95 protein-coding genes and 2 pseudogenes (2 of these 97 running past the window's edge) are annotated in these 115,343 nt (G+C 70.4%); 41 read left to right on the forward strand and 56 right to left on the reverse strand.

What is annotated here, in order from left to right; genetic code table 11:
- Positions 1-636 carry the final stretch of a glycosyl hydrolase family 18 protein gene (locus ACWEF2_RS05155; RefSeq protein WP_453812072.1) on the forward strand. Its footprint begins 1,590 nt before the window's first position, so 636 of the gene's 2,226 nt are visible here — the last part of the coding sequence; its start codon lies beyond the left edge, outside the window; the stop codon is at positions 634-636.
- 237 nt (positions 637-873) lie between these two features.
- On the forward strand, positions 874-5,619 hold the full coding sequence (locus ACWEF2_RS05160) for an FtsK/SpoIIIE domain-containing protein (protein ID WP_453812074.1): 4,746 nt from the start codon (positions 874-876) through the stop codon (positions 5,617-5,619).
- Between the two features lie 194 nt (positions 5,620-5,813).
- Here the strand turns inward: ACWEF2_RS05160 and ACWEF2_RS05165 are convergent, their stop codons facing one another.
- Positions 5,814-6,086 (reverse strand): WXG100 family type VII secretion target, encoded by a 273-nt coding sequence (locus tag ACWEF2_RS05165; RefSeq protein ID WP_184755698.1) that lies wholly within the window; start codon positions 6,084-6,086, stop codon positions 5,814-5,816.
- Between the two features lie 288 nt (positions 6,087-6,374).
- Between ACWEF2_RS05165 and ACWEF2_RS05170 the strand changes: the two genes are divergently transcribed.
- Positions 6,375-8,147 (forward strand): acetyl/propionyl/methylcrotonyl-CoA carboxylase subunit alpha, encoded by a 1,773-nt coding sequence (locus ACWEF2_RS05170; protein WP_453812427.1) that lies wholly within the window; start codon positions 6,375-6,377, stop codon positions 8,145-8,147.
- A 284-nt stretch (positions 8,148-8,431) separates the two neighbouring features.
- The gene (locus ACWEF2_RS05175; RefSeq protein ID WP_453812076.1) at positions 8,432-9,796 is read left to right on the forward strand and encodes a hypothetical protein; all 1,365 of its coding nucleotides are present in this window, start codon (positions 8,432-8,434) and stop codon (positions 9,794-9,796) included.
- Positions 9,797-10,006: 210 nt separating this feature from the next.
- Here the strand turns inward: ACWEF2_RS05175 and ACWEF2_RS05180 are convergent, their stop codons facing one another.
- From ACWEF2_RS05180 to ACWEF2_RS05195, 4 genes are all read right to left on the reverse strand, one after another.
- Positions 10,007-10,894 (reverse strand): VOC family protein, encoded by an 888-nt coding sequence (locus ACWEF2_RS05180; RefSeq protein WP_453812078.1) that lies wholly within the window; start codon positions 10,892-10,894, stop codon positions 10,007-10,009.
- Between the two features lie 54 nt (positions 10,895-10,948).
- Positions 10,949-12,133, reverse strand: a complete 1,185-nt coding sequence (locus tag ACWEF2_RS05185; protein WP_453812079.1) for an acyl-CoA dehydrogenase family protein — start codon at positions 12,131-12,133, stop codon at positions 10,949-10,951.
- A gap of 155 nt (positions 12,134-12,288) precedes the next feature.
- A complete protein-coding gene (locus ACWEF2_RS05190) occupies positions 12,289-12,501 on the reverse strand; it encodes a hypothetical protein (protein WP_453812081.1) in 213 nt (70 codons plus the stop codon).
- 115 nt (positions 12,502-12,616) lie between these two features.
- Positions 12,617-13,783, reverse strand: a complete 1,167-nt coding sequence (locus ACWEF2_RS05195; RefSeq protein ID WP_453812083.1) for a Rieske 2Fe-2S domain-containing protein — start codon at positions 13,781-13,783, stop codon at positions 12,617-12,619.
- A gap of 316 nt (positions 13,784-14,099) precedes the next feature.
- Between ACWEF2_RS05195 and ACWEF2_RS05200 the strand changes: the two genes are divergently transcribed.
- Positions 14,100-15,566: an MFS transporter gene (locus tag ACWEF2_RS05200; protein WP_453812085.1), complete on the forward strand. Its 1,467-nt coding sequence runs from the start codon at positions 14,100-14,102 to the stop codon at positions 15,564-15,566.
- Positions 15,567-15,631: 65 nt separating this feature from the next.
- On the opposite strand, the gene ACWEF2_RS05205 is transcribed toward ACWEF2_RS05200, so the two are convergent.
- Positions 15,632-17,128 carry an MFS transporter gene (locus ACWEF2_RS05205; RefSeq protein ID WP_453812087.1) on the reverse strand — a complete coding sequence of 499 codons (1,497 nt, stop codon included), beginning with the start codon at positions 17,126-17,128 and terminating at the stop codon, positions 15,632-15,634.
- Positions 17,129-17,617: 489 nt separating this feature from the next.
- Here ACWEF2_RS05205 and ACWEF2_RS05210 point away from each other — a divergent pair, with 489 nt between their 5' ends.
- Together ACWEF2_RS05210 and ACWEF2_RS05215 are read left to right on the forward strand one after the other, a co-directional pair.
- Positions 17,618-19,144: an FAD-dependent oxidoreductase gene (locus ACWEF2_RS05210; RefSeq protein ID WP_453812089.1), complete on the forward strand. Its 1,527-nt coding sequence runs from the start codon at positions 17,618-17,620 to the stop codon at positions 19,142-19,144.
- On the forward strand, positions 19,141-19,512 hold the full coding sequence (locus ACWEF2_RS05215; RefSeq protein ID WP_453812091.1) for a nuclear transport factor 2 family protein: 372 nt from the start codon (positions 19,141-19,143) through the stop codon (positions 19,510-19,512). The genes ACWEF2_RS05210 and ACWEF2_RS05215 overlap by 4 nt, the downstream gene beginning before the upstream one ends.
- Positions 19,513-19,682: 170 nt before the next feature.
- On the opposite strand, the gene hsaA is transcribed toward ACWEF2_RS05215, so the two are convergent.
- The 7 genes from hsaA to ACWEF2_RS05250 form a co-directional block, all read right to left on the reverse strand.
- Complete coding sequence (gene hsaA / locus ACWEF2_RS05220) at positions 19,683-20,858, reverse strand: 3-hydroxy-9,10-secoandrosta-1,3,5(10)-triene-9,17-dione monooxygenase oxygenase subunit (protein WP_453812093.1); 1,176 nt, start codon at positions 20,856-20,858, stop codon at positions 19,683-19,685.
- A gap of 56 nt (positions 20,859-20,914) precedes the next feature.
- A complete protein-coding gene (dmpG, locus tag ACWEF2_RS05225; RefSeq protein ID WP_453812095.1) occupies positions 20,915-21,937 on the reverse strand; it encodes a 4-hydroxy-2-oxovalerate aldolase in 1,023 nt (340 codons plus the stop codon).
- A gap of 18 nt (positions 21,938-21,955) precedes the next feature.
- Complete coding sequence (locus ACWEF2_RS05230; protein ID WP_453812097.1) at positions 21,956-22,858, reverse strand: acetaldehyde dehydrogenase (acetylating); 903 nt, start codon at positions 22,856-22,858, stop codon at positions 21,956-21,958.
- A gap of 10 nt (positions 22,859-22,868) precedes the next feature.
- Positions 22,869-23,669, reverse strand: a complete 801-nt coding sequence (locus ACWEF2_RS05235; protein WP_453812099.1) for a 2-keto-4-pentenoate hydratase — start codon at positions 23,667-23,669, stop codon at positions 22,869-22,871.
- Positions 23,670-23,803: 134 nt separating this feature from the next.
- Positions 23,804-24,838 carry a 2Fe-2S iron-sulfur cluster-binding protein gene (locus ACWEF2_RS05240; RefSeq protein WP_453812101.1) on the reverse strand — a complete coding sequence of 345 codons (1,035 nt, stop codon included), beginning with the start codon at positions 24,836-24,838 and terminating at the stop codon, positions 23,804-23,806.
- Positions 24,835-26,523 (reverse strand): FAD-binding protein, encoded by a 1,689-nt coding sequence (locus ACWEF2_RS05245; protein ID WP_453812102.1) that lies wholly within the window; start codon positions 26,521-26,523, stop codon positions 24,835-24,837. Before ACWEF2_RS05245 ends, ACWEF2_RS05240 begins: the two co-directional genes overlap by 4 nt.
- On the reverse strand, positions 26,520-27,389 hold the full coding sequence (locus ACWEF2_RS05250; RefSeq protein ID WP_453812104.1) for an alpha/beta fold hydrolase: 870 nt from the start codon (positions 27,387-27,389) through the stop codon (positions 26,520-26,522). Before ACWEF2_RS05250 ends, ACWEF2_RS05245 begins: the two co-directional genes overlap by 4 nt.
- A gap of 250 nt (positions 27,390-27,639) precedes the next feature.
- On the opposite strand from ACWEF2_RS05250, the gene ACWEF2_RS05255 reads away from it, so the two are divergent.
- A complete protein-coding gene (locus ACWEF2_RS05255; RefSeq protein WP_453812106.1) occupies positions 27,640-28,236 on the forward strand; it encodes a flavin reductase family protein in 597 nt (198 codons plus the stop codon).
- Positions 28,237-28,252: 16 nt separating this feature from the next.
- On the opposite strand, the gene ACWEF2_RS05260 is transcribed toward ACWEF2_RS05255, so the two are convergent.
- Complete coding sequence (locus tag ACWEF2_RS05260; protein ID WP_453812108.1) at positions 28,253-29,143, reverse strand: IclR family transcriptional regulator; 891 nt, start codon at positions 29,141-29,143, stop codon at positions 28,253-28,255.
- A 468-nt stretch (positions 29,144-29,611) separates the two neighbouring features.
- Here ACWEF2_RS05260 and ACWEF2_RS05265 point away from each other — a divergent pair, with 468 nt between their 5' ends.
- Entirely contained in the window at positions 29,612-30,811 is a 1,200-nt protein-coding gene (locus ACWEF2_RS05265) for a pentapeptide repeat-containing protein (RefSeq protein WP_453812110.1), read from the forward strand.
- Positions 30,812-30,989: 178 nt separating this feature from the next.
- Positions 30,990-31,418: an SRPBCC family protein gene (locus ACWEF2_RS05270; RefSeq protein WP_453812112.1), complete on the forward strand. Its 429-nt coding sequence runs from the start codon at positions 30,990-30,992 to the stop codon at positions 31,416-31,418.
- Between the two features lie 182 nt (positions 31,419-31,600).
- Here ACWEF2_RS05270 and ACWEF2_RS05275 read toward each other — a convergent pair whose 3' ends face one another.
- The 3 genes from ACWEF2_RS05275 to ACWEF2_RS05285 all read right to left on the reverse strand — a co-directional run bounded on the left by ACWEF2_RS05275 (position 31,601) and on the right by ACWEF2_RS05285 (position 34,631).
- The gene (locus ACWEF2_RS05275) at positions 31,601-32,233 is read right to left on the reverse strand and encodes a hypothetical protein (protein WP_453812114.1); all 633 of its coding nucleotides are present in this window, start codon (positions 32,231-32,233) and stop codon (positions 31,601-31,603) included.
- A 145-nt stretch (positions 32,234-32,378) separates the two neighbouring features.
- Positions 32,379-33,203: an alpha/beta fold hydrolase gene (locus ACWEF2_RS05280; protein ID WP_453812116.1), complete on the reverse strand. Its 825-nt coding sequence runs from the start codon at positions 33,201-33,203 to the stop codon at positions 32,379-32,381.
- A gap of 33 nt (positions 33,204-33,236) precedes the next feature.
- The gene (locus tag ACWEF2_RS05285) at positions 33,237-34,631 is read right to left on the reverse strand and encodes an NAD(P)H-quinone dehydrogenase (RefSeq protein WP_453812118.1); all 1,395 of its coding nucleotides are present in this window, start codon (positions 34,629-34,631) and stop codon (positions 33,237-33,239) included.
- A gap of 140 nt (positions 34,632-34,771) precedes the next feature.
- On the opposite strand from ACWEF2_RS05285, the gene ACWEF2_RS05290 reads away from it, so the two are divergent.
- From ACWEF2_RS05290 to ACWEF2_RS05300, 3 genes are all read left to right on the forward strand, one after another.
- Complete coding sequence (locus ACWEF2_RS05290) at positions 34,772-35,221, forward strand: gamma-glutamylcyclotransferase (RefSeq protein WP_355591670.1); 450 nt, start codon at positions 34,772-34,774, stop codon at positions 35,219-35,221.
- A gap of 137 nt (positions 35,222-35,358) precedes the next feature.
- Positions 35,359-36,162, forward strand: coding sequence for a purine-nucleoside phosphorylase (locus ACWEF2_RS05295; protein ID WP_453812429.1), 804 nt, complete (start codon positions 35,359-35,361; stop codon positions 36,160-36,162).
- Positions 36,163-36,371: 209 nt separating this feature from the next.
- Positions 36,372-38,003, forward strand: a complete 1,632-nt coding sequence (locus ACWEF2_RS05300) for a phospho-sugar mutase (RefSeq protein ID WP_453812120.1) — start codon at positions 36,372-36,374, stop codon at positions 38,001-38,003.
- Positions 38,004-38,104: 101 nt separating this feature from the next.
- Here the strand turns inward: ACWEF2_RS05300 and ACWEF2_RS05305 are convergent, their stop codons facing one another.
- Both ACWEF2_RS05305 and ACWEF2_RS05310 read right to left on the reverse strand, forming a co-directional pair.
- Positions 38,105-38,734 (reverse strand): PH domain-containing protein, encoded by a 630-nt coding sequence (locus ACWEF2_RS05305; protein WP_453812122.1) that lies wholly within the window; start codon positions 38,732-38,734, stop codon positions 38,105-38,107.
- Positions 38,735-38,770: 36 nt separating this feature from the next.
- Positions 38,771-39,850: an adenosine deaminase gene (locus ACWEF2_RS05310; RefSeq protein ID WP_453812124.1), complete on the reverse strand. Its 1,080-nt coding sequence runs from the start codon at positions 39,848-39,850 to the stop codon at positions 38,771-38,773.
- Between the two features lie 503 nt (positions 39,851-40,353).
- Between ACWEF2_RS05310 and ACWEF2_RS05315 the strand changes: the two genes are divergently transcribed.
- Positions 40,354-41,256 carry an NADP-dependent oxidoreductase gene (locus tag ACWEF2_RS05315; RefSeq protein WP_453812126.1) on the forward strand — a complete coding sequence of 301 codons (903 nt, stop codon included), beginning with the start codon at positions 40,354-40,356 and terminating at the stop codon, positions 41,254-41,256.
- A gap of 69 nt (positions 41,257-41,325) precedes the next feature.
- Here the strand turns inward: ACWEF2_RS05315 and ACWEF2_RS05320 are convergent, their stop codons facing one another.
- Both ACWEF2_RS05320 and ACWEF2_RS05325 read right to left on the reverse strand, forming a co-directional pair.
- Positions 41,326-41,679: a cupin domain-containing protein gene (locus tag ACWEF2_RS05320; protein WP_453812128.1), complete on the reverse strand. Its 354-nt coding sequence runs from the start codon at positions 41,677-41,679 to the stop codon at positions 41,326-41,328.
- Positions 41,680-41,715: 36 nt separating this feature from the next.
- Positions 41,716-42,336: an AMIN-like domain-containing (lipo)protein gene (locus ACWEF2_RS05325; protein WP_453812130.1), complete on the reverse strand. Its 621-nt coding sequence runs from the start codon at positions 42,334-42,336 to the stop codon at positions 41,716-41,718.
- A gap of 433 nt (positions 42,337-42,769) precedes the next feature.
- On the opposite strand from ACWEF2_RS05325, the gene ACWEF2_RS05330 reads away from it, so the two are divergent.
- On the forward strand, positions 42,770-44,725 hold the full coding sequence (locus ACWEF2_RS05330; protein ID WP_453812132.1) for a hypothetical protein: 1,956 nt from the start codon (positions 42,770-42,772) through the stop codon (positions 44,723-44,725).
- A gap of 1 nt (position 44,726) precedes the next feature.
- Here ACWEF2_RS05330 and ACWEF2_RS05335 read toward each other — a convergent pair whose 3' ends face one another.
- The 3 genes from ACWEF2_RS05335 to ACWEF2_RS05345 form a co-directional block, all read right to left on the reverse strand.
- Complete coding sequence (locus ACWEF2_RS05335; RefSeq protein ID WP_453812134.1) at positions 44,727-45,158, reverse strand: hypothetical protein; 432 nt, start codon at positions 45,156-45,158, stop codon at positions 44,727-44,729.
- A gap of 261 nt (positions 45,159-45,419) precedes the next feature.
- A complete protein-coding gene (locus ACWEF2_RS05340) occupies positions 45,420-45,722 on the reverse strand; it encodes a DUF397 domain-containing protein (protein ID WP_453812136.1) in 303 nt (100 codons plus the stop codon).
- Positions 45,723-45,741: 19 nt separating this feature from the next.
- Positions 45,742-46,590, reverse strand: coding sequence for a DUF5753 domain-containing protein (locus tag ACWEF2_RS05345; protein ID WP_453812431.1), 849 nt, complete (start codon positions 46,588-46,590; stop codon positions 45,742-45,744).
- Between ACWEF2_RS05345 and ACWEF2_RS05350 the strand changes: the two are divergent.
- Positions 46,501-46,746: pseudogene (locus ACWEF2_RS05350) on the forward strand (hypothetical protein); the annotation flags it as partial. The gene ACWEF2_RS05345 and the pseudogene ACWEF2_RS05350 sit on opposite strands and share 90 nt — an antisense overlap.
- Positions 46,747-46,758: 12 nt before the next feature.
- On the opposite strand, the gene ACWEF2_RS05355 reads toward ACWEF2_RS05350, so the two are convergent.
- From ACWEF2_RS05355 to ACWEF2_RS05385, 7 genes are all read right to left on the reverse strand, one after another.
- Entirely contained in the window at positions 46,759-48,039 is a 1,281-nt protein-coding gene (locus ACWEF2_RS05355; RefSeq protein WP_453812138.1) for a thymidine phosphorylase, read from the reverse strand.
- A 2-nt stretch (positions 48,040-48,041) separates the two neighbouring features.
- Positions 48,042-48,449 (reverse strand): cytidine deaminase, encoded by a 408-nt coding sequence (locus tag ACWEF2_RS05360; RefSeq protein ID WP_453812140.1) that lies wholly within the window; start codon positions 48,447-48,449, stop codon positions 48,042-48,044.
- 58 nt (positions 48,450-48,507) lie between these two features.
- Entirely contained in the window at positions 48,508-49,785 is a 1,278-nt protein-coding gene (locus tag ACWEF2_RS05365; protein ID WP_453812142.1) for an ABC transporter permease, read from the reverse strand.
- Positions 49,782-50,933 (reverse strand): ABC transporter permease, encoded by a 1,152-nt coding sequence (locus ACWEF2_RS05370; RefSeq protein ID WP_453812144.1) that lies wholly within the window; start codon positions 50,931-50,933, stop codon positions 49,782-49,784. Before ACWEF2_RS05370 ends, ACWEF2_RS05365 begins: the two co-directional genes overlap by 4 nt.
- A gap of 37 nt (positions 50,934-50,970) precedes the next feature.
- Entirely contained in the window at positions 50,971-52,521 is a 1,551-nt protein-coding gene (locus ACWEF2_RS05375) for an ABC transporter ATP-binding protein (protein ID WP_453812146.1), read from the reverse strand.
- Positions 52,522-52,596: 75 nt separating this feature from the next.
- Positions 52,597-53,670, reverse strand: a complete 1,074-nt coding sequence (locus ACWEF2_RS05380) for a BMP family lipoprotein (protein ID WP_453812148.1) — start codon at positions 53,668-53,670, stop codon at positions 52,597-52,599.
- A 270-nt stretch (positions 53,671-53,940) separates the two neighbouring features.
- Positions 53,941-55,179, reverse strand: a complete 1,239-nt coding sequence (locus ACWEF2_RS05385; RefSeq protein WP_355591628.1) for an amidohydrolase — start codon at positions 55,177-55,179, stop codon at positions 53,941-53,943.
- Between the two features lie 569 nt (positions 55,180-55,748).
- Here ACWEF2_RS05385 and ACWEF2_RS05390 point away from each other — a divergent pair.
- Entirely contained in the window at positions 55,749-57,092 is a 1,344-nt protein-coding gene (locus tag ACWEF2_RS05390; protein ID WP_453812150.1) for a peptide ligase PGM1-related protein, read from the forward strand.
- On the opposite strand, the gene ACWEF2_RS05395 is transcribed toward ACWEF2_RS05390, so the two are convergent.
- Positions 57,051-57,269, reverse strand: a complete 219-nt coding sequence (locus ACWEF2_RS05395; protein ID WP_453812152.1) for an SCO4848 family membrane protein — start codon at positions 57,267-57,269, stop codon at positions 57,051-57,053. The two genes, ACWEF2_RS05390 and ACWEF2_RS05395, sit on opposite strands and share 42 nt — an antisense overlap.
- A 93-nt stretch (positions 57,270-57,362) precedes the next feature.
- Here ACWEF2_RS05395 and ACWEF2_RS05400 point away from each other — a divergent pair, with 93 nt between their 5' ends.
- Positions 57,363-58,454 (forward strand): D-alanyl-D-alanine carboxypeptidase family protein, encoded by a 1,092-nt coding sequence (locus tag ACWEF2_RS05400; RefSeq protein WP_453812154.1) that lies wholly within the window; start codon positions 57,363-57,365, stop codon positions 58,452-58,454.
- An 81-nt stretch (positions 58,455-58,535) separates the two neighbouring features.
- Here ACWEF2_RS05400 and ACWEF2_RS05405 read toward each other — a convergent pair whose 3' ends face one another.
- The 3 genes from ACWEF2_RS05405 to ACWEF2_RS05415 all read right to left on the reverse strand — a co-directional run bounded on the left by ACWEF2_RS05405 (position 58,536) and on the right by ACWEF2_RS05415 (position 61,917).
- Entirely contained in the window at positions 58,536-59,477 is a 942-nt protein-coding gene (locus tag ACWEF2_RS05405) for a YihY/virulence factor BrkB family protein (protein ID WP_453812156.1), read from the reverse strand.
- A 107-nt stretch (positions 59,478-59,584) separates the two neighbouring features.
- Positions 59,585-60,589, reverse strand: coding sequence for a tryptophan--tRNA ligase (trpS, locus tag ACWEF2_RS05410; RefSeq protein ID WP_453812158.1), 1,005 nt, complete (start codon positions 60,587-60,589; stop codon positions 59,585-59,587).
- A 14-nt stretch (positions 60,590-60,603) separates the two neighbouring features.
- Positions 60,604-61,917, reverse strand: a complete 1,314-nt coding sequence (locus tag ACWEF2_RS05415) for a hemolysin family protein (RefSeq protein ID WP_453812160.1) — start codon at positions 61,915-61,917, stop codon at positions 60,604-60,606.
- Positions 61,918-62,039: 122 nt separating this feature from the next.
- On the opposite strand from ACWEF2_RS05415, the gene galE reads away from it, so the two are divergent.
- The gene (gene galE / locus ACWEF2_RS05420) at positions 62,040-62,999 is read left to right on the forward strand and encodes a UDP-glucose 4-epimerase GalE (RefSeq protein ID WP_453812162.1); all 960 of its coding nucleotides are present in this window, start codon (positions 62,040-62,042) and stop codon (positions 62,997-62,999) included.
- A gap of 67 nt (positions 63,000-63,066) precedes the next feature.
- Here the strand turns inward: galE and ACWEF2_RS05425 are convergent, their stop codons facing one another.
- From ACWEF2_RS05425 to ACWEF2_RS05435, 3 genes are all read right to left on the reverse strand, one after another.
- Positions 63,067-63,915, reverse strand: coding sequence for a hypothetical protein (locus ACWEF2_RS05425; RefSeq protein ID WP_453812164.1), 849 nt, complete (start codon positions 63,913-63,915; stop codon positions 63,067-63,069).
- Positions 63,916-64,061: 146 nt separating this feature from the next.
- Entirely contained in the window at positions 64,062-65,039 is a 978-nt protein-coding gene (locus ACWEF2_RS05430) for a malate dehydrogenase (protein ID WP_453812166.1), read from the reverse strand.
- A 127-nt stretch (positions 65,040-65,166) separates the two neighbouring features.
- On the reverse strand, positions 65,167-67,335 hold the full coding sequence (locus ACWEF2_RS05435) for a protein kinase domain-containing protein (protein WP_453812433.1): 2,169 nt from the start codon (positions 67,333-67,335) through the stop codon (positions 65,167-65,169).
- A gap of 256 nt (positions 67,336-67,591) precedes the next feature.
- Here ACWEF2_RS05435 and ACWEF2_RS05440 point away from each other — a divergent pair, with 256 nt between their 5' ends.
- Positions 67,592-69,157 (forward strand): RNA polymerase sigma factor, encoded by a 1,566-nt coding sequence (locus tag ACWEF2_RS05440; RefSeq protein WP_453812168.1) that lies wholly within the window; start codon positions 67,592-67,594, stop codon positions 69,155-69,157.
- 98 nt (positions 69,158-69,255) lie between these two features.
- Here the strand turns inward: ACWEF2_RS05440 and ACWEF2_RS05445 are convergent, their stop codons facing one another.
- The 3 genes from ACWEF2_RS05445 to ACWEF2_RS05455 form a co-directional block, all read right to left on the reverse strand.
- On the reverse strand, positions 69,256-70,473 hold the full coding sequence (locus tag ACWEF2_RS05445; RefSeq protein ID WP_453812170.1) for an NADP-dependent isocitrate dehydrogenase: 1,218 nt from the start codon (positions 70,471-70,473) through the stop codon (positions 69,256-69,258).
- Between the two features lie 130 nt (positions 70,474-70,603).
- Positions 70,604-70,873, reverse strand: coding sequence for a DUF3017 domain-containing protein (locus ACWEF2_RS05450; RefSeq protein ID WP_453812172.1), 270 nt, complete (start codon positions 70,871-70,873; stop codon positions 70,604-70,606).
- A gap of 58 nt (positions 70,874-70,931) precedes the next feature.
- Positions 70,932-72,053 (reverse strand): citrate/2-methylcitrate synthase, encoded by a 1,122-nt coding sequence (locus ACWEF2_RS05455; RefSeq protein ID WP_453812173.1) that lies wholly within the window; start codon positions 72,051-72,053, stop codon positions 70,932-70,934.
- A 181-nt stretch (positions 72,054-72,234) separates the two neighbouring features.
- Between ACWEF2_RS05455 and ACWEF2_RS05460 the strand changes: the two genes are divergently transcribed.
- Entirely contained in the window at positions 72,235-72,891 is a 657-nt protein-coding gene (locus ACWEF2_RS05460) for an FHA domain-containing protein (protein WP_355591583.1), read from the forward strand.
- A gap of 21 nt (positions 72,892-72,912) precedes the next feature.
- On the opposite strand, the gene ACWEF2_RS05465 is transcribed toward ACWEF2_RS05460, so the two are convergent.
- The 4 genes from ACWEF2_RS05465 to purN all read right to left on the reverse strand — a co-directional run bounded on the left by ACWEF2_RS05465 (position 72,913) and on the right by purN (position 76,338).
- Positions 72,913-73,770, reverse strand: coding sequence for a bifunctional methylenetetrahydrofolate dehydrogenase/methenyltetrahydrofolate cyclohydrolase (locus tag ACWEF2_RS05465; protein WP_453812175.1), 858 nt, complete (start codon positions 73,768-73,770; stop codon positions 72,913-72,915).
- Between the two features lie 22 nt (positions 73,771-73,792).
- On the reverse strand, positions 73,793-73,966 hold the full coding sequence (locus ACWEF2_RS05470; protein WP_355591577.1) for a hypothetical protein: 174 nt from the start codon (positions 73,964-73,966) through the stop codon (positions 73,793-73,795).
- Positions 73,967-74,128: 162 nt separating this feature from the next.
- On the reverse strand, positions 74,129-75,673 hold the full coding sequence (gene purH / locus ACWEF2_RS05475) for a bifunctional phosphoribosylaminoimidazolecarboxamide formyltransferase/IMP cyclohydrolase (protein ID WP_453812177.1): 1,545 nt from the start codon (positions 75,671-75,673) through the stop codon (positions 74,129-74,131).
- Between the two features lie 44 nt (positions 75,674-75,717).
- Entirely contained in the window at positions 75,718-76,338 is a 621-nt protein-coding gene (gene purN / locus ACWEF2_RS05480; protein ID WP_453812179.1) for a phosphoribosylglycinamide formyltransferase, read from the reverse strand.
- A gap of 79 nt (positions 76,339-76,417) precedes the next feature.
- Here purN and ACWEF2_RS05485 point away from each other — a divergent pair, with 79 nt between their 5' ends.
- The gene (locus ACWEF2_RS05485) at positions 76,418-76,828 is read left to right on the forward strand and encodes a hypothetical protein (protein WP_453812181.1); all 411 of its coding nucleotides are present in this window, start codon (positions 76,418-76,420) and stop codon (positions 76,826-76,828) included.
- 89 nt (positions 76,829-76,917) lie between these two features.
- Here the strand turns inward: ACWEF2_RS05485 and ACWEF2_RS05490 are convergent, their stop codons facing one another.
- The 4 genes from ACWEF2_RS05490 to ACWEF2_RS05505 form a co-directional block, all read right to left on the reverse strand.
- On the reverse strand, positions 76,918-78,576 hold the full coding sequence (locus tag ACWEF2_RS05490) for a cell division protein PerM (RefSeq protein WP_453812183.1): 1,659 nt from the start codon (positions 78,574-78,576) through the stop codon (positions 76,918-76,920).
- A 149-nt stretch (positions 78,577-78,725) separates the two neighbouring features.
- Positions 78,726-79,601, reverse strand: coding sequence for a succinate--CoA ligase subunit alpha (gene sucD / locus ACWEF2_RS05495; protein WP_355591562.1), 876 nt, complete (start codon positions 79,599-79,601; stop codon positions 78,726-78,728).
- Positions 79,601-80,782: an ADP-forming succinate--CoA ligase subunit beta gene (sucC, locus tag ACWEF2_RS05500; RefSeq protein WP_355591559.1), complete on the reverse strand. Its 1,182-nt coding sequence runs from the start codon at positions 80,780-80,782 to the stop codon at positions 79,601-79,603. Before sucC ends, sucD begins: the two co-directional genes overlap by 1 nt.
- Before the next feature lie 132 nt (positions 80,783-80,914).
- Positions 80,915-81,322, reverse strand: coding sequence for a cobalamin B12-binding domain-containing protein (locus ACWEF2_RS05505; protein ID WP_453812185.1), 408 nt, complete (start codon positions 81,320-81,322; stop codon positions 80,915-80,917).
- Between the two features lie 346 nt (positions 81,323-81,668).
- Here ACWEF2_RS05505 and ACWEF2_RS05510 point away from each other — a divergent pair, with 346 nt between their 5' ends.
- On the forward strand, positions 81,669-82,544 hold the full coding sequence (locus ACWEF2_RS05510; protein ID WP_453812187.1) for a hypothetical protein: 876 nt from the start codon (positions 81,669-81,671) through the stop codon (positions 82,542-82,544).
- 169 nt (positions 82,545-82,713) lie between these two features.
- A complete protein-coding gene (locus ACWEF2_RS05515) occupies positions 82,714-83,625 on the forward strand; it encodes a hypothetical protein (protein ID WP_453812189.1) in 912 nt (303 codons plus the stop codon).
- Between the two features lie 75 nt (positions 83,626-83,700).
- Here ACWEF2_RS05515 and pcrA read toward each other — a convergent pair whose 3' ends face one another.
- Positions 83,701-85,962, reverse strand: coding sequence for a DNA helicase PcrA (gene pcrA, locus ACWEF2_RS05520; protein ID WP_453812435.1), 2,262 nt, complete (start codon positions 85,960-85,962; stop codon positions 83,701-83,703).
- A gap of 237 nt (positions 85,963-86,199) precedes the next feature.
- Here pcrA and ACWEF2_RS05525 point away from each other — a divergent pair, with 237 nt between their 5' ends.
- Positions 86,200-86,919, forward strand: a complete 720-nt coding sequence (locus tag ACWEF2_RS05525) for a PIG-L deacetylase family protein (protein WP_453812191.1) — start codon at positions 86,200-86,202, stop codon at positions 86,917-86,919.
- Positions 86,920-87,036: 117 nt separating this feature from the next.
- Positions 87,037-87,777 carry an ABC transporter permease gene (locus ACWEF2_RS05530; protein ID WP_453812192.1) on the forward strand — a complete coding sequence of 247 codons (741 nt, stop codon included), beginning with the start codon at positions 87,037-87,039 and terminating at the stop codon, positions 87,775-87,777.
- Here the strand turns inward: ACWEF2_RS05530 and ACWEF2_RS05535 are convergent.
- From ACWEF2_RS05535 to ACWEF2_RS05550, 4 genes are all read right to left on the reverse strand, one after another.
- Complete coding sequence (locus ACWEF2_RS05535) at positions 87,731-88,549, reverse strand: CPBP family glutamic-type intramembrane protease (protein WP_453812194.1); 819 nt, start codon at positions 88,547-88,549, stop codon at positions 87,731-87,733. The genes ACWEF2_RS05530 and ACWEF2_RS05535 overlap by 47 nt on opposite strands.
- A 123-nt stretch (positions 88,550-88,672) precedes the next feature.
- On the reverse strand, positions 88,673-88,936 hold the full coding sequence (locus ACWEF2_RS05540) for a WhiB family transcriptional regulator (RefSeq protein ID WP_453812195.1): 264 nt from the start codon (positions 88,934-88,936) through the stop codon (positions 88,673-88,675).
- A 199-nt stretch (positions 88,937-89,135) separates the two neighbouring features.
- On the reverse strand, positions 89,136-89,774 hold the full coding sequence (locus ACWEF2_RS05545; protein WP_355591535.1) for a response regulator transcription factor: 639 nt from the start codon (positions 89,772-89,774) through the stop codon (positions 89,136-89,138).
- 64 nt (positions 89,775-89,838) lie between these two features.
- Positions 89,839-91,053 carry an ATP-binding protein gene (locus ACWEF2_RS05550; RefSeq protein WP_453812197.1) on the reverse strand — a complete coding sequence of 405 codons (1,215 nt, stop codon included), beginning with the start codon at positions 91,051-91,053 and terminating at the stop codon, positions 89,839-89,841.
- A gap of 142 nt (positions 91,054-91,195) precedes the next feature.
- Here ACWEF2_RS05550 and ACWEF2_RS05555 point away from each other — a divergent pair, with 142 nt between their 5' ends.
- The 8 genes and pseudogenes from ACWEF2_RS05555 to ACWEF2_RS05590 all read left to right on the forward strand — a co-directional run bounded on the left by ACWEF2_RS05555 (position 91,196) and on the right by ACWEF2_RS05590 (position 100,067).
- Positions 91,196-92,899, forward strand: a complete 1,704-nt coding sequence (locus tag ACWEF2_RS05555; RefSeq protein ID WP_453812199.1) for a PspC domain-containing protein — start codon at positions 91,196-91,198, stop codon at positions 92,897-92,899.
- Positions 92,889-93,098, forward strand: coding sequence for a hypothetical protein (locus tag ACWEF2_RS05560; RefSeq protein ID WP_355591526.1), 210 nt, complete (start codon positions 92,889-92,891; stop codon positions 93,096-93,098). The genes ACWEF2_RS05555 and ACWEF2_RS05560 overlap by 11 nt, the downstream gene beginning before the upstream one ends.
- A 120-nt stretch (positions 93,099-93,218) precedes the next feature.
- Positions 93,219-93,776, forward strand: coding sequence for a (2Fe-2S)-binding protein (locus ACWEF2_RS05565; RefSeq protein WP_453812201.1), 558 nt, complete (start codon positions 93,219-93,221; stop codon positions 93,774-93,776).
- Positions 93,773-96,268, forward strand: coding sequence for a xanthine dehydrogenase family protein molybdopterin-binding subunit (locus ACWEF2_RS05570; RefSeq protein WP_453812203.1), 2,496 nt, complete (start codon positions 93,773-93,775; stop codon positions 96,266-96,268). Before ACWEF2_RS05565 ends, ACWEF2_RS05570 begins: the two co-directional genes overlap by 4 nt.
- Positions 96,265-97,161, forward strand: a complete 897-nt coding sequence (locus ACWEF2_RS05575; protein ID WP_453812205.1) for an FAD binding domain-containing protein — start codon at positions 96,265-96,267, stop codon at positions 97,159-97,161. The genes ACWEF2_RS05570 and ACWEF2_RS05575 overlap by 4 nt, the downstream gene beginning before the upstream one ends.
- A 142-nt stretch (positions 97,162-97,303) precedes the next feature.
- On the forward strand, positions 97,304-98,233 hold the full coding sequence (locus ACWEF2_RS05580; RefSeq protein ID WP_453812207.1) for an SRPBCC domain-containing protein: 930 nt from the start codon (positions 97,304-97,306) through the stop codon (positions 98,231-98,233).
- 610 nt (positions 98,234-98,843) lie between these two features.
- Positions 98,844-99,041 (forward strand): annotated as a pseudogene (locus ACWEF2_RS05585) (helix-turn-helix domain-containing protein); the annotation flags it as partial.
- 6 nt (positions 99,042-99,047) lie between these two features.
- A complete protein-coding gene (locus ACWEF2_RS05590; RefSeq protein WP_453812445.1) occupies positions 99,048-100,067 on the forward strand; it encodes a tetratricopeptide repeat protein in 1,020 nt (339 codons plus the stop codon).
- A gap of 331 nt (positions 100,068-100,398) precedes the next feature.
- Here the strand turns inward: ACWEF2_RS05590 and ACWEF2_RS05595 are convergent, their stop codons facing one another.
- Positions 100,399-100,614, reverse strand: a complete 216-nt coding sequence (locus ACWEF2_RS05595; RefSeq protein WP_453812209.1) for a DUF5988 family protein — start codon at positions 100,612-100,614, stop codon at positions 100,399-100,401.
- Between the two features lie 668 nt (positions 100,615-101,282).
- Here ACWEF2_RS05595 and ACWEF2_RS05600 point away from each other — a divergent pair.
- From ACWEF2_RS05600 to ACWEF2_RS05620, 5 genes are all read left to right on the forward strand, one after another.
- Positions 101,283-106,565 (forward strand): type I polyketide synthase, encoded by a 5,283-nt coding sequence (locus ACWEF2_RS05600; RefSeq protein ID WP_453812211.1) that lies wholly within the window; start codon positions 101,283-101,285, stop codon positions 106,563-106,565.
- On the forward strand, positions 106,565-107,413 hold the full coding sequence (locus tag ACWEF2_RS05605; RefSeq protein WP_453812213.1) for an oxygenase MpaB family protein: 849 nt from the start codon (positions 106,565-106,567) through the stop codon (positions 107,411-107,413). Before ACWEF2_RS05600 ends, ACWEF2_RS05605 begins: the two co-directional genes overlap by 1 nt.
- Entirely contained in the window at positions 107,410-108,435 is a 1,026-nt protein-coding gene (locus ACWEF2_RS05610; RefSeq protein ID WP_453812215.1) for a spirocyclase AveC family protein, read from the forward strand. The genes ACWEF2_RS05605 and ACWEF2_RS05610 overlap by 4 nt, the downstream gene beginning before the upstream one ends.
- Positions 108,436-108,576: 141 nt before the next feature.
- A complete protein-coding gene (locus tag ACWEF2_RS05615; protein ID WP_453812217.1) occupies positions 108,577-109,536 on the forward strand; it encodes a spirocyclase AveC family protein in 960 nt (319 codons plus the stop codon).
- Positions 109,533-110,948 (forward strand): NAD(P)/FAD-dependent oxidoreductase, encoded by a 1,416-nt coding sequence (locus tag ACWEF2_RS05620; RefSeq protein WP_453812218.1) that lies wholly within the window; start codon positions 109,533-109,535, stop codon positions 110,946-110,948. The genes ACWEF2_RS05615 and ACWEF2_RS05620 overlap by 4 nt, the downstream gene beginning before the upstream one ends.
- 29 nt (positions 110,949-110,977) lie before the next feature.
- Here ACWEF2_RS05620 and ACWEF2_RS05625 read toward each other — a convergent pair whose 3' ends face one another.
- Complete coding sequence (locus tag ACWEF2_RS05625) at positions 110,978-111,922, reverse strand: GNAT family N-acetyltransferase (protein ID WP_453812220.1); 945 nt, start codon at positions 111,920-111,922, stop codon at positions 110,978-110,980.
- A 344-nt stretch (positions 111,923-112,266) separates the two neighbouring features.
- Here ACWEF2_RS05625 and ACWEF2_RS05630 point away from each other — a divergent pair, with 344 nt between their 5' ends.
- Positions 112,267-115,104 carry a bifunctional glycosyltransferase/CDP-glycerol:glycerophosphate glycerophosphotransferase gene (locus ACWEF2_RS05630; RefSeq protein WP_453812221.1) on the forward strand — a complete coding sequence of 946 codons (2,838 nt, stop codon included), beginning with the start codon at positions 112,267-112,269 and terminating at the stop codon, positions 115,102-115,104.
- Positions 115,101-115,343, forward strand: partial view of a glycosyltransferase gene (locus ACWEF2_RS05635; protein ID WP_453812222.1) — the 5' end (the start) only. It continues 915 nt past the right edge of the window; only the first 243 of its 1,158 coding nucleotides appear in the window; it begins with the start codon at positions 115,101-115,103; its stop codon lies beyond the right edge, outside the window. Before ACWEF2_RS05630 ends, ACWEF2_RS05635 begins: the two co-directional genes overlap by 4 nt.

The raw sequence follows: 115,343 nt of genomic DNA on the forward strand, positions 1-115,343 counted from the left end.
GCGTTCGGGAACGTCATGTCAGCCATGCGCTCACGCTTCGGTTCCGGCAACCTGGTCACCGCCGCGATCACCGCCGACGGCACCAGCGGCGGCAAGATCGACGCGGCCGACTACGCCGGCGCGGCGCAGTACGTCGACTGGTACAACGTCATGAACTACGACTACTTCGGCGCCTGGGCGGCGCAGGGCCCGACGGCCCCGAACTCGCCGCTCAACAGCTACTCCGGCATTCCGATCGCCGGTTTCCACGGCGACAGCGGGATCCAGAACCTCAAGGGCAAGGGGGTGCCCGCGAGCAAGTTACTGCTCGGCATCGCCTTCTACGGCCGCGGCTGGACCGGCGTCACGCAGGCCGCGCCGGGCGGCACGGCCACGGGGCCGGCGCCGGGGACGTACGAGGCGGGCGTCGAGGACTACAAGGTGCTCAAGGCCCGATGCCCGGCCACCGGCACAGTCGCGGGCACGGCGTACGCCCACTGCGGCGACCAATGGTGGGGCTATGACACGCCCAGCACGATCGGCGGCAAGATGAGCTACTCGAAGAACCAGGGCCTCGGCGGCGCGTTCCTGTGGGAACTCAGCGGCGACACCACCGACGGTGAGCTCATCACGGCCGTGAAGAACGGCCTGGGCTGACCCCGGCGGGCCGGCTCCCGCGATGCGGGGCCGGCCCCTTTGGCGAACGTCAGCCTCACGAGCATGCTGTGACCAGCAGGCCGCCTCAGGGGGTGGAAAGGTTCACTGACAGTTGTCCCCAGGTTGTCATGTTTTCCACATACCACGCCACGCCCCACGGCATTGCCGCAAACCGCTCCTACGAGCCGGTTATCACTCTGTACGGTGGACCGGAGCTCCGACCCGAGGAGAACAACGATGCGGCTCATGCTCACCGTGCTCAGCCGGCACGCCGACCGCGACGTCGTGGTCGAGGGCGACGAGACGACCACGGTGGCACGGCTCGCCGACTCACTCGCCGGACAGGCCGGTGAACGGCCGAGCAACGTGGTGCGGCTGACCCGCAGCAAGGCCCCCTACGGGCTGGGAGACGACGCCTCGGACGCCGAGCCGGCCACCCTCTGGCTGGACGGCCGCCCCCTGGACCCCTCGGCGCCCGCGCTCGGCCTGCTCCGCGACGGCGACCTCGTCACCCTCGACCGCGACCTGGCCACGGCCACGGTCACCGAGGAGCCCGGTGGCATCGTGGAGATCCGGGTGATCGGCGGACCGGCCGCCGGATCCGTGCACCGCCTCAGCCTGGGCGTTCACACCGTCGGATCCGACCCGGCCTGCGCGGTGGCCGTCGCCGACCCTCGACTGCCCGGCGAGGCCGCCGTGGTACGGCTCACCCCCGAGGTCATCACCGTGGAACCGGTGGCGGGAGCCGTGGGAGCGGGAGCCGTGCCCACGCTGGACCGCGAGCCGCTGGACGGCCCGGCGCCGTGGCCCGAGCACGCCGTGCTGACCTGCGGCACGACCGTGCTGACCCTCAAGGCCGTGGAGCCGCCCGACGCGCACCTGGACGCCCAGCCCGACGGCGGCCTGGCCTACAACCGGCCGCCCAGGCTCCGGCCGCCGGCGAGCCGGCGCCGGTTCGAGGTCCCCGCCGAGCCCAAACGCGCCGAGACCATGCGGCTCCAGCTGCTGACCGCGTTCCTGCCGGCCGCGCTCGGGGTGATCATGGCCTGGGCGTTCCACATCTGGTACTTCCTGCTGATGGCGCTGATGACACCGCTGATCATGGTCGGCCAGTGGTGGAGCGACAGGCGGCACGGCCGCAAGCAGTACCGGCTGCGGATGAAGGAGTACCGGGAGCGGCTGAAGGTCTTCGAGGCGGACGTGGAGCGCGCCCGCGCCACCGACGAGGCCGAACGCCGCGCCGCCGCGCCCGACCCCGCCGAGGTGCTGCTCACCGCGACCGGTCCCCGGCGGCGGCTCTGGGAGCGCCGCGACCACGACGCGGACGCCCTCCGGCTCCGGGTGGGCCTCGCCGACCTCCCCGCGGATCTGGAGTTCGCCGCCGAGCGGACCGCCCCCGCCGACACCGCGCTGCCCGACCCGCCGAGCTGTCACGCGGTGCCGGTGGCCCTGGCCATGCGCCGCCTGGGCGTCGCCGGCCTGACCGGGCCGAGACAGGCCACCGCCGGGCCCGCCCGGTGGCTGGTCGGCCAGGCCGCCGCCCTGCACAGCCCCCGCGACCTGGCGATCGTGGTGCTGTCGGTCCACCGCGACGGGGACGAACGCTGGAACTGGGTCCGCTGGCTGCCGCACTGCGCCCCGCACGGCGGCGAGGACTGCGTGGCGCTGGTCGGCGCCGACCCGGAGGCCGCGGCCCGCCGGGTGAGCGAGCTGACCACGCTGATCGACGAACGCCTCGGCGAGGAGGACGGCCCGGCCGCCAGGCTCAGCCGCGTCCCGGCCGGCTGGGGCGACCTGGGCGGCGCCCCGGGCCAGGCGGAGTCCGCCCCGGTCTACGACGAACGCCCCTACGACGTGCTGGTCGTCCTGGACGGCGCCCAGGTCCTGCGCGCGCTGCCCGGCATGCCGCAGGTCCTCCGCCAGGGCCCCCGGGCCGGCGTCTACACCCTGGCCGTCGACGACGACCAGCGGCTGCTGCCCGAGGAGTGCGCCACCGTCGTCGACGTGGCGGCCGACGGCACCGTACGGCTGCGCGGCGGCGGCCTGGACGGTCTCGGCGAGATCCTGGCCGACCAGGTCTCGGCCTCCTGGTGCGACCGGCTCGCCCGCTCCCTGGCCCCGGTCCGCGACGTCAGCCGCGACGACGCCGGGCCGGCCCTGCCCGGCGCCGCGCGGCTCCTGGACGAGCTGAGGCTCCCCTCGGTGTCGGGCCAGGCCCTCGCCGAGCGCTGGGGCCGGACCACCAAGGCGGTGATCGGCGTCGGCCCCGACGGGCCGTTCTCCGTCGACCTGCGGGTGGACGGGCCGCACGCGCTCATCGCGGGCACCACGGGGGCCGGGAAGTCGGAGCTCCTGCAGACCCTGATCTGCTCGCTCGCCGTGGCCAACCGGCCCGACGAGATGACGTTCGTGCTGATCGACTACAAGGGCGGGGCCGCCTTCAAGGAGTGCGTACGGCTCCCGCACACGGTCGGCATGGTCAGCGACCTGGACGGCCACCTGACCCAGCGGGCCCTGGCCTCCCTGGCCGCCGAGATCCGCCGGCGGGAGCGCCTGCTGCTGGCCGCCGGGGCCAAGGACATCGAGGACTACCACGAACTACGCGACGCGCAGCGGGCCCGCGCCTCCCGCGACCTGCTCGTCGCCGGGGGCGGCACGTCGGTCAGGCAGCTGCGCGGGCGGGCCGAGCCCCTGGCCGCGCTCCCCCGGCTGGTGCTGGTCATCGACGAGTTCGCCGCCATGGTCAGCGAGCTGCCCGACTTCATGACCGGGCTGGTGGACATCGCCAGGCGGGGCCGCTCGCTCGGCATCCACCTCATCCTGGCCACCCAGCGGCCCGGCGGCGTGGTGACCGCCGACATCCAGGCCAACACCTCGCTGCGGATCGCGCTGCGGGTCACCGAGGCCGCCGAGTCCGCCGACGTCATCGACCGGCCGGACGCCGCGCACATCTCCAAGTCCACCCCCGGCCGGTGCTACGTGAAGTCCGGAGCCGGCGGGGCGACGGCCGTGCAGGCCGCGAGGATCGGCGGGCGCGCCCCGGGCGGTTCGAGCGACGTCAGGGTACGGGTGAACGAGGTGGGCTGGCGGTCCCTGGGGCAGCCGCTGTCCGCCGCCGAGCAGGTCGCCGAGGGCTCTGTGGTCACCGACCTGTCCACGCTCGTCGACGCCCTGGTCGAGGCGGCCCGCGTCGCCGCGGTCCCGAGGCAGCCCAGCCCCTGGCTCCCACCGCTCGACGACCTCGTGGTCGCCCCCGAGCTGGCCGGGTTCGCCGGGCCTCCCGGGCTCTCCGGTGACGCGTCGCCGTACCGGGCGGGGGTCGACGAGGTGCCGCCGCTGGTTTTCGGGGTGACCGACCTGCCGTGGGCGCAGGACCGCCGGGCGCTGGCGCTGGACCTCGCGCACGGCGGGCACCTGCTCCTGGCGGGTGCCTCCAGGAGCGGCCGGTCCACCGCGCTGCGCACGCTGGCGGGGGCGATCGCGGCGGGGTCGTCCCCGGAGGACGTGCACGTGCACGCGATCGACTGCGGCTCGGGGGCGCTGCTGCCGCTGGTGGCGCTGCCCCACTGCGGGGCGGTGGTGACGCGCGACCAGCTCGACCGGGTGGAACGGCTGCTGACCCGCCTGCGCGCCGAGGTCGGGCGGCGCCAGCAGCTTCTCGCCGAGGCCGGATACGCGTCGCTGGCCGAACTGCGCGCCGCCCGGGGGGAGCCTCGGCTGCCCTGGATGGTGCTGATGCTCGACCGGTGGGAGGGGTTCGTCGCGGCGTTCGAGGGCTACGACTACGGGCGGCTGATCGAGTCGATGATGCAGCTGCTGCGGGAGGGACCGGCGGTCGGGCTCCACGCCGTGGTGACCGGCGACCGGTCGGCGCTGATCGGGCAGATCTCGACGGTCTTCGACGACCGGCTGATCCTCCGGCTGGCCGACTCCGCCGACTACGGCCTGGCCGGGCTGCCCGTCAAGGACCTGCCGGCCTCGCTCGGCCCCGGCCGCGCGCTCTCCCCGGGCGAGCACGGCGTCACCGAGAGCCAGCTCGCGCTGCTCTGCGACGACCCCTCAGGGCCCGCCCAGGTCGCCGCGCTCCAGGCGTTCGCCCGTTCGGTGCCGGCCCGCTTCCCCGGGGTCACCGGAGGCCCTCCGGGGGCCGGGGGCGCCGGGGCTTCCGGGGCTCTCGGAGCCGCCGGGGCCGCCGGAGGTGCCGGGGCTCCCGGAGTCACCGAGGTGGCCGGGGCTCCCGGAGGGCCCGGGGGTGCCGGGACGGAGTCCGGCGGGTGGGTCTGGCCCTCTGAGCCGCCGCTGCGGGTGGACCTCCTGCCGACGCGGATCACCGCCTCCCAGGCGCTGGAGCTGGCGCCGTTCTCCGAGCCCTCCTCGCCCCTGTGGGCGCTGCTCGGCGTCGGAGGCGACTCGCTGGCCCCACTCGGCGTCGACCTGCTCGCGCACGGCCCCGGCGCCGTCGTGGCGGGGCCGTCCAGATCCGGCCGCTCATCGGCGCTGATGACCGCCGCCCGCTCCCTGCTGTCGCGCGGTACGCCGGTGGTCCTGGTCACCCCCCGCCGCAGCCCGCTCAGCACGCTGGTGGACGCTCCGGGGGTGCTGGCCGTGCTCGACGCCGGGGGCGACCTGGAGGGGGCGGTGGCCGGGCAGGAGCGCTACGTGGTGATCGTCGACGACGCCGAGCTGGTCTCCGCCGACTCACCGCTCGGCATGGCCCTGGAGCAGGTGCTGCGCACCGGCCGTGACAGCGAGCACGGCCTCATCGTCGGCGGCACCACCGGGGACCTGACCACCGCCTACCGGGGCTTCGTGGCCGAGGCCCGCAAGGCTCGCACCGGCCTGCTGCTGTCGGTCCAGAGCCCCGCCGACGGCGACCTGTTCACCATCCGGCTCCCCCGAGGCGCGGTCGGCGGCCCGCCCGGGCGGGGCCTGCTGGTCACGCTGGGCGCGGTGACGGCCGTCCAGACGGCACTGCCGGGATGACCCCGGAAGCCGGGACGCCCCTGAGCGTCCCCGGCCACGGCGCCGGACGACCTCGGGCGGAGAACCGGCGCCGGAGTGCCCCCTTCTAGGGGGATAACCGCCTTTTCCCCGCTTTTCATGAAAAGGGGAAACGCCGCAGCGCCGCTCCGGGCGGAATGCCGGAACGGCGCCGTGGCGAACGAGGTCTGCCGGGGTCAGCGCGTGGCGGACTCGATGTTGCCCCGGTAGGTGTTGATGACCCGGGACGCCTCCGCGAGCTCCTCGGACATGCGCTGGAAGGCGGCGCGGTAGTTCTGCCACGCCTCGGTGAAGCGCTGGGCGCCGGGACCGGTCCAGGCGGTGCCGACCTTGGCGGCCTCCCGGTCCAAGGCGGCCATGGTGGCCCTCACCTGGTCCGCCTGCTGGGTGAACTGGGTGGCCATCTGCTGCATTTCCGCGGGATTGCCGCCGAGCAAGTTCTGGCTCATGCCAGTCTCCTTCGGGATCGGTGTCGGGGGGCTCACCAAACGAAATCACGATAGGCGAGTGCATTACAGGGACACCCGGATTATGCCGAGCGGCTATGGATCTTCCCACACCTACCGACCCACTAACACTCTTCTTTCGCTGAATTTCCATGACACATGGGGTTATAGGGGTATGAGAGGCCACTGTGGCGGACAGGCGGACCCCCCGCTTTCCTGGGATGAGAGGACGCTTACACTCCGTTGGAGGTCCACCAGCCCCCAGTTCGCGTGATGAAGGGAACGAAGCCGGTGCAGAAGGTCCTGATCGCCAACCGTGGCGAGATCGCCGTCCGGATCGCCCGCGCCTGCAAGGACGCCGGACTGACCGGCGTCGCGGTCTACTCCGACCAGGACCTGGACGCGCTGCACGTTCAGGTCGCCGACGAGGCCCACGCGCTGAACGGTCACACCCCCGCCGACACCTACCTGTCCATCGGCAAACTGCTGCGGGTGGCCGCCGACAGCGGCGCCGACGCCGTCCACCCCGGCTACGGATTCCTCGCCGAGAACGCCGCCTTCGCCCAGGCGGTCATCGACGCCGGCCTGACCTGGATCGGGCCGCCGCCCGCGGCGATCACCGCGCTGGGCGACAAGGTCCAGGCCCGCCACATCGCCCAGCGGGTCGGCGCCCCCCTGGTGGCCGGCACCGCCGAACCGGTCGGCGGGGCCCAGGAGGTCGTCGACTTCGCCCGTGAGCACGGCCTGCCGATCGCGATCAAGGCCGCCTACGGCGGCGGCGGACGCGGTCTCAAGGTCGCCCGCACCCTGGAGGAGATCCCCGAGCTGTACGACAGCGCGGTACGCGAGGCGGTGGGCGCCTTCGGCCGGGGCGAGTGCTTCGTCGAACGCTACCTCGACCGGCCCCGCCACGTGGAGACCCAGTGCCTGGCCGACGCGCACGGCCAGGTGGTTGTGGTCGGCACCCGCGACTGCTCCCTGCAGCGCCGCCACCAGAAACTCGTCGAGGAGGCCCCGGCGCCGTTCCTCACCCCGGAGCAGGAACGGCTGCTGTACGACTCCTCCAAGGCCATCCTGCGCCAGGCGGGCTATGTGGGGGCCGGGACCTGTGAGTTCCTCGTCGGCCGGGACGGCACCATCTCCTTCCTGGAGGTCAACACCCGGCTGCAGGTCGAGCACCCGGTCAGCGAGGAGACCTCCGGCCTGGACCTGGTGCGCGAGATGCTCCGCATCGCCGCCGGCGAACCCCTGGGCTACGACGACCCGCCGCTGCGCGGGCACTCCATCGAGTTCCGGATCAACGCCGAGGACGCCGGCCGGGGGTTCCTGCCCGCGCCGGGCACGATCGCGGCGATGACCCTGCCGGGCGGCCCCGGCGTGCGGGTGGACGCCGGCTACGCGGCCGGGATGACCGTACCGGACGCCTTCGACTCGCTGGTGGCCAAACTGATCGTCACCGGCGCCACCCGTTCCCAGGCGCTCCAGCGGGCCCGGCGGGCGCTGGCGGAGTTCACCGTGGAGGGCATGGCCACCGTGCTGGACTTCCACCGCGCGGTGGTCGACGACCCGGCCTTCACCGCCGAGCCGTTCGCGGTGCACACCCGGTGGATCGAGACCGAGTTCACCGGGGCGATCGCCCCGTACGCGGGGCCGCACGCCCAGCCGGGTGACACGGCCGAGCGGCAGCGGGTGACGGTGGAGGTGGGCGGCAAACGCCTGGAGGTGGTGCTGCCGTCCGGCTTCGCCCCCACCGGCGCCGCCGGGGGCGCGGGGTCCGGCGCGTCCGGTGCGGGACGCAGGGAACGGCCGGGGCGCCGGGGCTCGGCCGGCCGCGCCGTGGCCGGTGGCGACGGCCTGGTCAGTCCGATGCAGGGCACCATCGTGAAGGTGACGGCCGCCGACGGGGACGTGGTCGCGGCCGGGGACACCGTCGTGGTGCTGGAGGCGATGAAGATGGAGCAGCCGCTGACCGCGCACAAGGCCGGCACCGTGGCCGGGCTGACCGCCGCGGTCGGGCAGATCGTCACCGCCGGCGAGGCCATCTGCGACATCAAGGACGACTGACCCGCCGTCCGCCCGCAGGCCACCGGTAGGTGTCACCGGACGGCGACATTTCGGTCACGCCGTAAATCCGGGGCCGCCCAAGCGGCGCCGACCGGTCGCGGCCGTCTCGCGGCATGCCATCGGGGCGAGATGTCCCGGTCGTACGGTGTGCCCGGAACCTGCGAGGGTGCCGGAGCGCCGGGACAACGGAGTCGGTACCGGGCCCGGATCAGGACCGGATACGGTCAAGGAGGGAACTCTGACGTCCACTCACTCGTCTCTCAGGACGAAGGAGGCTTTCTGCCGTGACCACCACAAAATCCGTGCCGGGTCGGTTCGGTGCCGCGTTCATCGCGTTGCTCGCCGGGCTGCTGGCCATCTTCATGATCGCGCCGGCGGCCAACGCCGCGGCGCCCGATCCCAGCACGATCTCCGCCGGGCTGAAGGACGGGGATCGCTTCTACGCCGATCCCGCGGCCAACCTGCCCGGCAACGCCGTCGACGCCATGCGCGGCGCCGTCGAGCAGACCTCGTCGGTCTACCTGGCGCTGCTGCCCAAGGGTTCGGTCACCAGCGAGTCCCAGGCGAAGACCCTGCTCACCTCGATCCGCAAGGACGTGGGCGGCAAGTCCACCATCCTGGTCATGAACGGCACGATCCCGCTCGGCACGTCCAACATCAAGGGCGTCGACATCGACGAGCTTCTCGGCCGCGCCAAGACGAGTCAGAGCCCGACCGACAACGTGATCAACTTCGTCAAGCTGGCGGATGACGCGGGCACCGGCGCCGGCCTCGGCTCCAACTCCGGTTCCAGCTCCTCCTCCGGTGGCGGCGGAGGTGTGCTGATCGGCATCCTGGTGCTGGCCCTCGCCGGCGGCCTGGGCATCTTCTTCTACTCCCGCAAGAAGAAGAAGGAGCGCGAGGCGCGCGAGGCGGCCGACCTGGCCGCGGTCAAGCAGACCGTGGACGAGGACGTCACCACGTTCGGTGAGGAGATCACCGACCTGGACACCGACGTCAAGCTGCTGGGCGACGGCGCCGACCACCAGCAGGACTGGCAGCGCGCCCTCGACTCCTACGAGCGGGCCAAGACGGAGCTGACGGCGGTCAAGCGCCCCGACGAGCTCCGCGGCGTGACCACGGCGCTGGAGGAGGGGCGTTACGCCCTGGCCTGTGTGAAGGCCCGGGTGAACAACCAGCCGATTCCCCAGCGGCGCTCGCCGTGCTTCTTCAACCCGCAGCACGGCCCCTCGGTCCGCGACGTCCGCTGGGCTCCGCCCGGGGGCGCGGTGCGCGACGTGCCCGCCTGCGCGGCCGACGCCGAGGCCGTGGAGCGCGGCTTCGAGCCGCAGACCCGTCAGGTCATGGTCGACGGCCACTCCCGCCCCTACTACGACGCGGGCCCGGCCTACCAGCCGTACGCCTACGGCTACTACGGCGGTTTCGGCGACGTCATGAGCGCGATGCTGGTCGGCACGATGATGGGCAGCGTGCTGAGCGGCGGCTGGGGCCACGGCGGCTACGGCGCCGGATACGAGCAGGGCATGGCCGACGGTGGCGGCGGGGCCGACTTCGGCGGTGGAGGCGACTTCGGTGGCGGCGGCTGGGGGGACTTCGGCGGTGGAGGCGACTTCGGTGGCGGTGGTGACTTCGGCGGCGGCGACTGGTAGTCACATCGGCCGGCGCTGAAAGCCACGACGGGCGCGTCCCCCTTGGGGGGCGCGCCCGTCGCCGTGTCAGGGCCGTCGCCGTGTCAGGGCCGGGCACGGGCCGCAGCCGCCGGACATGTCTCGGAAAAACGAGGTCCGGATCAAGCTGACGACGCTTCCGAGGCGGTTCGGATCCCTACCAGGGTCCGCGCCCGCCGGACGGGCACGTGATCAGGTCCAGTCCCACTTGTGACCCCAGTAGCTGTCGGCGGTGATCTCCTCGGCGGTGTAGGAGGTCTCGTCGACGAGCATGCCCTCGCAGCCGACCTCAAGGTCCCAGCGGCCGGGGGTGCGCACGTAGAAGGAGACCATTTTGTCGTTGGTGTGGCGGCCCAGCGTCGAGGAGAGGTGGTAGCCGCCCGCCATGACGCGGTCGAGGGCGCGGCCGACCTCGTCGAGGGTTTCGCACTCGACCATGATGTGCACCAGCGCCGGCGCCTTGAGGTTGGGGGTCGGCAGGATCGCCAGGCTGTGGTGCCGGGCGTTGACCCCCATGAACCGCAGCCGAATCGGGCCGTACTCGGACGACCTCTGGAGGCGGAACGCCCCGCGGGACAGGAAGCCGAGGGTTTCGGCGTAGAACCGGTGGTCGCCCTCCAGATCGCTCACCGGCACCACCACGTGGCCCATGCCGAGCCTTCCTGCGACGAAGCGGTTGCCGAACTTCGTCGCGATCGGGCTGTGGTCCAGAGCGGGACCGTGGAAGACCTCCAGTGGAGTCCCGCCCGGGCTCTGGAAGGCGATCCCCGCCTCGACCCGGCGGGCGTCGGCGTCCTCCAGCGACAGCGGCTTGATCGCGATCCCGGCCGCCTCGACGGCCGACTGCACGCGCCGCAGCGCCAGATGGTCACGGACCTCCCACCCGACGGCCTCCACCCGGTCCTCCTCGCCGGGCAGCAGCACGATGCGGGCGTGCCGCTCGTCCATGCGCAGGTACAGGGCGTCGGATTCCGGCCCGGTGCCTTCGGCGAATCCGATCGTGTCAAGGGCGAACGTGCGCCAGGCGTCCAGGTCCGTGGTCCGGACACGCACGTAACCCAGCGCGCTGATGTCGGTCATACCCGTCTCTCCTGAATCGGTTGAAGTGTTGGCCGAGATCGTCCGGCGCGGGAATCAGATCAGCGCGCGCAGCGCGCCCTGCGGCTCGACACCCATCTGGGTCAGTGCCGTCGCGTGGTAGGTGTTGCCGGGAATGTGGATGGCGTGCTGCAACCCGACGTGCGCGTCGCGCCAGAACCGCTGCATCGGGTTGTTGCGGCGCACCGCGTTGCCGCCGGACCGCGCGAAGATCTCATCGACCGCCGACACCGCCCGCCACGCGCAGCGAACCTGGTTGCGCCGGACCACGGCCCGATCCGCGAAGGTGATCGGCTTTCCGGAGTCGGCGAGGTCGTAGAGCCGGCTGATGCCGTCGAGCAGTTGCAGCCGCGCGGACTGGATGTCGGACGCGGCCTCGGAGATCGCGTACAGCGTGTACGGGTCGTCCTTCACCTTCGCGCCGGAGGCCGTCACCCGGTCCCGCTGGTAGTCCAGGTGCGTGGTGAGCATGCCCTCGCAGATGCCGATCACCGCGGCGGTGATGCCCAGGGGGAACATCGACCAGAACGGCAGCCGGTACACCGTCTCGGTCCGGCCGGCCCGCTCGGCCGCGACCTCGCCCTCGGCGACCTCCGCGGCGTCGATCGTCCGGTAGGCGGGGATGAACGCGCCGTCGACGACGATGTCCTTGCTCCCGGTCCCGCGCAGCCCGATGACGTCCCAGGAGTCCTCGATGATCGTGTAGTCGGATCGGGGCAGCACCACGTGCATTCCCTTCATGGGCTGCACCGGCTTGCCCTCGGCGTCTCCGAGCAGCGCGCCGAGGAAGATCCAGTCGCAGTGATCGGTGCCCGAGGAGAACTGCCAGTGGCCCTTGAGGATGTACCCGCCGTCGGTCGGCGTCGCCACCCCGCTGGGCATGTACGGCGAGGCGATCCACGTGTTCGGATCGGAGCCCCACACCTCCTCCTGCAGCCGGCGGTCGCACAACGCCATCTCCCACGGGTGCACTCCACCGACCCCGCACACCCAGCCCGTTGAGCCGCACGCGTTCGCCACCGCCATCACCGCCTCGGCGAAGTCCCGGGGATGCGCCGCGTATCCACCGAAATCGGTCGGCTGCAGCAGCCGCATCACTCCGGTCTCGCGGATCAGCTTCACGCTCTCATCGGACAGCTTGCCCAGGCGCTCGGTCTCGTCCGCGACCGCGGCCAGCCGACCGGCGATCTCCTCTACTCGGGAAACAACTTCATGCGCCATCAAGGCACCTCCGGACTTGATCTGAGAGAGTCGCGACCCGCCGTTTCCGCGGCGGTTCGCTGACGCTAAGTCGCTTTCGACCACCGAGTCCACGGCACATCCCGCTGGCCGGGACTACACGAGAGGGTGCGGCGGGGGCGCCCTCGTCAGCCGTCTCAGAGGTCGGGAACCGGGACGGCTCCGAGGCGGACGGCGTCTTCAATGCTGTCGCGCAGTCGCGTGCAGGTCGGCACGACACCCCGGTCGACACCCCGGATCAGCTCGACGCACTGCTCGGTGTCGGTGGTCCACTGAACGAGTGTGTGGGCCAGGCTGTTCTTCTTGACCAGGACGCACGAGCCGCAGCTGCTGCAGGACACGGGGCGCACGGAACATCTCCTCGATTGTGATCACGAACGTGCTCGACGGTGGTGGTGCCTCGTCGCGGAGGCGCCACCACCGGTCCTGGCCGGCCGGCCGGCGGGCCGGGCCGGCCGGGCCGTGCTAGGCCGAAGCCGGGGCGACGCCGATGGTCCGGCCGTTGGCGATGTTGTCTTCGACCTCTTTCCCCCAGAACGTGTTGGCCCGCTCGGTGTCGATCTCGAACTCGAACCGCCGGGTCATCTCCGGGGCAACGTCCTCGACGTCGACGTAGAACTGCTCGTACCAGCGGCGCAGCTGGTAGACCGGGCCGTCCTCCTCGCAGAGCAGCGGATTGTCGATCTTGGCCTTGTTCTTCCAGATCTTCACATCCTGCAGGAAGCCCGTCTCCACGCCCGCCGCGAAGCCCGCCGCCATCGCCTGCGACCGCTCGTCGGAGACGCCCTGGGGCTTCTTGACCATCGCGCCCCACTGAAGCACGAAGCTGGTCGGCGACACCGGGTAGTGGCAGTTGATCAGGACGGACTCGACCGTCTTCCCCGCGACGGTGTGCCACAAGTAGTCGATCATGTACGACGGGCCGTAGTACGCCGCCTCCGAACGCCCGTCGGTCCTGTCACCGGAGTAGTTCGTACCGACATGGACATCCGGACGGGGCCGGCTGTTCATGTACTGCGCGGCGACGTGGCCTTCGAAGACGTTCTTGAAGTACGTCGGGAACGCGTAGTGGATGTAGAAGAAGTGGGCCATGTCGACCACGTTGTCGACGATCTCCCGGCAGTTGGAGCCCTCGATCTTGATCCGGTTCCACGTCCAGGAGGTCCACTCCGACGTGTCCACACCGGCGATTTCCGGGATCGTCACCTCCGGCGGGGGCGGGTTGCCCTGCGGGTCGTGCCAGACATACAGCTGCGCGTTGCGCTCCAGGGTCAGCCACGTCCTGGTGCGTGCCCGCGGCGGCACCCGGCGGGCGTACGGGATGCCGGCGCACCGGCCGTTGCCCGCCCAGCGCCAGTCGTGGAAGGGGCAGGCGATCGCGTCGCCCTTGACCTCCCCCTGGCTGAGGTCTCCGCCCATGTGAGGGCAGTAGGCGTTGAGGACGTTCAGCTTGCCGGTGCTGTCGGCGAACACCACCAGCTTGGTGCCGAACGCCTCGATCTTGTGCGGTTTGCCGTCCCTGAACTCGTTCGTCAGGCCCAGGCAGTGCCAGCCCCGTGCGTAACGCGCCGGAGGCGGGGCCGCCTCGATCACACGAATCTCGTCATCACCGGCGGTCTGTATCGACGTCATGAAGTCTCCCTTGCCGTCCAATGCGCCCGGGCCGAAGCTCCCTGCCCGCGGGATTCTCATCATGCGAAGCCGACGGTGTGCGACACCGCCCCTTTCCCACTGACCGGGACCTCGTTTCGCAAGTCATGGCGGCGCGCTCCGCGAAACACCGGCCTCCGGTCTCCGACCTCCCGTCGAGATCGAACGGTGAGAGAGCCCGTCCCGCTCGCCGGGAGGACAAGTTGTGGGACACACCGGGCGCCGACACCGTGGGATCGACCGATTCGGGCGAAGAAAATCGCCCGATCCGGGCGAACGAAGGAGACCGTAGGCCGATATGACCACTCACCAGATCTTGACCGGGCCCGGCGGCGGGGATTCGGCACGTGCTCCGGATCCGGCCCCCACCGTGGTGAAGCACCCGTTACGGGTGATCCTCGTCGTCGCCTTCGCGACCCTGGTGACCACGCTCAACCAGACGCTGGTCGTCCCGGTGCTGCCCGAACTGCCCGGCCGCCTGGGGGTCACGCCCTCCGTCGCCACCTGGCTGGTCACCGCGACGGTCATCGCAGGCGCGGTATCGCACCCGATGCTGGGCAGGCTGGGCGACCAGTTCGGGATGCGCAGGATGATGACCGTGGCGCTCGGCGCGATGATCCTCGGGTCCCTGATGTGCGTGATGAGCGACAACATCGGCGTCCTCATCGCAGGGCGGGCGCTCCAGGGGATCTCCAGCGCGACGATCCCGCTCGGGATGAGCCTGGTGGGGGTGGTCCTGGAGCCAAGGCGCCGCGCCTCCGCCATCGCCTCCGTCAGCGCGATGATGGGGGTCGGCGGCGCGCTCGGGCTGCCGACCGCCGGGCTGGTCTCCCGGCTGTGGGGCTTCCACGGCCTGTTCGCCGTCTCGGCGTTCGCGGGTGTGGCCGCGGCGGCCGCCCTGCTGCTGGCGGTCCCGGCGCCGCCCCGGCGCGAGCGCGCGCAGCGGGTCGACCTCCCGGGTGCGGTGCTGCTCACCTGCTTTATCGTCACCCTGCTGGTCGGGCTCGACCGCGGCGGCGAGTGGGGGTGGACGAACGCGCTGACCATCGCGTCCTTCCTCGCGGCGCTGGTGTCCGGGTGTCTGCTGACCCTGGTGGAGCTTCGCCGCCATGCTCCGCTCATCGATCTCAGGGCGGCGGTGAGCCGCTCCTCCGCTACGATCAACGGAGGGTCGATTCTGGTTGGTTTCGCGCTGTTCACGAACTTCCTCGGGATCGTCGGACGCCTCCAGGCCCCGGTGTCGACCGGTTACGGGCACGGGCTGTCGGTGCTGGCGACCGGTCTGTGCCTGCTGCCCGGAGGGCTGCTGTCGGCGGTGGTGGCGCCGCTGTCGGCCAGGCTGAGCGCGGCCGTCACCCCACGGGTGACGATCGCGCTGGGCTGCGCGGTCTCCGCCGCCGGGTTCGCGGCCCAGATCCCGCTGGGGCACGGATCGCTGTGGGTGCTCGTCTGCGTCATCGCCGTTGTCTCGGCCGGCAACTCCATGGTCCTGGCGAACCTGCCCGCACTGATCCTTCAGGTCACACCGGAGGCGAACATCGGCGTCGCGAACGGGCTCAACTCGCTGGCCCGCGCCATCGGCATGTCGGTGAGCAGCGCGGTGTTCGGCATCGTCATGACGGTTCCCGTCGGCGCCGCGTTCGTACCGCGCGGCCACTACGACGCGTTCACCGCCGCCGGCGCTACCACGACACTGGTCGCCCTCGTCCTGTTCCTCCTGCAGCGCCCCCTTCGCACCGCCACGGCGGTGAGAAGAGACCGGTGAGAAGAGAGCAGCCGCTCCACCGACCCGAAGGCCGATGGAGCGGCTGTCCCTGGACCGCCCGGCGGTCAGCGTCCGCTGTCCGGGCCCGCCGCCACGGCCACAGGCGGATCGAGCAGCGGATCGGAGTCCTGGCCGATCATCGCGTCCTGCTTGCGGATCCGCAGGACCGTTGAGGCGAGGAGCAGCCCGACGGTCACCAGGCCCACCAGGAACACCCCGCCCGCGTTGATGGCGTTCTCGGGGTACAGGACCCTGCCGTCCGGGGTGCGCATGGCGAGCTCCCCCATGATGACGAACAGGATGACCGGCGCGGTGCTGGCGAAGCCGCTGTAGCTCACCTGCACCATCCCGGCGATGGAGCCCTGCTTGTCGGCCGGGGAGCCGGCGATGACCAGGCCGGGGACCGAGCCGTAGGCCAGGCCCGTCCCGGCGCCCACCAGCAGGGCGGCGATGAGGACCAGCGGGTAGCTGCCGTGGTTGAAGGCGAGCTGGAGGCCGCCCAGCAGCAGGAGCAGCAGACCGATCCTCATCATGGTCGCGCCGCCCACACGGTTGAGCAGCTTGCCGACGACGACGCCCATGACCACCATGGCCACCGACTGGGGTGCGGTGATCATCGCGTACTCCGACGCGGTCATCCCCAGGCCGTAACCGAGCTTGGCGACGCCCGGCGTCATGCCGATCATCGGAAGGATCGAACCGGTGATGGCGGTCGCCCCGTACGCGGTGGCGGCCGTCACCGCGGCGAGCAGGATCGGCCGGCGGGTGAAGATCCGCAGGTCGACGATCGGATGGGCGAAGCTCAACGACCGCCTGACGAACCCGACCAGAAGCAGCAGGCCGACCGTGATCGTGCCCAGCGTGGCGACCGAGCCCCAGCCCCACCTGTTTCCCGAGCTGATCCCCAGGAGCAGGACGCCCAGGCCGAAGCCCAGCATGCCGGCGCCCAGGAAGTCGACCCGCGAGGAGACCCGGCGCCGCGTCTCCGGGGTGGTCAGCAGCAGCAGCGGCGTGAGGATGGCCATCCACAGCACGTCGAAGGCGAACAGCCCGCGGAAGCCCCAGTTGTCGAGCAGCCACCCGATGAGGAACGGCACGCCGATGGAGAAGACCCCGGTGCCGGTCATCGCGACCGCACTGGCCAGCGGCAGGATCCGCCGAGGGTACACATCGCGCATCAGCGAGTAGCTCAGGAACATCGTGGGCAGCACGGTGCCCTGCAGCATCCGGCCCGCGACGAGCACGCCGAAGTTCGGCGCCACGGTCGCGACGACCGAGCCGACCGTGCTCACCAGCAGACAGATGATCATCATCCGCCGCTTACCGTGGATGTCGGCCAGCTTCCCCACCAGCGCGCAGAGGATGGCCCCGGAGAGGATGAAGCCGGTGAGAAGCCAGCCTCCCTGGTCCGTCTTGAAGTGGGTGGTGATCGCCGGCAGCGCGGTCGTCACGAGGCTGTACCCCAGCGCGGTCCCCTCCAGGATCATGACCATCGTCACCATGGAGAGAACGAGCCGTGGGGTCCACCCGCCCGTCTCCTCCGTCGTATCTGTCGTACTCATCGTCAGGCCTCCAGAAAAACGTGATACTTCGATGAATCTCGGCGTGGCCACGGACCTCGGCGTCGTGCACTGGCGCAGACGCTAAGCGCCCGGTGACGCAGGTCACGTCGGGCATCCCAATGAGCGGGACCCAATGGTGAGAAGGCGGTAACACACGTCTCATCCGCATGGCGACGCCCGTACCCGGCGGGCCGGTCGGAACCGGTGATCGGCGGTTCGTTCGCGCCGCCGGCCGGATCCCCACCCCGGTCCCACCTCGCGCGTCCTGCTGAGCGGGATCGGCCCGGGAGTGCGGCGAGGCCGTTGATTACGGTCCGGTTACCCGGAAGACCACGCCCCCGGGTTCCGGCGGGCCAACGCGGACGGAAGCGACGATGCGGCCGGCACAGCAGCCACATGGCCGGCAGACCGGGGTCGTGGCCCTCGGACGGGCCACCGGCCGCACGGCCGCGGAACCGCCCGCCATCACGAGCGATCTGGAGGAGATCAGTGCCAGTTCAGTGGGATGAGACGGCAGACGTCGTCGTCGTGGGATCCGGGGGCGCCGCGCTGACGGCGGCCTACACGGCGGCGGCGGGCGGATTGCACACCCTGGTGCTGGAGAGGACCGAGTACTTCGGCGGCACCAGCGCCTACTCCGGGTCGGGCCTGTGGCTACCGGGCAACCACATCCTGCGCCAGGCGGGCGTCGAGGACAGTGTGGAGCGGGGGCTGGAGTACTTCCGGACCGTCGTCGGCGACCGCACGCCGTCCGCGCTGCAGGAGGCGTACGTCTCGACAGCGCCCGAGCTGGTGGAGTTCCTGGACCGCGACCCGGCGCTGGAGTTCGAGTACCTGCCGTTCCCGGACTACTTCGCGGCCCCGGGGCGCGCGCCCGGCGGCCGGGGAATCCGCCCCAAGCCGCTGCCGGCGACCGAGCTGGGCGCCAGGCTCGACCAGGTGCGCCCGCCGATCTCGATCGACCAGTTCGGCGTGCCGCAGGACCGGGAGACGCTGACCGGGGGTCAGGCCCTCATCGGCAGGCTGCTGCTCGCCCTGGACGGCACCGGGAACGCCACCCTGCGGACCGGCACCCGGATGCGGTCACTGGTCGTCGGCCTGGAGGCCGAGCACGAGGGCCGCACGCTGATGATCCGCGCCGGACGCGGCGTGATCGTGGCCGCCGGCGGGTTCGAGCGCAACGCGGAGTTGCGGCGCGAGCTACAGGGCCTGCCCGGCGCGGACTGGTCGTCGGCCGCGCCCGGGTCGAACACCGGGGACGCGCTCGCCGCGCTCCAGGCGGTGGGCGCCGCGACGGACCTGACCGACGAGTCGTGGTGGTGCCCGGCCGTGCTGTTCCCCAACGGCCACGCCGTCTTCACCCTCGGCCTGCGCGGAGGCGTCTTCGTGAACGCCGCGGGCGAGCGGTTCGCCAACGAGTCGCTGCCGTACGACCGGATGGGCCACGAGATCCGCGCGGGACACGCCACCGGTGTGTCGCACCTGCCCGTGTGGTGGATCTTCGACGGGCGCTTCGCCAACGTACCGGGGATGTGCCAGCCCGCGCCCGATCCCGAGGCGTTCCAGGCGGCCGGTCTGTGGCGCACCGCCGACACGCTCACCGCTCTCGCCGGGCGGATCGGCGTGCCCGCCGACGTGCTGGGCAGGACCGTCACCCGGTTCAACGGGTTCGCCGCCTCCGGCGTGGACACGGACTTCCACCGGGGCGAGGACCCCTACGACCGGTTCTTTGTGACCGGTGACGGCCCGAACCCCGCCCTTGTCCCGATCGAACGGGCCCCGTTCCACGCGGTGCAGGTCGTGCTCGGCGACCTCGGCACCAAGGGCGGCGCGCGGATCGGGGAGGACGGGCAGGTGCTCGGCGAGGACGGAGACGCGATCCCCGGCCTGTACGCCGCCGGCAACTCGGCCGCCTCGGTGGCCGGGCACGTCTACCCGGCCCCCGGGGTCCCGCTCGGCTCCGGGATGGTCTTCGGCTACCGCGCCGCCACCCGGCTCCGGACGGGGGACCGATGAGCGCCTGGAAGATCAACGACGCCGTCGTCCGTTACCTGGACGCCGTGGCGAACGGGACCGCGGACGACCTGGCGTCCTGCTACGCGGAGGACGGGACGCTGGAGGACCCGGTAGGCAGCGAGCCGCGCCGTGGGCGCGCCGCGATCCGCGAGTTCTACTCGACGCTCAAGGGCGCGCGCCGAAGCACGGAGTTGCTGACCGTACGCGTCGCCGGCGACAGCGCCGCCTTCCACTTCCGGGTGCGGATCGAGCGGGGCGACCGGACGTTCGAGATCGAGCCGATCGACGTGATGACCTTTGACGAAGACCAGCGGATCACCAGCATGAGGGCGTACTGGAGCGGCGACGACATGCGGGAGGCGCGGTGAACCCTCGGTGCGCGACCGGCCGGGCCGTCGTCTTCCGCCGCCGGGCGGACCGCCCGGCCGCATAGGCCGAACCCGTCCACGCCACAGGCCCGGCGCATCGCGTGCCGGGCCTGTGGCCGTTCCACCCGCCCGTCCCGGCCCCCCGGGACGGGCGGCGGGACCGGGTGGCGTCAGACCAGGTTGTCCTCGACGGTCAGGCCGAACTCGCCCTTGCCGTACATCGCCAGGGCGCGCTCGACGTCGTTGGCGACATGCACGCTGCCCGCGTGCGCGTCCCGCCAGGCCCGCTCGATGGGGTTGCCCCGGCCGAGCGAGTTCCCCCCGGCGGTCTTGAAGAGGATGTCGATCGCCTCCAGCGCCCGCTGGGTGGCACGGACCTGGTCCCTGCGGACGCGCAGCCGCAGCTCCATCGGAATTCGTTCGCCCCGGACGGCGTACTTGTACACCTCGCGCACGTTGTGGTCCGTCTGCAGCACCGCCGCGTCGATCTCCGAAGCGGCCCGGGCCACAGCGACCTGGGCGAACTGGTCCTCGGCGAACCGGCCGCCGCCCAGGCTCAGCCGTACCCGCTCCCGCATCGCGGTGACGTAGGCCCGGTAGCAACCGGCCGCCATGCCGACGACGGGAGCGGTGATCGCGTTGGTGAAGACGGTCGCGAACGGCATCCGGTAGAGCGGGCCGGTGTTCACCTTCTGGCCGGGACCGCGCAGTTGTGCCTGCTCGTAGTTGCGCACGGCGCGGTGCTCGGGCACGAACACCCGCTCCACGATGATGTCGTTGCTGGCCGTGCCGCGCAGTCCCATGACGTCCCAGACATCCTCGATCACGTAGTCGGCGCGGGGGACGAGGAGGGTCATGAAGTCCACCGGCCTGCCCTGCTTCTCCACCACCAGGCCTCCGACCAGTGCCCACGACGAGTGGTCGCAACCGGAGGAGAAGCGCCACCGGCCGGAGAGCTCGTATCCGCCCTCGACCGGGGTGAGCCGCCCCACGGGAGCGTACGACGAGGACACGAGCACGTCCGGGGTCTCCCCCCAGACCTCGTCCTGCGCGGCCTCGTCGAACAGGGCGAGCTGCCACGGGTGGACGCCGAGCACGGAGACCACCCAGCCTGTGGATCCACAGACCTCGGAGATCTCCCGGACGACCTTGAAGAACCTCACGGGGTCGCTCTCGGCGCCGCCGTACCTCCTGGGCTGCAGCATCCGGAAGACCCCCGTCCGGATGAGCTCCCGTATCGTCTCCTCGGGCACCCGCCGGTTCACGTCGGCCCAGCCGGCCCGCTCCCCGATCTCCGGCAGCAGCGCGCGGACCGCGTCCAGGACCTCGTCGCCCGCGGGAGACACGGGAGAGTCGCGTTCGCCTGACCCGTGCCGTTCACACCGGGGTGCCGAGCCGGTCCTCATCTCCCCGCCGCGAGGGCGACCGCGATCTCGATGAGCTGGTCCTCCTGTCCGCCGACGAGCTTACGGCGCCCGGCCTCGATGAGGATCTCGGCGCCCGACACGCCGTACTTCCTCGCCTGGCGGTCGGCGTGCTTCAGGAAGCTGGAGTAGACACCGGCGTACCCCATGGTGAGCGACAGCCGGTCGAGCAGGCACTCTCCGTCCATGACCGGGCGGACGACGTCCTCGGCGGCATCGATGATCTTCAGGGTGTCGATGCCGGTGCGGATGCCGAGCTTCTCGGTGACCGCGGCGAACCCCTCGACGGGCGTGTTGCCGGCACCGGCGCCGAACCTCCGAGTCGAGCCGTCGATCTGGAGGGCTCCCGCCCGCACGGCGATGACCGAATTGGCCACGCCGAGGCCGAGGTTCTCATGGCCGTGGAAACCGACCTGGGCGTCGGATCCGAGCTCGGCCACGAGCGCGGCGATCCGGTCACCGGTCTCCTCCATGATCAGCGCGCCGGCCGAGTCGACCACGTACACGCACTGACATCCCGCGTCGGCCATGATCCGTCCCTGCCGGGCGAGGACCTCGGGCGGGCGGCTGTGCGCCATCATCAGGAACCCGACCGTCTCCAGGCCGAGCTTCCTGGCGAGACCGAAGTGCTGGATGGAGATGTCCGCCTCGGTGCAGTGGGTGGCGATTCGGCAGATGCTCGCGCCGTTGTCGGCGGACTCGCGGATGTCGTCCTGGAGCCCGAGGCCGGGCAGCATCAGGAACGCGATCTTCGCCCGCTTCGCCGTCGCCACCGCGGCCTTGATCAGCTCCTGCTCCGGGGTGTGGCTGAAGCCGTAGTTGAACGACGACCCGCCGAGCCCGTCGCCGTGAGTGACCTCGATCACCGGCACGCCCGCGTCGTCGAGCGCGGCGACGATGGACCGGACGTGCTGAGGCGTGAACTGGTGCTGCTTGGCGTGCGAGCCGTCGCGCAGCGACGAGTCGGTGATCCGGATATCGAGGTCGGAGCTGTAGGACATGGATCGATCTCCCTGTGGCTAGGAGCGCTCAGCGAGAATGCGCTGCGCGAAGCCTTCGCCGACCTTGGCGGCGGCGGCGGTCATGATGTCGAGGTTCCCGGAGTACGGCGGAAGGAAGTCGCCCGCGCCCTCGACCTCGATGAACACGGCGACCCGGGCGAGCCCGCCGCTCATCGGCGTGGGGTCGTCGAACTGCGGTTCGGCGCGCAGCCGGTAGCCGGGCACATACGATGCCACGGTGCCGACCACATCCCTGATCGAGGCCGTGATCGCGTCCTGGTCGGCGTCGAGCGGGATCGAGCAGAACACCGTGTCCTGCATGAGCATCGGCGGCTCGGCCGGGTTGAGGATGATGATGGCCTTGCCCTTCCGCGCACCACCGATCGTCTCGATGCCCCGCGAGGTGGTGCGAGTGAACTCGTCGATGTTGGCCCGGGTCCCGGGGCCCGCCGACGGAGAGGCCACGCTGGCGACGATCTCCGCGTAGGCCACCTCGGTCACCCGGGAGACGGCGTGCACGATCGGAATCGTCGCCTGCCCGCCACAGGTGATCAGGCTGACGTTGGGCACGTCGAGGTGGGCCCCGAGGTTGACTGCGGGGACCACCGCCGGCCCGATCGCGGCCGGGGTCAGGTCCACAGCCGGGATGCCGAGCGCCTGATACCTGGGCGCGTTCTCCCGGTGGACGTACGCCGAGGTCGCCTCGAAGACGATGTCGGGCCGTTCGGCCTGGGCGAGCAGCCACTCGACCCCCTCGGCCGAGGCGATCAGGCCGGCGGACTCCGCCCGCTTCAGCCCGGGGCTGTCCGAATCAATGCCGATCATCCAGCGCGGCTGGACGCGGTCGGAGCGGAGCAGCTTGTACATCAGGTCGGTCCCGATATTGCCCGAGCCGACGATCGCGGCGGTTGCCTTGGTCACTGTGTCACCCTCATTCGAATCGAGCGGTCACGGAGCCGAGCCCGGAGAACTCGGCCCGGAAGATGTCGCCGGGGCGCGCGTCGATCGCCCTGGTGCAGGAGCCTGGGAGGATGACGTGCCCGGCCTCAAGCTTCACTCCGAAGGAGGCCACCTTCCTGGCCAGCCAGGCCACGGCGGTGGTCGGGTTCCCCAGCACCGCGCTGGTGTTGCCCCTGGCGATCTCGGCGTCACCGGAGTGGAGCACGGCCTCGATGTCGGCGACGTCCATGCCCGCGGCCTTCAGGTCCGCCGGGCTCATCCGGGCGTCGCCCAGGATCACGCCGGCCGAGGACGCGTTGTCCGCGATGGTGTCGGCCAGGCGGATCCGCCAGTCCCTGATGCGGCTGTCGATCAGTTCGATGCTCGGCACGACGTACTCGGTGGCGGCGAGCACGTCCTCCTCGGTGCACCCCTCGCCGGGAAGACTCGCCCCGAGCACGTACCCGATCTCCACCTCGATCCGGGGGTGGCAGTACCGGTCGGCCCGGATCGGCGCGTTCTGCGACAGCACCATCGTGTCGAGCAGATGACCGTAGTCGGGCTCGTCCACGCCCATCATCCGCTGCATCACCGCGGAGGAGAGTCCCACCTTGTGTCCGTACACCCGGGCCCCGGCGGCGAGACGGCGGCGGATGTTGATGAGCTGGATCTCGTAGGCGTCCACCACGCCGATGCCCGGGTACGCGTCGGTCAGCGGTTCGATCGGCGCCCGATCCCGCTCGGCCTCCCACAGCCGTTCGGACGCGGACTCTCGTCGCGTTACCTCCAGCATTCGGTCCTCCCGAATTCGTGTCCCGCGTCGCGCTCGGGCGGTGCGGGCGGTTGATGGATGGGGATGGCCGACGGCGACGCGAGGTCTCCGTGACGGCTCCCCCTCGGCGAAAGGGTTCTGGGCCCGGACGGGGTTCACCCGTCGTAGGTGATCCTGAGGTGCTCGCTGAGCGGGGTCGCCTGGCAGGAAAGGATCAGCCCGTCGGCGAGGTCCCGCTCGTCGAGGACCGTGTTGCGCTCCAGCGCGACCTCGCCCTCCAGCATCACGCAGGCGCAGGCGCTGCAGGCCCCCTCACGGCACGAGTACGGCGCCTCCATGCCCGCCGCCAGGAGCACGTCGAGGAGCTTGTTGCCCTTCGGCCAGGTCAACGTCCTCGTCTCGCCGTCCAGTTCGACCTGGACCGTACTGCCGGGCCCCGAGGAGTCGATCACGACGCCGGACCCGGCGAAGGGGTCGGTGTCCAGCGACTCGAAACGTTCGACGTTGACCCGCCGCCCCGGGACACCCAGGTCGGCGAGGACCCTCACCGCGAGATCCATGAACGGGCCGGGGCCGCAGACGAACGCCTCCCGGTCGGCGCAGGACCGGGTCAGCGCGGCCACGCCGGTCGCGCTGGGCAGGCCCTGCACCGACTCCAGCCAGTGGACGACGGTCAGCCGCTCGCCGTACTCGGCGGTCAGCGCGACCAGTTCGTCGCGGAAGATCACCGAGTTCTCGTCGCGGTTGGCGTACAGGAGGAAGACGGCGCCCGTGCCTCCGCGCAGGCACGATTTGAGGATCGACATGACCGGGGTGATGCCACTGCCGCCGGCGAGCAGCAGCAGGTCCTCGTCGAGCGAGGCGGGGACGAACGTGCCCGCCGGCCGCAGCACCTCCAGCACGTCCCCCTCGGTGACGTCGTCGCAGATCCAGTTCGACCCATAGCCGCCCCGGGTGCGCTTCACCGTCACCTTGAGCTTCTCGTCGCACACCGGTGAGCTGCTCAGGGAGTAGCAGCGCGCCGCGCCCTCCGGGCGGGTGGTGGGCACCCGGATGGTGAGGAACTGGCCCGGCCGGTAGCCGAACCGGGTGTGGTCTCCGTCTGCGGGCTCCAGCACCAGCGAGTGCGCGTCGGAGGTCTCCCGGATGACCTCGACGACCCGCGCCCTCAGCGGTCCCGGCCGGGTCATGCCCCCCACTCCTCTCCGATCGAGGAAACGGCCGGGTGGGATCGCCCCGCCGCGTGCCGGGCGGCGATGTATCCGAAGACGATCGAGGGGCCGATCGTGGCGCCGGGACCCGCGTACTCGTTGCCCATGACCGACGCGGAGGCGTTCCCGGTGGCGTACAGCCCTTCGATCACCGAGTCGTCGGGGCGCAGCACCCGGCTGTGCTCGTCGCAGACCAGCCCGCCCTTGGTGCCGAGGTCGCCGGCCTCGACGCGGAAGGCGTAGTACGGCGCCTTGTCGATCACGTCGAGGTTCGGATTCCTCAGCGTGGGGTCACCGTAGTAGCGGTCGTAGGCGCTGTCGCCCCGGCCGAAGTCCTCGTCCTTGCCGGCCCTGGCGAACCGGTTGAAGCGCTCGACGGTCTCGGCCAGCGCGTCGGCGGGAATGCCGACCTTTACCGCCAGCTCGGCGAGCGTGTCGGCGCGGAACGCCACGCCCCGCTCGTAGAACGCCTCCGGTATCGGCATCCCGGGAAGGATCTGCGCGAACGGGTACCGCGCCCGGGCCTTGGCGTCCATCACGAACCACACGGGCACGTGCCCGCCGGCCAGCTGGTCGTGCACGAAGTTGACGTACGGGGCGGACTCGTTGGTGAATCGCCGCCCCTGCTGCGACACGATGACCGACGGCGGGATGCACCGCTCGGACACCAGCGGGATGGTCGCCCCCGCCGGGTGCCGTACGGCCGGCATCCACCAGGCGTCGTCCATCAGGTCGAGGGCCGCGCCGAGCCTCTCGCCCGCCAGGATGCCGTCGCCGGTGTTCTCCGTGGCGCCCATGCCGAAGTCGGTTCGGCCGCCATCGGGCAGGTACGTGTCGCGCATCTCCTGGTTGTGGTCGAAACCGCCGGTGGCCAGCAGCACCCCGTACCTGCCGCGGATCCGGACGGTCTCCCCGTCACGCCGGGCGACGACGCCGGTGACGGCGCCGCTTTCGTCGGTGACGAGTTCGGTCATCGGCGTCCGCAGCCACAGCGGAATCCGCGCGTCCTTCAGCGCCATCCGCAGCCGGGCGACGAGCGCGCGCCCGCCGGTGGACATGTGGCGGCGGCGGAACAGGTTCGACGAGACCCGCCAGGCGGCGACGATCGACGCCCGGCGGCCGCTCCAGGTGCGCTTGACCATGGCCAGGTCGTGGTAGTCCTTGCTGGTGACCCAGAGGCCCAGCGGCCCCTTCATACCGTTGGGGCGCAGGTACCTCTCGTCCTCGCCGAGCGCGCGGGTGTCGAACGGGATCGGCTCGATCGACCGGCCCAGCGGCCTGCCGCCTTCGAGCTCGGGGTGGTAGTCGGCGTAACCCCTGGTCCAGGAGAACCGGATCCACCTGCTCCCGCCGAGCAGTTCCATCGCGGCCGGGCCGTTGTCCACGAACGCGTCCAGCCGGGCCCCGGGGACCCGGCGCTCGGTCAGCAGATCGAGGTAGCGGCGGATGGACTCGCGGCTGTCGTCGTGCCCCTCGGCCCGAAGGGTGGGGTTGTTGGGGATCCAGACGCCGCCGCCGGAAATCCCGGTGCTGCCACCGAACACCGCGCCCTTCTCGACCACCACCGCGGACAGGCCTCTGTCGTGCGCGGTCAGCGCCGCCGTCATGCCTCCGCCGCCGCTGCCCACGACGACCAGGTCGAACTCGTGGTCCCACCCGCTCACCGCTCGTCCTTCCTGCTGAGGAAGGCCAGCACGACGCTCTCCCAGGCGGCTCTCTGCTCGATCATCACCCAGTGGCCGCAGTCGGAGAAGATGTGCACCTCGACGTCGGGGATGGTCCGCATCGGCAGGATCGCCATGTCGACCGGGCTGACCCGGTCGTCGCGGCCCCAGGTGATCAGTGTCCTGGCCTTGATCTTGTGCAGCATCGCCCAGTACGGCGGGACGTCCGAGGCCGCCGCGGCCGCGGCGCGGGCGGCGAACGCCGCCTTGCCGTACATCTGGCGGGCGCCTGCCAGGGTGGCCGGTTCGGTGGCCAGCGCCCAGCGCTCCTCGATCAGCTCCTCGGTGACCAGGGACCGGTCGTAGACCATGGAGTCCAGCCACTGCACGAGCCGCTCCCGGGTGGGCTCCTCGGTGAAATCCATGAGCAGCTTGATGCCCTCACCGGGACCCGGGCTGAACAGGTTCTTGCCGATGCCGCCGATGGTGACCAACCGGCGCACCCGGTCGGGATGGGCCATCGCCACCTGGGCGCCGACGGCTCCGCCCATGGAGTTGCCGATCACGTCGGCCTGCTGGAGCCCGAGCCCGTCGAGGAAGCGGATCACCGCGGCCTGCGCCCCCACCATGGGATGCTCGCCGGTGGAGTCGCTCACCCCGAAACCGGGGAACTCCAGGATCAGGCAGCGGAAGCGCTCCGCCAGGACCGCGAGGTTGCCCCGGAAGTTCCGCCAGCCGGTGACTCCTGGCCCCGAACCGTGCAGGAGCAGCAGTGGCGGGCCCTCGCCTGCCTCGTGGTAGCGCAGCACACCCTGGTCAGTCGCTAGTTCCCGCGCCGTCGACTCGTAGGTCAGCTCGGTAGGCATTCATCCGTCCCATTCATCGCGGAGTATCGGCTCCGGGGAAGGTAGCCCGCCGGGGCCGGCGAGCGGGTCGTTCCTCCCGATGAGTGAGACCCGGCCCACCCCCGCCCGGGATCGGCCGGGACACCGGGCCACGCCCCGTGCCCCTTCCACTCAGCGGGATCCGGCCCCGGTGAGGCCCGCCGGAGGTCCGTAACTTCGTTACCCGAGGCCGCCGACGGGGCGGCGCCCGACGTTACCCGAGGTGAACCGCATGACAGCCGAACCCTCACTCACTCCGGACTCCACCGGTGTGGCTCCGCCCGATCCCGCGGAAATGCGGCGGGCGATGAGCATGTTCGCGAGCGGCGTGACGGTCATCACCGGCGTCGACGGCGGCGAGCCGGTGGGATTCGCGTGCCAGGCGTTCTCGTCGGTGTCCCTCGAACCGCCGCTGATCCTTTTCTGCGCCGACCACAACAGCCGCACCTGGCCGAGGATCAGGAAGTCCGGGAGGTTCAGCGTGAACGTGCTGGGCGAGGGGCAGTCCGACCTCTGCGGCCGGTTCGGCTCCAGCAAGGGCGGAAAGTACGACGGGCTCGACTGGGAGCTGTCCCCGTGGGGCACTCCGGCGCTGCGCGACGTGCTCCTGCGCGTCCACGCCGAGGTCGCCGACGTGCACGTCGCCGGGGATCACGATGTGGTGATCGGCCGGGTACTGGAGGTGGAGCAGGGCCCCGGGCGGCGTCCCATGGTGTTCTTCCGCGGGCGGTTCGGCATCGACCATGAGACGGACGCCGAACAGGCGCTGTTCGCTCCCGGTCTGTGGGGCTGGGCGGATCAGTGGGACTGGGATCGGGCTCGGGGATGACGACGGGCCGTGCGGATCACAGCCAGCCGTCGTTCCCGCCCATGGTGAGCAGTCGGTCCATGGTCTCCGTCGACCAGTTGCGGTCCGGCACCCGGACGGCTTGACGGGATCGCCCCCGCTGGCTGTCCAGGTCGGGGAAGAGGGCGAGTGAGGCCTGACGTGCCGCGTCGACCACCAGCGGGGCGACGTTCTCCAGCGGCGTGCGGGTGTCGCCGACGAGAGAGATGCTCGCCACCGGGCCCTCGTGGCCTCGGATCGCCGCGGCGGCACACGAGATGCTGGGGACGTTCTCGCCCCGTTCGAAGGCCAGCCCCTGGCGCTGCCGGACGCGGTGCAGTTCCTGGTGCAGGGTGCCGATGTCGCCGATGGTGCGGCTGGTGAGCCGGCTGACCTTGCCTCCGACGAGTTCCTCGACCCGCTCGGGCTCCAGCCAGGCGAGGATCGCCTTGCCCAGCGCGGTGGAGTGCGCCGGGGCGCGGCCGCCGACGCGGGAGGGCACGGACAGGGCGAACCGCCCTCCGGCCTTGTCCAGGTAGAAGACCTCCGAGCCGTCCAGGACCGCCAGGTGGACGACCATCCTGGTTCTCATCTGCAGGTCGTGCAGGAGCGGCGCGGCGGCTTCCCGGATCTCGCCGTGGCTGCCGTCACCCCCGCCGATTCCGAGCGCCCGCTTGCCCAGGCTGTAGCCGAAGGACGAGTGCTCCAGCCAGTTCAGTCGTACGAGTTGGTCGAGGATGCGATGCGCCGTCGAGCGTGGCAGGTGAGTGCACCGAGCCACGTCCTCCAGCGTGAGCTGGGTGAAACGGCCGTCGAACGCGTCGATGATCAGCGTCATCCGCTCGACCATCGACGGCGGGAGCTCTCGCCGCGCGGACGCGGCCTGGCCGAACTCAGAGAGAGCGGTCATCACATCCCCCCAAAACCGAAATGAATTCTTGTTGCGGAATGTAGCAACAGGACAAGCGCCAGGAAAGAGGGGGAAGGATATCCGAATGATACTTTTTGTCTGATTCATCCTGGGGGTCCGTGAGCCCCCACCTCCTCTACGCCGGGAAGATTTTCGCAGGACGTTCCGGGTTCCGAGGACCCGCCCGCCACTCCGCGGAGCATGATGGCGAGCCGAATCAGATTCATGCCATATGTAACATAAGGCCAATAAGTACGTCAACAGACACAACACCGTCATATCTTCGCAACAAACCGCTGTCAGCCAGCCCCTCACTTGATCGCTTTCCGTGGCCTCCACCGCGTGCCGCCGGGGCGGGGAACGGTTCGGCCGGAGGTCGTGGAGAGCCTGTTCTGAAGGTGCAAGCGGCCGTCTAGCGGAATGCAACGGTCCGCTGGCACCATCGGGACTGCTCTAGAGGAGGCTTCCGTGCGTCGTTCCATCCCCTTGACACTCGTCGCAGCGATCTTCGCGCTGTCGGGGACCATGATCTCCCCCGCCCAGGCCGCGGCGGGGCCGTGCAGGCCCGGCCAGGGCGCCAACCTGCGCGGCAAGGACTTCACCAGGGGCGCGCAGCTCCCCTACAGCCTGCGCTGCGCCGACCTGACCAAGGCGAGGCTGAGGGGCGTGGAGCTTCTCCAGAAGGACCTGACGGGAGCGATCCTGCGCGGCGCCGACCTCCGGCAGGCCAACCTGACCCAGGCCACGCTGAAATACGCCGACCTGCGCGGCGCCGATCTCAGCGAGGCCGACCTCGGCCAGATGCACGCCGACCACGCCGATCTGCGCGGCGCGATCCTGGTCGACGCCGAGGCCGGGCAGGCCGAGTTCCCGCACGCCGACCTGACCGGGGCCAAGCTGACCCGGGCCGAGCTGACCCAGGTCAACTTCACCAACGCCAAGCTGATCGACGCCGACCTCAACGAGAGCAGCCCCGGCCAGCTCAAGGCGCGCAAGGCCGACTTCACCCGGGCCAAGCTCCACGAGGCCAAGATGGGGCAGTCGAACCTGGGCCACGCGACGTTCAAGGACGCCGACCTGAGAGAGGCCGTGTTCACCCAGGCCGAGCTGGACGGCGCGGACTTCACCGGCGCGCTGGTCGAGGGCGCCTCCTTCGTCCAGGCCGACGACGCGGACCTGACCGGCGCCAGGGGCACCCCGACGGGCATCACCGGACTGCCGACCACCCCGCCCGTCGTCACCGACACCCTCACCCGCACCTCCCCGGCCGAACGGCCGTCCACCACCTCCCCGGGAGGCCTGTCCGTCGGGCTCGTCATGGTCGTGCTCAGCGCCGTGGGGCTGGCGGTCACCGTGGTGATCTGGGGAGTCAGCGCCCAGCGACGGACCAGGCGCAACACCCGGTTCGCGCTCATGCGGCGCGGAGCCGAGGAGGACATCACCCGGCTGGGCGAGGAGATCGACCAGCTCGACTACGAGTTCCAGGTCAGCGGACGCGGCGGCATGACCGCCGACGGCGACTGGCGGCACGCGATCGACGCCTACGAGGCGGCCAAGAACGCCCTGGCCGTGGCCAGGCGGGAGGAGGAGCTGCACTTCGTGGGACGCGCCGTACAGGACGGCAGAAACGCCCTGGGCCGTCTCCGCACAAGATCATCTCATCGGTGAGACACCCTCGGCGGTGCGACCTCACACCCGCCGCGGGGAACGCCCGGCGTCCCCGGCGTAGAGGTCGAGATGGACGGCCCTCGCTTCCATCACCTTTCAGGGCCTTTCCCGGCACCTCTGGTCAAACCGGAAATCGCTACTTAAAGTGATCATGCATACCGCCTGAGATGAGGAACCGATGCGCGAGATCACCGCCACCATCGACATCGCGGCTTCCCCCGACCACGTCTGGGACACCCTCACCGACTTCTCCCGATACGCCGAGTGGAACCCCATGTTCACCGGCGGTTCCGGCACCCTGACCGCCGGCAGCCCCCTGGCCCTCCGGATGCCCTTCGGGGGCATCGCGATGACCTTCAAAACCCTCGTCCTCGCAGCCGACAGAGGCCGCCTGCTCCGCTGGCGCGGACGGCTGATCGGCCCCTCGATCTTCGAGGCGATCCACGAGTTCGTCCTCACCCCCGGCGGGAAGGGCACCACCGTGATCCAGCGGGAGACCCTCGTGGGACGGCTGGTGCCCCTCGCCGCACCGATGATCGACAAATACGAGAAGCAGGTCGTCCGCCTCAACGAGGCCCTGAGAACCCGCTGCCAGACGGCCCTCTGACGACCGACCCACCGGCGCCGAACCACGGATCGACCCCCGTGACGGAGACGCGCCGGCGGTCCCCGCGTCCGTGGAGGCAGGACACCGGCAGGCCCATCACGGCGATCCACTCGACCGGCCCCACCTCGGGCCGGAGGAACCCGCACGCTTGATCATTCCGCCGTGCGGGCTCCGTACCGCGGTCAATCCTGGACGTGGTCCAGCAGGGAGTCGAGGGCCGCCTTCGCCTCGGCGGGGGTGGCTCCTGTCGCCCTGCGCCATGTCCTGATGGCGGCGAGGCGATCACCGGCGCGGGCCTGAGCGACCGCGAGTCCGGCGTACGGAGGCCGGCCGGGCAACAGGGCGGGGACGGGTCGGCCGCGCGGTTCGCCGCCCCGGCCGCTGGGGTCGTGCTCGGCGAGCGAGGAGTGCAGCTCCCCCAGGGGACGGCGGTCCGGCGGCGGCGCGGTGCGCACGGCGACCAGCTCCCAGCCGGGCTCCGCCTGTTCGGGGTCCCGGCCGGCCCGAATGCCCAGCAGCGCCGGATCGTCGAGCAACTGGCAGACGTTGTAGATGATCTCGTACTGCATGGTCCGCACCACGTCGGTCAGATCGTCCACGTCGGCGCCGGAGGCCAGCATCCGGTGCAGCGCGGCAGCCGTCGGATGGTCCGGGACGCCGTCGGACGGGGTGCCGCGGAACCAGGACTCGATCCACGACGGGTGACCGTCGACGCGGGCGTCCTCGTCGACCAGCAGACTCCACAGATCGGTGAGAAACAGTTCACGGCTACGAGCCGGCCACCCGTCATGACCAAGGTCTTCGTGTGATGCCACGCCGCCAGCCTGCCATGCCGGCGTTGGCCGAACACAGCCGGGCGTGACCTTGAGCCGCCTCCTGAGGCCCACACGCCGTACTTACGAGTCGGCGGACCGGACTCCGGCCTCTTCCCCCGGCGATCCCCGCCAGGGGGTCGAGGGCTCAGCGGCCGGAGTCGGCCAGGTGGGCGAGGAGGAGGGCGTTGACCCGGCCGGGGGCCTCCAGCTGCATCCAGTGGCCGACGTCTTCGAGGCGCTCGTAGCGCCAGGGCCCGGTGACGTGCGCGGCCGTACCGGTCATCGACTCCTCGGTGAGGAAGCGGTCGCGGGTGCTCCACACCCCCAGGGTTGGGGCCTGGATGGGCGGCAGATCGAGGGGCGGGGCGATGAGGGTCTCGGGCCTGACGCCGGTACGGTAGATCGCCAGGGCGGCGGTGAGCGCCTGGGGGTCGCGCATGCGCTCGACGACCTCGCCGGGGTCGGGGTGCTCGGCCAGCATCTCGCGGAGGTTGCGGAAGTCGTTCTGGCTGAGCCACCGCTCGGCGATGCCGGCGAACTGGAACAGCAGCATGTACCAGGACTTCTCCCGCTGCGGCAGGCCCGCGGCGGCCAGTGCGGCGGGGTGCCCCACCGACAGGCAGGTGAGGCCGGCCACCCGCTCCGGTGCCGTCATGGCGAGGATCTGCACGAGCGCCGACCCCCAGTCGTGGCCCACCAGATGCGCCCGGTCGATCCCGAGATGGCCGAGAACGGCGAGGAGGTCGCCGACGTACCGGTCCAGCTCGTAGTTCTCCAGCCCGACCGGCTTGTCCGAGGCGCCGACCCCGCGCAGGTCGGGGGCGATCGTACGGTATCCGGCGGCGTTCAGCGCGGCCACCTGGTGCCGCCAGCAGGCGTGGGTGTCGGGGTAGCCGTGCACGAGCAGCACGGCGGGCCCCTCCCCGCTGACCTGCACGTGGAGACCTGTGCCGTTGACGTCGACACGCATCACGCCGCTCCGATCACGTCGAACGACTCCGGGTCAGATACCGCTGGGGGTCATGGGCTGCATCAGACGGCGGGCCGCCTCGGTGATGGAGCCGGACATCGAGGGGTAGACGGCGAAGGTGTGGGCGAGCTGGTCCACGGTGAGCCGCTGCTGGACGGCCACCGAGACGGCCAGGATCAGCTCGGACGAGCTCGGTGCGACCACCACGCCGCCGAGGATGATGCCGGTGTTCGGACGGCAGAACAGCTTCACGAAGCCGTCGTTGAAGCCCTGCATCTTGGCGCGGGCGTTGGTGGCCAGCGGCAGCTTGACGACGTTCGCCTCGACCTCACCGGCCTCGATCGCCTTCTGCGTGACGCCCACGGCGGCGATCTCCGGGTCGGTGAAGATGTTGGAGGCCACGGTCGCCAGGCGGAGCGGCTGTACGGCCTCGCCGAGCGCGTGCCAGACCGCGATCCTGCCCTGCATGGCGGCGACCGAGGCGAGCATCAGCACGCCGGTGCAGTCACCGGCCGCGTACACGCCGGGCGCGGAGGTGCGGGAGACCTTGTCCACCTGGATGAAACCACCCCGGTCGAGGACGACCCCGGCCTCCTCCAGGCCGATCCCGGAGGTGTTGGGGACCATGCCGACCGTCATCAGGCAGTGGGTGCCCTCGGCGGTCCTGCCGTCCTCCAGGGTGACGACCACACCGTCGGCGGTGCGCTTGACGGACTCGGCCCGGGAGCGGCCCATGACGTGCATTCCCCGGCGCCGGTAGACCTCCTCCAGGACCTCGGCGGCGTCGGCGTCCTCGTTGGGCATCATCAGGGCGCGCGAGGAGACGAGGGTGACCTCGGAGCCCAGCGAGCGGTAGGCGCCGGCGAACTCGGCGCCGGTGACGCCGGAGCCGACCACGACGAGGTGCTCGGGCAGCTCCTCCAGGTTGTACATCTGACGCCAGGTGAGGATGCGCTCGCCGTCCGGCTCGGCGGTGGGCAGGATGCGCGGGGTCGCGCCCGTCGCCACGATCACGACGTCGGCGTGGACGGTCCGGTTTCCGGCCCTGACGACCTGCGGGTCGACCAGCCTTCCGGCGGCCCGGATCACCTCCACGCCCTCTGCGGCCAGCCGGGCGGCGATGTCGGCGGACTGCGCCTGGGCCAGCTTCTTGACGCGCGTGTTGACCAGCGGCATGTCGGCGATGACGCCGCCGACCTCACCGTCGGGGCCGCCGGTGTAGTGCACGCCGAGCATGGTGGCGTCGAGAAGCGCCTGTTTACGCACCGAGGTGGCGATCAGAGTTTTCGACGGCACGCAGTCGGTGAGGACGCAGGCCCCTCCGGGGCCGTCCTGTTCGACCACGGTCACCTCTGCCCCGAGCTGCGCGGCCACCAGCGCCGCTTCATAGCCGCCGGGCCCGCCACCGATGATCACGATCCTTGTCACATGCACCATTCTCCCGCATCTAGGGACCAACCGCCTCTGGGTCCCCCGGAAAAGCACGAAAGCCGCATGCTTCCAGCGGAAATCAACACGACACCGAGGCGGAGTGAGCGTCCGGCCGATCTTGGATTATGTTGGATGCCGTGCCTGTCTACGCCGCCTACGGCAGCAACATGGACCCAAAGCAGATGGCCCAGAGGGCCCCTCATTCTCCCATGCGGGGGTCGGGCTGGCTTCAGGGCTGGCGCCTGACGTTCGGCGGGAACGATCTCGGCTGGGAGGGCGCTCTCGCCTCCATCGTCGAAGACTCCGGCGAGCAGGTGTTCGTCGTGCTCTACGACGTGCCCGAATGGGACGAGACCACTCTCGACCAATGGGAGGGCGCGACGCGGGGGCTGTACCACAAGGTCAAACTCCGGGTGCAGACCCTGGACGGCGAGGTCGTGGCCTGGTTCTACGTGCTCGACGGCTACGAGGGCGGCCTGCCCTCCGCACGCTACCTGGGCATCCTGGCCGAGGCCGCCGAGAAGGCCGGCGCGCCGGACGACTACGTCAAGGACCTGCGCAGCCGCCCCTGCACGTCAGGAGGCTGACCGGCATACGGCCCGCTCACCCACACCCGCCGGCCCGCACCGTCCCGTTCCAAACCACCTGCGGTGGGGAAATGTCGTGATCGGTCTGGAAGCTCCCCGACAGGATCCGACGGGAAATGGCGAGTACGCTCGGTGAGGTGACCAATGACCCGTATGCACTCGCCACGGACGCCGCGACCGCGCTGAAGGACGCCGTCGGGGTCGCCTCCTTCGACGTCGCGCTGGTGATGGGTTCGGGCTGGGTACCGGCCGCCGACGCGATCGGCGAGACGATCGCCGAGATCCCGGTGACCGACCTGCCCGGTTTCGCGCCCCCCGCCGTGGCCGGCCACGCGGGCAGGATCCGCGCGGTGCGCGCCGAGTCGGGCAAGACCGCGCTCATCTTCCTCGGCCGCACCCACCTCTACGAGGGCCGGGGCCCGGAGGCGGTCGTGCACGGCGTGCGGACCGCGATCAGAGCGGGGGCGGGCACGATCGTGCTGACCAACGCCGCCGGTGGGCTGCGTCCGGAGACCCAGCGGGTCGGCGAGGCGGTGCTGATCAGTGACCACATCAACCTGACCGGCGCCTGCCCGATCACCGGCGCCACCTTCGTCGACCTCACCGACGTCTACACTCCGCGCCTGCGCGACCTGGTCCGCGAGGTGGAACCGTCGATGACCGAGGGGGTCTACGTGGCCTTCCGCGGCCCGACCTACGAGACGCCCGCGGAGGTCCGCATGTGCCGGGCGCTCGGCGGCGACATGGTCGGCATGTCCACGGTGCTGGAGGCCATCGCGGCCCGCGAGGGCGGTGCCGACGTGCTCGGCCTCTCCCTGGTCACCAATCCGGGCGCCGGACTGGTGGGCGAGCCGCTCAACCACGAGGAGGTGCTGGCGGTCGGCGGCGCCACCGCCTCGCGCATGGGCGGGCTGCTCGCCAAGGTCGTCGGCAAACTGTAACCCGGCAGGTCACGGAGGCGGCCGTCGGCCCGTCCGCCGGAACGCGGAACGTCAGGCGACCCTCCGTCCGGAAGCGGGCGGCCCGGGCTTCAGCGGAGACACCCGGGATGAAGCCGGTCATCCTGCCCCGGGAGTGGAGCAGACGGCCGGGAGGTGAGTGGGCGGTTCTCCCGCCTGAAGCGAGATCCGCCTGGAGCGGGAGGATGACGATGAGCAGCGATCTTGTACGGCTCGCACTGTCCTGGCTGGCTCAGGACCCCGACCCGGAGACCCGGGCCGAGCTGGCGGCACTCCTGGAGAACGGCGACGACGACGCGCTGCGCGAGCGGTTCGGCGGCAAGCTTGAGTTCGGCACCGCCGGTCTCCGGGGCGAGCTGGGCGCCGGTCCCAACCGGATGAACCGGGTCACCGTCATGCGCGCCGCCGCCGGACTGGCCGAGGTGCTGGGGCCGGGCAGGCATGTCGTCATCGGTTACGACGCCCGGCACAAGTCCGACGTCTTCGCCCGGGACACCGCGGCCGTGCTCACCGGTGCCGGTCTGCGCGCGTCCGTGCTTCCCTCGCCGCTGCCCACCCCGGTGCTGGCCTTCGCCGTACGGCGTCTGGGCGCCGACGCGGGGGTGACCGTCACCGCCAGCCACAACCCTCCCCGGGACAACGGCTACAAGGTCTACTGGGGCGACGGCTCCCAGATCGTGCCGCCGATCGACGCGGAGATATCCGCCGCCATCGACGCCGTCGGCCCGGTCTCCGAACTGCCCCTCGGCTCGGGCTGGGCCGAGCTGGGGGACGATCTCGTGGCCGCCTACCTGACGGCGGTGACGGCGCTCCCGCTCGGCGACGCCCGTGAGCTGCGGGTGGCCTACACCCCGCTGCACGGCGTGGGCGGAGCCACGTTGACCCGGGCCTTCCTGGCGGCCGGATTCGACGCCCCGGCGACCGTCGAGGCCCAGGCTGCCCCGGACCCCGACTTTCCCACCGTCGCCTTCCCCAACCCTGAGGAACCCGGCGCGATGGACCTCGCCCTTGAGCTCGCCCGGCGCGTCGGCGCGGACCTCGTGCTGGCCAACGACCCCGACGCCGACCGCTGCGCGGTGGGGGTGCCGACACCCGGCGGGGACTACCGGATGCTGACCGGCGACGAGGTGGGCGCCCTCCTCGGCGAGCACGTGATCCGGCGGACCTCCGGCGACGGACGGCTGGTGGCCACCACCATCGTCTCCTCGTCGCTCCTCGGCGCGATCGCCTCCGAGTACGGCGTGCGCCACGCGGAGACCCTCACCGGCTTCAAGTGGATCATGAAGGCCGGGGAGGGACTGGTCTTCGGGTACGAGGAGGCCCTGGGATACAGCGTCGGGTCCGAGGCCGGGCTGCCGGTCCACGACAAGGACGGCATCGGCGCCGCGCTGACCGTGGCCGGGCTGGCCGCCCAGGCCAGGCTGGACGGCCGTACCCTGCTCGACCTGCTCGACGACCAGGCCCGCCGGTACGGCCTGCACGCCACCTCCCAGCTCTCGGTCAGGGTGGACGACGTGTCACTGATCACGGGCGCGATGGCCCGTCTCCGTGCCGCCCCGCCGGTGGAGCTCGGCGGTCGCAAGGTCGAGTCGGCCGACGACCTGAGTGAGGGCTCAGCGGACCTTCCCCCCACCGACGGGCTGCGTTACCGCCTGTCGGACGGTGCCCGCGTGGTCGTCCGCCCCTCGGGGACCGAGCCCAAGCTCAAGTGCTACCTGGAGGTCGTCGTCCCGGTCACCGGCGAGGTGCCGGCGGCCAGGGAGCAGGCCGTAAGGGCCCTTGACGCCCTGAAGGCCGACCTCTCCGCCGCCCTGGGCCTGTGACCCGTCCCGCCCCTCTGGCCTGACCCCCTCCCGTCCCTGGGCCTGTACCCCATCCCGGCGCGCCGGGCGTAGCCTCTCCCGCCGCGTCGGCCCCGCGCCCCTCAGACGGTGACGAGGAGGAGCACCACCAGGATGAGCGCGGCCAGCAGGGCGGCCAGGGCGGCGGGGGCCCAGGTGACCTTCACCCGCTCGGGTTCACCGGTCTCCGGCGCGGTGGGCTCGTGGGCGGCGGCCGTCCGTCTGGCGGCCTCGGCGCGCTCGGTGATCTGCTCGCCCACCCAGTCGGCGTGGGTCTTGCCGGCCAGCGCCTCGGCGGCGGCCTGCTCGCCCTTCGGACGGACCGGCTCGGTCTGGTGGCGGCCCCTGGCGCTCACCGGACGTGTCCGGCGTGCCGCCGTCGCCCGCTCCCGGCCCGAGGCCTGCGGTGTCCAGCAGCGGACGCTCCGGCCTCCCGCCGTGATCTTGATCGAATGGGAGACCGTGACCTCCTCCACCTGCGACCACGGCACGAAGGTGTTCCTGAGCGGGTTGCGGACCAGCACGCCGTCCTCGGTGATGATGATCGCCGGGCGCAGGCAGGTGACGAAGACCAGCACGGTCAGCACGGCCAGCACGACGGCGGCGGTCGCCGAGGCCGACCCCCTGTAGCGGAGGATCAGATCCACCGTGTTGAGCGCGGCGAACACCATCCAGATCCAGCCGAGGAGCAGCGCGGCCTTCGACCGGAACACCTGTTTCAACTCGTTACTCCGCTCGGGTGAACCCGCTCACGCCTGCCACTTGAGCCGCGCGAATCCGGGCTTGATGACGCCGTTGATGAGCGCCAGGCGCTCGTCGAACGGCAGGAACGCCGACTTCATGGCGTTGATGGTGAACCACTGCAGGTCTTCCCAGCCGTAGCCGAACGCCTCCGACAGTTTGGCGAACTCCTCGGAGACGGTGGTGCCGCTCATCAGCCGGTTGTCGGTGTTGACGGTGACCCGGAAGTTGAGACGGCGCAGCAGGCCGATCGGGTGCTCGGCGATGGAGGAGGCGGCCCCCGTCTGCAGGTTGGAGGTCGGGCACATCTCCAGCGGGATGCGCTTGTCGCGGACATAGGCCGCCAGGCGGCCGAGCTTGGCCTCACCGTCGCCCTGCACCGTGATGTCGTCGATGATCCGGACGCCGTGGCCGAGCCGGTCGGCGCCACACCACTGGATCGCCTGCCAGATCGACGGCAGGCCGAAGGCCTCCCCGGCGTGGATGGTGAAGTGGGCGTTCTCCCGCTGGAGGTACTCGAAGGCGTCGAGGTGGCGGGTGGGCGGGTAGCCCGCCTCGGCGCCGGCGATGTCGAAGCCCGCCACGCCGACGTCGCGGTAGCGGACCGCCAACTCGGCGATCTCCATGGACCTGGCCTGGTGGCGCATCGCGGTGAGCAGCGTGCCCACCCGGATGCCGCGGCCCTCGGAACCCGCCCTGAACCCCTCAAGCACGGCCTCGATGACCTCTTCGAGGCTCAGTCCCGCCGAGGTGTGCTGCTCGGGGGCGTAACGCACCTCGGCGTAGACCACGCCGTCGTCCGCCAGGTCCTGGGCGCACTCGGCGGCGACCCGGACCAGCGAGTCGCGCGTCTGCATGACGCCGACCGTGTGGGCGAAGGTCTCAAGGTAGCGCTCCAGCGAGCCGGAGTCGGCGGACTCCTGGAACCAGGCGCGCAGGGCGTCCGCGTCGGTCGTGGGCAGCCTGTCGTATCCCGACTCGCGGGCCAGCTCGACGATGGTCCCGGGCCGCAGGCCGCCGTCGAGGTGGTCGTGGAGCAGCACCTTCGGAGCCTGGCGGATCTCCTCCAGGGTGGGTGACTGACTCATCGAGAGTCCTCTCTCTGGCGGGCGGTTCTCTGGTGGACGTTCGGCGGTGAGGCGGAAACCCTCACGGATGATCGCGGGAACCCCCTCGCACGCGAGGGGAGGATGTCAACATCCTAGGGTCGAGGACCCCGTCACAGCTCGGGAGGAGCCCCGGCCGCCTCGTGACCGGCTACCCGGCCGCTTCTCAACGCGCGGCGCCGGACGCGGACCGCACAGGACGATGACGCCGGTCATCCAGGTGAGTACCCGCCGTCGCATGGCTTCGATGGCGGGTCAGCCGTCGATTCGCGCCGGCTCGTACGACATAATGTGATAGTGGAAACTGGTTCTAATCTCATGCCAGTGGTGCGAGGCCGTCACTGGCCCATGACGTGGCGGACTGTGGGACCGGCGCTCCAGCCGTCGACGGCGAGCCCCGGCCACGGTCGACGCGAGTTCGCCCATCAGCGAATGGCAAGCAACAGAGCAGGGAGCATGTCCGAAATATGAGAGCGTTCGTCAAGGTGGAATCCGGCGTCAACGGTATCGAACCGGCAGAGGTGGCAGTCCCGCGGATCGACGACGACGAGCTGCTTGTGCGCGTCAAGGCCGTCGGCGTCGGCATTCACGACTCCTACTTCCTGCCGGGTGACGCGAAGTACCCGTTTCCCATCGGGATCGAGGCGGCCGGTGTCGTCGAGCAGATCGGCAGCGACGTCTCCGATCACCGGCCAGGTGACCGCGTCGCCTTCGTCAGTTCGATGCAGCCGAAGGGCGGAACGTGGGCGGAGTACGCCGCGGTCAAGGCCGGCTCCCTCATCGTGCCGATCCCCGCCGACCTGGACTTCGTCGAGGCGGCGGCTGTCCCCGTCGCGGGTAATACCGTCTTGCGGGCGGTGAAAGCCCTGGAGGCGGTACCCGCCGGCGGTTCATTGTTCATCGCGGGAGGTTCGGGGGCGATCGGCACCTTGGCCATCCAGGTCGCCCGGACACGGGGATGGCGGGTCGGCGCCTCGGCCTCCGAACGCAATCACGACCACATGCTCTCGCTCGGGGCCGAGGCGGTTGTCGACTACCACGACCCAACCTGGCCCGAACAGATCCGGCAGTGGATGCCCGGCGGGGTCGACGCAGCGATAGCGGTTCAGCCCCATACCTCGGCGGACAGCCTGAGCGTCGTGAGAGACGGCGGGAAACTCATCACCATCTCCGGGGACGTCGTGGCTCCGGAGCGCAACGTGCGCGTGGAAATGGTCCCGCACGACACCGACGTCCGAGGCGAACTGACGCAGCTGATGATGGAGATCGCCCGGAACAAGAAGCGAGTGGAGATCGAACGGGTGTATCCGTTCGAAGAGGCTCAGGCGGCCCTGGCGAAGGTCCAGACTCGACACGCTCGGGGCAAGCTCGTCCTGCGTCTGAAATAGCCGGGCCCTGAGCGACGACGGAACGGCCCGTGACGTTGGTGAGCCGACGCGGGCGGAGACGTCGCCCGGCTATCCCTCGCGGTTGGCGGTGCCGGGTGAGAAGGCCGGCAGGCAGACGGCGACGTACTCGGCGCCGTCGGGGCCACAGCTGTAACGGATCTTCTCCCCCGGCTCGCTGACGAACGCCTGCCCGGCGTTGACCTCGGTCGTGCCCCCCTCGTGCTCGACGACGACCGCGCCCTTCAGCACCAGGGTGTACTCGGTGAACCCCGGTGTCTGGGCCGGCTCCTCCCAGCCCGCCGGAGCCGTCATGTGCGCGATCGAGATCTGGCCGTCACCGCTGTTGACCCGGCCGACGTACTCGTCGATCGTCTTGCCGCCCGGGACCGGGATCCGCGTCGCACTGTCGATTTTGCGTACCATCAGGCCAGTTTGCCACTGCTTGCCACCGCGCGGGCGTCAGTGGGCGACGTCGACGACCAGCCGGTTCGGGTCCCGCTGCTCCAGCACCCGGAAGCCCGCCCTGTGGTCGAGGACGATGCCCACACCGACCACACCCTCGAAGTCGCCGGTCCTGACCACGTTCCGCAGGTTGCCCAGCCTGGCCGGGAAGACGGGTCCGCCCACCCAGGTCGGGGAGCCGGACTCGGTGTGGGCCTGGGCCATGCTCAGCGACACCTGAAGGTAGGCCCCGCCCTTGACGGCGATCGGTTCACCCGAGCCGTCCTGGACGAGTCCGCGCGTCCAGCGCACGGTGTATCCGGGCAGTTCTCCCCTGAGGTCGATCACCACGCGGTCGAACCCCCCGTGCTTGGCGAACCTCACCCCGGTGACGATCGCCGGGGTGCCTCCCGGCCTGCTGACCTCGACCTCCTTGGTGCTCGTCGGGGGTTTCGGGTCCGTCGCCCCGGAGGGGGTGGGGGCCGGGAGGCTCGGCGTGACCGTGGCGGTGACGGTGACCGTGGGAACCGGCGCTGGAGAGGTCGCGGACGGCGCGGTGGTCCCACCGCAGCCGGTCAGCAGGGCGAGAGGGGCAAGGGCAACGACAACGGCAAGGGCGGCGTGAGCACGCTTCATCATGGGCCTCCTGCCTGGATAGATGCCCGAATTTCCGGAGTTGTTCACCATAGAGGAAGATCCTGCGTGACCGGATCCTGACAGCCATCGAAAGAACACGTCAGGGGCAGAGGAATCCGGGGGACGTGTACGGCTCGCGCGCCGTACGCGGCCCCGTGCTCTCCGTACGGCGCGCGAGCGCGCTCAGACGGTCTCCAGTGCCGACCGGTGCGGGAAGTTCCGGAAGTACCGCATGGAGAGTTTCACCGGCCCCGACCACGGTAACCCTGTTTAAAACACCGGCTGACGGCATGTACGCGGTGACGGGTTTCACGGAGAACGCCGGCGCGGAGGCAGTCCGTTAAAGCCGCTAAAGCTGTACTATTCACCACTTAACCCGCGCATAGCACGGTTAGCGTGAAATAAATGAAATAAGGCAAAAGGAACGGTGAATCGCATGCCATCGGGAACGGGGCCACTGTCGCCGGACTTCACCGGGATCGACCCCGACCTGATGCGGGGCTTCATCACCGCCCTGGAACACGGCCGCGACGTGATCGGCGAACAGTCCGAACGGATCCGGCGGCTACTCGCGGCGGCAGAGGTGTCCGCGGTGGGACTGCGCCCTCTCAAGGAAATCGAGGGCTGGATCGACAGCACACTTCCGGATCTCCGCAAACGCAACGAGACCATCCAGATAGGCGACAAATCAGCGCCCTGGATGCCCGGGGCGGGGCTGGTCACCTACGACGAGAAGAAATTCCTCTCCCCCGCCGAGGCGCGGAAACGAGGCACGGAACTGGGCGAACGCCTCCTGGCGACCGAACCGGACGGCTTCTTCACCACGGGAGACATGTCGAAGGAGTACACACAGGTCTTCAAGGAACTGACCGCCAACAGAAACGACGCCGACTACACCGCCGCCTTCTTCGCCGCCCTGGGCCTGGAGGAGACCCTGAAACTTCCCGCACGACTGCGCGAAGACCTGCGCTTCGGCGCTCCCACCGCGCCCGCCGCCCCGATCAACCCCGAAGAGGACGTCCTTCGGATCGTAAGCCAGGCGTTCGGCACCGCGGTCACAGCGGGCGCGCACGTCCCCGGCTTCGCCAAGGTCAAGGACGCGGTGCGGCAATCGGGCTCCAAAGCCGGAATGCTGCTGTGCGCGGGAAGGTTCCCCACCGACTGGCTCACCGACATGGCGAAACAGGAGCTGGCCCACCCGAAGCACATCGGCCCGGGCATTCTCTACGCCTTGGGCAACAACCCGGCTGCCGCGCGGAAGACGATCGCGGCCCTGGCCGGGCCGTACACCAAGGACCAGGCGAAGCTGAGAACCCTCCTGAAGGGACTCTACGACTACGCCGGCGGCAAGTACCTGAGTGGCGGTGACCGGAAGGATGCCTTCGGGCGGATGCTCGCCGCCGCCTCCGGCGCCTACGACGAGAAGGACGGCGGGCACAGCCCGGAGTCGGCCGCGTTCGCCTTCACCGTGATGACGACATTCGACGATTTACGCCTTTTCCAGGAGATCCGGCCCCACCTGGCGGAGATCGCGGGCGCGTACGCCACCGAGATCACCGAGGGCGCGAACATCGGCGACGCGAACATGACCGAACCCAGCGCGCTCAAGCCCTCGACCTCCGCCTTCGGCACCAGGTCGGCTTTCACCCTGAGCCCGAAGGACACCTACCGCTTCCTGAGAACCTTCGCCGACTCAGCCGCAAGCCTTGCCCCGTTCGACGAGGGGATGGGACGGTTCTCCCAGAAGCTGATCGCCGACGCCTCGGCGGCAACCCGGCGAACCGGGGACACCAAACACCTGGACCAGGTGTTCACTGCCCTGGGCAACGTGCGCGGTTTCGAGCTGGCCGCCGTCGAGAAGGTTCAGGGCAACCTCGACATGATCGACGAACAGCGGGACAAGACCGTGACCTTCATCCGCGACAGCGGTATCGGGCTGGCGAGCACATTCCTGGCGCCGACCATGCCCGCGGGCTTCGCCTGGCTGGCGCTGAGCACCACCCTCTCCGCCGAAGGCGCCTTCGGCTCAGAGGACGAAACCCGGATGGACCGGGTCAACAAACAGGACGCCCTCGAAACCCTCGGCCGCCAGCACACCTACGCCCAGCTCCTCATGGCCAACGGCTTCACACCGAAGGTGACACCCGCCGAATGGCAGGCCGCCTGCCCACCCGGCGTGGCCGTTACCGACGGGCACGGCAACCTCAGACCATTCTCCGACCTGATCAAACAGGGCAACAAGGGATTGGAGAGCTTCGAGAGGTGGATGACCGCCAACGGCATGGGCGACGATGACGAGCTGTCATTAGGAGTGCTGTCCAACCGGTTCGCGGATTCGTTCGAAAGTCGCAACAAACGAGGGCGGGAACGCGGCCTGGCCTTCGACAGCTAGCTCACGAGATCGGGAGGCACTCAGTTTCGCCCCGGACCCCGTATTGTCCGCTGCCCGGCGACTCCAGGATGATCACGGTCTTGTGTTCATCATTGGCGAGCCTGATAGGAGCATTGCCACGGTCTTCAACGATTCGGTAGGGAGCGACCCGAGAGAGTGCACCCAGTAAAAGGTCATTGAGCATGTCCCCCTCGGTCTGCGGTGCGGCATCTCTGCCGGCGGCTGCGAAGGTCCGCTTGGCTCTGCCCTCACCGCAGGGAACGTCACGCCCACCGGAATCGGTGATTCGGACGTCCAAAGCGTGACGCTCCTTCATCAGCTCGGTGATGTGTACCTTAAGAGTCTCCCCCGCCTCGGCCACCGTTGGGCCGCTGTTCCCGCAACCGGACACCGCCAGCAGCGCCGCCGCGCAGACCAGGACGCCACGCCGCACAGAACCTCTCACCAATTCCTCCAGAGCCGGCCGACGTACCGTAGATCCAATAATGTCCAACAGACCTGCCCGATGTATCGGCATCCGACGGCTCCGCCAGACGGCCAGGGCGCTCGTAGCCCCCCTCGAAGAGAAGCTCCGTCCCGGCGAAGGTTCCTCCATCCTCACCGACATGGAGATCCACGGCCCGGCCAGGAGGCGGACGTCCCGGCCGGCACGGTGGACGGATCATCGGCGGCGTACGGCTTCCGCCGCGCCGCCTCACACCTCGCGGCGCGCGGTCAGGTCGTCGAGGCCACCGCTTCTGACCGCCCGGAGAAAGCCATCCCATTCGGACGGACCGAAGGACAACATGGGGCCGTCGGGGTCCTTGGAGTCACGCACCAGGAAGAGCCGATCGACGTCCGCCCCGGCCTCGGCCGGAGCATTACCGAGGGCCGCAACCTCGACACAGTCTGGGCCGTTTCCACTGAGGGAGCTCTTCCGCCAAACGCCGACCTCTACACAGTTCGAGCCGTTACCGCTAAGGCTGCTTTTACGCCACACGATGCGGGACACGTCCACTTCAGCCTCTATTTTTCTCTTAAGGGCGAACCGCTTCAGGAGATCGTTCGATCATCTCCGCGATCAACGCTTTCGACCCCTCGATGTCAAGTGCCGCTGCCCGCAAGTGATCGAAAGCAAGGGTGTACCAGTACATCTCTTCGTCTTTCTCCACATACAGGCTACTCGTCATGCTTTCGATGTACACCACGTCAGGATCGTAAGGTTCGCGGAACTCCATAACAGCGAACGTTCCAGCGGTTGCGGGATGGACTCCTGCGGTGAACGGCAGCACCTGGATGGTGACGTTGTCTCTGTCGGCGAGTCCGAGGAGTCTGTCGTACTGCTCGCGCATAACTGCCCCTGAACCGATCCTGCGCGTGAGGACAGCTTCGTCGATCACCGTCCAGAACCGAAGTGGGCTGTCCTCACGGAGCAAAAGTTTCTGACGAGTCATACGAACTTCGACCCGTCGCTCGACCTCCGCCGGCGAGGACAGTCCCATCAAAGCTGAGCGGATGACCTCGCGAGCATAGCCTTCGGTTTGAAGGAGGCCATGTACGAGCGTGCCGTCAAAGCTGCGGATGAAAGCCGCTTCCGCTTCAAGCTGGATGTAGGTCGCATAGTCACCCGGCAGAGAGTCCGCGTAGGCGTCCCACCATCCTCTCGTACGCGCCGTTCTGGCCAGCGCGTGCAGGGCGGCACGCTTGTCAATGTCAAGCTCGTACAGGTCCACAACGACGACGCTCTTCTCCTCGTCACCGAGCTCGTCACCAACGCGGTACGCCACTCCCACTCCGGCCGTCCCGGCGGACGGGTGACGGTCTCGGTCGCCGCCCATGATGGAACGCTCCACATCGACGTCACCGATGCCGGATCGACCGAACACCAGCCCCGCATCCGCTCCGAGGTGAACGCCGACAGTGGTGAGCCCGGCCCCCCGCACCCGGCTCACCATGGCCCGGCCCGGTGCAGTGACACCGCCGGAAAAGAACGTCCTCGGAGCCCTCACCGGGCGCGGCCTGAGCGGACTTCCCGGTGGTGACGCGGTCGACCGTCAGGCGGTGACGCGGTCGATCACCAGCGGCAGCAGGCCGGGGTCGGCGGCCGCGCCGACGGCGTAGCCGCCCTCCAGGGCGGCGAGCGCCCGCTCGAAGCGGAAGGTCTCGTCGGCGTGCAGGGTCATCAGCGGCTGCCCCTCCCTGACGAGGTCGCCCGGCCTGGCGTGCAGCGTGACACCCGCGCCGAAGGAGACCGGGGCCTCCTTGCGCTCCCGGCCCGCGCCGAGCCGCCAGGCGGCCAGGCCCACGGCATAGGCGTCGAGCCTGGTCAGCACGCCGGACGAGGGCACGGTGAGCTCCATGGTCTCGGCGGCCCTCGGGAGCGGGGCGTCCGGGTCGCCGCCCTGCGCACTGATCATGCGGCGCCAGGCGTCCATCGCCGAACCGTCCTGGAGCGCCCGCTCCGGATCCCTGCCCCCGGACACACCGGCGGCCTGGAGCATCTCGCGGGCCAGCCGTACGGTCAGCTCGACCACGTCGGCGGGGCCGCCACCGGCGAGCACCTCCACCGACTCGGCCACCTCCAGCGCGTTGCCCACGGCCCGGCCGAGCGGCCGGTCCATCGCGGTGAGCAGCGCGACGGTCGTGACACCTGCGTCGGTGCCCAGCTCGACCATCGTGGTGGCGAGCTCGCGGGCCCGCTCCACGGTCTTCATGAAGGCGCCCGAGCCGACCTTCACGTCCAGCACCAGCGCCCCGGTGCCCTCCGCGATCTTCTTCGACATGATCGAGGAGGCGATCAGCGGGATCGACTCGACGGTTCCGGTGACGTCGCGCAGCGCGTACAGCTTCTTGTCGGCCGGGGCCAGCCCGTCCCCCGCGGCGCAGATGACCGCCCCGGCCCTGCCGAGCACGTCGAGCATCTCGTCGTTGGAGAGCGAGGCCCGCCAGCCGGGGATGGACTCCAGCTTGTCCAGCGTGCCCCCGGTGTGCCCGAGACCCCGGCCGGAGAGCTGGGGCACGTAGCCCCCGCACGCTGCGACCAGCGGGGCCAGCGGCAGCGTGATCTTGTCGCCGACACCGCCGGTGGAGTGCTTGTCGGTGGTCCGGCCGGGCAGCGCCGACCAGTCCATCCGGGCCCCGGATCGGATCATGGCCTGGGTCCACCGGGCGATCTCCCGCCGGTTCATCCCGTTGAGCAGGATCGCCATCGCCAGGGCGGCCATCTGCTCGTCGGCGACGACGCCCCCGGTGTAGGCGTCGATCACCCAGTCGATCTGCCCGTCGGACAGCTCGCGACCGTCGCGCTTGGTGACGATGACGTCGATCGCGTCCATGGTCAGGCCCCCCGGCTCAGGTCGTCGGGCCCGAAGGCGTACGGCAGGAGCTCCCCCATCGGCCTGGGGCCGTCCACGGTCTCCACGAGCAGTCCGGCACCGCCGAACTCGAACAGCAGCTGGCGGCACCGGCCGCACGGCATGATCAGCTCCTCGTGCCCGTCCACGCAGGTGAACGCGACCAGCCGGCCGCCGCCCGTGGCCTGGAGCTCGGAGACCAGCCCGCACTCGGCGCAGAGCCCGACGCCGTAGGAGGCGTTCTCCACGTTGCAGCCGGAGACGATCCGCCCGTCGTCCACCAGCGCGGCGGCGCCGACCGGAAACTTGGAGTAGGGGGCGTAGGCGTTGCCCATGGCCCGTACGGCCTGTGCCCGCAGCGCGGCCCAGTCGACGTTCTCCCCGATGTTCATGCTCGCTCCACTCGTGGACGGATCGCCGCCGGCTCGCCCGCGGCGTCTCGCACCGGCGTCACTTCGCCTGCCCCCTGCGGTACGGCAGGCCGTCGGCCGCGGGCGGGCGGAGCCGCTGGGCGGCCAGCGACAGCACCAGCAGCGTGGTGATGTGCGGGGCGACCGAGGTGAACTCCGACGGGACGCTGTCGGTCAGCGTGAACACCGTGAACACGGCGATCGCCGCGCCCCCGCTGATCAGCGCGGCCCTGAGGCGGTTCTGCGCGACGAGCTGGTAGACCGCGGCGGCGGCGATGAGGACCGCCACCACCAGCAGCAGCGCGTGCACCGACTCGCCGCCCCGGCGGAGCTGGAGGGCGTCGGTGTAGCCGAACAGCGTCGCACCGGCGGCCAGTCCGCCGGGACGCCAGTTGCCGAAGATCATGGCGGCCAGGCCGATGAAACCCCGGCCGCCGGTCTGCCCCTCGCGGTAGGCGCTGGCGGCCACCAGCGACAGGAACGCGCCGCCGAGCCCCGCCAGGGCACCGGAGACGAGCACCGCGACGTACTTGTAGTAGTAGACGTTGACGCCCAGCGACTCCGCCGCCACCGGGCGCTCGCCGCAGGAGCGCAGCCGCAGGCCGAACGCCGTCCGCCAGAGCACGAAGTAGGTCAGCGGGACCAGCAGGATCGCCAGGACGGTGAGGAGCGAGACGTTGGTGATCAGGCCCCGCAGCATGCCCGCCACGTCGGAGACGAGATACCAGCGACCGGTCTCCAGCGTGGCCAGCCACTCTCCGGCCCACGGCAGGCTCACGGTCTCCGGCTTGGGAACGGGGGGCGACTGGGCGTCGCCTCCGCCCGGCATCCGGGCGAAGGTGACCTTGGACAGGAACTGGGTGACGCCCAGTCCCAGGATGTTGATCGCGACACCGGAGATGATGTGGTCCACGCCGAACGTCACGGTGGCGATCGCGTGCAGCAGGCCGCCGAGGGCCCCGCCGATCGCACCGGCGACCACACCGGCCCAGGGGTTGCCGAAGTGGAGCGCGCCCCAGGCGCCGAACCAGGTGCCCAGGACCATCATGCCTTCGAGGCCGATGTTGACCACGCCGGCCCGCTCGGACCAGAGGCCGCCGAGACCGGCCAGGCCGATCGGGACCGCCAGCGCGACGGCGGCGTTGATCGCCCCCGCCGAGGTGAGGTCGACGGCGCCGGTGACGACCCGGGTGAACGACAGCAGCAGGACCAGCCCGCCGAAGGCGAGCAGCAGGACCCGCCAGGTGACCCGGAGTCTCCGGGCCCGCTCCGGCCGCTTGACCGGAGCCTCCGTCACGGTGAGACCGCCCTCGCTCATGCCGACGCTCCTTCAGCCTGAGCCGGGGCTCCGCTTTCCAGTTCCCTGCTCACCCGGCGCTGACCGGCCGAGACCTGATAACGGTGGACCAGCTCGTAGGCGACGATCACCGAGAGCACGATCGTGCCCTGCATGATCATGACGATCTCCGGGGAGATGTCGTGCAGCTGCAGGATGCTCGACGAGGTGTCGAGGAATGCCCAGAGCAGGGCGCCGAAGGCGATGCCGACGGGGTTGTTCCGGCCGAGCAGCGCGATCGCGATGCCGGTGAAGCCGAGCCCGGTGGGGAAGTCCAGGCTGTAGCTGTAGGAGGCGCCGAGCAGCTGCGGCATGCCGACCAGGCCCGCCATCGCGCCGGACAGGGTCATCGCGATGAGGACCATCCGTTTGACGTTGACGCCGCTGGCCACGGCCGCCGACTCCGAACGCCCGGTGGCGCGCAGGTCGAAGCCGAAACGGGTCCGGTTGAGCAGCACGTGATACATGATGCCCATGACGACCGCCAGGACGACGAGACCGAACACCTTGGCCTCGGTCCCGGGGACGATCGCCAGCCCCGGCACCTGTGCGGACGGCCCGAGCGGTCTGGTGCCGATGTTGTTGCTCCCCGAGACCTCGACCGCCAGGCGCTCCTTGTTGAGCAGCCAGGCGCCGAGCGCGGTGGCGATGGCGTTCAGCATGATGGTGGAGATGACCTCGCTGACACCGCGCCGGACCTTGAGCAGTCCGGCGACGGCCGCCCAGCCCGCGCCGACCAGCATGGCGACGACGACGATCAGGGCGATGTGCAGCGGGGCGGGCAGGACGATCGCGCCGCCCACGGCCGCCGCGACGAGCGCCGCGAGGCGGTACTGGCCGTCGACGCCGATGTTGAACAGGTTCATCCGGAACCCGATCGCCACCGCCAGCGCCGACAGGTAGAAGGTGGTCGCGGAGTTCAGCGTCAGCACGATGGAGCGCGGCTGCACGCCGTAGTCGGCCATGATCCCCAGTGTCTCCAGCGGGGGCGCGTCCGTGAGCAGCAGGACGACCGAGGTGATCAGTCCGGCGAACACGATGGCGAGGATGGGCGCGGCCAGCGAGAGCAGGCCGTCGAGCCTGACCCGGCCGAGCAGCCGGTCGGCGAAGGTCGACGTCGCGGGGCTCATGCGATCTCCCCGGCCGGCACGTGCGCTCCGTGGATGTTCATGCGGCCTCTCCAGCACCCGTCATGGCCGAGCCGAGCTGCTCGGGGGTCACCGTCAGCGGGTCCACGTCCGCCACGACGCGACCGCGCAGGATCACCTTCAGCGTGTCCGACAGACCGATGAGCTCGTCCAGGTCGGCCGAGATCAGCAGTACGGCCAGGCCCGCGGCGCGGGCGGCGCGCAGGTGGTCCCAGATCGCGGCTTGGGCCCCGACGTCCACGCCCCGCGTGGGGTGGGAGGCGATCAGGAAGACCGGGTCGCCGCTCATCTCCCGGCCGACGATCAGCTTCTGCTGGTTGCCGCCGGACAGGGCGGCGGCGTCCACGTCGATGCCGGGCGTGCGGACGTCGTACTCCTCGACGATGCGCCGGGTGTCCTCGCGGGCCCCCGCGCGGTCGATCCAGGGGCCTTTGACGTTCGGCGGCCGTGTCTGGTGGCCGAGGATCCGGTTCTCCCAGAGCGGCGCCTCCAGCAGCAGGCCGTGCCGCTGCCGGTCCTCGGGGATGTAGCCGACGCCGGCCTCGCGACGGCGGAGCGTCGGCCAGGAGGAGATGTCCTGGCCACCGAGGACGATCTGGCCCTCGGCCGGGCGCATGCCCATGAGGGCCTGGACCAGTTCGGCCTGGCCGTTGCCCTCGACACCGGCGATGCCGAGCACCTCGCCCCGGTGGATGTCGAAGCCGACGTCCTCCACGACGGTCCGGCCGTCCTCGGCGCGGACCGTCAGGTTCCGCACCGACAGCTCCACCACGTCGGTGACGGTGGACTCGCGGGTCTCGGGGCTGGGCAGCTCGCTGCCGACCATCAGCTCGGCCAGCTGCCTGGCGGTCACGTCCTTGGGGCTCACGCAGGCCACGGTGGTGCCGCGCCGGATGACGGTGATGGCGTCGGCGACCGAGAGCACCTCGTCCAGCTTGTGGGAGATGAAGATGATCGTCAGACCCTCGCGGACCAGTTCGCGCAGGTTGTCGAAGAGCTCGTCCACCTCGTGCGGCACCAGTACGGCGGTCGGCTCGTCCAGGATGAGGATCCGGGCGCCCCGGTAGAGGACCTTGAGGATCTCGACCCGCTGCCGGGCGCCGACCCCCAGGTCCTCCACCGTGGCGTCGGGGTCGATGTCGAGGCCGTAGGAGTCGGAGATCCGTCCGATCCTCATCCTGGCGGCGCCGAAGTCGATGGCGATCCCGCCGGTGCGGGGCTCACTTCCGAGGATCACGTTCTCCAGCACGGTCAGGTTGTCGGCCAGCATGAAGTGCTGGTGAACCATTCCGATGCCCACCGCGATCGCGTCCGCCGGGGAGCGGAGGGTCACGGGCTTGCCGTTGACGCGGATCTCGCCCTCGTCGGGGCGCTGCATGCCGTACAGGATCTTCATGAGGGTGGACTTGCCCGCGCCGTTCTCACCGACGACGGCGTGCACGTGCCCCTGCTGGACGGACAGGGAGATGTCGCGGTTGGCCACGACGCCGGGGAACCGTTTCGTGATCCCCTCAAGTTCGACGGCCGGTGTCGAGGTGCTGATGACGGCCCCCTCCGTGCGGATGGCCATGGTTACCGAAGGTGATGCTGAGAGTTGACCAAAGGGCCCGGGGAAATGTCCACCGGGCCCCTTATTAGTACCAGGTCAGGAGGTCTTGTCCGGTACGACGATCTCGCCGGAGATGATCTTCTGCTTGTACTCGTCGAGCTTGGTCTTGATGTCGTCGATCTGGCCACCGGTGGTGGAGTAGTCGACGCCGCCGGCCTTGAGGTCGTACACCGTGCTGCCGGCCTTCACCGAACCGGAGGTGAAGCTCTTGAGGAAGTCGAAGACGGCGACGTCGACCTTCTTGATCATGGAGGTCATGACGACGCTCTGCACGGCGGGGGCCGCGGTCTTGGCCTGGTCGGAGTCGACGCCGATGGCCAGGCCCTTGGCGGCCTTCGCCGCCTCGAACACGCCGCCGCCGGAGCCGCCCGCGGCGTGGTAGACCACGTCGGCGCCCGCGTCGAACATGCCCTCGGCCGCGGTCTTGCCCTTGGCCGGGTCGGTGAAGCCGCTGAAGTCCGGCGGCTGGGTGAGGTACTTGACGTCGATCTGGACGTCGGCCCTGACCTTCTTGGCCCCGGCGACGAACCCGGCCTGGAACTTCTGGATCAGCGGCACCTGGACGCCGCCGACGAAGCCGATGTGCTCCTTCTTCGTCTTCAGCGCCGCGGCGGCGCCGACGAGGAACGACCCCTCGTGCTCGGCGAAGAGGAGGTTGGAGATGTTGGATCCGGTGGCCGCGGCGTCGTCCACGATGGCGAACTTCACCTCGGGGAACTCGGCGGCGACCTTCTTCAGCGGGCCCGAGTAGGCGAAGCCGATGGCGACGATCGGGTTGAAGCCGCCCTGGGCCAGCAGCCGGAGCCGCTCCTCCTTGGCCGCCTCGGTCTCACCGCTGCTGGCGTCGAGCTCCTTGGTCTCGGTGAGGCCGAGCTCGCTCTTGGCCTTGTCCAGCCCGGCGGCGGCGGCGTCGTTGAACGACTGGTCGCCACGGCCGCCGATGTCGTAGGCGAGGCCGACCTTCGGCCCCTTGGGAGCGGCACTGCTCGCGGCGTCGCTCGGCTTGGCCGACGTGGCCGGCTCCTCGCTTCCACCGCACGCGGCAGCCCCCATGAGCATGCTGCCGGCCAGTGCGGTCGCGGCCAGCCTGCCGAATCGGTTCTGAAGCAAGATGGACTCCCTTCGCGTTCAGTGCACGCGCGAAGAGACGCACGGCAACCCTGCACGGAAGATAGTTGCTTGGCCTGGCTTGACCAAACCAGCGCACCAGTCCGCAACAGGTCCGTTATGCAGCTCACGCCGCCCCGTGACCCTCAGGGACGGCCGATCCTACCCATCGGTAGCGTCATCCGGTGTCACGGTAGCATCACAGTACGGCAATACCGTCGAAGGTGATCTTCCTCCTGATTACCCACCGAATCGGACATCCCCCCGGGCCGGTCACGCCATCGCGATGCCCGCGACCGGCTCGTTGGCACTGGGCCGCTGTCCCTCCCAGAGGGCGGTCAGCGCGGTCGCCGCCAGGAAGCGCACGCCGGCGGCGATGCACCTCTCGTCCACGTCGAAGGTGCCCTGGTGGATGTCGGCGAGGTGCGCCGAGCCCGGGACGCGGGTGCCCAGCCGGGCGAAGGCCCCGGGGATCGACTCCAGGTACCAGCCGAAGTCCTCACCGCCCAGGCTCTGCTGGGTCGGCTCGGCCGCGCCGTCCTCCAGCACGCCTCCGGCCGCCTCGGCCAGCATCTGCACGCTGACCTCGTCGTTGACCACCGGCGGCACACCGCGGACGTAGTCCATGTCGGCCTCGATGCCGTAGGCGCCGGCGACCGACTCCAGCAGCCCCTTGATCATGTCGGGGGCCGCGTGCCACGCCTGCTCGTCCAGGCAGCGCACGGTGCCCTCGGCGACCCCCTCGTCCGGGATCGCGTTGGCCACCGATCCCGCCTCGACCCGGCCCCAGACCAGGCTCAGCGACGAGCGCGGGTCCACCCGGCGCGACAGCGCTGCGGGCAGCTCCGTGAGGATCTTGGCGAGGGCGAAGACCAGGTCGGCGGTGAGGTGCGGCCGGGCGGTGTGCCCGCCGGGGCCGCTCACCCGGATGAAGATCTTGTCGCAGGCCGAGGTGATCGGGCCGGCCTTGAGCCCGACCTTGCCGACGTCCAGCCGGGGGTCGCAGTGCAGGCCGAAGATGCGGTCGACACCGTTGATGCCACCGGCGGCCATGACCTCCAACGCCCCGCCGGGAAGCTCCTCGGCGGGCTGGAAGATCAGCCGGACCCGGCCGGGCAGCAGCCCGGCCTCCGCCTGCCGGGCGAGGAAGAGCGAGGTGCCGAGCAGGATCGTGGTGTGCACGTCGTGGCCGCAGGCATGGCAGACGCCGGGGACCGTCGAGCTGTAGGGCACGTCCTTCTCGTCCGGCACGGGCAGCGCGTCGATGTCGGCGCGCAGCGCCACGGTCGGCCCGTCGCCGCTGCCGACCTCGCAGATCAGGCCGGTGCCGCGCGGCAGCACCGAGGGCACGAGCCCGGCCGCGGTCAGCCGGTCGGCGACGCGTTGCGTCGTCCGGTACTCGGCGAACGCGAGCTCGGGATGCATGTGCAGGTCACGGCGGAAGCCGATGAGATCCTGCTCAGATCCGGCGAGGAACGCGTCGAGTTCTCCCCGGAGATTACGCCCCCGCATTGGTCACCGTCCTATCCGCGCCAGCAGCCTTAAGTCGACGCATCGTGCCACTGCCCGGAATCACGTGATCCATGGGGCAGCCCCGAAAAAGCGATCGCCGCACCGGTGTCCCTGAGTGGTTGCCAAGGACCACACCGACGCGGACTGATGAACCGCCATCACGGAAGGGAAGGCCACTGTGAGGCCGCCGGCGTGTTGACGATGTCATCGACTTTATCCCTCCTCCGAAGCACCTCGGCGTCATCTCCACCAAATGTTTTGTCGTCCCATGCTCTGCTCGCGAGCCTCCTGACCCACTCGAACCAGGGACGATGGCCCGGATTGACTATCCGTGCGCTAGGCACCCCGGACGGTTCCTCCGGGCTGCGCCCCGGAAGGGTGCCAGGCAGAGGCTCCGTTGAAACATCGCCGACCTGGCAATTTACGTGACCTCAGGTGCCGGTCATCGAACCAGACGGAGTGATGCAAACAGGAGGAATGCATGTTTCACTCCGCTTATGATCATTAATATCCCGTTCGGGGAGAAGCAATCCAGATTGAGCATCTTCGAACCGAACGAAGGGACCTTAGTGGTCGTCCCGTCGTTATCGCTCCCCCAGGCTGAGCTGCGCAGGATCACCGGCGCCCTGTGCTACGAGGAGCGACTGCTGTTCCTCCTGCTCACCCTCAGACGACCCGGCGTCGAGGTCGTCTACCTCTCCTCCACGCCGGTGGACACCGCGATCGTGGACTACTACCTGAGTTTCCTCGACGACCCCGACGAAGCCCGCTCGCGGCTACATATGATCAGTTTGGACGATCCCCACACCGGCCCGCTCGCCCTGTCGCTGCTGCACCGGCCCGACGCCCTCGCACGGATCCGCGCGGTACTCGGCCCCACCACCGACGCCTGGATGGTGCCGTTCGTGGTCAGCGAGCACGAGGAGCGGCTCGCCGCGCTCCTCGACCTGCCGGTCTACGGACCGGCCACCTCGCTCGCCCACCTGGGGTCCAAGAGCGGCGGGCGGATGATCGGCGAGGAGGCCGGGGTGCCGATGGCCCGGGGCTTCGCCGACCTGCGCTCGCTGACCGAGGTGGAGCACGCCGCCCACGCGCTCTGCCCCATCCCCCGGCTGATGGTCAAGCTCAACAACAGCTACTCCGGGCTGGGCAACGCCGTCGTGACCATGGACGGTCAGCCGCTCACCGCGAGCCCCACCAGCTTCTCCGCGGCGGACGAGACCTGGACGACGTTCGCCGAGAAGATCGCCGAACGGGGCGCGGTGATCGAGGAGTTCATCGAGGACCGGCCGCTGTACTCCCCCAGCGCCCTGGCCAGGATCACCCCCGGCGGCGCCTACGACGTGGTCGCCACGCACGAGCAGGTTCTCGGCGGCCCGAACGGCGACGTCTACAAGGGGTGCGTCTTCCCCGCCCGCCCGGAGTACCGCGCGGAGGTGGGAGAGTGCACCAGGCGAATCGCCCGGGTCCTCGCCTCCCGGGGCGTGGTGGGACTGTTCGGCGTGGACTTCTTCGCCGTCAAGACCGACGCCGGATACCGCGCGCTGCTGTGCGAGATCAACCTGCGCATCGGCGGCACCACCCACCCGTTCGGCGCCGCGCTGCTCACCACCGAGGCCGCCTACGACCCCGGCACGGGCACGCTCGTCCACGACGGCCGGTCCAAGTACTACGTGGCGACCGACAACTGCGCCGCCGGTTCGCTGCTGGGCCGTACCCCCGCGGAGGTCGTGAAGATGGTCAACGAGGGGGGGCTCGGCTTCGACCGCGAGACCCGCACCGGGAACGTGCTGCACCTGCTCGGCGCGCTCCCGGAGTACGGCAAGCTCGGCTTCACCAGCATCGGCGACTCGGCCGAGGAGGCCGCGGCCCTACACCGGAGGACCCTGTGGGCGCTCTGCCAGTCGGCGTAGGCCGATCACGCCGAGCACGATCCCGAGGGCGATGTTGACGGCGATCAGAACGCCGTGCACCACGTAGAAGGCCGTCGGGTGGCCGTCGGCGAGGTTGAAGCCGAGGGTGACCCACTCGAAGATCATGAAAACTGCGACGCCGACCAGGAATCCGGCCATCTTTCGCGACATTTGCATAGCATCAGTATTCCGTCCCACCATTCTGCCCCTGATCAGGGCGTCGTGACGTGCTACGAATCAGCACGAAGCTACCCTGTGATCATTATGGGGATGAGACATGTCGCACCCGTCGGGGTGCTGCTGGCGGCGAACGCCCTGCTGGGCGTTCCCGCACACGCCGATAACGGGCCCGTCGGCGGCACCGAGCTCGGCAGGCGGGGCCTGGTGGCCCCCTCCGAGGTCAAACCTCCCCCGAAAACGGCGGCGAGATCCTATGTGATCGCCGACGCGGAGACGGGGGAGGTGCTCGCCGCCAAGGACCCTCACGGGCGCTATCTCCCGGCGAGCACCCTCAAGGCACTGACCGCGCTCACCCTCATCCCGAAACTCGACAAGGCCATGAGGGTCAGGCCGAGCAGTCGCGCGGTGAACGAGGAGGGCAGCGCCGTCGGCCTGGTCTCCAGACCGATCTACACCGTGGACGACCTCTTCAAGGCGTTGCTGCTGGTCTCGGGGAACGACTGCGCGATGGCGCTGGCCGAGGCCAACGGCGGCCTGGCCAAGACCCTGCGGGACATGAACGCCGAGGCCAGACGCCTGCAGGCGTTCGACACGGTGGCCAAGACACCGAGTGGGCTGGACAAGCCCGGCCAGAGCAGCTCGGCCTACGACCTGGCGCTGATCGCCCGCGCCGGGCTGGCCAACAACGACTTCCAGCGTTACACCCGCACGAAGACCGGAAGGTTCCCCGCGCCCAAGGGCTACTACGAGATCGGCAACCACAACAAGCTGCTCTGGCGCTACCGGGGCATGATCGGCGTCAAGAACGGCTGGACGTCCAAGGCCCAGGGCAGCTTCGTCGGCGCGGCCAGGCGGAACGGCCACACGGTCATCGTGGCGATCATGCGGCACGACGGCTACTTCTGGGACGAGGTCGCCGGCCTGCTCGACTGGGGCTTCGGCGCCCGGGGCAGGGTCACCCCGGTCGGCCGGCTGGTGGAGCCGCTCCCGGTGGCGGCCCCCCGTACGGCCGCCCCCGCCGCGCCCCCGACAGCGCGGCCCACCACCCCGCAGGCACCGCCAAGCGACGGGGAGACCCGCCCCGTGGGGTTCTACGTGCTCGGCGCGGGCCTGCTCGGCGGCGTGCTCTGGCTGCTGTACGGCCTGCGCGGACGGTCCCGGAGGAAGACGCCCGTCAGCTGAGCGCCGCACGCCCGGAGCCGGAGGAACCCCCCGCGGGGTGGGGTCCGCCCCGAGAGCCGCGGGGGCGCCTTCCGGCGGGGGTCATCGGGGGGCGCCGGGGACCCCGGTGGTGGGGATGGGGGTGGGTTCCGGCGGCGGGCCGAGCGTGGCGGTCTCCGTCCAGGCCGCCGCGTAGAGGACCACCCGCACCGAGAGGTTGATCCAGATCAGCAGCCCGACCATCACCGCGAACACCCCGTAGATGGGATTGTTCAGCGTGGCCGACAGGATCAGCGCGGCGAGCTGTTTGAGAAGGCCGAAGCCGGCCGCGCCGAGCAGCGCGCCGCGCAGCAGCACCCGTAACGGCTGTCTCGAACGGCCCATCCACCGCAGGACGATCACAAAGACGACCGTGTCGGCCAGCAGGCTGACCGCCAGGCCGACGAGCCAGAGCGACCCTCGCCCGAGCGCCGAGCCGGACAGGCCAAGCCACTCGGCCGCGACGGCGCCGGCCTGGGTGGCGAAACCGCCGATCAGCACCGAGGCGGTCATCGTGATGCCCACCAGGATCAGGGCCGCCAGGTCACGGAGCTTGGCCAGGAAGAAGTTGAGCGGCGGCTCGGTGGTCATGAACATCTCGCGGAGCGCGTCGCGCAAGGCGTCGATCGCGCCGAGCCCGGCGTAGAGCAGGCCGACCAGGCCGATGATCCCGGCGCTGGCCCGGGAGTCGGCGATCTGCTGGATCGGAAGCTGGTCGGCCAGGGCCGGCAGGGACTGGTCGATGGCCCGCTGCAGCGTCCTGATGGCGTCCGGCCGTACGGACAGGAAGAAGCCGAAGACCGCGAAGGCCAGCGCGATGATCGGGAAGAACGACAGGAACGCGAAGTAGGTCACCGCCCCGGCCAGCCGGTCGCCTGACTGGATCTGGTACCGCTGCGCGGTCTTGATCAGATGATCGAACCAGGGCCACCTGACCCGCTCCGAAGTGATCTTCGTTCTACCCCACTCACGGACCGTTTCGATCCGCTCCTGCACACTTGTCACGCGCGTCACCTACCCAATTAGCGCCACACCGTGCCGGAAAAAGACGGTCGCGTGCCTTTTGGTAGTTCAGACGCTCTCCGGGAGCCGAGCCCGGGTGCCTTCCTGGGTCACGGGGTGGGCAGGAAACCCACCCGGTCACGCACCTGGGCCATGGTCTCGGCGGCCACGGCGCGGGCCCTCGCGGCGCCCATCGCGAGCATGCGGTCGAGTTCGGCCTCGTCGGCCAGCAGCTTCTCGGTCCGCTCCCGGATCGGCGTGAAGGTCTCCACGACGGCCTCGGCCACGTCCTTCTTGAAGGCGCCGTACCCCTGCCCGGCGTAGCGGGCCTCAAGCTCGGGGATCGGCGTGCCGGTCAGCGCGGACTGGACGCGCAGCAGGTTGGTGACGCCGGGCTTGTTCTCGTCGTCGGCGACGACGTCGGAGCCGGTGTCGGTGACCGCGCGCATCACCTTCTTGCGGAGCGGTCCCGGCTGCTCAAGCAGGTCCAGGATGCCACCGGGCGAGGAGGACGACTTCGACATCTTCGACGTCGGGTCCTGCAGGTCGGTGATCTTCTCGACCGCTTTGACGATGTGCGGCTGGGGCAGTGTGAAGGTCTGGCCGAAACGGTGGTTGAAGCGCTGCGCGAGGTCGCGGGTGAGCTCCAGGTGCTGCTTCTGGTCGGCCCCGACCGGGACCCTGTCGGCCTGGTAGAGCAGGATGTCGGCCGCCTGCAGGATCGGGTAGGTGAACAGCCCGACACTGGCCGAGCCCTCGCCGTATCTGGCCGACTTGTCCTTGAACTGGGTCATCCGGCCGGCCTCGCCCATGCCGGTGAGGCAGATCAGCACCCAGGCCAGCTCGCTGTGCTCGCGCACGTGGCTCTGCACGAAGACCGTGGAGCGCTCGGGGTCCAGGCCGGCCGCGAAAAGCTGCGCCGCGGCGATCCTGGACCGCCTGCGCAACGTCTCGGGCTGGTAGTCCACCGTGATCGCGTGCAGGTCGACGACGCAGTAGAACGCGTCATAGCCCTCCTGCATGGCGACGTACTGCCGCACGGCGCCGAGGTAGTTGCCCAGGTGGAAGGAGTCGGCGGTGGGCTGGATTCCGGAGAGGACACGGGGACTGGCCATAGCAGGCAATTGTGTCAGCTGTCGGGAGTGGTCGGTGACTCCGGCACGGAGGTACGGCGCTTTATCCGGACCCGGGACACCCGGCGGCCGTCCATGTCCGTGACCGACAGCTCGAACCCGGGGATCTCCACCCGCTCCCCCATCGTCGGCAGGTGGCCGAGGGTGGCCATGACGAACCCGGCGAGGGTCTCGTAGGGGCCGTCGGCCAGCCGGATCCCCGTCTCGGCCGCCACCACGTCGAGGTTGGCCAGTCCGTCGAGCTCCACCTCCCCCGCCGGCAGCACGACCCGCGTGTCCTCAAGGTCGTGCTCGTCGCGGATGTCGCCGATGAGCTCCTCGACCAGGTCCTCCAGGGTGACGATGCCGGCGGTGCCGCCGTACTCGTCGACCACGATCGCCAGGTGGTGCCCCTCCCGCCGCATCTCCGACAGCGTGGCGAGCACCCGCTTGGTGGTGGGGACCAGCTTGACCGGGCGGATCGGCACCAGATCGCTGATCGGCTCGACGGAGCCGGTCAGTACCGGGTCGAGCAGGTCCCTGATGTGGATGAAGCCCACGATGTCGTCGTAGGAGTCGCGGTAGACGGGGAAGCGGGAGTGCGGCATGGCCGCGGCCAGGACCGCGGCCTCGGCCAGCGCGGTGTCGAGGGCCATGAACTCCACCTCGGTGCGCGGCAGCATCACCTCGCGGAGCTGGCGTTTGCCCGCCGCGAAGACCTCCGCGATCAGGTCGCGTTCGTCCACGGTGAGCTCATGGTGACCGGCCACCATGTCGCGCAGCTCCTCGGTAGAGATCTCCTCGCGGTCGGCCCCGGGATCCCCGCCGAGCAGTTTGACCACGCCGTCGGTGGATGTGGAGAGCGCCCAGATGATCGGCCGGGACAGCGTGGCCATCCGGTCGAGGAACGGCGCGACCAGCAGTGAGAGCCCCTCGGCGCGCTGCAGGGCGATCCGCTTGGGCACGAGCTCGCCCAGCACCAGCGAGAAGTAGGAGATCACCAGCGTCACCAGTACCAGGGCGAGCGGGGCCGCGACGCTCCCGGGCACCCCCCAGCCCCGCACGACCGGCAGGAGCTCCCTGGCGAGGGTGTCGGCGCCGACCGCCGCCGACAGCATGGTCGCCACGGTGACGCCGATCTGCACGGCCGACAGGAAACGGTTCGGGTCGCGGGCGAGCCTGGCCGCCCTCGCCCCCCTGCGCCCCCTGGTGGCGAGCCTGCGCACCTGGCTCTCCCTGAGGGAGACCATGGCGATCTCGGCCGCGGCGAAGAACCCCCCGATCAGAATGAGAAGCAGGACCAAGGCGATGTTCGTCGGGACGCTGTTCACGAGATTGTCTCCGTCATGGCCGTCGCCCGTTCCGACTCTGGCCGATATTTGCTGTGCCAGCATATGCTGGCAACGGCCTTACAAAAATAAACACATTCCGACATCATCAAACAGGAGGTTCGGTGAAGCTGCTGGTCACCGGGGGCGCCGGATACATCGGGAGCGTCGTCGCGGCACAACTCGTCGAGGCCGGGCACGAGGTCACCGTGCTGGACGACCTCTCCACCGGCCACGCGGACGCGGTGCCCGCCGGGGCGCGCCTCGTACGGGGTTCGATCACCGAGGCCGGGGACGTGCTGCCCGGCACGGACGCCGTGCTGCACTTCGCGGCCAAGTCCCTGGTGGGCGAGTCCGTGGAGAACCCCAGCCTGTACTGGGCGCACAACCTGGGCGGCACCCTGGCCCTGCTCGACGCCATGCGGGCCGCCGGGGTCGGCCGGATCGTGTTCTCCTCCACCGCCGCCACCTACGGCGAGCCCGAGCGCTCCCCGATCCCGGAGACCGCCCCCACCCGGCCCACCAACCCCTACGGCGCCTCCAAGCTCGCGGTGGACACCGCGCTGACCGCGTTCGCCGGGCTGTACGGCCTGGCCGCGGTGAGCCTGCGCTACTTCAACGTGGGCGGCGCCCACACCGGCGCGGACGGCCGGCCCTACCGCGAGCGGCACACCGTGGAGACCCACCTGATTCCCAACGTTCTCGCCGTCGCGCTCGGCGGGCGCGAGTCGGTCAGCGTGTTCGGCACCGACTACCCCACCCCCGACGGGACATGCGTGCGCGACTACATCCATGTGGCCGATCTCGCCCGGGCCCACCTGCTGGCGCTCGACGCCTGCGCGGCCGGCGAGCACAAGATCTACAACCTGGGCAACGGCACCGGTTTCTCGGTGCGGGAGGTCGTGTCGGTCTGCCGCGAGGTGACCGGGCACGAGATTCCGGAGGTCGTGTGCGAGCGCCGCGCCGGGGATCCGGCGGTGCTGGTGGCCTCGTCGGAGAGGATCCAGCGGGAGCTCGGCTGGAAGCCGGAGCACCCGTCCGTCCGCGAGATCGTCGCCGACGCCTGGGCGGCCCTGCCCCGCTGACCGCACCGGAGGACCGGAGGGGGACCCGGCGGGAGGTCGCCCGGCGGGCCGCGGAGGCGCGGCCCCCTCAGCGCAGGCTGATCCGGGCCATGTTGTTGGCGGGGCGGCGGTCGCCCACCCGGGTGGAGTAGACCGTCGCCTTGGCCCGCAACGCCCGCCGGTGGGCGCGGAAGGCCAGCCGGAGGTTGACCTTCCTGCCGGAGCCGACCGCGCGCAGCTCGCAGCCGACGTAGCCCGCGTAGGAGTCGCACCGCGCCCCCCTCGCCAACAGGAAGCGCGCCTTCATCGCGCGGAAGAAGACCGCGGCGTCCCGGACGGTCCGAGGTCCCCGGTTGCGGACCACCGCGTTCATCATCACCAGCCGTCCGGCGCGCGCCCTGCGCGACAGCCGGACCGCCAGGTCCGCCCCCTCGTCCACCGGGGTCAGCAGCTGGGTCGCGTTGTTCGACTCGTCGCCGTCCACCACCTCCGAGGAGAGCGCCGCGGTCGCCCTGAGCGGGCCGCGCGCGCCGGGCCTGACCATGCCGCTGATCGTCAGGCCACCGGTGGCCCCGGCCAGGACGTCGCGCTGCGAGGGACAGACCACCTCGCTCGCCGTCCTGCCGGGACCGCACTCCGCGACGTTGACGCCGAGGATGTCCACCCCGCGCGGCAGCCGGACGGTGAGCAGCGGCAGCACCGCGTCCTCGGGCCCGCTGTTGCGCACCTCGACCCGGTAGGTCAGCGGCTGCCCGGGTTGCGCGAGCCTCGGTGAGGTCTCCAGACGTACGGACAGGTCCGCTCCACTCCGTCTCTCCTCTCCGAACCCTCCGAACCCCGTCGGCGCCTTCCCCGGCGCTCCGACGAGAGCGAGACTGACAACCCCGGCGACGAGCCGCGCCACACCATGCGCCATGAACACCGATCCCCCGAACATCAGTGATCATTCAACGCCGGGACACCCTCCCGGGGCATGATCGACACGCCGCCGCTTCGCCGTCCGGAGACGCGAAAAGGGGCCCCGGCGGACCGGGACCCCCTTTCACGGGTCCGGACGAGACCCTCCTGAGGCCGTTGCCAGGCTCAGATGAGGCCGAGATCGCGGACGGCGGCGCGCTCCTCCTCAAGCTCGCGGACCGAGGCGTCGATCCGCTCGCGGGAGAAGGCGTCGATCTCCAGCCCCTGGATGATCTCCCACTTGCCGTCGCGGGAGGCGACGGGGAAGGAGGAGATGATGCCCTCGGGAACGCCGTACGAGCCGTCGGAGGGGATCGCGGCGGAGGTCCACTCGGTGCCGTTGACCCAGTCGAAGACGTGGTCGATCGCGGCGTTGGCGGCCGAGGCCGCCGAGGACGCGCCCCGGGCCTCGATGATCGCGGCGCCGCGCTTGGCGACGGTCGGGATGAAGGTGTCACGCAGCCAGGACTCGTCCACCTGCTCGGCGGCGACCTTGCCGCCGACCTCGGCGTGGAACAGGTCGGGGTACTGCGTGGCGGAGTGATTGCCCCAGATGGTCATGTTCTTGATCTCGGTGACCGGCACCTGGAGCTTGGCGGCGAGCTGGGACAGCGCGCGGTTGTGGTCCAGACGGGTCATCGCGGTGAAGCGCTCGGCCGGGACGTCCGGGGCGTGCTGCTGAGCGATCAGCGCGTTGGTGTTCGCCGGGTTGCCCACGACCAGGACGCGGATGTCGTCGGCCGCGTGGTCGTTGATGGCCTTGCCCTGCGGGCCGAAGATGCCGCCGTTGGCCTGGAGCAGGTCGCCGCGCTCCATGCCCGCCGTACGGGGGCGGGCGCCGACCAGCAGCGCGACACTCGCGCCGTCGAAGGCCCGGTTGGCGTCGTCGGTGACCTCGACACCGCTCAGCAGCGGAAACGCGCAGTCGTCGAGCTCCATCGCGGTGCCCGCGGCGGCCTTGACCGCCTGCGGGATCTCCAGAAGGCTCAGCGTGACCGGGACGTCGGCGCCCAGCAGCTGGCCCGACGCGATGCGGAACAGCAGCGCGTAGCCGATCTGACCGGCGGCGCCGGTGACGGTGACCTTTACGGGAGTCTGGGCCATGACCTTCCCCCACTCGAAGGATGAATTGTGACGCTCGGATGTTACCCGTCCAGGGTCGCCGGTCCTCCGGCGAGTACCTTGATCCGGCCTCCGGCCCCGGCGTCCGTCCGGCCTTGCGGTCACCGTACTAGCCGCAGTCGGCCATGGCCGGGAGGCGATCCTCCCGGGTGGTGAAGTCGACCTTGGAGAAGTGCCTGTCGAGCAGCCTGCCGACCGTGCCGTTCCGGTAGAGGCTCGCGATGGCGCTCCGTACCGCCCGGCAGGTGCGCCTGTCGCCCTTCTTCATGGCCACCGCGTAGCGCTCGTCGGTGAGTTTCAGGCCGACCACCTTGAAGAGGATGCTCTCCCGGTTGGCGAACCCGGCCAGCAGCAGGTCGTCACCGGGAACCGCGTCGACCTGACCGTCCCGCAGTCTGTTCATGCACTCGCTGTAGTTCCGGGCCACGACCAGGTCGATCCGCTCCACCTCGCGCTGCAGCCGGGCGACCGAGGCGCTGCCGCTGGGCTGGCAGACCCGCCTGCCCTCCAGGTCGGCGGTGGAGACGATCGGGGAGCCGCGCTTGACGAGCACGTCGACGTGGGCCAGATAGTACGGCCCGGCGAACGTGACGTCGTCGGCGTCGTTGATCGAGTAGGTGGAGACGACCAGATCGAGATCGCCGGCGGCCAGCAGGTCCGGCCGTTCCTCCCGGGCTGTGGCCCGGAAGGTCACCCCGCCCGGGGGCACCCCCAGCTTCTTGGCGATCTCGGTCGCGAGTTCGACCTCGAACCCCTCCCACCTGCCGCCGTTGTTCAGCGCGATGCCCGGCAGGAAGTCACGGAGCCCGATGGTGAGCCTGCCGGTCTTGGCCGCCTTCTCCACCACCGAGGAGAACGCCGCCGGGGTGGAACCGGCCGGCTGAGCCCCGACGCCGGCCCACGGCCGCCAGCCCCCGGCGAAGGCGGCCATGCCCGCCCCGGCGACCAGCAGGAGGGCCACCGCCGCCGCGATCCAGCCGATCCGGCCCGAGCGCCCGGACGGCCCGGTGTGCGCGACCTGGCCCGGGAACGTCTCCTGCCGGCTCGGCTGCGGGACATCCGCCGGACGCCCGGGGTGGTGCGGGAACGACGGGTGCTCGACACCGCCCAGAGGTCCCCGGGGGTCCTGGAGGGGGCGCGGGTCGCGGTCCGGATGATCCGGGGACGGGGGGCGCTCACTCGGCGCGGGGGGCCGCTCACCGTGGGCGGGGGGGCTCGCGCGAAACCCGGTGGACGGCAGGGGCGGCCTCTGCGAGGCGGGTCGGCCGGGCATGGTCCCCGGCAGGCGTATCAGGCTGGTGACCTCGTCGGGGCCGACCCCCGAACCCGGGGCCGAGGTCGAAGTCGGGGCCGGGGCCGGAGTCGAAGTCGGAGTCGGAGATGACGGCGCGGCCGGGGATGGAGGCGGGGCCGGGGCCGCGACCTGCGCTCCCTGGTTGAGCACGGCCGGTGAGGCGCTGACGCCGCCGGGGTGGCCGAGCATCCCCAGCAGGATCGCGTCGGCCGAGGGCCGCGCCGACGGCGACTTGGACAGCGCGGAGCGGACCGCCCCGCGCAGCGGCTCCGGCATGGCGTCGACGTCCACCTCGTGGTTGAGGATGCGGTTCAGCACCACCGCGATCGAGTCACCGGCGAAGGCCGTCCTGCCCGTCGCGGCGAACGCCATGGTCGCGCCCCAGGCGAACACGTCGGTGTGCGGGCCGACGTCGGCGCCGGAGATCTGCTCGGGCGCCATGTAGGCGGGGGTGCCGATGGCCCGGCTGGTGATCGTGCCGGTGGAGTCGATGATGCGGGCGATACCGAAGTCCACCACGCGGGGGCCGTCGGCGGCGATGAGCACATTGTCGGGCTTGAAGTCGCGGTGCACGATCGCCGCGTGGTGGATCGCGGTGAGCGCGGTGGCCGTGCCGATCGCCAGCCGCTGCAGCGCGGTGCCTCGGAGCGGGCCGTCGGTGTCCACGACCTCCCGCAGCGATCTGCCCTCGATGTACTCGCTCGCGATGTAGGGGGTGTCGCCTTCGAGATCGACGTCCACCACCCCCGCCGTGCAGAACGAGGCGACCCGCTGCGCCGCCCGCGCCTCCCTGGCGAACCGGGATCTGGCGACCGCGTCCCCGGAGAACTTCACGTGCAGCAGTTTGATCGCCGCGCGCTCCCCGGAGGCGTTCTCTCCCAGGTAGACGATCCCCTGACCGCCTTCGCCGATCCGGCCGACGATGCGGAACTGCCCGAGCCGGTGCGGCTCTCCCGCCTCCAGCGGCGCGATGTGCGGCATCATCGTCCTCACGATCCGGTGAATCCCCGACGAGCCAAACTTTACGATGCCGTGACTCCTCCCCCCTCGTTTCGCCCGGACGACCCCATATCTCACCGGGCTCCGGTACGGCGAGCACCCCCGGGGTGGACCGGAGCCGACCGGGGAAATCCCACCACACCGACTCACTCAATTACCGACAAATCACCCCAGGGTGGCGCTCCACGCGCTTAGATCGCTACCGTTGACCGTTCCTGAGCCAAGCCGGAGCCTATCTCCCATGCGCCGATACACCGGTTATCGCGACTTCGTCCAGCGCGATCAGCGTTCCCTCGTCGGCACGGCCCTGCTGCTCACCGGAAGTCACGAGCAGGCCATCCGCCTGACCATGTGGTCCCTGCGCTCCGTTGGACTGAGCTGGCCTCCCACCCTCTGGGAGAACCCCACCACACACGCGCAGATCACGATGTACCGTCGCTTCCTGCGCAGGCCGGTCGCGGCGGGGAGCACCGCCCTGGTACGGCTCCCGCCCCGGCCACGGGTGCTCGTGGTCGCCTGCCTGCACGACGGCAGGACCCGCGCCGAGATGGCCACCGCCCTCGGGCTGCCCCTGGAGACCGTGGAGTCGGAGCTCAACGAGGCGATCGCCACCCTCGGCAAGGGCAAGAGCGGCGCCGACCGCCTGGCGGCGAGGCTGGCCGCGACGGCGGGCGAGGCGTCCGTCCCCGACCTCACCGCCCCGGCGCTGCGCGCGCTCCGGCGGCGTCGCGTCCGGGGAGCCGCCCTGACGGCGGTCGCGGCCCTGGTCCCGGTCGGCCTCATCGCGGCCTTCGTCCTGCTCCAGCAGGCGCAGGTGTGGAACTCCGCGCTGGGCGAGCGGAACAGTCCCCGCCTGACGGACGCCCCGGACACCATGCGGGCGATCTCCAGCCCGGGGCCGGACTCCGGTCTCCGGCCGTGGCGGGCCCCGCGCACCTCCTTCGTGATCCGCTACGCCGTACCCGACAAGTGCCCGGACGACGGGGCCTCGACCGACGGCAGGCCCGCGCCGTCACGGGCGGGAAAGATCACCTGTGCGGGCTGGACGCTGCGGCTGGCCGGCGGTGACGAGGGCCGCCCGGCGCTCGGCACCGTGGAGTGCGAGCGTCCGGGCCGGTGCGAGACCACGATGGGCGTCCCCGACGCGGCGCAGCACCTGGCGCACGGCGACGACTGGAGCTACTGGCGTCTGGAGCCCGCCGTCAGCCGGGACGGGCGGCGCGTCGCCTACCTCAGCGCGGCGGAGCGGAGGTACGTCGCCCACGACCTGCCAAGCGGCGGGAGACGATACCTGTCGCCCGTGCTGGCCCCCGCCGACACCGAGGCCGGCACCCGGGTGAGCGTCTCCCCTGACGGCCGCCGTTTCACCGTGGAACTCGGCGGGCGGCGGCTGCGGACCGACTTCGCCACCGGGACCGTGACCCCGCTGCCCGCGGAGCGGGCCACCGCCGTGGAGAGGGCCGCGGGCTGGCTCAGGAAGAACTACGGCGTCTGGCGTGACTCGCCGAGCGGAAGGCACTCGGCCGCCGTCAGAGCCGAGAAGGACGGGAGTGACACCCTGCACATCATCGACGCCGAGACCCGGCGGGTGTTCAGGCGCCTTGAGCTCCCCTCCCTGGGAGACCCCACCACGTCGAAGGTGATCGGCTGGCTGAACACCCGCGAGGTCGTCGTCAAGACGGCGGACAAGGCCGGAGGGGACCCGCTCGGCTTCTTCCGGGTGGACGGGCTCACCGGCCGGACGCACCGGGTGGCGGGCCTGCCCGACGGGGAGTCGATCGTGCTCGGGGCGGTGACGGCCCCCTGACCCGGCGGGCCGGACCGGAGGGCCTTAAGCGGGAGGGCGGGAAGGCCCCGGAAACCGGAGAAGGGCCGCCCGGGGGCGGCCCTTTCCGCGAACGACGGCTAGAAGGCCATCTTCTTCTTGAGGTTCTCGTCCAGCGCGGCCAGGAAGTCCTGGGTGGTCAGCCACTTGGCGTCGCCGCCGACGAGGAGGGCGAGGTCCTTGGTCATCTGACCGCTCTCGACGGTGGCGACGCAGACCTGCTCCAGCCTCTCGGCGAAGTCGATCACCGCGGGGGTGTTGTCGAGCTTGCCGCGGTGCGCGAGGCCCCGGGTCCACGCGAAGATGGAGGCGATCGGGTTGGTGGAGGTGGGGTTGCCCTTCTGGTGCTCACGGTAGTGACGGGTCACGGTGCCGTGGGCGGCCTCGGCCTCGACGGTCCGGCCGTCGGGGGTGAGCAGGACCGAGGTCATCAGGCCGAGCGAGCCGAAGCCCTGCGCGACGGTGTCGGACTGGACGTCGCCGTCGTAGTTCTTGCAGGCCCAGACGTAGCCGCCCTCCCACTTGAGCGCGGCGGCGACCATGTCGTCGATCAGGCGGTGCTCGTAGGTGATGCCGGCGGCCTCGAAGTCGGCCTTGAACTCGCTCTCGAAGACCTCGGCGAAGATGTCCTTGAACCGGCCGTCGTAGGCCTTCAGGATGGTGTTCTTCGTGGAGAGGTAGACCGGGTAGCCGCGGGACAGGCCGTACCGCATGGAGGCGCGGGCGAAGTCGCGGATCGAGTCGTCCAGGTTGTACATCGCCATCGCGACGCCGCTGCCCGGGAAGTCGTAGACGTCGAGCTCGATCGGCTCGGAGCCGTCCTTCGGGGTGAAGGTGAGGGTCAGCGTGCCCTCGCCGGGGATTCTCAGATCGGTGGCGCGGTACTGGTCGCCGAAGGCGTGACGGCCGACGACGATCGGCTTGGTCCAGCCGGGGACGAGCCTCGGCACGTTGGACATGATGATCGGCTCACGGAAGATGACGCCGCCGAGGATGTTACGGATGGTCCCGTTCGGGGACTTCCACATCCTCTTCAGGCCGAACTCCTCGACCCGCGCCTCATCGGGGGTGATCGTGGCGCACTTGACGCCGACGCCGTACTGCTTGATCGCGTTGGCGGCGTCGATCGTCACCTGGTCGTCGGTGGCGTCGCGGTGCTCGATCCCGAGGTCGTAGTATTTCAGGTCGACGTCCAGGTAGGGAAGGATCAGCTGGTCCTTGATGAACTGCCAGATGATCCGGGTCATCTCGTCGCCGTCAAGCTCGACGACAGGGCCCTCTACCTTGATCTTGGGCATGCGTGTGGTTCCCCTTCTGAACTAACACTGGCCAGACAGTCCTTTTGAGGCTCACTGGCCGTTGAGGCTATCGGACGGGTCTGTTCGCCCCGCGACGCACCCGGTCATACAACGTCGTACGGCATACGGCTCAGCGCGGCATGAGCCATGGATACTGGAGCAGCAGCGAGCCGGCCATCAACGCGCCGGCGAAGATCGCGAGTGTGACGGCGTCGGTCGTCCTGCGGCGTACGGCGAGCCGCCCGCCCCCGGTCAGCCGGAGCACCGCGCCCACCGCCATGATCACGCCGAGACAGAACCCTCCCCACTCGGGGTCGACCAGGACCGCGAAGGTCACGGCGAGGACCGCACCCGCCATCACCAGCGGATACGGTCCCCAGTGGTCGCCGGGCGGGCTCATCGCTCGCATCCGTGACCGTCTCTCGTGCGGGGCGCCCGAGACGCCCGGGTCATCCGGTTCATCGCTCGTCGATCGGCTTCCACTTCTGGTCGCGTTCGCCGATGTACTCGCTGTCCGGACGGATCAGACGGTTGTCGGCGTGCTGCTCGATCACGTGTGCCGTCCATCCTGACATGCGGCTGATCGAGAAGACCGGGGTGAACAGGTCGGTCGGGATGCCGAGGTAGTGGTAGACCGTCGCGGCGTAGAAGTCGACGTTGGGATAGAGGCCCTTGGTCTCGAAGACGACCTCCTCCATCTCCTTGGACATCCGGTAGTACGTGTCGTCGCCGGAGGCCTCCGCCAGCTCCCGCGACATCCCGCGCAGGTGGGTGGCGCGCGGATCCTCGGTCTTGTAGACGCGGTGCCCGAAGCCCATGATCTTCTCACCGGCGGCGAGACTGTCGCGTACGGCCTGGGCGACGGCCCCCGGGTCGAGCGACTCCAGCGTGCGCATGACCTGCTCGTTGGCGCCGCCGTGGAGCGGCCCCTTCAGCGTGCCGATGGCCGCCACGATGGCGGAGTGCATGTCGGACAGGGTCGCGGCGCAGACGCGGGCGGCGAACGTGGAGGCGTTCATCGTGTGGTCGGCGTGCAGGACCAGGCAGGCGTCGAAGACCTCGACCTCGTGGGCGCTGGGGGTGCGCCCGGTGATCTGGAGCAGGAAGTTCGCCGCGATGCTCAGCTCCGGATCCGGATCCGGGATCTCGGCTCCGGTCCTGGCCGCGTGGTAGCGGGCCACCAGGACCGGCTGCTGGGCGGTCAGCCTCGCCGCCTTGCGCAGGTTGGCCTCGGGGCTGTTGGAGTCCTTGTCCGGATCGTCACCCGAGGCCAGGGAGACCAGCGTCCGCAACGCCTCCATGGGAGCCTGCTTCTCGGCGATCTCCGGAATGTTCGTCTCGGCGAGGGCGCCGAGCGCGCGCCCCCTGACCAGCTCCGCCCCGTAGTCGGCCAGTTGTCCCCTGGTTGGGAACCGGCCGCGCTGCAACAGGTGCGCGGTCTCCTCGAAGGTGGTGCGGCCGGCCAGGTCGTGGATGTCGTAGCCACGGTAGAAGAGACGGCCGGCATGACCGTCGATGTCGCTGAGCGCTGTGGACGCGGCCACGACATCGGCGAGGCCTTTTGTGGGCTTGTCCGCCATGAGTGTTTCCTCCGCTTATCTTGAGGCGAAGTCTACCCGTGAGCAGGGGAAACCTTCTCAAGTGGTCAAGACCAATTTCACGAGAGATTCTCCTTCTGGCAAAGGAGATTCCCCATCCCCTCGTTTGGGTAAGCCGCAGCTGTAGGAATAGTTACGGCGGGCTACCTGGGGAGGAACTGCCGTGGAGGGGCCGTTCATACGCATCGAGGACACTGGCGAGGTGGTCCCGTTGCGCCCCGAGATCACGACGATCGGGCGTGGTCGGGGGGTCGACATCCGGCTCAATGATCCAAGCGTGTCCCGGCTGCATGCGGAGTTCATCCGGCGTGGGCCCTACCTGTATGTCGTTGATCTGGGCCTGTCCCGCAACGGCACACGGGTGAACGGCAGGCCGATCGCCCGGAGGGTGCTGGACGACGGCGACGTCGTCTCCTTCGGGGCCGCGAGAGGCAGGATCGGCGGGGTGCCACGCGAGGACTTCGCCCCCGAAGTCGAGCTCCGCCGCGCCGCGGCACCGGAGCTGACCCGACGAGAGGTGGATGTACTGACGTCACTGTGCCGTCCGGCGCTGTCGGACGAGGCGTTCGTCGCGCCCGCCACCGCGCGGGAGATCGCCGACGACCTGGTGGTGACGGAGGCAGCGGTCAAACAGCATCTGCTCCGTCTGTACCAGAAGTTCCGGATCCCGGAGGGGACCAACCGGCGCACCAGGCTGGCCAACGAGGTCGTCGCCCTGGGGCTGGTCAGGCCCACACCGGTGGTGCCGCCGCAACGGGCGGCCGGCTCCCCGGACCCCTCTCAACCGGCGGCCACCACATCGAGCCGCCGGGCGTCCTGAACGCGTTCCCCGGCGGGAAACCTACTGTCCGGCCGCCTGCCGCTCGGCGGCCTCGACCACGTTGCCGAGCAGCAGGGCCCGGGTCATCGGGCCCACCCCGCCGGGGTTGGGGGTGAGGAAGCCCGCGACGTCCGCGACGTCGGGGGCGACATCACCGGCGATCTTTCCGTCGACCCGGGAGACGCCGACGTCGAGCACGGCCGCGCCGGGCTTGACCATGTCGGCGGTGATCAGGTGGGGCACGCCGGCCGCGGCGACGACGATGTCGGCGCGCCGGACGTGTGCCGCCAGGTCCTGTGTGCCGGTGTGGCAGAGGGTGACGGTGGCGTTCTCCGAGCGGCGGGTCAGCAGCAGCCCGAGCGAACGGCCCACGGTGATGCCGCGCCCGACCAGCGCGACCTCGGCACCCTTGATCGGCACGCCGTACTCCTGGAGGAGCAGGATGATGCCGTGCGGGGTGCAGGGCAGCGGCGCGTCGACCATGTGGACCAGGCGCCCGAGGTTGACCGGGTGCAGGCCGTCGGCGTCCTTGGCCGGATCCATCCGCTCGATCAGCGACATGGTGTCGAGGTGACGCGGCAGCGGAAGCTGGACGATGTAGCCGGTGCACCCGTCGTCGGCGTTGAGTTCGTCGACGACCGCCTCGACCTCGGCCTGGGTGGCGGTCGCCGGAAGGTCCCTGCGGATGGAGGCGATGCCGACCTCGGCGCAGTCGCGGTGCTTTCCGGCCACGTAGATCTGGCTGCCCGGGTCGTCGCCGACCAGGACGGTGCCGAGGCCAGGGGTGATGCCCCGCTCCCTCAGCGCGGCCACCCTGGCCGTGAGGTCTGCCTTGATCTTCGCCGCGGTGGCCTTGCCGTCCAGAATCTGCGCGCTCATACCGTCAATCCTTCCACGAGAATCATCCGCGGCTCGCCTCCCGCCGCTCGATGATCCTGCGCGTGAAGGGGATGTACTCCACGACCTTGGCCCCCAGGTACGCGGCGCCGACGGCGAAGACGAGGAGCAGCCAGGGGCTCTCCCAGAACCCGTTCATCATCACGAAGACGTTCAGGACGGGACCAAGCAGAGGCATGGACGGTCTCCCCGGGGTGACGGAAGGAACGCCTCACCCTAACCGCGGTTCAAACCTTCTTTGGCCTGGAAATTATGTCTGATTCGCCACTCTGTTCTCTCCGGTGCGCGGCCGCCACGTCCCCGTGGCGGCCGCACACCGGAGCGGCGATCACCGGAACGGTCAGTGGAAGAAGTGACGGGTGCCGGTGAAGTAGAGGGTGACCCCGGCGGCCTCGGCCGCGGCGATCACCTCTTCGTCCCTGATGGAGCCGCCGGGCTCCACGACCGCCTTCACCCCGGCGGCGATGAGCACCTCCAGGCCGTCCGCGAACGGGAAGAAGGCGTCGGAGGCCGCCACCGCCCCCCCGGCGCGGTCACCGGCGCGGGAGACCGCCAGCCGCGCCGAGTCGACCCGGTTGACCTGCCCCATGCCGACGCCGACGCTCGCGCCGTCGGCGGCGAGCAGAATCGCGTTGGACTTCACCGAGCGGCAGGCCCGCCAGGCGAAGTCCAGGTCGGCGAGGACCTCGGCGGAGGCGGCGGGGCCGGCCTTGAGCTCCCAGGTGGACGGGGCGTCACCGGGGGCGTTCACCCGGTCGGAGGTCTGCACCAGCAGGCCGCCGTCGATCCTGCGGAACTCGGCGGGGTTGTCCGGCCCCTTCGGGCAGGCGAGCAGGCGGATGTTCTTCTTCCGGGTGAGCACGGCCAGCGCCTCGGCGGTGAACCCCGGGGCCACCACGACCTCGGTGAACACCTCCGCGATCTGCCCGGCCAGCGCCTCGGTGACCTCGGCGTTGACCGCGATCACCCCGCCGTAGGCGGAGACCGGGTCGCAGGCGTTGGCCTTGCGGTGCGCCTCGGCGACGTCGGCGCCGACCGCGATGCCGCACGGGTTCTGGTGCTTGATGATCGCCACGGCGGGCGCGGCGAAGTCCCAGGCGGACCGCCAGGCGGCGTCGGCGTCGAGGTAGTTGTTGTAGGACATCTCCTTGCCGTGCAGCTGCTCGGCGCCTGCCAGGCCGTCCCGGCCCGCCGAGTAGAGCGCGGCGCCCTGGTGCGGGTTCTCGCCGTAGCGCAACGGCGTCCTGAGCGTCCACGCGGCGCCCATGTAGCGCGGCCAGAAGTCCTGCTCGGCGGCGTAGACGTTCGCGAACCAGGAGGCCACCGCGGTGTCGTAGGCGGCGGTGTGGGCGTAGGCGGCGGCGGCGAGGCGGCGGCGCTCGGTGAGGGTGAACCCGCCCTCGGCCACCGCGGCGAGCACCTCGCCGTAGGCGCCGGGGTCCACCACGATCGCGGCGGTGCCGTGGTTCTTGGCCGCGGCGCGGATCATCGCGGGGCCGCCGATGTCGATCTGTTCCACGCACTCGCCACCGGAGGCGCCGGAGGCCACGGTCTCCTGGAACGGGTAGAGGTTGACCACCACCAGCTCGAAGGGGGCGATCTCCAGCTCTTCGAGCTGCTTGACGTGGGCCGGGTTGCCGCCGTCGGCCAGCAGGCCCGCGTGGACGCGCGGGTGCAGGGTCTTGACGCGGCCGTCCAGGCACTCGGGGAAGCCGGTCAGCGCCTCGACCGGAATGACGGGGACACCGAACGAGGCGATCTTCGCGGCGGTGCCACCGGTGGAGACGATCTCCACCCCTGCGGCGTCGAGCCCGCGGGCCAGCTCCTCCAGCCCGCTCTTGTCATACACCGCGATCAACGCGCGCCGGATGGCGATGCGGGTCACTTCCTGGTCCTCCTGTGTGGTTCCGGTTTTCCCGGGCGCCCGGCTCATCCGCCGGATCGTCCGAGGCGAACGGACCGTCCGGTCACCGTCCAGCCCTCACGGGCCATCCGGCCGACGGTCTCGACGAGCAGGCTTCGCTCGACGGTCTTGATGCGCTCGTGCAGGGTCTTCTCGTCGTCGTCGTCGAGCACGGGCACCGCCCCCTGGGCGACGATCGGCCCGCTGTCGACTCCGGCGTCGGCCAGCATCACGGTGCAGCCGGTGATCCGCACGCCGTACGCGAGGGCGTCGCGGACGCCGTGTGTGCCGGGGAAGGAGGGCAGCAGCGCGGGGTGGGTGTTGAGCACCGGGAAGGCGGCCAGTGTGGGCGCACCGATGATCTTCATGAACCCCGCGCAGACGACCAGGTCAGGCCGGTACTCGGCGATCCGCGCCGCGAGCGCGCGGTCCCAGGCGTCCCGCGCCGGATGGTCGGACAGTTTCTCCACGAAGGACGGCACCCCGGCGCGCTCGGCACGGGCCAGTCCCTCGATGTCGTCGCGGTCGGCCCCCACCGCCACGACCTCGGCACCGTACGCCTCGTCTGCCGAAGCGTCCAGCACGGCCTGTAGGTTGGTTCCAGAACCGGATACGAGGACTACGAGCCGAGCGGCCTGGGATGACACCGACGCACTCCATTCGGATGGGGACTCAGCCGCTGCAAGGGTATCGGGCCGATGTATTCGAACAACGCGAGGAGGTCAGTTGACGACACCCGTCCAGGCACGGCCGGCGGAGAGTGCGGGACGGCGGGCGCTGTGGCTCGCCTTCGCCTCGGTGGTCATGACCCTCATCCTTCCCCTGGCGGGGCTCGTCGCGTCGATCTTCGCCCTTGTCGTCTCGATCCGGGCGATCCCGGCGCTGCGCTCGGTGACCAAGCCGGTGGGCGTCGCCGTCGTCGGCATCGTCCTGGCGTCGCTGGCCCTGCTGGTCTCCCTGGCGGTCACCACGATGCAGTTCTACTTCAGCGACGAGCTGACCGCCTACACCGAGTGCGGCAGGGGCGCGGGCACCGTCACCGCCCAGAACCAGTGCGTGGAGCAGCTCGAACGGGCCATGGAGAAGAAGATGCCCTTCGTCCAGCCCGGCCAGGTCCAGTTCCCCTTCCCACCCTGACCCCTGACCCCTGACCGCTCCCGCCCTGGCCCCTCTCCGCCCGGCCGCTCCTGCGTCCTGACCCCCGCGCCCGGCCTACCGGCCGGGGCTCAGTCACGGTCCCAGGCGTAGGGGTCGAGATAGATCACGTGGCCACCCTTGTCGTCGGACTCGTCGACGATGTCGCGTCTGGGCGGGCGCGGGGGCTCCCAGCGGAGGGTCTTCGGCGGGCTCTCCGCCGCGGCCGAGGTGTGCTCGTCCTCCCAGTCGTCCCTGATGACCGGGATCGGCTGGGTGTCGCACTCGGTGGCGTCCATCCAGTGGCCGGGGAGGGCTCGGAGTTCGTCCGGCTCGGCGAACCCGGCCCGGCCGGCCATCGAACCCGCCACTTTGGCGATCTTGGCGCCCGCCCTGCGGACCGGCGCGGTGGCCGTGCCGACCCTCGCCGCCGCCTTGGTCACGGCGGTGTTCTGCCCCCGGAAGATCAGCCACCAGTTGGCCAGTCCCGCCGAGATGCCCGCGGCGACGCCCGTCTCCAGCGTCACCGAGAGCATGACCTCCCAGGCCGCGGGGCCCGCCGCGGCGAGCCTCGTTCCGCCGAGCGCGCCGCCGGAGAGCGCCGCCAGTATCCCGGCCATCGCCCCGGTCGCCAGCCCGCAGACGAACCCCCACAGCGGCGCTCCCTCGTATGACGGGGATGGAGCGATCCGAACGCTCAGCACACCGGCCACCGCCCCGGCCGCGAACGGCAGCACGACCACCGCCATCACCCACGCCGGGGTGGGGCCGGCCTCCGGCAGGGCGCCCAGGATCGGCAGGCTGGGCACGGGGCCGAGCTGCACCCCTGTCGGCGCGACCAGCGTGCCGGTGCCGACGGCGAAGCCGGGACCGGCGATGTAGGCCATCCCCCAGACGACCGCGTTGAGCAGGTAGAGCCCCTGGATGAGCAGGAGCAGCAGTCCGCCCACGAATCCGGGTGCCAGGATGTCGGAGAGCGCCCGGACCTGGTCGAAGTTGGCCACCAGCGCGCCGACCACCATGACCGCACCCGCCAGGAGCATGATTCCCAGCGCCGCGACCGAACCCGCCAGGACCGCGCGCAACCGCTCGGGCAACAGCCGGAACATGGACCGCCACGGTCCGATCGTCCTGGCGGTGGCCAGCGAGCCCGCGGCGAAGGCCAGCACCAGATGGCTGATCAGCACGTCGCCGAGGAGCGGCTGGGTGATCTCGTTACGGGTGATGAGCGCGACCATCCCGGCCAGCAGCGCGTACGGCGCGGCCAGTGAGATGCCCGCCTGGGCGACCAGTACCAGCTGTGCCCGGCGGCGGGCGTTGGCCTCATCCCTGGGGCTGTTCTTGGGCAGCCGGGCCGGCAGCCGGAGCCGCAGGTCGGCGTCCCTGGCCATCCAGACCCCGGCGCGGTACAGCAGGAAGGCGGGAAGCACCGTCAGCCCGAGCGGGAGCAGCCCGATCGTCCCCCCGGGGATCGCGAATCCGGCGTGGTGGGCCGCCAGCCAGAGCTGTGCCGCGGTGCGGAACACCCCCGGCAGGCCGGCGCCGAGCGCGCCCTGGGGGGAGGTGATCCAGCCGACCAGGGTGAGGGTGGTGAGCACCGCGAGACCCACACCGAGCGTCCACGCGGCGGCGAGCATCCCGGAGACGGGAAGCGGCCGGCGGACGTCGTCGTCACCCGTGACGCCGGGCAGGGGGATACGGCTGAGGACGTTACGGGGAGCCGTCCGGAGCTGATCGAAAAGGGCCGTCACAATAGTCGATGGTCTCAGCATCTCCCGCGTGGACGGGACTCCTCCGCCCCGCGTGTCGCCCGCGGGGCGCAGGAGGATCCCGGTCTCGGCAGCGGAAAGGCGCCCGTTGGGGAACGGGCGCCTCTGCCTGCGGACGGAGATCGACGAGACTAGCGGGACCGCATGGTCTCGCGCATCAGCCGGGCGGTCTCGCTCGGGGTCTTGCCGACGCGGACGCCGACCTTCTCCAGAGCCTCCTTCTTCGCCTGGGCGGTGCCCGACGAGCCGGACACGATCGCACCCGCGTGACCCATGGTCTTGCCCTCGGGGGCGGTGAAGCCCGCGACGTAGGCGACGACCGGCTTGGTCACGTGCTGCTCGATGTAGGCGGCGGCGCGCTCCTCGGCGTCGCCGCCGATCTCACCGATCATCACGATCGCGTCGGTCTCCGGGTCGTCCTGGAACGCCTGGAGCGCGTCGATGTGCGTGGTGCCGATGACCGGGTCGCCGCCGATGCCCACGGCGCTGGAGAAGCCGAGGTCGCGCAGCTCGTACATGAGCTGGTAGGTCAGCGTGCCGGACTTCGAGACCAGGCCGATACGGCCGGCGGTGGTGATGTCGGCGGGGATGATGCCGGCGTTGGAGGCGCCGGGCGAGGCGATGCCGGGGCAGTTCGGACCGATGATGCGGGTCTTGTTGCCCTTGGCGACCGCGTAGGCCCAGAACTCGGTGGTGTCGTGCACCGGGACACCCTCGGTGATCACCACGCAGAGCGGGATCTCGGCGTCGATGGCCTCCTTGACCGCGTCCTTGGTGAACGCCGGGGGCACGAAGACGACCGACGCGTCGGCGCCGGTCTCCTTGATGGCCTCGGCGACGGTGCCGAAGACGGGCAGGCCCTCGTGGGTGGTGCCGGCCTTGCGGGCGTTGACGCCGCCGACGACGCGGGCACCGGAGGCGAGCATGCGGCGGGTGTGCTTGGTGCCCTCACCGCCGGTCATGCCCTGGACGATGATCTTGCTCTTCTCAGTCAGCCAGATGGCCATTACGCACCTACCGCGGCGAGCTCGGCGGCGCGCTTGGCCGCATCGTCCATGGTGTCCACCAGTTCGACGCCCGGGAGCCCGGCGTCGGAGAGAATCTGCCGCCCGAGTTCGGCGTTGTTGCCGTCCAGGCGGACGACGAGCGGACGGCTGACGGCCTCGCCACGCCCCTCCAGCAGCTGGAAGGCGGAGACGATGCCGTTGGCGACCGCGTCACAGGCGGTGATGCCGCCGAAGACGTTCACGAAGACCGACTTCACGGACGGGTCGGAGAGGATGATCTCCAGGCCGTTCGCCATGACCTCGGCCGAGGCACCACCGCCGATGTCGAGGAAGTTGGCGGGCTTGGGCCGGCCGGAGACGGTCTCACCGGCGTAGGCGACGACGTCGAGGGTCGACATGACCAGGCCCGCGCCGTTACCGATGATGCCGACGCTGCCGTCGAGCTTGACGTAGTTGAGGTCCTTCGCCTTGGCCGCGGCCTCCAGCGGGTCCTCGGCGGCCTTGTCCTCGAAGGCCGCGTGGTCGGGCTGGCGGAAGGAGGCGTTGTCGTCGAGGGTGACCTTGCCGTCGAGGGCCTTCACCTGGCCGTCGGCGGACAGGATCATCGGGTTGACCTCGACCAGGGAGGCGTCCTCGTCGACGAAGGCGGCCCAGAGCTTCTCGATGAGCTCGGCGGCGCCGTCCAGCGCGACCTCCGGCAGGCCACCGGCCTGGGCGATCTCGCGGGCCCTGGCACGGTCGATCCCGTCCAGCGGGGAGATCGGGATCTTGGCGACCTTCTCCGGGGTGTTGTGCGCGACCTCTTCGATGTCCATACCGCCCGCGGCGGAACAGATGGCGAGGAAGGTGCGGTTCGCGCGATCGAGCAGGAAGGAGAAGTAGTACTCCTCCGCGATCGCGCTGGCCTCCTCGATCAGAACCTTGTGGACCGTGTGGCCCTTGATGTCCATCCCGAGGATGTGGGTGGCCTTCAGCTCGGCGTCCGCGGCGTCGTCGGCGACCTTCACGCCGCCGGCCTTACCTCGGCCACCGGTCTTGACCTGTGCCTTGACGACGACACGGCCGGTCAGCTCCTCGGCTGCCGCACGTGCTTCCTCCACGGTGTGCGCGACGATACCGCGCGGCACCGGGATGCCGTACTCCGCGAAGAGCTCCTTCGCCTGATGTTCGAACAGGTCCACGAGGGTCCGTCCTTGCTTGTCCGGCTGGTGTACAGATTTCGGCGGGCCGGCTCCATGATCTGAGGGGGAGCCTGACGTTTTTGCGCCAATGAAGCCTAGCTCCCCGGACGGCATGGCCAGGTCACCGGGTCCTTAAACGGGGGCGGGAATCGCGCTCCGCACCCACTCGACGATCTCATGGGTGGTCGCTCCCGGGGTGAAGATTCGAGCAACCCCCATTCGCTCAAGTTCAGACATGTCCGCTTCTGGGATGATTCCGCCGCCGAAGACAACGATGTCGGCTGCGTCCTGTTCCCGCAAGAGCTCAATCACCTTGGCGAAGAGCGTCATGTGCGCTCCGGACAGAACGGACAGCCCAACCGCGGCCGCATCCTCCTGGATCGCCGTGCGCACGATCTGCTCGGGCGTCTGGTGCAGACCGGTGTAGACGACCTCCATCCCGGCGTCCCGCAGCGCCCGCGCCACGATCTTCACCCCCCGGTCGTGTCCGTCCAGCCCGGGTTTGGCGATGACGACGCGAATTCTCGACACGGCATCCATGCAGACCTCCCTGCTCGCACTCCAGGTGCAATGTAAGAGCCTTCCGCAGCGTAACCGGCGCCGCCCCGTCGCGCTCACCCGCCCGGCGTTCGGAGGCGCCCCCCGGGGGCACCGGCCGCAGGCCGCCGAGGACCGGCGCGGGGCGTCCGCGCCGGCCGCGCGGCCGGCCCCACGGCGCGCGTCTCAGTGTGGCCTTTCCCCGGAGGCGCGGAAGAGACGGCTGCACAGAATATGCACAGCTAATTCAAACCATCTGAGGAAAAAGGAGGTTTTTTTGGGATCTTGATATGTAAGAATCCCCTTCGTCCCTCTCACATGGGGTGGGGGGTATTCAGGAGGATTTTTGGTGAAGCGATACATCGCCGGTGTGGCCTGCGCGGCCACGGCCGTACTGAGCGTTCCCGCACTGTCGGCATCGACCGCGCACGCCCAGGCCGCCGACCCGGTGACCGCGCTGAAGAGCCAGTTCCGCAGCGGCCACGGCGTGAAATTCCTCGACGTCACAAAAATGCGGGGCTACGGGAGCGGAGCGGTCATCGCCCAGCGCGAGGGCGTGTTCCGGTTCGGCGCCTCCGGAATCGCGGCGTCCGACCAGACCGCGAAACTCCGGATCAAGGCAAGCGACCTTGAGGCTATGTCGGAGGGCACGGGGGAGAACGAGGCGAAGGGGATGGCCGGGCTGGCCAAGCCGGAACGGGTCATCCGCATCGGCAACGTCTCCTACGTCTCCGGCGGCGTCTTCGGGGAGTTCCTCCCCGCCGACAAGACCTGGATCCGCTTCCCCAACGCCACGCTCGGCGCCACCGGAACGCTGAGCCAGCTGGTCAACGTCGCCGAGCCGGCGACGCTCAAGGCGCTGCTGGCGCACGCCACCCAGCGCGCCGGGGTCTACCGAGGGAAGATCACCTTCGGTGAGCTGTACAAGGTCTCGCCCTGGTTCAGGGCCGCGGCGATGCTGCCGCCGAGGGGCGAGCACACCAAGACCGTGCTGGACTGGAAGCTGTTCGTCGGCGCGGACCGGCTCCCCCGGCGGCTGACGACCACCTACTCGACGGGCGGCACAGCCACCGGAGGCATGTCCATGACGGTCGAGACCCGCTACGTCGGCTGGGGATCCAAGGTCACGGTCAAGGCTCCGCCCGCCGACGAGGTCGCCAAGCTGAGCGAACTGGAGAACGGCGCGGACACCAGCACCACGCCGATCCCGCTGCTCGGCAACTGATATCCCCTCGGGGGATCGCCCTCGGTCGACCCCGACCACGACGCCCGGCGGGCACCGCCTGCCGGGCGTTACCGATTGGGGGTTTTTGACATGGCATGTTGTGAATTACGAAAGAATCTTGGCTCCCCCTCCGCGACGATGCGAGGACCTATCCGGGAGGACCTTCTCGATGAGGCGAATGATCGCCGCCCTGACCGGCGCGACCGTGGCGGCGCTGGTCGCCCCCGCCCTCCTGACCGCCGCCCCCGCGGCCGCCCAGAGCGCGCGGAGTGCCCCCCAATCCGCGCAGGCCGATCCGGTGTCGGCGCTCAAGCGCCAGTTCAGGGTCCACCGCGGCGTGAAACTCGCCGAGAACACGAAGCTCATCGGCGAGGGCAGGAAGCAGAGGATGATCTTCACCCGGCGGAACGGGGTGCTGGAGTTCGACCGGAAGGGCGTGGCCGCGTCGGACCTGACCAGCACGTTCAACCTGCCCGGCGGCGACAACGAGCTCAAGGGCGTGTTCGTCCCCTTCCGCACCATCACGGTGAAGGGCGTCTCCTACACCTCGGGCGGGATGTTCGGCGACTCCATGCCCGAGGGAAAGACGTGGCTCCGCGACTCAGACGACATGGTCGCCCTCGGCAGCCCCGCGCAGCAGCTGCTCAACCCCCTCGAACCCGCGACGCTGAAGGCCGCGCTGGCCCACACCACGGCCAGGCGCCCCGGCGGGACGTGGGACGGCACCCGGACCGTCGTCCACTCGGGCACGATCACGCTGGGCGAGCTGTACAAGGTCTCCCCCACCTTCCGCGCCGCGCTGGGCGTGAGGCTCTCGGCCAAGTCGGCCAAGGTGCCGGTCACCTGGCAGCTCTACATCGGCTCCGACCAGCTCGTCCGGCGGGCCGTCTCCTCCTACACGCAGTCCCTGCGCGGCCTCACCAGCGTCGACCTCACCTACCTCAACGACAGCCGCTACACCGGCTGGGGGACGAGGTCGGCCATCAAGGCCCCGCCCGCCGACCAGGTCGCCGACTTCGACGACCTGAAGGTCGGTGAGGGCGCGGGCGAGGACCCGTACATCCAGCTCTTCACCGGCTGACCCACCCCGGGGCACCCCGCTCTCGCACACCGGATCACCTGACCGGCGCCCCCGCCCCGGACTCCGGGGCACCCATCAGAGCTTCTCTATCGGCGCGTAGGCCAGCAGCAGGGTCTTCTCTCCCCCGCTACCGAAATCGATCTTCGCCTTGGTCTTCTCGGCCAGGCCGTCCACCGACACGACGGTGCCCAGGCCGAACTGGTCGTGGGTGACCCGGTCGCCCGGGGACAGAGCGGGGATCTGCCGCCCGCCGGGCTTCCTCGCCGGGGCCTGGCGGGACTCACGGCGAGCGGCGGCGGCGTTCCAGGCGCTCTTCTCCGGATCACCGCGCCACTCGACCAGGTCGACCGGGATCTCGGCGACGAACCGGGAGGCCGGGTTGAACGCCGGAGACCCCCACGAGCTGCGGACGGCGGCCCTGGAGACGTAGAGGCGCCGCTCGGCCCGGGTGATGCCGACATAGGCCAGGCGGCGCTCCTCCTCAAGCTCCCTGGGCTCGCCCAGCGAGCGCATGTGCGGGAAGACACCGTCCTCCATGCCGGTGAGGAAGACCACCGGGAACTCCAGCCCCTTGGCCGTGTGCAGCGTCATCAGCGTGACCACCCCCTGGCCGCCGTCGCCGGCCGGAATCTGGTCGGCGTCGGCCACCAGCGAGACCTGCTCCAGGAACTCCACGAGCGCGCCCTCGGGGTTGGCCTCCTCGAACTCGGAGGCCACCGAGACCATTTCGTCCAGGTTCTCCAGGCGGCTCTCGTCCTGCGGGTCGCCCGAGGCGGCGAGCTCCGCGCGGTAGCCGGTGTCGACCAGCACCTGCTGGGCCAGCTCGGACGGCGGCATGCTCCCGGCCTTGACGGTCAGGTCGTCCAGCAGCGCGACGAACTCCTTGATCGCGTTGAGCGACCGGGTGGCCATGCCCGGCGCCTCGTCCGCCCGGCGGAGCGCCTCGGCGAACGAGATCCGCTCGCGGGAGGCGAACGCCTCCACCATCGCCTCGGCCCGGTCGCCGATGCCGCGCTTGGGCACGTTGAGGATCCGGCGCAGCGACACCACGTCGTTCGGGTTGGCCAGCACCCGGAGATAGGCCAGCAGGTCACGGACCTCCTTGCGCTCGTAGAAGCGCACCCCGCCGACCACCTTGTACGGCAGGCCGGTACGGATGAAGATCTCCTCGAAGACCCGGGAGGCCGCGTTGGTCCGGTAGAACACGGCCACCTGGCCGGGCACGACCTCCTCGTCGTCCGCGAGCCGGTCGACCTCCTGCGCGACGAACATGGCCTCGTCGTGCTCGTTGTCCGCGACATAGCCGACGATCTTCGCCCCGGCGCCCTGGTCGGACCAGAGGTTCTTGGGCTTGCGGCTCTCGTTGCGCGAGATCACCGCGTTGGCCGCGGTCAGGATCGTCTGGGTGGAGCGGTAGTTCTGCTCCAGCAGGATCGTCCTGGCGTCGGGGTAGTCGCGCTCGAACTCCAGGATGTTGCGGATCGTCGCGCCCCGGAAGGCGTAGATCGACTGGTCGGCGTCACCGACCACGCACAGCTCGGCGGGGGCGAGCGCGCCCTCCCGCCCCTCCCTGACCGGCTCGCCGTCCGCGGTGCGCGGCTCGGAGACGCCGACGAGTTCGCGGATCAGGGTGTACTGGGCGTGGTTGGTGTCCTGGTACTCGTCCACCATGACGTGCCGCCAGCGGCGCCGGTAGTGCTCGGCCACGTCGGGGAAGATCTGCAGCAGCGTGACCGTCAGCATGATGAGGTCGTCGAAGTCCATCGCGCCGGCCTCGGTCAGCTTCCGCTGATAGCCCCGGTACGCCTCGGCGAGGGTGCGCTCCAGGTGGGTGGCGGCCTGGTCGGCCGCCGTCTCGTAGTCGACCAGCTCGTTCTTGAAGTTGCTGACCTGTGCGGAGAAGGAGCGCGGCGGGTAGCGCTTGGGGTCGAGGTCCATCTCCCGGCAGACCATCGCCATCAGCCGCTGGGAGTCGGCCTGGTCGTAGATGGAGAAACTTGAGGGGAAGCCCAGGCGTTTGCCCTCGCGGCGCAGGATCCGCACACACGCGCTGTGGAAGGTCATCACCCACATCGCGGCCGAGCGCGGGCCGATGAGACCGTCGACCCGGTCCTTCATCTCCCTGGCGGCCTTGTTGGTGAAGGTGATCGCCAGGATCTCCTGAGGCTGCGCGCCCCGCTCGGCCAGCAGGTAGGCGATGCGGTGGGTCAGCACCCGCGTCTTGCCCGAACCGGCGCCCGCGACGATGAGCAGCGGGCTGCCGTGGTGCACGACGGCCTCGCGCTGCTGGGGGTTGAGCCCGTCGAGCAACGGGTGGGTCAGGGAAGCGGCTGGGATCGACACGTCCCTAGGGTAAGGCGGGCCGCCGACAACCGGGGCCAGTCGCGGAGTCCCGTCACCGAGTCCCGTCACGGAGCCTCCGCGAGGGGGTTCCGGCGGGGAGTCCGGCCACCGGCCACCGCCGCGGACCACCGCCGGGGAGTCCGGACACGGACCGCCTCCGTGGGAAGGAATGCCGGCGGGCGTGCCGGTGGTTATCAGAGTTCCCGACATGAGAGAGCAGAGAGGCACCGCATGCTGTCTGAGAACGAGATCAACCGGGTGCTCGTGGTGACCGCGCATCCGGATGACGTCGACTTCGCCGCCGCCGGCTCGATCGCGCAGCTCACCGGCCGGGGGGCCGAGGTGACGTACTGCGTCGTCACCGACGGCGACGCGGGAGGTTTCAACCGCGAGCTGGACAACGGGGGCATGGCCCAGCTCCGCCGTACCGAACAGGTCAGCGCGGCCAAGGCCGTCGGCGTGACCGACGTCCGTTTTCTCGGCTACCACGACGGAACCGTGGTGCAGAGCCTTGACCTGCGACGCGACATCACGCGGGTCATCCGCCAGGTCAGGCCGGACCTGGTGATCACCCACACCCCCGAGCGCAACTACCGGTTCGTCTCCCCCAGCCACCCCGACCACCGCGCGGTCGGCGGCTGCACACTCGACGCCGTCTACCCCGACGCGCGCAACCCCTACGCCTTCCCCGAGCTTCTGCGGGACGAGGACCTGGACGCCTGGACGGTCCGGGAGGTCTGGCTCAGCGGCGGCCAGACACCCAACCACCACGTCGACATCACCGACACCATCGACCGCAAGCTCGACGCGCTACGCGCCCACGACAGCCAGGTGGGCCACATGGAGGACGCCGAGGGCTTCGTACGGGGCAGATTCTCCCAGGTCGCGATGGAGGCGGGCCTCGGTGAGGGCCGCTACGCCGAGTCTTTCCAGCGTGTCACGACCGGCTGACCCCGGACCGGTCCCCGGCGAGGCGGACGACCGCCCGGGCGGCCGTCCAGGAGATCCCCACGCGACCTTCGGGCCCGATCCGGCGCGGAACCCGTCCGCCGGGGAAACCTCACCGTTATGAGCGGCATCGGCCTGACCCCGCTCACCGCCGTCGTCATCGCGCTCCTGACCATGGCGGGCGCGGCCGTGGCCCGGATCGGCCGCCTCGGGCACGAGCGCGCCGTGCTCATCGCGTGCCTGCGCGCCGCCGTACAGCTCGGCGCGGTGGCTCTGATCATCGTGTGGGCCGTGCAACGGCCTCTGGCGGTGGCGGCCTTCATCCTGGTCATGTACGGCGTGGCGAGCCTGACCGCCGGATGCAGGATCACCCGGGGGCGCGCGGCCGGCTGGGCGGCCGTGCCGGTCGCCGCCGGGACCGCGCCGATCCTGGCGCTGCTCACCGGCACCGGCGTCGTCCCGATGAGGGGCATCGTGCTGATCCCCATCGCGGGCATCCTGCTCGGCGGGTGCATGACGGCCACCTCTCTCGCGGGGCGACGGGCGGTGGACGAGCTCGTCATACGGCGCGGCGAGGTCGAGGCGGCGCTCGCGCTGGGCCTGTCGGACCGGAACGCGGCGCTGGAGATCTGCCGCCCGGTGGCGGCCCAGGCGCTGGCGCCCGTACTAGATCAGACCTCGACCGTGGGACTGGTCACGCTGCCCGGCGCCTTCGTGGGGATGCTGCTCGGCGGGGCGAGCCCGATCCAAGCCGGGGTGGTGCAGCTCGTCGTGCTGGTCATGCTGCTGGCCGCGGAGGCGGTGGCGGTGCTCGTCACGATCGAGCTGACGGCCATGGGCCGTTTCCCGGTGTGGCGGTGAGACGACCGCCCACCCGGCCGGCGTCCTCCGGAGCCAGGCGGGCGAACAGGTAGCCCAGCGAGTTGGTGGCGACGTGGAACAGCGCCGGCGCGGCCAGCCCCCCTCTCCGTCTCAGCTCGCAGAAGAACACCCCGGCGATCCCGGTCGCGACCACCGATCCGGTCACCACCCGCAACGCCTCCCGCGTGGAGGGGCCACCCGGCGGGTCCGGCGCCGGAGCACCCGGCAGCGGGCCGTCGCCGGGCGTCTCCCCCGCCGTCAGGCGGCCCAGCGCCGGGTTGGCGGTCATCATGTCGAGCGCGGGCAGCACATGCCAGAGGCCGAACAGGGCCGAGGAGACCGCGGTGGCGGTGGCGGCCCCGTGGGAGCGGGCGACCAGGGCGTGCAGCACCCCGCGGAACCCCACCTCCTCCAGCAGGACCGTGCCGACCGGCACCTGGAGCAGGGCCTCCTCGATCACGCGGGCGCGGGAGAGCGAGAGCGCCCGCTCGTCGCGGAAGAGACGGCGGGTGGCCGGGACGGCGATCCCCGCGCCGTAGACCCCGGCGACGGCCGAGGCGAGGACGCCGCCGATGCGCAGGCCGCGTGAGCGCCGGTGGAACCCCAGCTGGGACCAGGACAGCCCGGAACGGCGGGCCAGGGCGAGCAGCGTGCCGACGGCGACGGCCGAGGTGAGCGGGGCCAGCCTCGGCGCGACCCGGTTGTTGAGCACGTTGGCCGCCACCAGCACGGCCACCGCGCCCGCGAGCGTGACCGGCCGTTCCACCGGCACGGCCGTACGCGCGCTCCCCGGCCGCCACCGACGACGACCACGCCACGCCGATCTGAGAGAGGCCGCGTCCACGCGCCCTCGCCCCCGCTCCGCGCTCCGGTTCCGCACGCCGTCTCCCCTCGGTCATCCCGCGGCGGGGTGCCGCCATCCGGCGGGAAACCGCAGGTCGCGCCGCTCCTGAACGGTGAGACCGCCCCAGATGCCCTCCGGCTCGGCCGCCCTCAGGGCGTAGGCCCGGCAGTCGGTCAGCACCGGGCAGCCCGCGCAGACCGCCTTCGCCCGCCCCTCCTGCTCAGCCGACTGCGCCAGCGGAAAGAACAGTTCGGGATCGCTCGCGCGGCAGGCGCCCCGCACGGCCCAGCCGATCTCACGGACCGTCTTCCGCATGACACACCCCCTGCTGGATCATCCGTCCTCAGAGTAGGCGGATCCCGGCCGCCCGGCATCAGCCTCTCGGTGGATTCCCGGGTACACACCGCGATGTATCCCGGATATCCCGGGATATCCCGCGTATCCCGGCGGGGTCGCCCGTCCCCCCGGCCTCTCCGAGAGCGGGGGAACGTCGGGCCCGCGGAGCGAGAGGACGTCAGACCAGGCGTCGTGCGGTGGCCCAGCGGGAGAGCTCGTGGCGGTTGGAGAGCTGAAGCTTGCGCAGGACGGACGAGACGTGGGTCTCCACGGTCTTGACCGAGATGAACAGCTCCTTGGCGATCTCCTTGTAGGCGTAGCCTCGGGCGATCAGGCGCAGCACCTCGCGCTCACGCTGGGTCAGCGAGTCGAGCTCGGGGTCGATCGGCGGGGCCTCGCTGGAGGCGAAGGCGTCGAGCACGAAACCGGCCAGCCTCGGGGAGAAGACCGCGTCGCCCTCGGCCACCCGGCGGATCGCGTCGGTGAGCTCACGGCCGCTGATGGTCTTGGTGACGTATCCCCGGGCGCCGCCGCGGATCACACCGATGACGTCCTCGGCCGCGTCGGAGACCGACAGGGCGAGGAAGCGGACCTGCGAGCCGGCGCCGAGGACCCGGCGGAGCACCTCCTGGCCTCCGCCGCCGGGCATGTGCACATCGAGCAGGACCACGTCCGGCTGGAGCTCGGCGATCGCCTTGACCGCCGACTCCACGTCCTCGGCCTCCCCGATCACCTCGATCGAGTCGCCCAGCTCGGCGCGGACACCGGAGCGGAAGAGCCGGTGGTCGTCGACGATCAGAACCCTGACGGTGCTCATGAGATCTCCCCATCCGGTCGTGTCCGCCGCCCACCGTACTCCCCGGTCTTCCCGGCCCGCTCGCTCACACCTTCTCCATCTTCATGGTCAGCATTACTTCCGTTCCCTCGCCGGGCGCGGTCCGCACGCGGGCGCTGCCGCCGTTGCGCTCCATCCTGCCGATGATCGACTGGCGGATGCCCATCCGGTCCTCCGGCACCCCCTCCATGTCGAACCCGACACCCCTGTCCCGGACGAAGACGGTGACCTCGTCCGGCTCCGCCTCGGCGTAGACGGAGACGGCCGGCGACTCAGAGTATTTCGCGGCGTTGACCATAGCCTGCCTGGCCGCCTGCATCATCGCGGAGAGCTCGGGGGTCAGCGGGCGGTCACCCACGCAGACGACCTCGATCGGCACCCCGTGCGCGTCCTCCTCCTCGGCCGCGACCCGCCGCACGGCCGCGGCCAGCGACGCGTCGGCGTCCTGTTTCGGCTGGTAGAGCCAGTTGCGCAGCTCACGCTCCTGGGAGCGGGCCAGCCGCATCACCTCGCGTGAGTCCTGGGCGTTGCGCTGGATCAGCGTCAGCGTGTGCAGTACGGAGTCGTGCACGTGCGCCGCCACCTCGGCGCGCTCCTCCTGCCTGATGCGCTCGCGGCGCTCGCGCTGGAGTTCCTTCCAGAGCGCCGCCAGCCAGGGGGCCGCGATGAGCGCCACCCCGCCCACCACCACCAGGGTGAACACGATGCCCGAACGGGCGCTGTCCAGCTCGTTGTTGGCCGCCAGGAAACCGATCACACCGACGACGACGAGCACCAGACCGGCGAACGTGCGGACCCGGTTCTGCCGGACCTGCCCGACCGTCGTGCTCATCCAGCGCCGCCGGCGGTCCGGGTCGGCCTGCTGCCACAGGATCAGCGAGCCGATCCCGCCGACCGCGATCGGCCACGCGCCGATCCCGCCCTTCGAGGCGCCGGTGAGCCAGCCCAGGGCCATCAGTGCCAGCCCGATCGCGGTGTACGCGGCGAGCTGGCTCCAGTCCCTGGCCGGTTCCCTGCCCTCGTGCGGCTCGCGCGGGGTGAACATCCACAGCGCCGCGTAGGCCACGGCGCCGATCCCGTCCAGGACGGTGAGCAGCACGAAGGCCAGCCGCAGCACCACCGGGTCAAGCCGGAGCTGGGCGGCGGCGCCCTGGGCCACCCCGGCCACCAGACGGCCCTCCACCGGCCTCATCAGCCGGGGGAAGGCGGGTTCCTCGGGGGTGAGGGGCGCCGCGTCGCGAGTTGTCTGTCGGTCAGCCATATCACCAGCATCGTCACATGTCTCAGCCGGTCAGCGCATCAGGCCTTCCCCTGACCGGCCCCTGAGAAGGCCGCGCCCGCTCCGGGACGACTCAGGGGTCTCCCGGATGCGAGGGCGCCTCGGCAAGAGACACGATAGGACTATGAACGACACCGGGAACGCACAGGACCCGACGAGCACCCTGTCCGACTCGCCGCCCGTCCCGCCCCCCGGCGAGGAGCGAACGCTCAGGCGCAGCGACGAGGGCCGCATGCTCACCGGCGTCTGCGCGGGTCTCGGCCGCTACAGCGGGATCGACCCCGTGGTGTTCCGGGTCGGCTTCGCGGTGCTGGTGCTGGGCTCCGGGATCGGCATCATGCTCTACGTCGCGGCGTTCCTGCTCATGCGTGAGGCGAACGGCGGCCCGGGATACCTGGAGCAGTGGACCCGGCGCGACTTCGACAGCGAGACCGTGCTGGCCCTGCTGGCCGGAGTCCTCGCCTTCGGCCTGATCATCAACGTGTCCTCGGACGGCATCGGCACCGGCACGGTCGTGGTCGGCACGCTGTTCGCCATCGCCCTGCTCGCCGCCCACTCCCGCGGCGTCGACCTGCTGGCCGTGGCGCGTTCGCTGCCCGACCGGCTGCGTGGCCGGCGTCCGCACCCGCCCGGCCGGCCGGTGGACTCGCCGTTCCCCGCCTTCTTCCCCACCACCGAGGGGCCGCCCGGCGCCTCCCCGTTCTCCGGGGGGCCTCCCGCCACCGCGCCGCAGGCACCCGCGCGGCCTTATCCCGGCGCACCCGGCGCACCTAACGTCCCCGGCGCACCCGGCGCGTCCACCATGCCCACCGCACCCGGTGCACCCGCCTTCTCCGGCGTACCCGGCGCACCCGTCCATCCGGCCGAGGAGTCCCACCCCGCCACCCGGCAGCGGACCGAGGTGTTCACCGGCGCCCACGAGGCCGCGCCGCCACCCACTTCCCCGCCGGGCGCACCGCCCACCGGAACGCCGGGCACACCGTCGGCAGGAACGTCGACCGGCCCTCCCGCCGCCGGACCACCTGCCGACGGATCGCCCTCCGACGGCGGCCCGGCCGGGCCGTACCGCACCGGGGGGCGGTCGTTCGACTCCTCCGGCGAGCCGTTCTCGCCCTACGGGCCCTACCGGCCCCTGGACCCCGCCAAGCGGCAGCCGCACTCCCCCTATGACCTCCCCGGATACGGCCGGCCGGTCGAGACCTCGCCCAGAGCGAAACGGCCCAGGTCGTTCGTCGGAGGCGTGACCATGTTCCTGGCCATGATCGTCGGAGGAATCGTTGTGGCGATCCAGTCCACATCCGGATCGGTCAACATGACGGTCGTCGGCGGTGCCGTGCTCCTCACCATCGGTGCCGGCCTCCTGGTCGCCACCTGGTTCGGCCGGGGCACGGCCCTGGTCGCGGCGGGCACCCTCATCTCGATCGCCCTGATCGCGGGATCCACCCTGACCGACATGCCGAAGAAGTTCGGCAACTACCGTTGGGAGCCGACCAAACTGTCCGAGGTGATCTCGAACTACACGGTGGGCGTCGGCGAGGGCACCCTGAACCTGAGCGAACTGTCGCTGCCGCCGGGCTCTCGGACCGTCTTCGAGGCATCCGTCTCGGTGGGCGAGATCAAGGTGATCCTGCCGCCGACGGCCCGGGTCGAGGTCAACGGATACACCAAACTCGGCGATGTGAAGATCGACCATTCGGTCAAGGGCGGGGCGGACGTCAAGCACAACAGGATCCTGGAGCCCGAGGTGCCGCCGAAGGGCGACGCGGCGACCATCGTGCTGAACGTCAAGGCGGGCATCGGAGACGTGGAGGTTCGCCGTGCGGCCTGAGAGCGGCCCCCCGGCCCGCCGTACCCTGCGGCACCGTACCGACTGGATGGCCCTGCTCAGCGGTCTGCTGTTCATCGGGGCCGGAGCCGTCTTCATCGGCGTGCCGGACGTCGAGCCAGTGATCATGCTCCCGGTCGTCCTGGTGGGTCTGGGCGTCGCGGGCATGATCGCCATCCTCGCCCGCGCGATCCGGCGCTGAGGATCTCCCGGGGATCGGGCCCGAGCTTTGCGGGGGCCTTGACCGGGCAGGACAGGGGCGTACGTTCACTTCTGTCGGCTCTCACCTGTCCGAGCCGTCACAGGTGCACCTGGAGGACGGATGCCTCGAATCACCATCAAGGTGGACGGAATCACCTATGAGGAGGAGGTCGAGCCGCGTCTCCTCCTCGTCCACCTGCTGAGAGACCGCCTCGGTAAGACCGGGACACCCGTCGGCTGCGACACCGGCAACTGCGGCGCCTGCACGGTGGCACTCGACGGCAGGAGCGCGAAAAGCTGTTCCGTGCTCGCCGTACAGGCCGACGGGAGCGAGGTCGTCACGGTCGAGGGCCTGGCGCGCGGGGCCGAGTGGCATCCCATGCAGGAGGCGTTCCACGCCGAGCACGCCCTCCAGTGCGGATACTGCACCCCCGGCATGATCATGGCCGCGCTCGACCTGCTCAAGGACGACCCGGACCCGTCGGAGGAGGCCGTCCGCGAAGGGCTCGAAGGCAACCTCTGCCGGTGCACGGGATACTCCAACATCGTCCGGGCGGTACGGCGCGGCGCCCGGGAGATGGCGCGGCGCGGGGCGGGCGCGGAGGCCCGGCCGGAGACCCCGATGGAGACGGACACGGCAACGGGGACGGGAACTCGGGCGGGGGCACGGACACCATGAACGAGCGCCTCGACACGGACCCGGCCGCCGGGCGGACCAACGGAAACGGGCGGCCCGCTCCCCCCTCCACCGCGCACGGATCCCCCACCACCCACGAGTCCCCCACCGCCCACGGCCCCTCCGCCACACGGGAGGTCGGCAGGGCGCGCAGGCGCAAGGAGGACGCCCGGCTGGTCACCGGCCGGACCACCTGGACCGACAACATCCAGCTTCCGGGCATGCTGTACGTCGCCTTCCTGCGCAGCCCGATGGCACACGCCCGGATCACCCGGGTGGACGTCTCGGCCGCACGCGCCCTGCCCGGCGTGGTCGCCGCCTACGGCGGCCGGGACTTCGCCGACGAGCAGGGCAGCCTGCCGTGCGCGTGGCCGGTCACCGAGGACGTCGTCATCCCCGACCATCCGCCCATGGCGGTGAGCGAGGTCCGCTACGTCGGCGAGGCGGTGGCCTGCGTGGTCGCCACCGACCGCTACCGGGCGGCCGACGCCCTTGAGGCGATCGAGATCGACTACGAGCCGCTGGAGGCGGTGGTCGACATGACCGAGGCGCTCACCGAGGGCGCCCCCACGGTCCACGAGTCGGGAAACCGGGCCTTCACCTGGAAGTTCGCCGGGGGCGACATCGACGCGGCGTTCCGCGACGCCCCCGTGGTGATCGACCGCACCTACGTCCAGCAGCGGCTGATCCCGACCGCGATGGAGCCCAGGGCGGTCGTGGCCACCACCGACGGCGAGACCTTCACCCTGTACTCCTCGACCCAGATCCCGCACGTGCTGCGCGTGATGCTGGCCATGACCACCGGCATCCCCGAGCACAGACTCCGGGTGATCGCCCCGGATGTGGGCGGCGGTTTCGGGTCCAAGCTCCAGGTCACCGCCGAGGAGGTGCTCGCCCTCCTGCTGACGAGGAGGCTGGGCAGGCCGGTGAAGTGGACCGAGTCCCGATCCGAGGGCAACCTGACCGTGCACCACGGCCGCGACCAGCTCCAGCGGATCCGGCTCGCGGCCGAACCGGACGGGCGGATCAGGGGCGTCGAAGTCGACCTGCTCGCCGACATGGGCGCCTACCTGATGCTGGTCACACCGGGCGTGCCGCTGCTCGGCGCGTTCATGTACAGCGGCATCTACAAGGTGGACGCCTACGACTTCACCTGCACGGGCGTGTTCACCACCAAGATGCCGACCGACGCCTACCGGGGCGCGGGCCGTCCGGAGGCCACGTTCGCCATCGAGCGGGCCGTGGACGAGCTCGCGCACGAGCTCGGGCTGGACCCCGTCGAGGTACGGCGCCGCAACTGGATCACCCACGAGGAGTTCCCGTACACCACGGTCTGCGGGCTGACCTACGACTCCGGCAACTACGAGGCCGCCACGGACAGGGCGCTGGAGCTGTTCGGCTACGACGGGCTCAGGGCCGAGCAGGCCGAACGGCGTGCCCGGCACGACCCGGTCCAGCTCGGTATCGGCGTCTCGACGTACACCGAGATGTGCGGGCTGGCGCCGTCACGCGTGCTGGGCTCGCTCAGCTACGGGGCGGGCGGCTGGGAGCACGCCTCGGTCCGGATGCTGCCCACCGGCAAGGTCGAGGTGATCACCGGGACGAGCCCGCACGGCCAGGGGCACGAGACGGCCTGGAGCCAGATCACCGCCGACGCGCTGGGCGTGCCGTTCGAGGACATCTCGGTGCTGCACGGCGACACGGCCGTCTCACACAAGGGCATGGACACCTACGGGTCCCGTTCGCTGGTCGTGGGCGGCATCGCCGTCCTTTCGGCCTGCGAGAAGGTGAAGGACAGGGCCAGGGAACTCGCCGCGCACCTGCTGGAGGCGTCGGCCGACGACATCGAGTTCAGCGGCGGCTCGTTCAAGGTGCGCGGGACCGCCGAGGGGAAGAGCATCCAGGAGCTCGCGCTGGCCGCCTTCACCGGGCACGACCTGCCCGACGGATTCGAGCCCCGGCTGGACGCCGAGACGACCTTCGACCCGGAGAACTTCTCCTTCCCGCACGGCACCCACCTGTGCGCGATCGAGGTGGACACCGAGACCGGCAGGTCCACGATCCGCTCCTACGTCGCGGTGGACGACGTGGGATCCGTGGTGAACCCGCTGATCGTCGAGGGCCAGGTGCACGGCGGCATCGCGCAGGGCATCGCGCAGGCGCTGTTCGAGGAGGCGGTCCACGACTCCGAGGGCAACCTGCTCACCACGACGATGTCCGACTACCTGATCCCGTCGGCGGCCGACCTGCCGGCGTTCACCACCGACCGGACCGAGACCCCGGCGACCAGCAACCCTCTGGGGGTCAAGGGCGTCGGCGAGGCCGGCACGATCGCCTCGACCCCGGCGGTGGTCAACGCGATCGTGGACGCGCTACGTCCGTACGGCGTGTACGACGTGCGGATGCCGTGCACGCCGGAACGGGTCTGGCGGACGGTCACCGAGGCGACGCCCGAGTCCGGGCGGCCGAGCGAGTCCGAAGGAGGTGCCCGATGATCCCCGCGCCGTTCGACTACATCCGGCCCACGTCCCTGGACGAGGCCTGTCAGGTGCTCGCCGACGCCGAGTCCTCGGGGGACGACGTCAAGGTGCTGGCCGGCGGCCAGTCGCTGCTGCCGCTGCTGCGCCTGCGACTCGCCTACCCCACCGCCCTGGTGGACATCGGGCGGCTACCCGGGCTGCGCGGTGTGACGGACCGGGGCGACCACGTGTTCATCGGCGCGCTGACCACCCATGACGAGGTGCGCCACTCCGAGGTGGTCAGGGAGCGGACCCCGCTGGTGGCGCTGGCCACCGCCACCGTGGCCGACCCCGCCGTACGGCACCGCGGCACCTTCGGCGGATCGCTGGCCCACGCCGACCCCGCCGGGGACCTGCCCGCCGTGGCCCTGGCGCTGGACTGCGTGTTCGTCGCCAGATCCGGCGACGGCGAGCGGGAGATCCCGGCCTCCGAGTTCTTCGTCGACTACCTGGAGTCGGCGCTCGAACCCGGCGAGGTACTGGTCGGCGTCCGGGTGCCCAAGCTCGGCCCCGGCTGGGGCTTCCACTACGAGAAGTTCCACCGGACCGCACAGTCCTGGGCGATCGTGGGCGTGGCCGCGGCCGTACGGCTGAGCGAGGGGATCATCGAGGAGGCGCGGATCGCCCTGACCAACATGGGGCCGGCACCGGTGCGAGCGCGGGCCGTGGAGGCCGCGCTGCGCGGCGTGCGCCCGGCACCGTCCGGCTCCAACGGCGCGCACGATCCGGTCGGGGACGCCTGCGGCCGGGCCGACGAGGGCACCTCGCCCCCCGCCGACCTGCACGGCGCCCCCGACTACCGCCGCCACCTGGCCCGGGTGCTGACCCACCGGGCGGTCGGAGCCGCGAGCCGCCCTCCCCCTCCGTGAAGCGGAGGCCCACGCCTCGGCGGAGCCCCGGGGCTCCGACGACGGGAAGGTGGTCTTTCCACCGGTGGGACGGGCAGACTGGTAGTGCCGACACGCGCGGTGGTGATGCCGTGTGGGCGGTGGACCAACAAGGAGCGGACCGATGGCGATGCGATTCGAACACGAGTTCACGGTTCCGGTGCCGGTCGAGCAGGCGTGGCCGGCGCTGCTCGACGTCGAGCGGGTCGCCCCCTGCCTGCCCGGAGCCGCCCTGGAGACGGTGGAGGGCGACTCCCTGACCGGCCGGATGAAGGTGAAGGTCGGGCCGATCACGATCACCTACCGGGGCGAGGCCGCGTTCGAGGACGTGGACAAGGACGCCCACACCCTGACCGTCAGGGCCTCCGGTAAGGAGTCGCGCGGCGCGGGCACGGCCGCCGCCACGGTCCTCGCCCGGCTGCACCCCGAGGGGACGGGCACCCGGGTCACCGTCGAGACCTCCTTCACCGTGACCGGCCGCCCGGCCCAGTTCGGCCGGGGCGTCATGGCCGAGGTCGGCGCCAAACTGATCGACAGGTTCGCGGCGAACCTGTCCCGGCTGCTGGAGGGCGGCGGCGCGGAACCGGCCGTGCCGGTGGAGAGCGCCCCGGAGTCACCGGCGGTCCCGGCAGACCAGGAGGGCTCGGAGGGCTCGGCCGTACCGAAGGCCCCGGAGCCCTCGAAAGCACCGGCGAGCCCGGAAAGTGTGGCGATCTCGAAGGCTCCGGAGGACTTCGGGGGTGAGGTCCTCGGAGAGCCCGGTGAGTCCTTCGGGCAGGGCGGGCCGCACCGTCATCTCAGCGCCGTCCCCCCGGCACGGGAGACCGCCGAGGCCGAGAAGGCCCGTGGTCGCGACATCCACCCGGCCGGCACCTCCCGGACCTCCCGGACCCCCGACGAGGAGGCCCTCGACCTCATGGAGATCGCCGGCCTCCCGCTGCTCAAACGCGTCGCCCCGCCGGTCGCCGCCCTGATCGGCCTCGTCCTGGCCGGCTGGCTGATCCGCTGGGCCCTGCGCCACCGGAGCGACCGCGACCGCCCCGGCAGTCACTGAACCCATACGCCGAGGCGCTCTCCTCCGCCGGAACGGCCCAGGGTGCGAAAGCGTGGCTGTCGCGGCGCGGGGAAGGGCATCGACACGGCCCCACAGCTGTGAGACGGTGGCGATCGGTAGCAGTCCAATGACACTTCGCCTGATGGCGCAGATCTACCAGGCGACGACGTCCGACGACGTCCAGGGCCACCCGGTTCCCCCGGAGCAGCCACCGCACGGGTAAGGGACGCCGTTCTTCCACGGATCTCACCTTGTTCGCCCAGGTCGGCCGTGATCGGGCGCCGCCGTCCGACGCGGTCACCACGGCACCGGACCTCGCCCCGGCCCGTGATGGGCGTCCCCGCGTCCCTGGCGGCGGGTATGCGCGCCGCCGGGGGCCGGTACGCCGAGCGGGAACTCCGGGAGAGCGCCGGGAGAGCGCCGGGAGAGCGCCGGCCCAATCTCCCAACCTCGGTCGCGTCTCACCACCCGTTCGATCAACCCCAAAAAAGTTGGGAAACGGTACCAACCAGACTTGAGGGGCAAACCTAAAGAGACAGATAGAGTGTCCAGACGGTTCCAGGTTGCCACAACTAATCACGATTTTCTACGGTCGAACGGGCGATGGCGTATGGCCGAAAGAGGCAGGGGAAATCCGCCTGATAATCTGGTAAGTGGAGAGCGCATCGAGGCCGCCCGCCGCGCCAGGAAACTGTCGCGACGAGCCCTCGCCGACCTCATCGGGTGCAGCGAGGAATGGCTCAGGCTCATTGAGAAGGGAAACCGGAAACTCGATCGGCTCTCCACCCTTCTCAGGATCGCCGAAGTTCTTGAGGTGGAGGAGCTATCCGAATTCCTCAGCGTCCCCACCAGCCTACCTCTGCCGCGCGCCGAAGCGGAGTACTCCGACATCGTCAATGACCTGCTGCATCTACGCGGGTCACCGGCCGAGGAGGTGCCGAGTGTCCACCGGTTGTGCCGGCACCTTTCGATGGCCTGGGATCTGTGGCAGCGCTCCCCTCGGCGCTACAGCGAGACCCGCCGCAACCTTCCCGGCCTGCTTCTGATGGCCGAGGCGTCTGCCGACCACGCCGCCCCGGAAGACGTGGCCGCCACCGCGGTCAGCCTCGTGCAGACCTACCGGCTGTTCTCGGCCTTCCTCCGCAAATGCGGCCAGTACGACCTCGCCCTGCTGGCCTCCGATCGCGCACTGGTTCACGCCAGGCGCTCGACCGACCCGCTCATGACGGCGGCGGCCTACGGCGGGCTGGCCGAGGTGCTGATCCGGCTGGGCCGGCCCGCCCTGGCCCGCGAGTTGTGCCTGGAGACGGTCGAACGGGTCGATGCCCTCGACACCGAGGGAACCCGGGCCGTCTCAGTCGCGGGAGCCTGCTACCTGACCGCGGCTCTGGCCTGCGCCGCCGCGGGTGACCGGCTGCTGGTGGAGCAGATGCTGGAGGGGGCGCGGGAGAGGGCGGAGCGACTGGGGACAGACCGAAACGATCTGCACTCCGCCTTCGGTCCCACCGATGTGGAACTGCACGCCGTACGGATCCATGCCTACCTCGGCCGGTACGGCCAGGCCATCAAGCTGGGGGAGAGCCTGGAGATCGAGCACCTGTTCGCACGAGAGCGGCAGGCCCGTCACTTCATCGCGCTGGCCGTTTCGCACGCGAGCATCCACAACGCGACAGCCGCCGTCTTCGCTCTGCAGAAGGCCGTGCACATCTGCCCGGAGGAACTCCGCTACGACCTGATGGCGCGACAGACCATATCGCTGCTGCACATGCAGAACAACGCGCTGATCAGGAGGGAGGTCCGGGAAATCGCCCGCCTGGCGCAACCGGAGCGATGATCCGCGAGCGGTTCCCTCCCCGGCGGCGCACCGGCTCAGGCGGGGGGTGAGGAGGGCACAGGGTCTCGGTCTCGGCCGACGCGATCGCCGATTCGCATGACAACGCGAAGCCGAGGAACCGAATGACTCGTTCAGCCGAACCGATCTATCTCCGCGCCGGGTGACTCATAACCTTTCCGAACGCCCGGCGACGGAATTCCTCTTTCTCCACATGCGGGTCGACCGCCGTGGTCGAAATGGTACGGCCGCCACCGGCAAGGGTGATGAGACGGGAACGACATCCGTTATCCGTGTCATGCGGAGCCTTTCCCCGGCGTTCGACGGCGCTCCCCTACTCCGCGATCCGGGTCCGCCCGGACCATTCGTAAACGGTCAGGGAACGGCCGTCCACCTCAATGGTCCTGTCAGTCGGCACAAAGTGCTCGTAGCCGTTGCCGCAGGGAATTTTGATCTTCTCGACGCCAGGCTTGACATGGTGGACACGCTGGTCGTCGGGCAGGCCGGCGGAGCCGCCCACGAGGATCACGTTGGGGATTTCGCCGTTCACGGCGCCACCCGCCGGGCCGGCACCTCAACCTCAAGGCGTTGTCGGAGGTAGGAGACGAATTCCGTCACCGACCTCGGTTCTTCGACGCCTTCATCAGGGATCCCGATAAGGAGTCCGCCGTCGTTCCCCATGTTTTCCTCCGTATGCTCTCCTCCGCTTCGGACAGGACGGTAAGCATCTCATCTTTCTTTCCCGTGGGGTCCAACAAAAATTGGAGAGGCGCGACCCACCAGATTTGCAGAGCGGATCAGCGAAAACCGATACCGTCTCCGGGCGGCCTTAGGCGGTACAACTAAATTTTTTTCCAGGTATTCCGGTGATCGAATGGGTGATGGCGCACCGCCGGGTTGGCAGGGAAATTCGCCCGATGACCTGGTCGGCGGTGAGCTCGTCGAGGCCGATCGCAGACCTAAACCGTGGCCGGCTCGAATGAAACGGTAAGAGAAACCTCCCTTGTCCGCGCGCCGACTGGATTGGCAGACTCACTTCCCTCTCACCATTATCGGCAAGGGTCATGGAGCGGGCGCGATATTCGTGCCGATCGAGGTTTCAGCCGGATCGACCACTGCGTAATCGGTCAGGCCGCCTCGGGCCTCTCACCCCCTAAAGCGTGACGACTCATGTGTCCGTCCGCCGCGACAAGGTGAACCACAGGATAGGAGTTCGCAATGTCGGCATCCGAAACAGAACCGATCGCGGTGATTGGCATGGGATGCAGATTTCCTGGTGGGGTCCAGACACCGGGCGGTCTGTGGAAACTGGCGGCCGAGGGGCGACAGACGGTGGGGCCGGTACCCGCCGACCGCTGGGACGCGAAACGGCTGGCGGCCCTGCATGACCCGCGGCTTGAGGCTCCGGCGGCCGTCGGGTGCTTTCTCGAAGGAGACGTGTGGGCCTGGGAGCCGGAGGCGTTGTCGGTGGCCCCGGCGGAGCGGGAGTGGGTGGACCCACAGTCACGGGTGATGATGGAGGTCGCCTGGGAGGCGGTGGAGCATGCCGGTATCCCGGTGAGTCGTGTCCGCGGCTCACGGACCGGTGTCTACGTGGGGACATACGCTCAGGACAATCTCTTCCGCGAGGCGCGCCCGGTCGAGGACGCCCCCAACAGCCCTTACCTGTTCGGGAACTACACGGCGGGCACCGCGGGACGCGTCGCCTTCGCGATGGATCTGCGTGGCCCGGTGATGGTGGTGAGCACACACTGCTCATCGGGCCTGGTGGCGCTGGATGTGGCCTGCGGGGCTCTGACTCTGGGCGAGTGCGACATGGCGCTGGCCGGCGGCGTGCTGCTGATGCTCGCGCCACAGACCCACTACCTGGAGGCACCGCTGCTGCTGTCGAGACACGGTGCCTGCTACGCCTTCGATTCACGCGCCGACGGGTACGTGCGTGGTGAAGGCGCCGGGGCCGTGGTTTTGAAGCGGCTCGCCGACGCCCTGCGGGACGGGGACCGGGTGCTCGCGGTGATCCGCGGAAGCGCGGTCAACAACGACGGGCAGTCGACCCGGCTCACCGCTCCGTCCACCGAGATGCAGCAGCGGCTGTTCCTGGCCGCGGTGGAGAATGCGAAGATCGACCCGGGTGAGGTCGGCCTGGTCGAGGCGCACGGACCCGGCACCGGTGTGGGTGACCCGATCGAGTACACCTCGATAAACGCCGTCTACGGCAGAGGCCGGGGCCGATGCGCCCTGGGATCGGTGAAGACGAACATCGGGCATTCGGAGCCGGTCTCCGGCATCGCCGGCTTCATCAAGACGGTGGAGTCTCTGCGCCGGGGCGTGATCCCGCCCAACCAGAACTTCGCGCGGTGGAATCCGGGGATCGATCGGAAGACGCGGTCGCGGCTGTTCGTCCCGACCGAGCTGACCCCTTGGCCGGTCAAGGGCGCCTCCCGGCTGGCCGCGGTGTGTTCCTACGGTGTCAGCGGCACCAACGCACACGTGGTGGTGGAAACGGCCCCCACCGCTCGAAGACCGGCTGTGGCGAAACAGGGGCTCGCCCCGGGCACACGGCGGCTTTTCCTGCTGTCCGGCACCTCGGCCGGATCACTGGCCGCCTCCGCCTCCCGCCTCGCCGACTGGGTGGAGGGAGACGGCGCGTCGACGAGCCTGGCGGACACCGCGCACACCCTGGCGATGCGCCGCGGCCACGCCGACCACCGCCTCGGGGTGATCGCGGACACCATGGACCAACTGGCCGGACGGGCACGGGCGTTCGCCGAGGGCAGGGAGGCCGAGGGGATGGCGACCGGGACGCCGGTGCTGCCGCCAGGACACCCGGGACCGGTGTTCGTCTTCACCGGACAGGGCTCACAGTACCCGGGAATGGGCCGGAGCCTGCTGAACGACGAGCCGGTGTTCGCTCAAGTGATCGATGAGTTGGAGCCGCTGATCCACGCGGAGTCCGGCTTCTCGCTCCGAGAGATGATCATGAAGCCGGAAGGCCTGGCCGGTGTCGACCGGATCCAGCCCACCCTGTTCGGCATCCATGTGGCGCTGGCCGCGCTGTGGCGCTCGTGGGGGGTGGAGCCGGCCGCGGTGATCGGCCAGTCGCTCGGCGAAGTGGCCGCGTCGGTCGTCGCGGGCGCGCTCAGCCTCGAAGACGGCGTGAAGGTGATCTGCCGTCGCGCGATCTTGCTGGCCCGCGTCGCTCACGGGGCGATGGCCTCGGTGATGCTCGGCGCGGCCGACACACAGGCCGCGATCGACGCCGCCGGCGCCGACGGGGTCTCCCTGGGGGTCCTCACCGGCCCGCGCACAACGGTGATCTCCGGGGACGCGGCACAGGTCCGCGGCCTCGTCGAGCACTGGAGCGCGCGGGGCGTGGTGGCCCGCATGGTCGACGTCGACGTCGCCTCGCACTCGCCACAGGTCGATCCCGTCATCGGCGAACTGCACGCCGTCCTGACGGAGGTACGCCCCCACCGGCCCGGCGCCGTCGCCTTCTACACCACCGTCGCGGACGACCCTCGCGCCCCCGGCCCGTTGGACGCCTCGTACTGGGTGCGCAACCAGCGTGACACCGTGCACTTCCAGCGTGCCGTGACCGCCGCGCTGAGCGACGGCCACCGGCTGTTCATCGAGTGCACCGCTCACCCCCTCGTCTCCCGCCCCATCCTCGACATCGCCCGCGAGGAAGGCGTCGAGGACGTGGTGACCGTGGGGTCGCTGCGCCGGGACACCGACGACCAGGAGGCGTTCCTCACCCATCTGGCCGCCGTGCACGCCGCGGGCTTCGACACCATCGACTTCACCACGCGTTACGGTGACGGGCGGTTGGCCGACGCCCCCACCACCGCGTGGAACCGCACCCGTCACGGAGGCGCCGACACCCCCTGCGCGCTCGTCGCCCCGCACCTGCCCGCCGCCGTCCAGCACCCGCTGCTCGGCGGCCACGTCCGCGACCCCGACCAACCGCGGCGCCACCTGTGGCAGTCCCCCATCGGCCCCCGGCGACTGCCCTGGCTGGCCGACCACCGGGTCGCCGGCACCCCCGTACTGCCCGGCACCGGCTACGCCGAGATGCTGCTCGCCGCTGGCGCCGAGGTCTTCGGCACCGACCGCGTCGCCCTGGACGACCTACACGTCGTGACCCCGCTGATCCTGGACCCCGAGCCACAGGTCACCACCCGTCTCATCCAGGGAGACGACCGGCGGGCACGCGCGGAGATCATCACCCACAGTGCCGACGGCCTGCTCGTCCACGCCCACGCCACGGTACGGGCTCTCTCCGGCGACAGGCCCGCCACCGAGACGGATCCGCTCCACCGTCCCACCGACGCGTGGACCGACACACCCCCCGCCGACCTGCACCGGCACTTCCGTGAACGTCACGACGTCTTCCACGGCCCCGCCTTCGCGGCCATCGATCGCATCCAGATCCATCCCGACCGCGACCGGGCCGTCTCCTCACTGCGCATCGACGACAGCGCCCGGGTCTCCGCCGCCGCGCTACGGCTGCACCCGGCACTCGCCGACGAGTTCGTCCAGACCGCGGTGGCCGCCTGGCAGGCGCACTGCCCCATCAGCCCCGGCCCCGTCGTCGTCGCCGGATTCGACGGGATACGCGTGTACGGCCCCACCGGGCACGCCCGTGTGGCCTCCGTCACCGTGCATCGGGCCGACGACCTGACCTGCCACGCCTCCGGTCTCCTGAGCACCGCCGACGGCACCGTCGTCGCCGAACTGCGTGGCCTGCGTCTGACCAACATCACCCCACCCGAGCAGCGCTACACCGACCGGCTGGCCCACCTCGACTGGCGTCCCGAACCACCCCTGGCGGACGTGGAATCCACCGGTCAGCGATGGCTGGTCATCGCCCCCGCCGACACCCTCTGGGGTGAACGGCTGCACCGCATGCTCGGTGAGCACACAGCCGGCAGCCGTCTGCTCCCCTATCTCCCCGAGCGGCACCCGGATCTCCCCGAGCAGCCCCTGGACGACGCGGCGCTCACCGCGGCGCTGAACGACGAGACCTCCCAGCCCCGCGGTCACGTCCTGCTGATCCTCGACCGTCATGACGCCCAAAGCCCGCCGGCCGCCGCTCTCAACGCCGTCCGCCGCACCCTCGGGGTGCTCCGGCACCTCGCGACCCGCACGGCGTCGACTCACCTGTGGGTGATGTGGCGCGGCGGTGAGACGCCGAGCGCCGCGGGCGTCCGCGGCCTGCTGCGATCCGCCGCCTTCGAACACCCCGAACTGCGCCCCGGCAGCATGGAGATCTCCGGCGACACCCCCCTGGAAGCCGTGCTGCCCGACCTGCTCGCCACCGGCCAGCCGATCCGCGAGGTCGCCTGGCGTGACGGCGTCCGCCACCTCGCCCGCGTCCGCCCCGGACCGGCCGCTCCCTCACCCTTGAGGAGACAGACCACCCTCATCCGGCCCAACGGCAGTTACCTGATCACAGGCGGTCTCGGCGGACTGGGCCTGCTGACCGCCCGGCGCCTGGCCAAACGCGGCGCCCGTCACCTCGTCCTGGTCGGCCGCGGCGGCCCCACCCCCGACACCGCACGGGAACTGGAGAACATCGGCGCCATCGGCACCCGCGTCGACCTCGTTCTCGGGGACATCGCCGCGGCGGACGTCATCGACCGGGCCCTCACGGCGGCCTCCGGTTCGGGCGGTGTGCTGCGCGGCGTCGTCCACGCCGCGGGCGTGGTCGAGGACGCCACTCTCACCAACCTCGACGACGAGCTCCTGCGGCGGGTCTGGCGTGGCAAGGCCGCGGGCGCCTGGGCCCTGCACCACGCCACTCTCCGGCTGGACCTGGACTTCTTCGTCGTCTACTCCTCCATCGCCTCCCTGATCGGCTCCCCGGGCCAAGGCGCCTACGCCGCCGCCAACGCCTATCTCGACTCCCTCATCGCCCACCGTCGCGCCCACGGCCTGGCCGCCACCGGGATCAACTGGGGCGCCTGGTCCCAGGCGGGCCGCGGCCGGCACCTCGCGGACCGCGGTTTCATCATGATCAGCCCGGATGACGGTCTCGACGCCTTCGAGCGCATCCTCGGCGAGGACCATCGCCAGGTCGCCTACTCCCCGATCGACCCCGTCCTGTGGACCGACCCCTACCCCGCTCTGAAGAACTCCGCCCTCCTGGCCGATCTCCTGACCGGTCACCCGGTCGCCGCAGAACACGGCGGCTCCCCGATCCGTGACGCGCTCCTCGCCGCCGGCAGCCCGTCCGAACGCCACCGGACCCTTCAGGAGTTCGTCATCGGCCAGGTCCGCGAACTCCTCGGCAACACCACCCGGCACATCGGGGCCCATACAAGCCTGGTTCTCCTGGGTCTCGACTCGCTCGGCGCCGTCCAACTGCAACAGCGCCTGTCCAGCAACCTGCACATCACCATCCAGCCCGGCGTCATCTGGACAAAACCCAGCGCCGCCGCTCTCACCGACTGGCTCCTGGACCGCATGGCCCTGGTTCCCGACAGCGAGGTAACAGACTGATGGGCCGCTACAGCCGCCTGCGCCACATCCAGACCCTGGATCCGGAGCGCGACTACGAGGAAATCTTCCAGCTCACCACCCGCTACGAGTTCCCCTGGGACTACAACACCGGGTACTCCTTCGCCTTCATCACCGACTTCGTCATCCCCTCGATCACCCACACCCTCGCCTCGACCGGCGAGTTCGCCCATCGCAGCATGAAGCGCTACGACGACACCATGCTGTTCCCCTTCGACGCACACCGCCACGGCCTGGAAGCCCCCGACGGGCGCGCCACCGTCCGCGCGCTGAACCGGATCCACGCGCACTACGACATCGACAACACCGACTATCTGCACATCCTCGCCGGCCATCTGGTATCCGCGATCGACTGGATCAACGCCTACGGCTGGCGGACGCTGTCCGAGCCCGAAGAACGCGCCCTGGTACTGACGCACCGTCGTCTCGGCCAGATGATGGGCATCAAGAACCTCCCGGAGACCTACGAGGACTTCAAGGCCTGGCTCGAAGCCGACATCAAGAAGCGCGGCACCTGGCACTACGCCAACAACGCCATGGTGGGTTACGTCCTGGGCATCATCGCCGACCTCTGCCCCCGGGGCACCAAGACGATCGCCACCCGGGCCATCGTCTCCCTCCTGGACGACGACATCCGGATCATGCTCGACCAGCCCAGGACGCCCGCCTGGTTCTCCACCGCCGTGCGCTGGGCCCTGCGCGCCCGCGGGCGCCTCCTGCGCCTCGCCCCGCCCCGCCGTCACCCCTACATGCGCACCCCCCACTCCTATCCCTGCGGATGGAGCCTGGAGCACCTCGGCCCCCGGCACCTGAAAAGGCAGGAAACGTGACCACGTCTCATTCCCTGCGGGCCGACGCCCCTGTGGAAACGCGGCGGCGCACCCGGCCGGTCTTCTGGTTCGCCGCCATCGGCGCCGTCTGCACCGCCTGTGCGCTCTTCGCCTGGACCGCCTGGATCGTCACTGGCCATGCCGTCCCCACCCCCACCGGTCCCACCCCGGTCCCGCTCGCCTTCCGGATCGCCGCCTGGGTGATCCAGGGCATGTCGGTGGCGGTGATCATCTGGAGCGTGGTTTACGCCGTCCGGCAGTGCAGGCGACAGCGTCGCGTCACCTACGACGCGCTGGTCCTGATCGGCGGCACTCAGCTCGCCTGGCTTGAGCCGTATATGAACTTCTTCAGACCCGCGGCCGAACCGTACAACTCCTACTACTTCAACCTCGGGTCCTGGGGGCCTTACCTGCCCGGATTCCTCAACGACGAAAACTTCCGGGAGCCACTGCCGTTGATCTACGAAGCCTGTTACGGCCCGTATTTTCTTCTCCTGGCGATGTTCGGTTGCAAGGTGATGGAGCGGTGTGCGCGGCGCCGGCCCCACATGAGCAAGGCCGGCCTCGTCGGATGCGCCTTCACGGCAATGCTTATCGCCGAACCCCTACCTGACATCGTATATGTGAGACTCCACTTCTATCAGTACTGGAATACCATTCCCGAGCTCACGCTCTGGAGCGGCGAGATTTACCAGTACCCGATATATGGAAGCGTTATCGCCAGCGCCTGCTTCACTCTCTTCGGCGCCCTTCGTTACTTCCGCGACGACCATGGGCACACCCTCGGAGAACGCGGTGTCGACGAATCGGCCAAGCCGCCTCTCCGCTCGACCTTGCTGCGCCTCTTTGGTATCACCGGATGTCTCAACCTGGTGTTCGGCGCGTACATATTCCTCTACGCCTGGAGCAGCGTCTACGGCGGGCCGATTCCCGACAACCCTCCCAGTTACATGCTCAACAACGTCTGTGGCGTGGGTGCGGAACAACCCTGCTCCGTGTCCAACGTCCCCATCACACGGTAGAACCCGACGGGGCGGTCCGATCACGAACGAGTGGCACCTTGGAGCTCTTTAGGCGGACTGCCCCGGGGGCGACCTTTCGAATCGGCCTCACCGAATGGATCATGAATCGGACGGGGCTCCTCACCCCCAGGATGTGACAAGGTGACGCATACCCCAGCGAATGTGCCGGAAACCAACACCCGCGAGACGACGCCCCAACGGCGTTGGCTGTCTCCACCAGTGCTGCTGGCCGCGTTCGGCGCAGCTTGCGTCCTGTTCCAGGCTTGGGTGTTCGCCCGCTGGGCCGCCGACGGCAACCTGCACAGCTACCCCTTCAACGGCGACATGCCAACCTCCCTGAAGATCAGCACACAGGTGCTGCAAGTGCTCGTGGCCGCCGCGTGTGTCGCGCTGGTCGTCCTCTGCCTGCGGCAGAGCCGCGCAGCAGGACATGTCACCCTGATGACCGCCCTGACCACCGGGTGGGCCCTGGCCTTCTGGGCCGACCCGTATGTCGCCCTTCACACCCACCTCATCAGCAACAACCGTTACGGGATCAACTACCCGACGTGGGGGCCGTATCTACCCGGATGGCATGGCCCCCTGCCGCAGCCCCAGACCTTCCTGGAGAACGGCATGTACCCGTTGCTGGTGATTTGGATATGGATCGGCCTGGCCATCGCCCGTCTGCTCCGAGCCCGGCGTCCGCAGTGGAGCCGAGCCCGCGTCGCCGGACTCACCACAGTGATCCTTTTCCCCGTCGACATCGTCCTGGAGCAGGCTTACATACGCGCGGCAGGCTTCGGCTACGCCCACGCCATGCCCTATGTCACCCTCTTCGAGGGGCAGTGGTACCAGCTCCCCCTCACCGCGGCGACCGTCATGACGCTCTTGGTGGCCCCGCCCATCGTCGTGATGGCCCTCTACGCCGGACCAGGGCGCGAGGTCTGGATGCTGGAAGGCTCGCTGAGCCTGCCCCACCGGGCCCAGCCCTGGATCCGCCTGCTGGCGGGTGTCGGCCTCGTCCACGTGTGCATGGTGGGCTTCGTCGTGCTAACGCAGCTCTACACGCCGCTCACCTACCTCATCGACCTTCCCCCCTGGTTCGAGCGGCCGACATGATCACCGCATCCTCCCGCTCGCGGCACGCCGTGGTGATAGGAGCCGGTATCGCCGGGCTCGCCGCCGCGCGGGCGCTCAGCGAGACCTTCGACCAGGTCACCATCGTGGAGCGGGATCACCTGCCCGCCACCCCGGTACCGCGACCCGGAGTCCCCCAAGGGCGGCACGCGCACGGGCTCGCGGCTCGCGGCAGGCAGGTGCTGGAGACCCTCTTCCCCGGGCTCGGCCGGGAACTGGAGGCCGAAGGTGCTCCGACGGCGGACTTCTGCCGGCAGGCGCGGCTCCACCTGCCCGCGGGAGTACCCCCGCCGATCCCCTCGCAGGTCGTCATCCAGCCGGTCAGCCGCCCGCTGCTGGAAACGGTCCTGCGGCGCCGCGTCGCCGCCATCCCCGGCGTACGGATCATCGACGGCTGCGCGGTCACCGGCCTGCGGGCCGACACGCGCGAGGTCACCGGTGTCCAGATCACCCGGCGTACCGTGGCGAAAGCGGGCGGCGACACGGCGACGATCGCCGCCGATCTGATCGCCGACGCCGGCGGCCGTTCCTCCCATCTGCCCGGATGGCTCACGGCGATCGGCCTGCCGCGGCCCGGCGAGAGGGCCGTGGACGCCCGCGTCGGCTATGCCTCCCGCGCCTACCACACGGAGCCCGGCGTGACCGCCGACTGGCGGGCGCTGTTCGAACTCCCCCGCGCGCCCCACCTCACCCGTGGCTGCTCCGTACTCCAGATTGAAGACCATCTGCTGCTGGTCACCCTCCAGGGAGCCGCCGGCGATCACCCACCGGGCGACCACGACGGCTTCGAACGCTTCGCGAAGTCCCTCGCCTGCGACCTCACCACCGTCGTCGGTTCCCTGCGCCCGGCGGGCGGGGTGTCCCGCTACGCCCGCTCGGCCGCACATCGCCGGCTCTACCACCGCCTCAGAGCCTGGCCGGACGGGCTCATCGCGCTCGGCGACTCCGCCTGCACGTTCAACCCGCTGTACGCCCAGGGCATGACCGTGGCCCTGCTGGAGGCGCAGTCCTTGCGTGACCTGCTCGGCGGCACCACACGGCGGGACCTGCGGGGATTCTCCGCCGCCTTCCAGCGACGCGTCGGCCGGATCACCTTCTGGCCCTGGATGCTGTCCTCCCTCGCCGACCGCGCCTGGACGGAGACCTCACCACTGGTCAGAGCCGCACACCGGTACCTGAGCTCCTACCAAGACCTCGCCGTCGAGGACGCGACCATGTTCCACGACCTCGCCCGCGTGACCAACCTGCTCGCCCACCCGGCAACGTTTGTCCAGCCTCGCCACCTGGCACGAATCCTGCACTCCCAGCTCAGGACGACATCACGCCGGTTCGGTGCCCACCTCACGACGACCCGGCGGAACGGCACATCCGGCCCGCCCGCTCCCGGGGGGTGAGCGGCGCCCCCGTCCAGCCGGGTCGGGGGTCAGCTCCAGGTCATGTTGATCTCACGCTGGAAATCGACGTATCCGGCGCGTTGGAACGCTCGGGCCATCGGGACGTTTCCGACGTCCGTGGACGCGCGGATCCGTGGGACGTCCTGTCGCGCGAGGATCCTCGTACCCTCGGCGAGCAGATCGTCGATGTGGCCGTTCCCCCGGTACGCGGGCAGGACGCCGATATAGGCGATGACCGGGTTGTAGCCGTTGTGGGTCGGGATGACGAATCCCACGGATTGGCCGCCGGGCGTCATCGCGATCCGCCACCGGTCCCGCGGGCCCGGGTAGAGCGCCAGCTCGCCGTCGTACTGCTCGGCCGCCACCTGCGCGGCCGGCATCCGGGTCAGCTCGGCGCGGCTGTGGGCGTCGAGGGTGCCCTCCAAGACGAGGGTCATCAGCTCGACGAGCTCCTCGCGGTCGCCGACCGGCCTGAATCTCAGGCGCCCGCTCGGCTCGGGAACCGGCGTCCCGGGACGCCACTCAAGGCGCAGCCGTTCGACGAGCAGCCGGGCGCCGGTCCGTTCCAGGACGGCTACGCGGTCTTCGACGGCACGCCTGGCCGCCTCGTCGTCGCGCCACCGAGGGGGGAGGAACCGGCTGTACTCAGGCGGACGGACGCCCGCCGGCAGGACCGCGCCCATCGCGGTCTCAAGCAGCCGGAGCCCGATGTCGAGGCGCTCCGGTTCATGTGTGGCGTCGTCGAGGTCGAAGGTGTCCAGCATGAACGGCGGGTCGCCTTCGCGCCGCGCCCACCAGGCCAGCCTGGCGACAAGACGGTCTCCCCGCAGCGCCGTCCACATCCACTCGGGCCGCCGGCGGCCGGAGTCGAGGTCGTGCGCCAATTCGTCGTTCAGGACGTAGGGCAGGCGGCAGAAGAGTTCGATTTCCTCGCGCCCGGTGATAGGACGCATGATCAGGTCGTTGTGGGTCAAGGCACTTCTCTCTGGCAGGTGTGCCCGCTCGTCCCGGGGTCGGCTATTCGGCCGTATCCCGGGAGGGAACTGGCACGACGGTCATGGCGAGCATCGGCTTGTCCCTCCTTTCGCCGTTCAGGTCCGGCCGTCGGCCGGGGGGTTGGCGAAGTTCTATCCGATGTTTCTCCGGGTGCGCAAACTTTTTTCGCGCCCCGGGGCGCCGAAGCGGGGTACGAGATCGGCCCAGTCCTGGGGACCGCCCTTCGGGGCCTTGGACATATCGGACCGGAAACTATTAAAAATAGGCCAATAAATCTATAAGCCAGACAATGCTCCCCCCGGCCGGGGGAACACCTCAGAGCGTGATCAATGGTCCGGACTGCAGCGTGGTCGTCATCACCTACAACGACGCCGCCCGGCTGCCCCGTGCCGTGCGCTCCGTGCTGGGGCAGTCGTTGCGCAACGTCGAGGTCGTCGTCGTGGACGACGCGGGCACCGACGACACCGAGCGGGTGGTGCGAAGGCTCCAGCGGGAGGATCGAAGGGTCCGCTACCTGCGGCGGGAGGTCAACAGCGGCGGTTGCGGGGCGCCGCGGAACGACGGCGTCGCGGCGGCCCGCGCGCCGTACGTCATGTTTCTCGACAGTGACGACGAGCTGACCCGGCACGCCTGCAAGAGCATGCTGCTGGAGGCCGAACGGACCGGCGCGGACTTCGTCACCGGGCAGATCTCCCGGTTCTACGACCGGAGCGGCAAGACCAGGCGCTACTACCCCGAACTGTTCACCCGCCGCAGGACCGTCGAGGGGATCGCGCGGGAGCCCGAGATGTTTCTCGACTCCTTCAGCACCAACAAGCTCTACCGGGCCGAGATGCTCAGGCGGCTGCCGTTCCGGGAGGACCTGCACTACGAGGACCACGTCTTCACCACCGAGCTCTACTGCGCCGCCCGGCGGTTCGCCGTGGTCCCGTGGGTGGTCTACCTCTGGCATCGGGCGGCGGAGGAGAGCGAGTCGCGGCTGTCGATCTCGTTGAACATCGGGGAGATGGACAACGTCCGGCAGCGGATCCGGGCGGCCCGCCTCAGCGACGACATCCTGCGCGAGAACGGCTTCGGCCATCTGGTCACCGCGCGGCAGCGCCGGTTCGTCCGCCAGGACCTGCGGGTCTACCTCAACCCGCTGCCCTCGCGTGGCCCGGTGTGGGCCGAGGAGTTCGCCTCGCTGGTCCGCCCCTACCTGGCGGAGCTGGAGCCGGCGGTGTTCGAGCCGATCGACCCGGTCGTCCGGGTCTGCTGCCACTTCATCCTCGACGGCCCGGCCGACGAGCTCGTGGTGGCCGCCAGGTCCCTGAGCGAGCCGAAGGCCGCGCCGCGCTTCGCCGTGCGGGAAGGCGGGCGGACCTACTGGGGCACCGCCCAGGCCCGGGAGCTGGACATCACCTCGCTCCGGATGGCCGAGCTGCCCTACAGCGCGACCCGGCTCCGCCACGAGGCCGCCTTCGAGGCCGATGGCACGCGGATCACGCTGACGGTCAGGACCTACGACCCGTTCGGGGTGCTGGCCGCCACCCCGGACTGGAGCGCGTTCATGGAGTTCAAGGACCATCGGGTGAGGCTGGCACCGCGCGCGCAGGACGACGGCAGCCGGCTGAGCGAGGTGACCGTCGACCTCTCCAGACTGCGGCAGGGCCGCCTGGGGCATGACAGCCACTACGACCCGAGGATCTCGATCGTCCGCGCCGACGGCCGGATCACCTCGGACCGGTTGCTTGTCGATCCGGCCGCCGAACCGGTCACGATCGCCGTTCCCTGGCACCGGGTCACGGTGCGGGCGCAAGGCCAGGCCGCGTTCCTGCGGGTGCGGTGGCGGCGGGAGGGTCTGCTCCGGTGGGTGGCGCCCCTGCTCGGCAGGGCCCGCGACAATCTGATGCGACGGCTGAGCGGATCCGATCTGAAGCTCCGCGTCTACAAGACGCTGATCAGGGTCGTCCCGCCCCGCGAGGACCTGGTCCTGTTCGAGTCCGACGTCGGCGCCGGCTGTACCGGCAGCCCGCGTTACATCTACGAGGAGCTCAGGCGGCGGCGGGTGCCGTTCGACATGGTCTGGTCGGTCGCCGCGAACCGGCGGAACTTCCCCTCGGACGCCGGGCTGGTGCGGCGGATGAGCTGGCGCTACCTGTGGACCATGGCGCGGGCGGGCTACTGGGTGGACAGCCACGGCCTGCCGCTGGCCTACCCCAAGCCCGCCGGAACCCGCTACCTGCAGACCTGGCACGGGCAGGGACTCAAGACGGTCGGATTCGACGCGCCCGACCTGCGCGCCGACTTCGCCGAGCCCAGGGCGCGCTGGCGGGCGGCCGTGGCGCGCTGGGACGCGCTGGTCTCGCCGAGCGCGGAGTTCGAGCGGATCTTCCTGCCGTCCAACGGATACGAGGGGCCGGTGCTGAGGTACGGCTCGCCCCGGTGCGACGTGCTCGTCCACGGCGACGAGGACGCGGCGCGGCGGGCGAAGGACCGTCTGGAGATCCCTCAGGGACTCAGGGTGCTGCTGTACGCGCCCACCTACCGGGACCGGGCGAAGTCCTCGGGGATGTCGGTCCGGGCCGACCTGGAGATGATGGCCGAGGCGCTCGCCGGAAGCTGGGTGGTGATCCTGCGCACCCACCCGGTCGAGCGCTACCGGGTGCCGCAGCGCCTGCGCCACTTCGTCCGCCCGGCCGGATCGTACCCCGAGGTCAACGACCTGATGCTGGCCTCGGACGCGCTGCTGACCGACTACTCGTCGCTGATGTGCGACTACGCGGTGACCGGCCGGCCGATGCTGTTCCTGATCGACGACTGGGACGAGTACCGGCGCGTGGAGCGGGGCGCCCACCACGACCTGCCCGCGATCGCCCCCGGCCCCTGCCTGACCACCACCGAGGAGCTGATCCACGCGCTGCGCGACCTCGACGCCGTGGCCGCGTCGTTCGCCGCGAGATACACCGAGTTCCACCGGTTGTGGTGTTCGGATGAGAAGGGCCACGCCACCGCGAAGGTGGTGGACGCCTTCTTCGGCCCCGCTCCGCGCGCCCTCCCCGACCCGGTGGAGAACAGCGCTCCCGCGGGTGACCGGAGAGGGGCGAAGGAGCGGGAGCCGGCACGGAGCCGGGGCTCGTCGGGCGGCCGGGATCCGCTCCCGCCGGGGTGGTGGCGGTGAGCGGCCGGCCGAGGTCCGTCCTGTTCGCCTGCATGGACGCCGACACGCTCGGCGGGATCCAGCGGGTGACCCACACCGTGGCGCAGGGGCTGGCCGAGCGGGGGTACGACGTCCACGTGCTCGGACTGCACCGGGCCGAGACCCCGTTCCGCTACGTGCGACGACCCGGCTACCGGCATCACGTGATCCACCGCACCCCGATGGGCGGGGTCTCGTGGCTGGGGACGCGCCGGGAGCGC

The sequence above is a fragment of the Streptosporangium sp. NPDC004631 genome (assembly GCF_053601935.1).

Coding starts and splice junctions, on each gene's coding strand:
- ACWEF2_RS05545 (WP_355591535.1), bottom strand. CDS start 89,774: ATGAGCACCGTCAGGGTTCTGATCGTCGACGACCACCGGCTCTTCCGC.
- ACWEF2_RS05470 (WP_355591577.1), bottom strand. CDS start 73,966: ATGCCTCTGCTTGGTCCCGTCCTGAACGTCTTCGTGATGATGAACGGG.
- ACWEF2_RS05200 (WP_453812085.1), top strand. CDS start 14,100: ATGACCACTCACCAGATCTTGACCGGGCCCGGCGGCGGGGATTCGGCA.
- ACWEF2_RS05600 (WP_453812211.1), top strand. CDS start 101,283: ATGTCGGCATCCGAAACAGAACCGATCGCGGTGATTGGCATGGGATGC.
- ACWEF2_RS05280 (WP_453812116.1), bottom strand. CDS start 33,203: ATGCGTGTCGACGTCAACGGCACAGGTCTCCACGTGCAGGTCAGCGGG.
- ACWEF2_RS05455 (WP_453812173.1), bottom strand. CDS start 72,053: ATGGCGGACAAGCCCACAAAAGGCCTCGCCGATGTCGTGGCCGCGTCC.
- ACWEF2_RS05165 (WP_184755698.1), bottom strand. CDS start 6,086: ATGAGCCAGAACTTGCTCGGCGGCAATCCCGCGGAAATGCAGCAGATG.
- ACWEF2_RS05255 (WP_453812106.1), top strand. CDS start 27,640: ATGACAGCCGAACCCTCACTCACTCCGGACTCCACCGGTGTGGCTCCG.
- dmpG (WP_453812095.1), bottom strand. CDS start 21,937: ATGTCCTACAGCTCCGACCTCGATATCCGGATCACCGACTCGTCGCTG.
- ACWEF2_RS05365 (WP_453812142.1), bottom strand. CDS start 49,785: ATGAGCGAGGGCGGTCTCACCGTGACGGAGGCTCCGGTCAAGCGGCCG.
- ACWEF2_RS05270 (WP_453812112.1), top strand. CDS start 30,990: ATGCGCGAGATCACCGCCACCATCGACATCGCGGCTTCCCCCGACCAC.
- ACWEF2_RS05575 (WP_453812205.1), top strand. CDS start 96,265: ATGATCCCCGCGCCGTTCGACTACATCCGGCCCACGTCCCTGGACGAG.
- ACWEF2_RS05195 (WP_453812083.1), bottom strand. CDS start 13,783: ATGACGTCGATACAGACCGCCGGTGATGACGAGATTCGTGTGATCGAG.
- ACWEF2_RS05310 (WP_453812124.1), bottom strand. CDS start 39,850: ATGAGTCAGTCACCCACCCTGGAGGAGATCCGCCAGGCTCCGAAGGTG.
- ACWEF2_RS05260 (WP_453812108.1), bottom strand. CDS start 29,143: ATGACCGCTCTCTCTGAGTTCGGCCAGGCCGCGTCCGCGCGGCGAGAG.
- ACWEF2_RS05530 (WP_453812192.1), top strand. CDS start 87,037: ATGAGCGGCATCGGCCTGACCCCGCTCACCGCCGTCGTCATCGCGCTC.
- ACWEF2_RS05465 (WP_453812175.1), bottom strand. CDS start 73,770: ATGAGCGCGCAGATTCTGGACGGCAAGGCCACCGCGGCGAAGATCAAG.
- ACWEF2_RS05540 (WP_453812195.1), bottom strand. CDS start 88,936: ATGCGGAAGACGGTCCGTGAGATCGGCTGGGCCGTGCGGGGCGCCTGC.
- ACWEF2_RS05375 (WP_453812146.1), bottom strand. CDS start 52,521: ATGGCCATCCGCACGGAGGGGGCCGTCATCAGCACCTCGACACCGGCC.
- ACWEF2_RS05160 (WP_453812074.1), top strand. CDS start 874: ATGCGGCTCATGCTCACCGTGCTCAGCCGGCACGCCGACCGCGACGTC.
- ACWEF2_RS05555 (WP_453812199.1), top strand. CDS start 91,196: ATGAACGACACCGGGAACGCACAGGACCCGACGAGCACCCTGTCCGAC.
- ACWEF2_RS05605 (WP_453812213.1), top strand. CDS start 106,565: ATGGGCCGCTACAGCCGCCTGCGCCACATCCAGACCCTGGATCCGGAG.
- ACWEF2_RS05370 (WP_453812144.1), bottom strand. CDS start 50,933: ATGAGCCCCGCGACGTCGACCTTCGCCGACCGGCTGCTCGGCCGGGTC.
- ACWEF2_RS05525 (WP_453812191.1), top strand. CDS start 86,200: ATGCTGTCTGAGAACGAGATCAACCGGGTGCTCGTGGTGACCGCGCAT.
- ACWEF2_RS05505 (WP_453812185.1), bottom strand. CDS start 81,322: ATGGATGCCGTGTCGAGAATTCGCGTCGTCATCGCCAAACCCGGGCTG.
- ACWEF2_RS05570 (WP_453812203.1), top strand. CDS start 93,773: ATGAACGAGCGCCTCGACACGGACCCGGCCGCCGGGCGGACCAACGGA.
- ACWEF2_RS05300 (WP_453812120.1), top strand. CDS start 36,372: ATGAGCAGCGATCTTGTACGGCTCGCACTGTCCTGGCTGGCTCAGGAC.
- ACWEF2_RS05430 (WP_453812166.1), bottom strand. CDS start 65,039: ATGGCCCAGACTCCCGTAAAGGTCACCGTCACCGGCGCCGCCGGTCAG.
- ACWEF2_RS05360 (WP_453812140.1), bottom strand. CDS start 48,449: ATGAACATCGGGGAGAACGTCGACTGGGCCGCGCTGCGGGCACAGGCC.
- ACWEF2_RS05445 (WP_453812170.1), bottom strand. CDS start 70,473: ATGCCCAAGATCAAGGTAGAGGGCCCTGTCGTCGAGCTTGACGGCGAC.
- ACWEF2_RS05355 (WP_453812138.1), bottom strand. CDS start 48,039: ATGGACGCGATCGACGTCATCGTCACCAAGCGCGACGGTCGCGAGCTG.
- ACWEF2_RS05550 (WP_453812197.1), bottom strand. CDS start 91,053: ATGGCTGACCGACAGACAACTCGCGACGCGGCGCCCCTCACCCCCGAG.
- ACWEF2_RS05440 (WP_453812168.1), top strand. CDS start 67,592: ATGCGCCGATACACCGGTTATCGCGACTTCGTCCAGCGCGATCAGCGT.
- ACWEF2_RS05435 (WP_453812433.1), bottom strand. CDS start 67,335: ATGATGCCGCACATCGCGCCGCTGGAGGCGGGAGAGCCGCACCGGCTC.
- ACWEF2_RS05180 (WP_453812078.1), bottom strand. CDS start 10,894: ATGACCGACATCAGCGCGCTGGGTTACGTGCGTGTCCGGACCACGGAC.
- ACWEF2_RS05395 (WP_453812152.1), bottom strand. CDS start 57,269: ATGCAAATGTCGCGAAAGATGGCCGGATTCCTGGTCGGCGTCGCAGTT.
- ACWEF2_RS05330 (WP_453812132.1), top strand. CDS start 42,770: ATGCCATCGGGAACGGGGCCACTGTCGCCGGACTTCACCGGGATCGAC.
- ACWEF2_RS05240 (WP_453812101.1), bottom strand. CDS start 24,838: ATGACCCGGCCGGGACCGCTGAGGGCGCGGGTCGTCGAGGTCATCCGG.
- ACWEF2_RS05515 (WP_453812189.1), top strand. CDS start 82,714: ATGAGGCGAATGATCGCCGCCCTGACCGGCGCGACCGTGGCGGCGCTG.
- ACWEF2_RS05400 (WP_453812154.1), top strand. CDS start 57,363: ATGAGACATGTCGCACCCGTCGGGGTGCTGCTGGCGGCGAACGCCCTG.
- sucD (WP_355591562.1), bottom strand. CDS start 79,601: ATGGCCATCTGGCTGACTGAGAAGAGCAAGATCATCGTCCAGGGCATG.
- ACWEF2_RS05620 (WP_453812218.1), top strand. CDS start 109,533: ATGATCACCGCATCCTCCCGCTCGCGGCACGCCGTGGTGATAGGAGCC.
- ACWEF2_RS05565 (WP_453812201.1), top strand. CDS start 93,219: ATGCCTCGAATCACCATCAAGGTGGACGGAATCACCTATGAGGAGGAG.
- ACWEF2_RS05250 (WP_453812104.1), bottom strand. CDS start 27,389: ATGCCTACCGAGCTGACCTACGAGTCGACGGCGCGGGAACTAGCGACT.
- ACWEF2_RS05235 (WP_453812099.1), bottom strand. CDS start 23,669: ATGCTGGAGGTAACGCGACGAGAGTCCGCGTCCGAACGGCTGTGGGAG.
- ACWEF2_RS05215 (WP_453812091.1), top strand. CDS start 19,141: ATGAGCGCCTGGAAGATCAACGACGCCGTCGTCCGTTACCTGGACGCC.
- ACWEF2_RS05325 (WP_453812130.1), bottom strand. CDS start 42,336: ATGATGAAGCGTGCTCACGCCGCCCTTGCCGTTGTCGTTGCCCTTGCC.
- ACWEF2_RS05425 (WP_453812164.1), bottom strand. CDS start 63,915: ATGTTCGGGGGATCGGTGTTCATGGCGCATGGTGTGGCGCGGCTCGTC.
- trpS (WP_453812158.1), bottom strand. CDS start 60,589: ATGGCCAGTCCCCGTGTCCTCTCCGGAATCCAGCCCACCGCCGACTCC.
- ACWEF2_RS05450 (WP_453812172.1), bottom strand. CDS start 70,873: ATGAGCCCGCCCGGCGACCACTGGGGACCGTATCCGCTGGTGATGGCG.
- ACWEF2_RS05185 (WP_453812079.1), bottom strand. CDS start 12,133: ATGGCGCATGAAGTTGTTTCCCGAGTAGAGGAGATCGCCGGTCGGCTG.
- ACWEF2_RS05580 (WP_453812207.1), top strand. CDS start 97,304: ATGGCGATGCGATTCGAACACGAGTTCACGGTTCCGGTGCCGGTCGAG.
- ACWEF2_RS05320 (WP_453812128.1), bottom strand. CDS start 41,679: ATGGTACGCAAAATCGACAGTGCGACGCGGATCCCGGTCCCGGGCGGC.
- ACWEF2_RS05205 (WP_453812087.1), bottom strand. CDS start 17,128: ATGAGTACGACAGATACGACGGAGGAGACGGGCGGGTGGACCCCACGG.
- ACWEF2_RS05385 (WP_355591628.1), bottom strand. CDS start 55,179: ATGCGGGGGCGTAATCTCCGGGGAGAACTCGACGCGTTCCTCGCCGGA.